Raw genomic sequence first — 109,130 nt, 5'->3', positions numbered from 1 at the left:
CCAGGTGGAGCCACTGGGAAAGGTAATAGCCCAAAAGGGCAGAGCCCCAGACCTCCCAGGGCCAAGAGGGCGGCTTCAGGGAAAACTCCATTCCCAGATACCCCGCAAGGCCCTGGGCAAGAACCCCAAGGCCCCCAAGGAGCCCTACCAGGTACCCCAGCCGGGTCAAGGGCCCCAGCACCCAGGTATGGGAAAGCCCCCGATGACGGAAAAGCCAACCGTAAGGGCGCCAAAGGAGGCCCAAAAGGCCCCAGCGCCGCTGGGAACGCGTCCCTTTCTCCGCCAAGTCCAGGTCCGGGGAGAGGAGAAAGGTCCCCGCCAGGTAGGCCAGGGCCAAGGCCAAAGCCCTGGGCTCCTCCGGGGAACCCCCATAGGCCAGGTAGACCACCGCCCCCCCGCCCAGGACCGTCAGGTTGATGGCCTCGTGCACCCGCCCCGAGGGCATAAACCCATGGTATAGGGGACGGGGCGGGGCATCCTGGCAAACCTTACGGAGCGGGAAGGGGAAAGCGCTCCCCCGCGGAAAGGACATCCACCTTGAGCCCCTTGACCCCCCTGCCGGTGTACTCCGCCCCACCGGCATCCACCAGGGTCACCCCTCCCATCCAAACCTCCCCTAGGCCTTTGAGAAGGCGAAGGGCGGTATCCTCCAAGAGGCCCAAGCCCACCAGGTCGGGGTTGTCGGCCACCAGGCGGGAAAGGGCCAGAAACCGCCCCCGCTCCTCCACCCGGGGGAGGAAGACCAGGCCCCTGAGAAGGGCCAAGCCCAAGGCCGCCTTAACCTGCCCTTCCAAGGAGTAGAAGGCCGCCTCTCCCAGAAGGCCGCCCGCCTCCCCCAAAGCCACCACCCCACCTCCTTGGCGGTGGACCTCCAAGAGGGCCTGGAGAAGGAGGCTTCCGCGGATTAGATCCAAGAACTCCGGCAATCCCTCCGCGGCCAAGAAGACCAGGGGGCTTTGGGCCACCGCCTGGGCCACCAGGGGATCAAAGGCTTCCTCCCGGCGCCTGAGATAAAGCACCCGTCCCTGCCTGAGGCCCAGGCTGCGGTAGGCCAACCGCCAGGCCTCCGCCAGGTCCCGCAGGGGATAGGGCACCAGAAAGAGGGCCTCACCCCGGGCCTCCTCCAGGAGCCTGGCCTCCACCGGACGCAAGGCCCCCCGAAGGGGATCGGCGGTCAGCAAGGCGAAAAAGCCCTGGCGCATACCGACCTCCTATACCCCTAGGGTAATACCCTCCTCATGAAAGGAAAAGGGTGGTGTGGTAGACTTGAAGGCGTGGCCGCGATGGTATCCCCCCCGGGGGCCTTATCCAAGGACAAGAGGAGGGCCATCCTCGAGGCCACCTTGGAAATCCTCCGGGAGATGGGGCTTTCCGGGCTGAAGATGGAGGAGGTGGCCCGGCGGGCGGAGGTGGGTAAGGGAACCATCTACCTTTACTTCCGGGATAAGAAGGACCTCCTGAAGAGCCTGGTGGAGGAAAGAACCTGGGCCTTCTACCGGGAGGTGGAGGAGGTGGTGCGCCAAAAGGCGCCTTTTTTTGTGCGCCTGGAAGCCCTCTTGCAAAAGCGCTTGGCCTGGATCGCCGAATGGCGAGGCCTGTGGGCCGCGGTAGCCCGGGAGGCCATGGAGGACCCCACCCCCTGGCTTAAGGGCCTCCACCAGCACTACCTGGACCTTCTGGAGGAGCTGGTGCGAAGCGGCCAGGAGGAAGGAGCCGTGCGCCCGGGGCTTTCCCCAAGGGCCACCGCCCACGTGATCGCGGCCTTGGGGTGTACGCCTCAGCTAGAGGTGGAGGCTTATTTGGAGCATCTCCTAGAGGTGCTCCGGAAAGGAGTGGCGCCGTGAAAGAGTTCCGTCCCGGCGACAAGGTGGTCCTGCCCCCTTACGGGGTCGGTGTGGTGGCGGGCATAGCCCAAAGGAGCGTGAGCGGAGTAAGTCGGGCCTACTACCAGGTGGACTTCCCTGGTTCCCGCTCCAAGGCCTACGTACCCGTGGAAGCCCCCCAAAGCGTGGGCATGCGCAAAGCCCTGGCCCCTGAGGAGGTACCGGTGATCCTGGACCTCCTCAAAAATGGGCGCATGCCCCTGCCCAAGCAGTGGGCCGCCCGGCATCGCAAGACCAGCGAGATCCTGGCGGACGGAAACCCCTACCGCATCGCCCAGATGGCGGGCCAGCTCAGGGCTTGGGAGCTGGAGCGGGGCCTGCCGGACCTGGACCGCCAGGCCCTAAGGCGGGCCATCTACCTGTTGGCGGAAGAGGTTTCCCAAACCCTAGAGATCACCGTCCAAGAAGCCAAGCGCCTCTTTGAGGAGGCCTGGGGCGAAGAACTGAACTGAGGAAACGCTTGGCTGACCAGGGGCCCCGGAATCCGGGGCCCTTTCCCCTCCCGCCTCCGCCTAAAGGAGGAGGCTCCAGACTTTCTTTTCCATCTCCAGGATGCGGGCCAGGTAGCGCTCGACCACCCCAGGATCCAGCCCCTCCACCTGGCCCTGGGCCATCACCTCCAGGTCAAAGAGCACCGCTTGGAACTCGGGAGCCGCCCAATGTTGGGAAAGTTCCTGCCAGGGTCCATCCCCCTCCACGTGGGCGTTCCAGGCCTCCAGGAAAAGGTGGTTCAAGAAGTAGAAGAAGACCAGGCGGTAGGGGTAGGAAAACCCCTCCATCTCCTGGAGCAGGGCGACGTACTCCTGCCGCACCGGATGGACTGGCTCCTTAGGATCCGCCCCTTGGGAAAGAAGCCAGTCCAGCTCCTCCACCGTGGCCATGAGGGCCTGGACCAAAGGAGCCCGGTGGGGATGAGGGGCATCCCGCAAAAGCCCCACCTGAAACCGGTATAAGGCCTCCACAAAGGGGAAGTCCTGTTTGAGCCAAAAGGCGAAGCGTTCCTCATCCCAGCGGATGGGCAAGGCCTTGATCTCCTCCAGGGCCTTGGGGCAACAGCCAAACAGGTCCCTAAACAGCCCCATGATCCCCCCCCAGGACCCCATAGCGCACATACCCTGAATGCCGGAGGGCTTCCGCCACCTTCCTGGCGTGGTCCTCGCTCTTTGCAAACCCAAAAAAGGCGCTACCCGAGCCCGTCATGAGCACCCCCCTTAGCCCCTGATCCCGCAGCCTGGCCTTCACCCGGCGGAGTTCTGGATAAAGGCGGAAGGCCGGAGCCTCGAGGCTATTCCAGTAGGGGGGCTCCTCCCCTCTTTCCAGGGCCTCGAGGATCTCCCCCACGGGGAGGTCGGGCCCGAAGTCGTGGGGCTTGACCTCCGCATAGACCCTGGGGGTAGGAAGGCGCAGGCCCGAGGAAAAGACCACCACGAAAAGAGGGGGTAGGGAAAGGGGCCTTAACCTCTCCCCCACCCCGCGGGCCTCCGCCACCCCCCCTCGGAGGAAGAAGGGCACATCCGCCCCCAGGGAAAGGGCAAGGGCCTGGAGGTCCACCTCCGCCGGGTAGAGCTCCTTCAAGCCCAAAAGCACCTGGGCGGCGTCCGAGCTTCCCCCGCCCAGGCCTGCCCCTTCGGGTAGGGCCTTTTCCAATACGATGCGCACCCCCCCGGGCCAGCCTGCCGCCTCCAGGTACGCCGCCGCCGCCCGGTAGGCCAGGTTCCTCCGCCCGTAGCGCCCGCGGAACTCAATCCCCTCGGGGATGGGTTCCAAAAAGAGCCTATCCCCGAAGGAAAGAGCGGCAAAAAGGGTATGAAGCTCGTGATAGCCATCCGGCCTCTTGCCGAGGAGGGAAAGGCCCAGGTTCACCTTGGCCACCGCTAGGCGTTCCATACCCGCGCCAAGGCCTCCGCCACGGGAAGGTCCTCCGGATAGGTGATCTTGAAAGCCGTCCTCTCCCCCGCCACCAGGGCCACGGGATACCCCAGGGCCCTCACCAGCTGGGCGTCGTCGGTGGCGGAAAGCCCCCGCCTCCTGGCGTAGGCATGGGCCTCCCGCAAAAGGGCGGTGAAGAAGCCCTGGGGGGTCTGGACCAGGCGCAGGGCCTCCCGGGGCACCACCTCCCCGTAGGCCTCCCCCTCTGGCCGGATGAGGGTGTCGGGAAGGGGCAGAACCGGCACCGCGGCCCCCGTGGTGCGGGTGGCCTCGAGGACCCGCCCTATAAGCCCCCGGCTCACGAAGGGCCGGGCCACGTCGTGCACCAGGACCAAGGGGAGGCTTGCCGCCTCCAAAAGGCGGGAAACCGACTCCTGCCGGGTCCTGCCCCCCTCCAGAAAGGTGGCGCGAAGCCCCCTAGGGGCCTCCGCTCCCGGGGGAAGGGCCACCAGGACCTCCGCCGCCTGCTGGAAGGCCCCCAAGGCCCACTCCAAAAGGGTCCTCCCCCCTACCCGCAGGAAGGCCTTGGGCCCTAGGCCCAGCCGCTCCCCGTTCCCAGCGGCAGGGATGAGGACGGAGTACATCGTGGGCTCACCTCCAGGCAAAGCCGCCACGTCCCCATGGTAGCATGGGCGCCATGAGCCTTTGGGAAGCCCTTCTCTTAGGGGTGGTGGAGGGCCTCACCGAGTTCCTACCCGTGTCCTCCACCGGCCACCTCACCTTGCTCTTTCACCTCCTGGGCCTGCCTATCCAGGAAGACCCCTTCCTGAAAACCTTCCTCATCGCCATCCAGCTGGGGGCCATCCTGGCCATTTTGCTGCTTTACGGCCGGCGTTTTGCGGTGGACCGGGCCCTTTGGCTGCGCATAGGGGCAGCCTTCCTACCCACCGCCGCCATGGGCTTCCTCCTCTACCCTCTCATCAAGGGGAAGATCCTGGGGGATGACGGCATCGTGGTCTTCTTCCTCTTCTTCGTGGGCCTGGTCCTCCTCCTGGCGGACCGCGTGGCAGAACGGGCCCGCTATAGGGATGTGCTGGAGCTACCCCTGGCCCGGGTGGCCCTGATCGGGGTTTTCCAGGGGCTTGCCGCCCTCTTCCCGGGCACCAGCCGGAGCGGGGCCACCATCCTGGGGGGGCTTCTTTTGGGCCTAAGGCGCAAGGCGGCGGCAGAGTTCAGCTTCCTCCTGGCCCTGCCCACCATGCTGGCCGCCGTGGGCTACGACCTCCTCAAAAGCGCCCCGGCCGTGCCCCAAGGGGGCTGGACCCTCCTCGTGGTGGGCTTCCTCGCCGCCTTGGTCACCGCCCTCCTCACGGTGCGTTGGATGCTTTCCTTTGTGGAGCGCCACGGCTTCAGGCCCTTTGCCCTCTACCGCATGGCCCTGGCCCTGGTCTATGCCTACTTCTTTCTACGCTAGGGCCAGGACCCGGTCCAGGGCCTTGAGGAATCCCTGGTAAAGCTCCCGCCTGGCCCCCTCCCCCATGAGGCCAAGCCGCAGCACCTGGCCCCGGGTGGGCCCGATCCCCCCCGCCACCGCCACCCCTTGGGCGTAAAGGCCTTTCACCAGGCGATCCGCCTCCACCCCCTCAGGCGGGCGCACCACCAAAACGGTGGGCAAGGGGCTGGCCTTGGGGTAGAGGCGAAAGCCCCGCTCCTCCAGCTCCCCAAGGAGCCAGGCGTACACCTCCTGGGCCCGCTTTTGGCGGGCCTCCACCCCCTCCTCCAGGACCAGGTCCAGGGCCTCCAGAAGGGCGTAGTGCAGGAGGACCGGGGTGGTGTGATGGTACCCCCCCCGCTCCCAATGCTCCGCCACCCGCTCCAGGTCCAGGTACCAGCCTCGCCTAGCGGTGAAGGCCCGGCGGGCCTCGAGGCTCACCGCCACCGGGGCCAAACCCGGGGGGGCGGAGAGGCACTTCTGGCTCCCCGTGAAGGCGTAGTCCACCCCCATCTCCCGCATGGAGAAGGGAAGCATCCCCAGGGTGGTGACGGCATCCAAAAAGAAAAGGGCCCCGGCCTCCTGGGCCAGGGCCCCGATCTCCCGGGCCGGGTTCAGCACCCCGGTGGAGGTTTCCCCGTGCACCAGGGCCACCATGCGGTAGGGCCTTTGCCTTAGGGCCTGGGCCACGGCCTCCGGGTCCACGGGCTCGCCCGGGGGAAACTCCAAAACCGTGGGCTCCAGGCCGTGCACCTGGGCCATCTCCGCCACCCTTCGGGAGAAGGCCCCGTTCACCAGCACCAAAACAGGGCCCCGATCCAGGTTGGCCAGGCCGGCCTCCATGCCCAGGCTTCCCGAGCCCGCCAAAGCGGCCACCAAGGCTCCCTCTCCGGGGTCAAAAAGCCAGCGGAGCCTCTCCTGGATGGCTCGGTTCATCACCAGCACCTCAGGGTCCAGGTGGCCGCGCATGGGACGCATAAGGGCCTTCTGCACACGTTCCGGGATGGGGGTGGGTCCAGGGGTCAGAAGCAGCATCTCGCCTCCTCTACGCCCGTGGGAAGCGGGCATAAGAAAAGCCCCCGCGGCCAGACCGGGGGGGCCCTTCCCGAAGGAAGGGGCCCCCTACCGGATAGCTCGCAGGAGCCTCATTGGGGAATACTTTAGCCTAAGCCCCTTTCCTTGTAAAGTGCTTAATGGATGAAGGATTACTACGCCATTCTGGGGGTGGGCCGGGAGGCCACCCAGGAGGAGATCAAAAAGGCCTACCGAAGGCTCGCCCTCCAGTACCATCCCGACCGCAACCCCGGGGACAAGGAGGCCGAGGAGCGCTTCAAGGAGATCAACGAGGCCTACGCCATCCTCTCCGACCCCGAGAAGCGGGCCCAGTACGACCGGGGGCTTCTGGGGGCGCCGGAGTTGCAAGCCGAGGACCTCTTTGACCTCTTCGCCCAGGTCTTCGGCTTCCGCTCCCGGCGCACCGCTCCCCGGGGGGAGGACCTCGAGGCCCAGGTGGAGGTGGATTTGGAAGACCTGGTCAAGGGAAAGGAGGTGGAGGTGGCCTATGCCCGGCTGGTCCCTTGCGAATCCTGCCACGGCCAGGGGGGCAAGCGGGTGGCCTGCCCCACCTGCGGAGGCCGCGGGGTGGTGGAAACCTACCGCCAGGGCCTCTTTTCCGGCTTCGTAACCCGCTCCACCTGCCCCCACTGTAAAGGGCAGGGCTACCTCCTGGCGGAAACCTGCCCCACCTGCCGGGGCCGGGGACGGGTGGCCCGGGAGGAGAGGGTGCAGATCACCATCCCCCCGGGCATGGACGAGGACCACCTCCTACGGGTCCCGGGCTACGGCAACCTGGCCAAAGGAGGCCCCGGGGACCTCTACGTGCGCCTTAGAATCCGCCCCCACCCCCATCTAGAACGGGAAGGCCCCCACCTGGTCTACCGCCTGAGGATCGGCCTAGCCCAGGCAGCCCTGGGCACCCGCGTAGAGGTACCAGGGCTCTCTGGGCCCATACCCTTGGACATCCCCCCGGGCACGGGGCCCGGGGAAGTGTTTGAGCTTCCCGGAGAAGGCCTCCCCTACCCCGGAGGCCGGGGAGCCTTAAGGGTGGTGGTGGAGCTTTCCGTACCCAAAAACCTCAGCCCCAAGGCCAGGGAACTCCTTAGGGCCTACGCGGAGGAGGTGGGGGAAAAAGTGGCCCCCGAGGGCCTTTGGGAAAAGCTCAAGGGGCTCTTTCGCAAATAGGACCCCTCGTGGTACACTGAGGCATTCCGGGTGGCTATAGGGTGGCCCCTGGGGTCTAAAGCAACCCCTAAAGCCCCGGATACGGGCCTAAGGGCCTGGAAGAGAAGGAGCGGTATGCAGAAGGGTCGGGTCAAGTGGTTCAACGCGGAGAAGGGCTACGGCTTCATTGAGCGCGAGGGCGACACGGATGTGTTCGTCCACTTCAGCGCCATCAACGCCAAGGGGTTCCGCACCCTGAACGAGGGCGACATCGTCACCTTTGACGTGGAGCCGGGCAAGAACGGCAAGGGCCCCCAGGCGGTGAACGTCACCGTGGTGGAGCCGGCCCGCAGGTAAAGGGTAACCTGGACCGCCGTGGGGAGACCTCCCCACGGCGCTAAACTTTTGGGGAACCCATCACCCCATTCTCAGGCTCGGGCCGGTAGCATGGGAGGGATGCGGACCCTTAACCTGAGCCTACGCCCCGTGCTCCCTGCAGACGCACCCCTTTTGCACGGGCTCTTCCTGCGAAGCCCAGGGTACTTCGCCCTCATCGGCATGGATCCCCCCACCCTCGAGGACGTGGCCCGGGACCTGGCCACCCTAGAAAGGGACGAGCGCCGCCGGGCCTTTCTCCTCCTCCTGGAGGAGGAGGTGGTGGGCTACCTGGACTACAAGCTCCACTACCCCGAACCCGAGGACGCCACCCTAAGCCTCCTCCTCATCCGGGAAGACCGCCAGGGCCAGGGCCTAGGGCGGAGGGCTCTGGAGCATCTCCTAAACCACCTTACGGGGGCCGAGCGGCTTTATGCGGTGGTCTACGGCAACAACGCCCGGGCTAAGGACTTCTTCCGGGCCCAGGGCTTCCGCCACGTGAAAGACGGGGGCCCCACCCTAAGCTGGTACGTGCGAGAGCTATAAGAAGATCACCCACCCGGACAACGGTCCAGGTGGGGCGAAAAGCCCATAGCCCATCCCGTGGACTAGCCTAGGCCAGCCAGCTTGCGGTTTTTCTCAATGTAGGACTTCCACTGCTCGGGAACGTCCTCCTCAGGGAAGATGGCGTTCACCGGGCAGGCGGGCACACAGGCCCCGCAGTCAATGCACTCCTCGGGGTGGATGTAGAACTGGTCCCCCCCGTCGTAGATGCACTCCACGGGGCAGACCTCCACGCAGGACTGGTCCTTTACGCCGATGCAGGGTTCACAGATCACGTGCGGCATCCTTCACCTCCTAAGCCACCCTCCCCCTATTTTAGGGCAGCCTCCCCCTTGTCAAGGCCCTAGGCACCCAGATACCGGAAAAAGGCCTCCCGGGAGATGGCCCCTATGACCTCCTCCCCCTTAACCACCAGGACCAGGGGTTGGCGGAGAAAAAGGGGGGAAAGCTCGCTCACCGCCACCTCGGCCTCCACGCTGGGCACTTCCTCTAAGGGCAGGATGTGGTCGGAAAGGCCCAAAAGCCCCACCGGGCGCCCCTCCTGCACCAAAAGGGCCACCCCCCGGCCCTCGTAGGCCTCCAGGGCCTCCACCCGGGGCAAAGGCTTCGCCAAGCGGCGGGCCGGGGTGGGCCAGAGAAGCCCGGCGGTGAGCAAGGTGGTGCAGGGCACCCGCACCGCCTTCTTGGCCACGTAGAGGGCAAAGGTGAAGAAGAGGAGAAACCCTAGCCCTTCCAGGAGGCCGGTAAAGTTAAAGTGCTCCCACCCCAGCCTGCCCCCGCCCCCCAGGAGGGAGTGGAGGAGGTAGGAAAAAAGAAGGCCCAGCACCAAGGCAGCCAAATAGGCGAAAAGCCCGGCCAGGCGGAGTTCCTTCACCGTACGCATGGGCTTAGCTTACCAGGTCCTCCTCCCGGTCCACGTCCACCCCCACCTCGGGGTAGGGGGTAATGAGGGCCCTGGCCTCCACCCCCAGGATCCCCCTGGCCCGCGCCTCCAGCTCAGGAAGGGTAAGCCGGCCCAGGAGAAGCTTGAGGAGGATATCCAAGCCGATGAGCCGGGCCAGGGCCAAGGGTTTCTTCCTTAGGGCCACCACCCTTTTGGCCAGGGGCAGGGCCTGGAAGAAGAGCTCCTTGTGCAAAAGCAACAGGTTTCCCCCGGTGAAGACCCCTTCCCTAAGCCGGGCGTAGGTGCGCCGGGTATGGGGAAAACGGGCCTCCACCGCCCCTTTGGGCACGATGGGGTAAACCAGGGCGGCTTCCGGGGCCTTCTCCAGCACGAAGCGCACCGCCTCCGCGGTTAGGTGGGGGATGTCCGCGGTGGCCACCAGGACCCGGCCCTCCACGTGCCCCAAGGCCGCCTCCAGATTGCCAAGCAGACTCCCGGTGTCGGGCAGGGTAAGGCGGGGGGAGGGGGCTAGGCCTGGGTTCTCCCCCACGTAGATGGCGGAAAGCCCTGCCTCCTGCAGGGCGGAAAGCACCCACTCCGCCATGGGCCTGCCCCGATAGGGCACCAGGGCCTTGCTCCGCACCCCGTACTTGCGGGCCCAAGCCTCCTCGCCGCCTCCCAAGACGATGGCCTCCACGCCCCTATGCTAACGGCTTATCCTTTGGGCATGGTCCGCTGGTTGGCGCCTTTAGGCCTTTTTCTCCTTTGGGCCCTCACCCTCTACGCCTATCCCCATCTGCCATCCTCCATCCCCGCCCACTGGAACGCCCAGGGGGAAGTCACCCGTTACGGAAGCCGCCTGGAGATCTTCCTCCTGCCCCTTTTTGTGACCTTCCTCCTCTATCCCCTTTTGGCCCTAGCCCCCCGGCTTGGCGGGAAGCCGTCTTCCATCTGGCCTTGGCTGGAAGCGGCCATGGTCTGGAGCTTTACCCTCCTGCAAGGCATCCTTCTCTACGCCGCTTGGGCCCAGGCCCAGGGGATACCCTTCCCTCTGGGAAGGGCTCTTTTTGTAGGGGTAGGCCTGGTCTTCCTGGCCCTAGGCCTACTCCTCCCTCACCTTCCCCCTAATCCCGTGGCCGGGGTCCGCACCCCCTGGACCCTGGCGGACCCCGAGGTCTGGCGGAAAACCCAAAGGCGGGCGGGCTGGGTCCTTGCCCTCCTGGGCATCCTGGCCTGGGTGGTGGCCCTTTTGGGGGGAAAGGGGCCTTGGCTTTGGACCTGGCTCCTGGCCCTGGTCCTAGGGGGCCTGTACCTGGTCCTCTTCTCCCTCTGGGCTGGAAAAGGGGAAAAGCTCCGCTAGGCCTCCTTATGGGCAAGAGATGGAAATGGGCTTTGCCGGAACCTATCCCGGCAAAGCCCGGTAAGGGTGGTATCCCCAAAAGACCCCTATCGGAGGTCCTTTCCGGGGCCCCCACCCTGGCTTGCGCCAGGGTGGGGTGGTATCAAAGGGGCCTAAGGGTAAACCGCAGCACCTGGTTTCCGGTGATGCGCACGGTTTCCACCAGGGTGCGGTACCCCGGGGCCACCAGGGTGAGCTCGTGCTGGCCAAAGGGGGCCTCGAGGCGCAGATACCCCCCCTTGGCCACCCCTACCTCCTCCCCATCCAGGAAGACCCTGGCCTCCACATTCAGGTAGAGCTCCAGGACCGCCCGCACCGGGACCAGCTCCACGTAAAGCCGCACGCTCTCCCCTGGACGCACCTCCACCTGGGCCCGGTACTCCCCGTACCCCGGGGCCAGGACCCGCACCTCATGGAGACCGGCCTCCAGGCTTATCCTCAAGGGCGCCCGGCCCATGAGGCGGCCATCCACATAGACCTCGGCCCCCTCGGGCCTGGCCTCCAGGTAAAGCTCCCCGGTGCGGATGGGCCTAAGGCTGGCGGAAACCCGGGTCTCCCGGCCCCGCTCCACCCGCACGGAAGCGCTATAGGGTTCATAGCCGGGTGCCCTGAACTCCACCCGGTAGGTTCCCTCGTCCAAAACCAGCCGCAAGGGCGTGCGGCCCCGCAAGGCGCCGTTCACGTAGACCTCGGCCCCCGTGGGGCTGGACTCCAGGAGGAGGGTCCCGGTGCGGGGAACGGGGTTAAGGCGCACCTCTAGCCTAGTGGTCTCGCCCCTCCGCACCTGGACCTGGGCCCGGTAGGACTCGTAGCCGGCCAGCCTAAGCTCCACCTGGTAACGGCCCTCGGGGAGGGTTAAGGAAAGGGGAGTGCGGCCCCTAAGGGTACCTTCCACATACACCTCGGCCCCCGGGGGGCTAGAGGTGATGGAAAGGGTCCCCTGCCTGGGCTCGGGCACCAGCTGGGCGAACACCTGCACCCGCTCTCCCGGCTTGGGGTTCACCATCACCCGGTAGGGCTGGTACCCGGCAAGCCTCACCTCCACCTCCTGCCGGCCGGGGTTCACCTGGAGGGTAAGGGGAGTGCGCCCGGAAAGCCGGCCGTTGAGGTAGACCTCGGCGCCGGTGGGCCTGGAGTCCACCACCAAGGTGGCCAGGGCCGGGCTAGGTGGAGGTGCTGTCACCCGGCCCACGTAGTAGCGGGCCACGTCCGTGACCCAGTCCTTGGGGGGAAGGGGCTCCACCACAATGGAAAGCGCCCGGGCCAGGCCTTCCGCCCCTTGCACCCGCAGCCGGTTTGCCTCTACATCCAGGATCTCCCCCAAGGAGAGGGGGCGCTTGCTGGCCACCGCCAGGATGCGGTCCTCCCCTTCCGGGCCGGTCACCGTGTAACGGTAGCGGCCTCCTTCCGGGGGAAAGCGCCGGGTTTCCCCAGCCCTAAGGAAGTTGTCCCGCTCAAAGGCGTTGGGCAGAATGGGGTCAATCTTGCCATCCGCGTTGATGTTGAAAAGGTAGACATAGGCATCCTGGTTCACGTTCACGTAGATGAAGATGGGCTCACCGATCTGATAAACGCTGGTGCCCCGCTTTCCTGGATCCTTGTCCACCCAAACCCTTACCTGAAGGTCGGTGGGCACCGGGTTCACGAGGATGCCCTGGGGGCTTATCTGCTGGGCCAACGCCGCCCCCAAACCCAAAATGGCCAAAAGCAGTTTCCGCATAGCCCTCACCTCCGCCCTCAGGCTAAAGCCTCCCTGTGAAAATCCTGAGGGAAAAAGGCCAAGGCCCCTTAAGACTCGGCGTAGGCCCCTAAGGTGCGGAAGCGGCGGTAACGGTCCTGGTAGAGTTCCTCCGGGGAAAGCCCCTTGAGCTCCTCGAGGGCCCTTAGGAGGGCTTCCTTGATGTTCTGGATAGCCTTCAAGGGATCCTTGTGGGCCCCGCCCTCGGGCTCGGGAACGATGGCGTCCACCACCTTCTGGGCCAGAAGGTCCGTGGGCGTGAGCTTCAGGGCCTCGGCGGCCTTGGGCGCCTCCTTGGCCTCCCGCCAGAGGATGGCCGCGCAGGACTCGGGGCTGATCACCGAGTACCAGGCGTTTTCCATGATGAGGACCCGGTTGGCCACCCCGATGGCCAAGGCCCCCCCGCTTCCCCCCTCCCCCAGGATGAGGGCGATGGCGGGAACCCTCAGGCGGCTCATGCGCTGGATGCTCTGGGCGATGACCCAGGCCTGGCCCCGCTCCTCCGCGGAAACCCCCGGGTAGGCCCCCGGGGTGTCAATGAAGGAAATGAAGGGATGGCCGAAGCGGTCCGCCAGGTCCATGAGGCGCATGGCCTTGCGGTACCCCTCGGGATGGGGCATGCCGAAGTTGCGCTGCAGGTTCTCCTTGGTGTCCCGCCCCTTTTGGTGGCCCACCACCACCACCTTCTCCCCCTCCAGGTAAGCGAGGCCCCCCACCATGGCGGGATCATCGGCAAAGGCCCTATCCCCATGGAGTTCCAAAAAGTCCTGGAAGGCCTTCTCCAGGACGTCCAAGGTGGTGGGGCGGCCCGGGGCGCGGGCCAGCTGCACCCTCTGCCAAGGGGTGAGGCTACCGTAGACCTCCTTCTTAAGCCGGGAAAGCCGCTCCTCCAGGAGGCGGAGCTCCGCCTCGAGGTCCACCCCCGTGGTGCGGGCCGTCTCCTTCAGCTCGGCGATGCGTTTTTCCAGCTCTAGGATGGGCTTTTCAAACTCCAGTGCCATAGGAAACCCCGGGGTGCAGGTGGCGGAGGACCTGGACCACTTCCGCCTTGAGCCTCCTACGGTCCGTGACCCGGTCCACCATGCCGTGCTTCAGCAAGAACTCCGAGCGCTGGAAGCCCTCGGGGAGCTCCTGGCGGATGGTCTGGCGGATAACCCTGGGCCCGGCAAAGCCGATCAAGGCCCCGGGCTCGGCGAAGATCACGTCGGCCAAGGCGGCGAAGCTGGCGGTAACCCCCCCGGTGGTGGGATCCGTGAGGATGGACACGTAGGGAAGCCGCCTTTCCCAAAGGCGGTCCAGGCTCATCACCGTCTTGGCCATCTGCATGAGGGAAAGGGCCGCCTCCTGCATCCTGGCCCCCCCCGAGGCGGCCACGATCACCAGGGCCCGGCCTTCCTCCGCCGCCCGTTCCGCCCCCCGGGCGATCTCCTCTCCCACCACGCTGCCCATGGAGCCGCCAGCGAAGGCATAGTCCATGACCATGAGGACCGCAGGCACCCCCCCGATGGCGCAGGTACCCCCCAGGATGGCGTCGGGGCGGCCGGTTTCCTCTTGGTAAGCCTTAAGCCTTTCCCTGTAGGGTTTGGTGTCCACGAAGCCCAAAGGGTCCAAGGGCCTAAGCCGGGTGATCTCCTGGAAGGTTCCGGGATCGGCCAACATCTCCACGCGTTCCGAGGCGGAAACCCGGTGGTGGTGGCCGCACTTGGGGCAGACGTAGAGGTTCTCTTTAAACTCCTTCTTGTAAAGCCCCGCCCCACAGGCCTCGCACTTGGTCCAAAGCTCGGGGACGTCCCGGTTCTCCCCGCTGGGCCTTTTCCTTCGGAAAAGCCGCTCTAGGGCCACGCTACGCCTCCTTGGGGGCCTCTAAGGCCCTGGTCTCCCCCGCCAGGCTCTGGCCGATGAAGACCGCCCCCGCCTCCACATCCAAGGCCTGGGCCCGAATGGTGCCGGTGAAGCGGGCCGTCTTGGAAAGGCTGACCTTGGTGGCCACTAAGTCGGCCTTGACCTCCCCGTGGATCTGGACGCTCCCCGCCTCCACCCTCTCCCCCTCCACCCGGCCCGTGCGGCCCACCTCCAACTCCCCTTCCACGTAGACCGAGCCCTTGACCAGGCCGTCGATGCGCACCTGGCCCTTGGCCTTCAGGTCCCCCAGGACCTCGGTGTCGGGCCCCAGGTAGGTGAGGGCCCCCGTCTGCCTCCTCCCCAACATCCGCCCCATTTTAACGGGAGGCCCAAAGGGGGTCTAGGTAGGGCCTGGGGTCCAAGGGGGAACCGTAACGGTAGACGCTGTAGTGGAGGTGGGGACCGGTGGAACGGCCCGTGGAGCCCACGTACCCCAGGACCTGCCCCTTTTCCACCCTCTGCCCGGGGCGCACCGCCAAGCGGGAAAGGTGGCCATAGAGGGTTTGATACCCTTCCGCGTGGTCCAGAAGGACGGCCAGGCCATAGGCCCCCATCCATCCGGTGCGGGCCACCACCCCGCTTCCCGTGGCGTAGACGGGAGCCCCATAGGGAGCGGCGAAGTCCAGGCCGTCGTGGAACTCGTACCCCGGGCCGAAGGGGTTCTTGCGCATGCCGAAGTAGGAGGTGACTCCCCGGTATCCCCTGAGGGGCAGGCCCCGGGGAAGGCTTCGCTCCACCTCGAGGGTCCGCTCCAAGGCCGGGACCACCTCCTTAAGCTGGTTTCTCAGGTCTAAGACCTCGGCCCGCACCTCCGCCCACTCCGCCAAGGGCTCCCCCAAAGCCGCCATGGCCCCGCCCCCTTTTCCTCCCTCCTGGTAGCGCACGGGAAGGGCGTTTATGGGGGAAAGCCCCGCCCGGCGGCGGAGTTCCTCTATGGCCTTCTTGATCTCCTCCAGCTCCTTTTTGGTGCGTTTGGCCTCCTCCGAGAGGGCCCCGTTTTTGGCCCGTTCCGCCTCGAGGGCCAAGGAAAGCCTCCGGGCCTCCTGGGAAAGGGCCTGGAGGCGAACCTCCAGGATGCGGGCCTCCCGGCCCTTGTGCCAGAAGTACAGGTTGGCCCCCGTCCAGAGGGCCAGGAGGAAGAGGATCAAGGCCACACCCCATCCCGGAAGGGAAACCATTCGGCTTCCCCCGCCGCTTCGGGCCAGGAACAGGGTGTAGCGCACGGGCCCCTTGTGCCGCCGCCTCATCCGGGCCAGTATACCCTACCCCACCGCCTCTAAGACCAGGGGCCAGGGGTTTGCCTCCTGCCCCAAGCGGAAGGCCTCTTTGAGATGAGCCAGGGCCTCCTCGAGGCCCCTTCCCCGGTGGTAGACCAGGGCCAAGGCCTCCCCCCTTGCCACCCGGTCCCCGGGCTTCTTCAGGAGATGGACCCCCACCCCGTGGTCAATGGCCTCCCCCTTCCTCCTCCGCCCCCCTCCAAGGGCCAAGACCGCGAGGCCCACCCGGTAGGCGTCCACCTCCTGCACCACCCCGTCCCTTTCCGCAAAAAGGGCTTGCTCTTCCCCCAAGGGCAAAAGGGAAGGGTCCTCCACCACCTTTGGATCCCCCCCTTGGGCCTCGAGGAAGGCCTGGAACTTCTCCAGGGCCTTGCCGCTTTGCCATACCTTCCGGGCTAGACCGGGGTCCAGCCCCTCAAGCCCCAAGGCCACCTCCGCAAGGCGCAAGGCCACCGTCAAGAGATCCTCAGGCCCCTTCCCCTTAAGGGCCTCTATGGCCTCCCGCACCTCAATGGCATTCCCCACCGCCCGGCCCAGGGGGGCCTCCATGCTGGTGAGGAGGGCTTTCACCCTTCGGCCTGCCCCCTGGCCGATGGCCACCATGGTCTTGGCGAGAAGCCTGGCCTCCTCCAGGGTCTTCATGAAGGCCCCCTTGCCCACCTTCACGTCCAACACGATGCTCCTGGCCCCCGCGGCCAGCTTCTTGCTCATGATGGAGCTGGCGATCAAGGGGATGCTCTCCACGGTGGCGGTCACGTCCCTAAGGGCATAAAGCTTTCCGTCCAAGGGGGCCAGATCGGGGCTTTGGGCGGCTATCACTAGGCCAATGCGCTGGGCCCTATCCAGAAACTCCTCCTCCGTCATCTCCCCCCGCCAGCCCGGAACCGATTCCAGCTTGTCGATGGTCCCCCCGGTGTGGGCCAGGCCCCGGCCCGACATCTTGGCGAAGGTGCAGCCCGCCGCCGCCAGGATGGGCCCCACCACCAGGCTCACCTTGTCCCCCACCCCCCCAGAGGAGTGCTTGTCCACGGGATGGGGCAGGTGGGAAAGGTCCAAAACCTTTCCGGAATAGGCCATGGTTTCCGTAAGCCAAAGGGTCTCCTCCCGGTCCAAGCCCCTTAGGAAAGCCGCCATGAGCCAGGCGGAGACCTGGTAGTCCGCCACCTCCTCCTTTAGGTAACCCAAAAGGAAGGCCTCTAGGTCCTCCCGCCTGTGCTTAAGGCCCTCCCGCTTCTCGCGGATAAACTGCACGGGGTTCATGCCCCCATGCTACGCTAGGGTTATGGCCCAGCGGTACCGCTTCGCAATAGAGGAGTTTGAGCGCCTTTTCCAGGGGATCACGGGGGTGGAACTCCTGGACGGGGAGGTATACCAGATGAGCCCTATTGGTCCCAAACATGCGGAGGCAGTGGCCCGTTTGGTGACCCGGTTCGCCCAGGCCTTGGGGGATAAGGCCCGCATCTGGCCGCAAAACCCCGTGCGCCTGCCCCCAGGCTCCGAGCCCCAGCCGGACCTGGCCCTCCTCAGGCCCAAGGACTACTGGGAGGCCCTCCCCACCCCCGAGGACATCCTCCTCTTGGTGGAGGTCTCCGAGTCCAGCCTGGCGTACGACCAGGAGGTAAAGCTTCCCCTTTATGCCCAAGCGGGCATCCCCGAGGTATGGATCCTGGACCTAGGGGAAAACCGCCTCCACCTCTTCCGCTACCCTAAGGAAGGCCTTTACACGGAACACCGGGTCCTCCTTCCCGGCGAGGAAGCCGAACCCCTCCACTTCCCAGGGGTGCGCATCCCCTGGCCCTAGTGCCCTTTTCTCCGGCTTCGTTCCCCAAGCTTCCACGAGACGTCGCCCATCCTGGGCTCCTATAGGCGCAAGCCAGGGTGGGGGGGATACCCTTTGGCCCAGTTTCGTTCTCTACACCCCGCCAAGATGATGCCTATCCAAGGGCTTTTCCGGAGCCCCCAGTCTGACTTCGTCAGACTGGGGTGGTATAGGAGCCCCTCAGTACGCCTGCCCCGTGGCCTTGGTGAGGAGGAGCCTGAACTCGTGGGGGCTGGTGGCGGCGGAAAGGGCATCCTCCAGGGAGATGAGCCCTTGGGTATAAAGCTCCACCAGGTGCTGGTCAAAGGTGCGCATCCCGTGGATGGCCCCCTCCATCATGGCCTCCTTGATCCCATGGATCTTCTCCTCATCCTTGATGAGCTCCCGCACGTAGGGGGTGGCGATGAGCACCTCCAGGGCCAACACCCTCCCCTTGCCATCCGCCCGGGGCAGGAGGCGCTGGGAGAGGATGCCCAGAAGGGACTCGGAAAGGAGGATGCGCACCTGCTGGTGCTCGTGCAGGGGGAAAAAGTCAATGATGCGGTTGACCGTCCTTATGGCATCCAGGGTGTGCAGGGTGGAGAGGACCAAATGGCCCGTCTGGGCCGCCATGAGGGCGGCCTCCACCGTCTCCCTATCCCGCATCTCCCCGATGAGGATCACGTCGGGGTCCTGGCGCAGGGCGTACTTGATCCCGGAGTAGAAGCTATCCGTGTCCAGCCCCACCTCCCGCTGCACCACCAGGCTCTTCTTGTGCCTGTGCAAAAACTCTATGGGATCCTCAATGGTGATGATGTTCTTGGCGTAGTGCCGGTTGATGTGGTCAATGAGGGCCGCCAGGGTGGTGCTTTTGCCGCTCCCCGTGGGCCCCGTCACCAGGATGAGGCCCCGCTCCTTGCCCGCGAGCCCCTCCATCACCTCCCGGGGCAGGCCCAAGGCCTCAAAGCTGGGAATCACCTCCGCCACCACCCGCATCACCAAGCCGAAGCTTCCCCGCTGCCTCAGGAGGTTGCAGCGGAAGCGGGCCACCCCGGGGATGGTGTAGGCGAAGTCCAGCTCCTTGCGGTACTCCACCTCCTCCCACTGCTCCGGGGTAAGGAGGGCTTTGGCGATGGCCTCGGTATCCTTGGGGGTTAGGGGCCTTTGGCCAAAGGGCTTCAGCTTCCCATCCACCCGGACCGTGGGCGGGGCCCCCGCCTGCAGGTGGATGTCCGAGGCCCGGGCCTGGACCATGGCCTTGAGCATCTCCAAGAGGCTTTGCCTACCCTCCTGGGGAAAAGCTTCGCTCATGGGTAGACCTCCAGGTTATCGATCAGGCGCACCTCGGGGAAGCGGCCCGCCACAAGGCCCCTGGCCCCGGGAACGAAGCGGGAAAGGGGCAAAAGGGTTTCCGGGTGCACGATGGCCAAATAGTCGGGCCGAAACTCGGGAACCTCCTTAAGCACTTCCTCACCCCTTTCCAAGGCCTCGGCCACGCCCTCGCCCCTTAGGGCCGCCTCCCGCATGGCCCAAAGGGCCCGGTAGAGGACCGTGGCCTTGCCCCTAAGCTCTGGGGAGAGGTAGACGTTGCGGCTGGAAAGGGCCAGCCCATCCTCCTCCCGCACCGTGGGCACCCCCACCACCTCCAGGGGAAAGCCCAGGTCCCGCACCATCTTGCGGATCACCAGAAGCTGCTGGTAGTCCTTCTCGCCGAAATAGGCCCGGCTTGGCCCCACCAGGAGGAAGAGCCTGGCCACCACCGTGGCCACCCCTTGGAAGTGCCCGGGACGCACCTCCCCTTCCCAAAGGGCGGTGAGGGGACCCTCCACGGTGATGCGGCTGGAAAAGCCCGCGGGATACATCTCCTCCACGCTGGGGGCGAAGAGGAGATCCACCCCCGCCTCCTCCAAAAGGGCCCTGTCCCGCTCCAGGTCCCGGGGGTAACGGTGGTAGTCCTCCCCGGGGCCAAACTGCAAGGGGTTGACGAAGATGGAAACCACCACCAAGGGGTTTTCCTTGCGGGCCCGCTCCACCAAGGCCAGGTGCCCCCGGTGGAGATACCCCATGGTGGGAACAAAGCCTATCCCCTCCCGAGGAAGGGCCCGCCGGAGCTGGGCCACGGTGTGCGCCACCTTCACGGGCTTAAGTATACTTTCCCCGTGGGCAAGAAGAAGCGTGAGGAAAAGCTCAAGAAAAAGGCCCTGAAGGAATGGGAGGAGAGGCGGCCCAAAACCTTCCGCGAAGCCCTTAAGTACTTCCCCGGAATCTTCTTCCGCACCACCTTGGTGGTGATGGCGGCCACCCTCCTCATCCTGCTCACCGCATCCCTGGGCCTTACCTGGGCCCAAAGCATGTGGTTCCAGATCCTGGTCTACCTGGGGTTTTACCTTCTCTTTCAGCGCTTCATCATGGGGCCCTTGGCCCCGCCACGGCTGAAATAGCAAGGATGGCCGGGGCCAGCCGCGGGCACAACCTCCTGGGGGTGGCCCTTTTTCCCAAGGCCCGGGAAAAGGGATGCCGGGCGCATGGGGAAACCTCTAAGCTTAAGGTGGCCCTCCGACGCCGTCTCCTACCCTGGCCCCATGGCGGCGTGGGGTCCACCAAGGGGGAACCCCTTTTACGGGGAAAGCCCCTGGTCATGGAGGCCCTCTCCCCCGCCACGGAGGCCCAGGACCGGAGGGAGAGGATGCGGGCCTACCTGGGCTTGGCAAGTCTTCAGGCCTACCCCATCCTTAACCCCCAAAGCAAGGGGCTTGAAGGGTACATCCGCGAGGAAACGGGCTTCAGCCTGAAGGGCTACCCCGGCGGCCAGGTGCCCCTGCCCTGCCTGGGTATACCCCTAGACCTGGAAGCCCTCTACTCGGCCCTGGACTAGGCCCAGGGCCTTGAACCCTCATATCCTTTCGGCGTCCGCCCAGAAGCCCTCGAGGTCATAGTACTCCCGGGCCTCGGGGGTCATGAGGTGGACCACCACCTCCCCGTAGTCCAGGACCACCCAACGGGGGCTTTGCCCCTCCGTGGGCCTGGGGCGCAACCCCTCCTCCTCCAGCCTCTCCTGCACGTGGCGCTCCAGGGCCTGGAGATGGGGGGTGCTGGTGGCGCTGGCCAGGACGAAGTAGTCCAGGCTATCGGACACCGCCCTCAGGTCCAGGGCCACCACGTTTTCCGCCTTCTTTTCCCCAAGGAGATCCTTGATCCTGCCGATCAGCTCCACTGCCTCCAGGGTCTTGACCATCTGGCCTCATTGTACCAGGTCCCGCCCCAGCTCCACCACCACCCCTAAGATCGGTTGGTGGGGGGCAAGGAGGGGCAGGTGGAAAAGCTCGGCGAAGTAGCCTCCCGCCTCGAGGTCTTGGCTGTAGACGGCGCTTTGCCCCACCTCCGCCTCCTCCACCTGCACCTCCACCCCCTCCCGGGCCAAAAAGGCCTGCCCCCAAAGGAGGAGGCTCCTTTCCCCCCTCAGGCGCACAGGAACCTGCGGCGGGGATGAGGGCAGGGTCAGGCCCATCCATGCGGCCAGGACCTGGGCCTTGGCCCCCTCGTCCACATAAAGAAAGGTCCCCCTCCCCTCCCGGGTGGGCAGGGTGGCGAGGGATAACCTTAAGCCCTGGACCCCGGGGAGATGGGCCAGCACCTCCTCCAGGGAGAGGTCCGTGTCCAACTCCCGCCAGGCCTCCCTCAAGGCCAGGGCCAAGGCCGGCCAGGTGCGGGGCTCCTGGGCCTTCTTGAGCACCTGGGAAATCACCCCCTTGATGCGGTCCAAGCGGGCATAATCCCCCAGGGCGTCGTGGCGGAAGCGCATGTACTTCACCGCCTCTTCCCCGTTTAGGTGAAGCCTTCCCGCAGGGAAGTCAATGAAGAGCTTGGCCGCCCGGTCGGTGTAGCGCATGGGCCTTTCCAGGTAGACCTCCACCCCCCCCACGGCGTCCACCAACCGGGCCACGCTTTCCAGGGTGAGGATCAGGTGCCTTTCCGCCACCAGGCCCGTGGCCTCCTCCACCGCCCGCTTCAGGAGCTCGGCCCCACCCCGGGCGTAGGCGGCATTGATCTTGCCCCCCACGAGGGGGCTATAGAGGTCCCGGGGAATGGCCAGGGCCTTGGCCTCCCCACCCCGAATGCGCACGTAAAAGATGCTGTCCGTGCGGCTTCCCGGGCCACAAGGGGTGTGGTAGCCGCAGTACTCTATGTCCCGGGCCGCCACCACCACCCCCATCTCGGGCAAGGGCCCAGCCCGCACGGGCCGCACCTCCCCTTCCCCCAAGGGCCTGGGCCAGGAGAGCACCCCCCCAAGGGCAAAGAGGGCCAGGGAAAGGAGGAGGAAGGAAAGCCTAAGGCGCATCCTTTAGGTGATGGTAGACGGCAAGGGTCTTGGGATGCAAGGGAATGCCCTTGGCCATAAGGTAGGCCACCTTGTTCCCCACCGCCAGGCGGTAGGCCTCGAGGAGCCGCCCCGAAAGGGCCAAGTCGCGGACCTCCCCGTTCACCCCCCGGCCCGGCTCCGAGATGTCGGCGATGTATAGGGCCATGCCCAAGGGGTTCCGGGGGTCCACCCCGTACACGTGCCCCTCCACCGCCTCCAAGACCTCCTGGTCCTCCACCCCCCAGGCCTCCGCCAGAACCCGGGCCGCCCGGCCGTGGAGGGAAAGGGGGTGGGCCCTTTCCACCTCGTTTTCCGGAGGGGCCAGGCGGAGGAGCTCCTCCTCTCCCAGGTCGCGGGCCGCGTCGTGCAGAATCCCCGCCAGATAGGCCCTTTCCGGATCCAAGCCATTTTTCTGGGCGATCTCCCGGGCCAAGGCCGCCACCCGCTCGATGTGGGCCCAGCGCTCGGGGCGGACCAGGGCCTTCACCTTCTCCTTTAGCTCAGCGGTAGAAACCGTGCCGTTCAAGGTACACCTCCACGGGCCTGGGCACCCAGAAGCGCACGCTTTGGCCCTCCTTGAGGCGCCTACGGATCTCGCTGCTGGAGATCCCCACCTCCGGGACCAAAAGGGGCACCACGGGCACCGGCATCCGGTCCAAGGGGTAGCCGGGCCGGGCCACGGCCACCAGGGTGCAGAGCTCGTGGAGCCGGTGCCCCTCCTTCCAGGTGAGGACATCCCGGTAGGCATCGGCCCCGGTGATGAAGAAGAGCTCATCCCCGGGGAAAAGCCTTTTGGCCTCCCTTAGGGTGTCCACGGTGTAGCTCAGGCCAGGCCGGTCCAGCTCCAGCCTCGAGGGCCAAAACCCCTCCTCCTCCGCCGTGGCCAGGAGGACCATCTCGTAGCGGGCCCAGTCGGGGGCCACGGGGGTCTTGTGGGGGGGGCGGGCGGCCACCACAAAGAGCACCCGGTCCAGCCCCAAGGCCCTTTGGGCCTCACTGGCGGCGATCAGGTGCCCCAGGTGGATGGGGTCAAAGCTCCCGCCAAACAGCCCAATCCGCAAACCCACCCTCCCTAGCCCGGGATGTACTCAAACTCCCGCTCCCCGATGCGCACGATATCCCCCGCCCGCACCCCCTTGGCCCTAAGGGCCGCCTCCACCCCGTGGCGCCGGAAGACCTCCTGCAGGTAGCCGGCGGCCTCGGAAAGGTCCCCCTTTAGCCGCTTAAGGTAACGCTCCAAGGCGGAGGAGCGTACCTGGTACACCCCCTCCTCCAGGGGCACCACCTCCACCCCCGCCTCCACCTCCACCCTGGGGGTGGGCTTGGGAAGCTCGGGGGCCGGGGTGGCCTGCACCAGGCTGAGAAGGGCCTCCTTTAGGCCCTCAAGCCCCTCCCCCGTGAGGGCGCTCACCGGCAGGACGGGAAAGCCCTCTTGGGAAAGCTCCGCCACCCTTTGGGCCACCTCCTCCGGCCCCAGGAGGTCCACCTTGTTGAGGGCCACGAGGCTTGGCCGCTGGAGGAGGGCGGGGTCGTAGGCCTCCACCTCCTTCCGCAGGGTGCGGAAGGTCTTAAGGGGCTCCTGGGTGGCGTCCAGAACGTAGAGCAGAACCCGGGTGCGGGCGATATGCCTTAGGAACTCAAGCCCCAAGCCCTTTCCCTGGCTGGCCCCCTCGATGATCCCGGGGATGTCCGCCAGGGTGAAGCGCCCCTCCCCCACCTCCACCACCCCCAGGTTGGGGCTTAGGGTGGTGAAGGGATAAGGGGCGATCTTGGGCTGGGCCCGGGTGGTGGCGGCCAGGAGGCTGGACTTGCCGGCGTTGGGGTAGCCCACCAGGCCCACGTCCGCGATGAGCAGGAGCTCGAGGCGAAGCCTCCTTCTCTCCCCCTCCTCCCCCGCCTCGGCAAAACGGGGGGCCTGGCGGGTGGGGGTGACGAAGTGCATGTTCCCCCTACCCCCCTCCCCTCCCCGGGCCACCAGGAGGACCTGGCCTTCCTCCGTGAGGTCCCCTAGGAACTCCCCGGTATCCGCATCCAAAACCCGGGTACCCCGGGGCACCTCGATGTAAAGGTCCCGTCCAGCACGGCCATGCTGGCCGCTTCCCTTCCCGTGCTCCCCGTCTTCCGCCTTGTAGGTGCGCTTGGAAAGCTCAGCGAGGGAGTCCACGCTTCCCCTGGCCCTCAGGTAGACGCTTCCCCCACGACCCCCATCCCCTCCATCGGGACCGCCCTTAGGCACAAACTTCTCCCGACGGAAAGAGACGGCACCGTCGCCACCCCTACCGGCAGCGACGGTGATGGTCAGGACGTCTTGGAACATCCAGGCTGTCCCTTGGCCTAGGCCAAGGGGCGCACGTGCACATAGCGGCCTAGCCGCCCCTTATCCTGGAACTCCACCACCCCGTCCACCAGGGCGAAGAGGGTGAAGTCCCGGCCCATGCCCACGTTCTTGCCGGGCTTAAACCGGGTGCCCCGCTGGCGCACCAGGATGTTCCCGGCCCTCACCACCTGGCCCCCATACCGCTTCACCCCAAGGCGCTTGGCCTGGGAATCCCGTCCGTTTTTGGTGGAACCCAAACCCTTTTTATGTGCCATGGCTCACCCCTGGATCTCCTTGATGAGAATCTCCGTGTAGGGCTGGCGGTGCCCCTTTTTCCTGCGGTACTGCACCTTGGCCTTGAAGCGGGAAACGGTAATCTTCTTGCCTTTGCCGTGGCCCAGGACCTCGGCCACCACCTTGGCCCCCTCCACGAAAGGAGCGCCCACCGCCGTCTTCTCCCCGCCCAGGAGGAGGACGGGAAGCTCCACCTGGCTCCCGGGCTCGGCCATAAGCTTCTCCACCCGCAGCTTAAGCCCAGGCTCCACCCGGTACTGCTTTCCACCGGTCTTGACAATGGCAAACATGGCTTCCCCTTCCTAAAGGCCCCCAAAGGGGCTACCGGCTTTCTACTATACTTAACCTAAGCCACTTCTTCAAGCACCGAAAAAGGCTCCTTCAGAGGATATTTCCTCCCAAAAGGGTCATGGCTTCCCTCTTGGCCTCCTTGGCTAGAGCCTTGTCCAAAGTGGCCATTCCCCCTAGACGCTTGCCCTGGCCCAGGCCTTCTCCCCCGCTTCCCTTTTTCTGGATAGGACACCTTCCCCTTGGAGCGGCCCAGCAGCCTTTCCAGGCGTTATCCCCTTGCGGCTTCCGGCTGGGGCGGCCGCAGAGCCTCCGCCACAAAGGCCGCCATCACCCCCAGGACAAGCCCCAGGAAGACCGCCAAGGCCAGGATAAGGGCCCGCTTGGGGGCCACCTTCTCGTAGATGGGGTAGGCGGGGGCGATCACCTGGGCCAAGGAGTTTTGCGAGCTGGCCAGCTCAATCTGCAGGTCCGTGCGCTTCTGCACCAGGGCCACATAGGCGTTACGGGAAAGCTCCAGGGCCTGGCGCACCCTCTCCTCCTCCACCTGGGCCCGGGCCACCCGTTCCTTGAGGAGGTTGATGCGGGCCTCCACCTGGGCCATGCGGGCCTCGAGGGCCGCCTTGCGGGAAAGGAGCCGGGCCTCCTCCGCTTGGGTGTCTATGAGGACGCTCCTGATGCGCTGGTACTCGGGATTGGGGTTGTCAAAGGCCAGGTCAAACCCGGTAAGGGTAGCGATCTGGTCGTAACGGGCGCGGAAGGCCTCGTAGGCCGCCTTCTTGGTGTTGTATTCCAGGAGGACGGCCTCCCTCTCCCTTTCCTGGGCCGCCATCTGGGACTTGAGGGCCTGGATGCGCCGGTCATACTCCTTTAGGTTGCGCTCCAAGCCCGATCGTTCCGCCTCCAAAGCCGCCTTCTGCCCCTCCAGCTCCACCACCTGGTCCCGGAAGCGCAGCACATCCGGGCTCACCTCCCTTAGCCGCGTCCCAGGCTGCGCCGCCAACCGCTTCAAGCTCTCCGCATACCGGTACACCGCGTTGTACAGGTCCCGGGCCACGTCCAGCTCCAGCGATAGACGCGCCCGCTTGGCCTCCTCGTCCGCTATCCGCTCCTGCAAAGACGCCACCTGCGGCAGCAAACGGGACTCCTCCCCACGTAAGGCCTGCTCCTCCCGCTCTAAGGCGGCAAGGTCAGCCCGCAGGTCCAAAACGCTGAAGAGTAGCTTCTGGTGTGTGGGGTTAAGCTCTTGGTTCTTGAGTTTCAGGCCCACCAGGGCTTGGAGATCCCCACCCCGGGCAAGAGCCGCGGCCACCACCGGGTCCGCCACCACCTCCCTTTCCAAGGCTAACAGCTGGGGTTGCTTGGCCAACTCGGCCTCAGCTTCTTCTAGCTTCCGCTGGAGGACGGCCTTTTCCGTGGGAATCTTCTCCAACCGGGAACGTATCCCCGCCACCCGGTCAGAAAACCCCCCAAGCTGCTGCTTCAACACGTTTAGCTGGCTCTCCCGCTGGTACGCCTGCCACGCCGCCTCCGCCGCCTTCACCCGGGCATCCGCCTCCTTAAGCCGCTCCGCCACCAGGGCCTCCGCCTCCTCCACCGTTAAACCCGCCACCAGGTTCTCCAGGGATAGACCAGGGAGCTGGGCCTTGTACTCCGCGAGGCGGGCCCGGGCCTCCGCCAGCCGGGTTTGGTTCACCGCCAGCTCCTTCTGAATGGCCAGCAAGCGAGATTGGGCGGAGGCGTAGCCATCGGTGTAGGCGGCAAGCTCCGCCTGCCAAATGGGGATGCGCTCCTTACCGCGGAAACTCTCCAACACCTGGGCCGCGGCCACGTAACTTTGCCTGGCCCTCTCCGCTTCCCGCTTGAGATTCTCCTGGGCCTCCCTCAACCGCCTGCCGATGATGGCCAGCTGGTCCGGGCTGGTGCCGATGGGCACCAGGGCCGCTTGCCTCCTGGCCTCCGCCTCGAGGGCCCCTATCCTGCCCCTAACCGCGGCCAGGTCCCGCTCCAAGGCCGAACGCTCCTGGTCCAGGCTCACCCTCTCGCCGGTCTTGGCTTCCAGCTCCGCCTTGTCCTGGGCCAGGGTGGTGGAGCGTTGGAAGGCCTCAAAGCGGGCCTGGGCTTCCTGGTAGGTTTTTTCCGCAGGCGCGATCTGCTCCTCAAGGGCCTCGAGGTTGGCCTCGAGGCGGGCTAAGGGAATGAGGTTCACCCGCTTGGTCACCGCCTCCGCCCAAAGGTTGGCCGCCCTAGCCGCCACCTTGGGGCTTGGGGCCTCCACCGTCAGGGAGGCCACCACGGGGGGCACCTGCCCCTGGGGCACCACTTGCTGGCGGGGGGACTCGTTTTTGATGCGGAAATCCTTCACCATGCGCTCCAGGCCCGGGCTACCCCCTTGGTCCTGCCAAGCGGTGGGCAGCTTCCCCTCCTTGCGCAAGGCCTCCCAAACCTCCCGGGTCACCTCCTCGGAAAAGGCCAAGGCCTTGAGCCCCTCAAAGGTGAGGAGGCTTTGCCCCTGCACCTGGATGCGCTGCTCCAGCTGCGCCTGCACCTGCACCGGGGCCACATTCACCGTGGCGGTAGAGGCGTACCGGGGTTCGGCGATGAAAAAACCGTAGACCAGGGCCGCGGCCCCAAAGACCACGGGGAGGGAGAGAATCCAAAGCCGTTGCCGCTTGAGGGTTTCCAGGATATCCCTTAGAGAAAGCTCGTCGGCGGGGGTCTCCACCATGGGGGCCACTATAACCCATCCGAGCCACCTACGGGCACATACCCGGGGCGGTAACTGGGAATAAGCCTCTGAAGCGCCCTTCGGATTTCTGCTCCATCCCGGTTTTGGGAGACCTTGTAAAGCTCCTCTAGAAGCTGGGGGAAATCAGGGGGAGGCTCTGCTCCCTTAGCCACCAGAATCTTTTGATGGCGGGTTGCCTCTATACCCTCCTCTGCGGTTAAGAGCTCCTCAAAGAGTTTCTCTCCTGGCCGCATTCCCGTAAACACAATTTCTATGTCCCGGTAGGGCTCGAGGCCCGCAAGCCGGATTAGGTCCTTGGCGAGGTCCAGGATCCTTACCGGCTCTCCCATGTCCAGCACATACACCTTTCCTTTGCCGCCCATGCCGCCCGCCTGCAACACCAGCTGAGCCGCTTCAGGGATGGTCATGAAGTAGCGGCGCATCTCGGGATGGGTCACGGTCACCGGACCACCCCTTTTTATCTGTTCCAGGAAAAGGGGCACCACGCTTCCCCGGCTCCCCAGGACGTTGCCAAAGCGCACCGACACCAGATGCTGCCAGGAAGCGGCTTGCGAGGCCCTCCAAGCCACCACCTGCTCCGCCACCCTTTTGCTAGCCCCCATAACCGAGGTGGGGTTCACCGCCTTGTCGGTGGAGATGTTCACCAACCGCTCCACCCTAAACTCCAAGCAAAGCTCCACCACGTTTTGGGTACCCCGCACGTTATTCAAAATGGCTTCGTCAGGGTTGGCCTCCATGAGGGGCACGTGCTTGTGGGCGGCAGCATGAAAGACCACCTGGGGTCTATGCACCTGGAAAATGTACCGCAAGCGCTTCCGGTCCCGCACATCGGCCACCACCTGATGCCGGAGTTCGGGCCATTGGGCCTCCAACTCCTTCTCCAGGAGAAAAAGGCTATTCTCCCCGCGGCCCAAAAGGACCAACCGCTCCGGGTGGAACCGGGCCACCTGGCGCACCAGCTCGCCGCCAATGGACCCCCCTGCCCCGGTCACCAGGACCACCCGGCCTTCCAGGTAACCTGCTATCTCCTCCAGGTCCAAGCGCACGGGCTCGCGGCGCAAAAGGTCCTCTAAACGCACCTCCCGGATTTGGGAGATGCTTACCCGGCCAGAGAGAATCTCATAAATGCCCGGAAGGATACGGTAGCGGACCCCCACGGCCCGGGCCAACTCCACCACCTTCCGCACCACCGACCCAGGAGCCGAGGGAATGGCCACCAAAACCTCTTCTGCCTCCCAAGCCCGGGCCACCTGGGGAAGGTCATCCAGCCTTCCCAGGACCCGGATCCCCGCAATGGTCTGCCCCCTCTTGTTGGGGTCGTCGTCCAAAAAGCCCACGGGGTAAAGGCCGGCCTCGGGGTGACGGAGCATCTCCCGCACCACCATGCTTCCCGCCTCGCCTGCCCCCACCACCAAAACCCGGGTCCCCCTAACCCCTCTGCCCCTTTTGCCCTCCCAGTAGAGGCGCACGCCCAGGCGCATCCCCCCCAGGAGCAGAAAGGCCAAAGCGGTAGAGATGACAGGCACGCTCCGAGGCAGGGGAAGGTAAGCGTTAAGGACCAGTGCAAAGGCAAAGAGGATACCGCCGCCCGAGGCCACCGCCAAACCCAACCGCAGGAGATCCCGCACCCCTACCCGGCTCCAGGCCTGCCGGTGGAGGCCAAAAAGGGCGATGAGAAGGGCTTTAAGGGGGATACCCAGCAGGGTGTAGACAACCGCGGCCTCCCGGTATTGGGGCGGAAGCCCCTCCAAGCGGAGCACCATGGCCAAAGGCGCCGCCAAGGTCCAAAGGGAAAGGTCCAAAAGAAACTTGATAATTCCCCTCATTTCTGACCCATCTTAATGCCAGACTGGATGAACGAACCCTTAACGTGACCCTAATGCGGGGACTCAGCCAACGAGAGGATGGCCTCAATGACCCGGTCCTGGTCCTCCGGTGTCAAGGAGGAACCTGAGGGCAGGCACAGGCCACACCGGAAAAGGTCCTCCGCCACCTCCCCGCCCACTGTTTCCGCTCCTTGAAAAGCGGGCTGCAGATGGAGGGGCTTCCAAACGGGGCGGGCTTCTATGCCCTGGGCCTCGAGGGCTTGACGGATGGCCTCAGGCCCTAGGCCAAACGCCTCTTCGTCCACCAGCATCACGCTAAGCCAGCGGGTATGCCGGCCCCATGGGGCCTCGGGCTGGAAGGCAAGCCCCGGAAGGTGGGAAAGGGCCTGAGCATACCGGGCAAAAATGGCCCTTCTCGCTTGCACCCGTTCCTCTAAAGACCTAAGCTGGGCCCGGCCCACCGCCGCCAGGAGGTTGCTTAGCCGATAGTTGTACCCCACCTCCTGATGCTCGTACCAAGGCACCGGTTCCCGGGCCTGGGTGGCCAGCTTCCGGGCCCGGGCAATCCACCCCTCCTCAGGGGAAACCAACATGCCCCCGCCGGAGGTGGTGATAATCTTGTTGCCGTTAAAGGAAAAAATCCCCGCTTGACCCAAGGTCCCGGGGCTTTGGCCCTTGTAGGTGCTCCCCAAGGCCTCCGCGGCGTCCTCAATAAGGGTGACCCCATACTCCTGGCAAAGGTTTCGTATGGGGTCCACATCGGCGCTTTGACCGTATAGGTGCACCAGAACCACCGCCTTAGGAAGCCGCCCCCTCTTGGCCCTCCCCTCAAGAAACTCTGCCAAAAGGGCGGGGTCCATATTCCAGGAGGTCCTTTCGCTATCCACGAAAACCGGCCTGGCCCCCAGGTAGAGCACGGGAAAAGCGCTGGCGGCAAAGGTCAGGGTGGAGACCACCACCTCATCCCCTGGCCCCACCCCCGCCAGGATTAGGGATAGGTGAATGGCCGCGGTACCGGAGCTCAGGGCCAAGGCATGCTTAGCCCCCACCGCCTGGGCGAACTCCCGTTCAAAGGCCTCCACCTGGGGCCCCAAGGGGGCAATCCACCCCGAGTCAAGGGCTTCCTTTAGGAAGGCTTCTTCTAAGCCAGAAAGATGGGGTGGGGAAAGGAAAATGCGCTTCATTTCTGAATAGGCCTGGCTGGCACCCCAACTACCGTGGTCCTAGGCGGAACAGATTTGGTCACCACCGCTCCCGCACCTACTACGGCGTCTTCTCCGATCACGAGGGGCGCCCCCTCCTGCCCGTTGATGATGACCGCGCCGGTGCCCACATAAGCCCGCTTTTCAATCCATACCCAACCAGACACATGCACCCCCGGAGCAAGGGTAGCGAAGTCATCAAGGATGACGTCGTGCCCTATGGTGCAATCCAAGTTTATTTGGACTTGTCTTCCAAGGCGTATATTTACCGTTAAAATGCTTCCAGCCGCAATAACCGTACCCTCCCCGATTTCCATCCACTGGGATCGCTCCACGCGAGGATGAATCAGAGTGGAGAATGCAAAACCTGCTTCCTGTGCCTTTATATAGAGCTTTTCCCGTATCTGCGGAGAGCCTACAGCAAGAGCTAAAGGAACTGCTCCAGCGTTAGCCTTTGCTTCCTCAAACGACAGAACTGGGATGCCATTGATGACCTTTCCCACTCTCTCTGTATTGTCATCAATGAATCCCCGGACAGCATAGCCCAATTCCTGCGCTAACCAAGCAACCTCGCGCGCAAACCCCCCCGACCCATAAACAAAGAGTTCCGACATCATCCCACCTCCTTCTTTCCGTCGCTTCCCCTAAACTCCGGCATGGTGGCATGCCCCGGTGCGTTTATCCCCTCCCGCCGCAGCACCTTGACCAGGGTAAGGAGCAAAATCTTGAGGTCCAAGAGTAGATTCCAGTTGTCCACATACCACACATCCAGGCGAAACTTCTCCTCCCAAGAGAGGGCATTTCGCCCGTTCACCTGGGCCCATCCCGTAATCCCCGGCTTCACCTCATGGCGCCGGGCTTGCTCCGCGGTGTACCGATCCAGATACTCCATGAGAAGGGGCCTAGGCCCCACTAGGCTCATATCCCCCTTTAGCACATTTATAAACTCAGGCAGCTCATCCAAGCTATATTGGCGGAGAAAACGCCCCAAAGGGGTCAACCGCTTTTCGTCTGGCAAAAGCCTGCCCTCAGCATCCCGCTCCTGCGTCATGGTGCGGAACTTGTACATGACAAATGGTTTTCCGTGAAGACCGGGGCGTACCTGTCTAAACAGCACAGGCCTACCTATCTGCATCCAGATGCGAAGAGCAATATAAAGCATAAGGGGCCCAAAGACCAGCAGGGCAAAGGAAGCCCCTACGATGTCCAATAGGCGCTTCAATAGAGGGGAGCGGAGAAACCCCATAGCGTCTTTTAGTCTAACCCCATCTCCCGCAAAAAGCGCTCGTTCACCTTCCTGGCATCAAACCGTTCTTCGGCTAACTTCCGGCTTTCCTTGCCCATACGTTCAATCAGCCCGGGCTTACGAATAAACCTCTCCATGGCCTCCACCAAAGCCTCAAGGTCCCGAGGGGGCACCAGAAAACCGTTAACCCCGTGCGCCACCGTTTCCCGACAACCTGGGGCATCCGTGGTGATGATGGGCCGGGCCATGGCCAGGCAGCTAACTCGAAAGCAACTTTTGAACAATTAAGTTAACTGTGTTCCCTAGCCCAAAGGGATTTCCCTCGCTACCCACCCATTGGCTCTCCAAAAGCCCAGCAATGCTAGCCACATCAGCCGGTGGAGCTAGCTTGTTCCAACCTAAATCCAACAATTCTTGCCACTCCGTTTCCTCTCTCAAAGTTACGCAAGGCACTCGGTAAAAGAAAGCCTCCTTCTGAACCCCGCCTGAATCAGTGGCTATCAGGCGGGCATTTTTTTCCAGCATCACCATATCAAGATAGCCTACCGGATCCACGGCCATTACCGCATCCAGCAAGGGCCCCAACCCAAAAGCTTCTGCCCGTTTCCTGGTACGGGGGTGTACGGGAAACACTACAGGTATCTCCCTATGTACCTCAGCAAAGGCCTGCAGTATCACCCCTAGACGCACCGGATCATCGGTATTCTCTGCCCGATGTATTGTGGCCAAGATGTAACCCTTAGGCTTCAGGCCTAGCTTGCTCAAGATGCGGCTTTGCCCTTCCGCCTTTTCTCCGTAGTAAAGGGCGGCATCATACATCACATCCCCCACCCAGTACACCTTATCAGGAGGTATTCCCTCCCGCAAAAGGTTACGAACTGCTACCTCGGTGGGAGCAAAAAGGAGGTCGGCGATGTGGTCCGTAAGCACGCGGTTGATCTCCTCAGGCATACGGCGGTTAAAAGAGCGAAGGCCTGCTTCTACGTGAGCCACGGGGATATGCAGCTTTGCCGCAGCCAAAGCCCCTGCTAGGGTGCTGTCGGTATCTCCATACACTAAAACCCAATGGGGCCTTTCCCGTAAAAGCACCTCTTCTATCGCCTCCAACATTCGCCCTGTATTTTGCCCATGAGTGCCTCCGCCAATACCCAAATTGTAATCGGGTTCGGGAATGTCTAGTTCGCGGAAAAATACCTCTGACATGTTTTTATCGTAGTGCTGACCGGTATGCACCAGGACTTCAGACACCTCTGGAGTATTGCGAAGAGCCCTGGATACTAGGGCTGCTTTAATAAATTGGGGTCGAGCCCCTACCACACTTAGCACTTTATGTCTTATGCGCGCCATTTTCCCACCGATTTGGACATTACATCTCCCATTGTAAGACCTATACCAAGTCACGCCCAAACTTTTGTTCGATGTTGACGTGTCCAACTTGCAACATGCGCTGTTTCGCTGATGCTCATGCTAAAGTAGCAGTTCTTGCAAGCGCTTATTGAGACCCTCTGCCAACACGGGAATGGCATGGTATTTCTCAACATACTCCCGACCACGGCGACCCATTGCCCTGCGCTCCTCCATGGGCATTTGGTAAAGCTTAATGATAGCGTCGGCAAGTGCTTGTGGATCCCGAGGCGGCACGGTAAAACCGCAGCCAGCATCCTCAACAGGATTACTAGGGGTATTAACAGCGAAAACAATAGGCCTTGACATTGCCATGTAGTCAAAGAGTTTGTTTGAGCTAATCCCATATTTAAATACTTCACTCTCTTCAAGGTTGAGTACAAAAGCATCAGCCTCACATAGAACTTCCACAACTTTGTCCTTTGGCACTGGCGGACGGAACTCAACGTTGTCTACAGCCAACTTCTTGGCAAGTTCGACTAAGGCGGGCTTTTCAGGCCCATCACCAACTAAGACAAACTTGATCTCACCGAAACCGCGGTCCTGAACGATCCTCGCTCCCTGAATTAGCACATCAAGGGCATTTGCACGACCATGGGCCCCGAAGTACATAACCCTGAATTCCTCACCCGAAGGACACTCGTCAGAAACATGGCCGAACCTTGAGAGATCCACACCGTTAGGTATCCAAATGATTTTTCCCTCAGAAACCCCCCGACTAACGATGTATTTGTCTGCCAGCGGCAGCAAGGTAATGATGGTGTCTGCCTTGTGGTAAAGATACCTTTCAAGCACCTGCAAAGCGCGGATCAACGGGTGATGTTCATCAAACTCCCCCATATCAATAAATGTCTGAGGCCAAAGATCACGAACCTCCATCACAAAGGGCACACGGTAAAGCCGTGCGACCCAGTAGGCCGCTAGGGGCGTAAGGAGGTGCGGTGAAGACCCGATTACCACATCCGGCTTGCCAACTTCGGGCGCAAGCTTGGGCACTTGCCGCGCAATCCTCCACACCCTGAACATAAAGCTCACCATGCTTCGGACCCGGCGCCAATCGTTTCCCGGGTACGGAGGGGTGCGAAGCCAAATGAACCTGACCCCCTCAACCTCCTCCATCTTCCACTGCTCCTTTGGCCCCAAGCGAGTTTCCCGACGAAGGTAATGGTGAAAGCTGGAAGCAAAAATCGTAACCTGATGCCCCCTCTTCACAAGCTCTCGCCCAAGGTCAAAATGCCTGGTCCCCCCGGGTAGGTCAGGTGGGTGAGCATAGTGGTTGAAGATCCAAAGGTTCATAGCACTCATATTGTTAGCTGTCCTTCCCCATAAGCGCCAATAAGGTTCGCACCACTTTTTCTACCGCAAACTCCTGCTCTACTCTGAGGCGGCCCCGGCGACCTAACTCCTTGCGCAAGTTCTCATCGTACACAAGCTGTGAAATCGCCTGCGCCAAGGCTTCGGGTGATTTATCTGGTACCAACAAACCTGCCCCTTCCGCCAAAAGTTCGGGAATCCCTCCAGTAGCCGTGGCCACCACAGGATAGCCAAAGGCTAGAGCCTCAATGAGGGCTACGGGTATACCCTCATTAAGGCCTTCTCCCAAGTCCACGCTGGGCAACACCACGGCATCCACTAACCCCTCTGAGTAAAGCTCCAATAGCTTATCGTGGGCAAGGTACCCCAAAAACCGTACCCGACTCTCCAAACCCAGATTCTGCACCAAGGACATCAATTCGGATTTCAGTGGCCCTTCACCCGCAAGCCAGAGGTGAACATGCTCAGGCAAAAGACGTAAGGCCTCCAGAAGGTATTTGTGTCCTTTTATGGGAAGGAAAGCAGCTGGACACAGGAGAACGAAAGTTTCTCCTTTTGCGTATCCCTTAGAAATTTTCCTAGACCCCAACGGCAGGGGCACACCGAGGTGTAAAACCACCACCTTCTCAGGCGGCACACCCCTTTCCAGGGCCATGGATTTTGTTTTTTCTGAAATACATCGGAAGAATAGGGCGCGATCGGCTTTTTGAGGAAGGACGTTGTTCTCCACCACATCCCAGCGATGTGCTGTTAAGCTCCAAGGTACGCCCGATACATGGCTCGCCACCATGGCCATAGAAGAGGTCGTAGCGGCCCAGTGCGCGTGAATGTGGTTTGCTCCCCAACGGATAGCCAGATCAGCCAGCCAAAGCCCCTTGGGATAGACCGCCAGGTTTTTCAGCAGGTGGCGTGGGTTAGGGGTGAATAGAAGCAAGAGGGCCTGTAGGGCCTTCTTGGGAAAACGTAGGACCATTCGCCAGGCGCTTCTAAATATGCGCCAAGAAAAAAGAGGTTCAACCTCCGCTAAGGGCAGCACATCCCGGGACTCGGGATGGACGGGTTGGCCTCGAGGGTACATGGGCACCACCTTGAGGTCCACACCCAAATCGCGAAGAGCCCGAATCTCCGGGTAAAGAAAAGGTTCCGCCGAACCAAAAGGAAGGCTCGAGGTGATGTATATCACTCTCACTTGAGAACCACCTCTGGAGGGTTACGAAGTTTCTGCACAGCCTTCGTCGCCACGGCTCGTATTTTGCAAACAGGGTGTCTAAGCTGCCACTGAAACCTCTCTTCAATGGTGCGAAACACACCCACGTATATTGGGAAGGCAAGCGCCAGCGCCTGTAACTGTGCTATATGGAGCTGATGATAAAAAGGACTAGCCAAGTGCCCGGAAAGGTCATAATAGGACCAATAACCTGCGTTATATTTCGGGAGATAGGCCACCAAAGCGCTCAAGGTCTCCTCCAACATGCTGCGAACGTCATCAACATCTTCCACAAGTAGGTAGTCATAAAGACCAAATAAGGCAAAAACCCAGCCGTTCAGTATGGCCCTATACTCATCCGAGGGAGTCTCTTCTAACACGCATCCCTCCGGAACGATCCTACAAGTGCCCCCTCTATCCAGAGGAACCCTCATAGGTGCCAGGGCGCGCCGCGCTGCATCCAAATACGAAACGTCCCCTGTTGTCCGGTAGGCCCGCACCAACACTGAAATGCCTTGGCCTTGGGTCATGGCGGAGTACCGTGAGACATAGTGCAAACCGAGTAGGGGCCAAAGGGGCCAACCCCCATGCTCATCTTGGGTTTTCAAGGCCCACTGGGCAATCCTGAGGAACGCAGAACGGTGGGTCTCATTCCTTTCGTTTGAGGCTAGCCAGAGATCCCAGTGACCCAACGCTTTCTGAAAAAGCGTGGTGGCGAAATAGAGGCGCTTCCCTCCAACCTCGTTCAGGGGCAACCCCCGTTCATCCACAGGCCCTCTCCACTGGGTTTTGGCCGTGAGATCATTAAAGTACCCAGAAAGCTTCCCGGGAGCAAACTCCTTTCCAAGGCCTTGGGGCACATGCCAGTAGCTTTTGCCGAGGAACATACCGCCCCAACGCCTTAAAAGCGAGGTTGCCAACCTAGCCTTTCGCCAAAAGTCGCTCATATAGGGTTTCATATTGCCGCACCATAAATCCCACATCAAATTGTTCCCTTGCCCGATTGGACGCTTCTTGTCCCAAACGCAATCTAAGTCCCACGTCCTCAACCAATCTTGCGATGGCCCGGGCTAAAGCTTCCACGTCTCCCGGCGGTACCAGTATCCCACTCACCCCATCCTCCACCAGCTCGGGTACACCCCCCACGGCAGTAGCAACGACAGGCTTGCCCGCCGCCATGGCCTCCATGACCGAAAGAGGGTTTCCCTCATAGCGGGAAGATAAGACAAACACATCCGCCCCCGCCAAGACCTCCGGAACGTCTGTCCTTACTCCCAAAAAGCGGACCCTGTCAGCAAGACCCAAGCGCTTTGCCATCTCCTCCAGCTCCGAACGGAGGGGGCCATCCCCTACCACGAGAAGGCAAAGCTTCGGATGTTGCCAGACTACAAAAGAGAAGGCTTGGAGGAGGGTAAACGGATCCTTCTGCGGGCTGAGTCTTGCCACGGAAACGATGAGTACCTCCGTTTCCTCAAAACCCTCCTGCTTGCGCCAAGCCCTCCTCGCCTTCTCTCCAAGGGCGTATTCAGATACGGGAATGCCGTTGGGTATCAAGGGAACATTTTTCATGCCATACACCCGCTCAAGGCTTTGGGCCACCTCCTGAGCAATGGCCACTGGCACCACCCCTAAGCGAAAAGCCAGCCGGTGGACCCATTTTCCCACAAAATCCACCTCCTTTTCCGCAAGGGTGTGAACCGTATGGATCCAGGCCCGCGCCCGCTGAGAAAGAACCGAGGGCAGGAGGTAACGCAGCACGTACCGGTGCGTGTGGACAATGTCAGGCCGAAACTCCCGAAACACCCCCTCGAGGCGGCCAAACATTCTTGGGTCAAACCCCCGATGTTTGCCCAAGTACCAAACTGGCACACCTGCGCGCTCCAGCATAGCCTCCAGATCCGTGCCCTGCCTATCAAACAGCGAAACCGCAGCCACCTGAAAACGGTTCCGATCAAGGCGCAGTAGTAAATGTGTGACCATTCGCTCCGCCCCACCGGGGCCGAAGTTGGGAAGGATCTGAAGAAGGCGCATCTTACGCATGATTCACTCCCATTTTAGATCCACCAAAAACTGCCTTTAGTAATAGTAAAGCGAAAATGACATCCAAATGCTGGTAGAGAAGTATTTGAGGATCCCCTCCCCAAACGCTAGAGATAGCTATTTGGAAAAACATGTATGTAAACAAAACGTGCGCCACGCCTGGAGGAAGAGCGGCCAAAAGCCACCAGTTTAAAGTCTTTAACAAGATACCCCAAAAAAATCCCACAAGGATAACTCCCATAACCCACCCCTGTAAGAACGCAAATCCCACTATGGGTAATCCTAAAGTACCTCCGGCTCCTTCTTGCCTTGTTGCCCCCAGGATCTTTCTTGTAATTAAATCTGACGGCGTATCAATATACTCTCTCCACAACCTTTGAGGAAGCAAATACAACGGTATATAGGCTACATCTTGAAACCACCTGTATTCGGGCAAATCTATAAGAACAAACACCGGTAAGAGCCGAACATTCGCCTCCAGCCTTACACGATCCACCCCTTCGTCAAACTCTGTTCCCTTCGTTACAAAGGAACTCACCACAAACAGCCCAGCTATTAGACCAAAACTAACTACCATCGCCAATAGCAATCTAGGACTTAACCGCAACCGCGTTCCGTATATGTACGGGGCTAGAACCAAAGTCCCAATGTAGAATATCAAATAACTTCTGCCAAACCACGTATAAACAACATACAAGGAAAAGAGCACAGATACAGCTAATCCGAAAAGGCTTGCCGTTAATAAAGAACGGTACATTTGCGCAGGGCGAGCAATTAATATTCCCCAAAATATATAGCTGGACATGAGAGCAAATCCCCCAAACTTTCCGAGTAAAGACCATGGATTATCCTGAGAGCTTACATCAAACAAACCTCCCCTTAGTAACTGTGCATTAAAAAAAAGTCCAGTAAAACCCCCGTAAGCGCGGCTATACAGCGAATACGAGGCGAGGGCTAAACCCATAAGTAGCCATCCTACAAAAAACAATTTTAATACAACCCTTTGGGATAGTTTAACCCGATTCGCCGCTTTTTTCTTCAACCGCGATAACATGGGTATTCTAAGGCTAGCCCCTACAAAAAGGGCCACACCAAATAAAATTACCAGAACCGAATACAAACCCGCGTACCTCGAATATGAAGATAAACTGGGAAAGCCGAACCAAGCTGGAGGTTCCACATCCCAACTAAATATCAACATTATTCCATGAAATACCGCCAAGAAGAAGAGGAATGCAACCGGATAGTCTACCGCCTTCACCTGCACCGCGCGTATAACACTCAATGCACCGACCACAACCGTTACGCTTATTCCTGCTAAATAGATATCAACGTCGAGAAACATCTTCCCACACCCCATGGCTCATCTCTAATACTCCTCCCTTACCCATTTTTACACTATGCAACACTTTCATTTAGCGACCCTCACAAAAGAAGAGACCGAGCAAGGTTTAAATGGCGCTTTCCAAATGCATGAAGACTATAAAATTGCTCATATAAGAGCCGATTGGCTTTGCCTTTTTCCTCCAACCGGAGTTCTTCTAAGAATAACTCTGATATAGTAGATAAAATAGTTCCAGAATCAAGTTTTTCCAAGAAGGATACTCCAGGTGAAGTAATGCTCTTTGCCCCTCCAACACGTGTCGTGATTACTGATTTGCCAAGAGACATGGCTTCCAAGATTATTAAGTCAAAGTAATTCACCCGATTGGGCACGATAACAATATCACAAGCTGCTATAGCATCAGCAAGTCGATCCTCCCTGAGAAATCCCAAATGGACAAGGTTCGGCAAGCTAGGGCACGATACCGGCCCATCCCCCGCACTCACAAACACCAGCTCTGGCGCCTCGCGTAAAGCAGCAGAAGCTAACTCACAAAAAATGTCGTAGCCCTTATGGGGATGCCTCCGCCCAAAAAATCCCAGCACCTTTGCCCCCTGGGGAATACCCCAGGCCTTGCGGGTTTCCTCGGGAGACCGTTGGGGTACCAGCTCTTTGACACCAGTCGGTACCTCTATGACCTGAAGCTCCTCGACCCTTTTCCGTCCGTAGCTCGCAAAATATCCGTCCAGAGAGTGACGGCTTGGCGCCAGAAGACCATCGCAGGAAAGCCAAGTTGCTATTTCTTTTTCGACGTAAAATCTATAGACAACTTCCGATAGAAGGGAACTGCCTGCGTACAACCGCAAGGTATCCGCGTATTCCCGTGCCCATTCAACGGGCGAGTGGGACATCAAGAAAATCTTTTGCCCCCTTTGACGACCAATCCTTTCAAGATAGGTATAAGCAAGTCGCCATTCGTGAAACACCAATACCTTTGAAAATTTCATCTCGGCAATTTGGGGTTGGGTGAAGCGACTTAAAATGTCTCTAAATCTAGAGTATCCCGCGACTGCAATGACAAAACCGTAGATTAGGGGCACTTTCCGTAAAAGGCGCTTCAAAACCAAAAAGCTCTGCCTCGCACTACCTTTATTTTCTCCTCGTGGTTCATAAAGTGGTATCTCAGGAGCCATGATCTTAATCACAGTCTCATTGCATTCAAAAGACCGGAGCGCCTCGCCTAGTAAATAACCATATCCGCTGGGGCCCCCTCCCGGCCATATACCGGGGAAAACGTGCAAGACTTGCTCCTTCATCCCCGGGCCACCTCCTCAAAGAGCTTCAAAGCCCTGGCCACCGCCTGGTCCATGTTGTAGTAGCGGTAGTCCCCAAGCCTTCCGGCAAAGAGGACGGTCTTCAGCTTGGCCGCCTCCTCCTGGTATAGCCTCAGCCGCTCTTCGTTCTCCTCCCGGGGGACCGGGTAGTAGGGTTCGTTTTCCCCCGGAGTGTAGGCCTCCGGGTACTCATAGATCACCGTGGTGTGGGGCAGGTAGTCCTGCCCGGTGAGGTGCTTGAACTCGGTGATCCGGGTGAAGGCGTACTCGGTTGGGTAGTTCACCGTGCCCACCTCCTGGAACCAGGGCTTGGGGTGGTGTTCCCACACGAAGCGCAAGGAGCGGTAAGGCAGGGGCCCATAGGCATAGCCGAAGAACTCGTCCATGGGGCCGGTGAAGATGAGGCGGTGGAAGCGCACCTCCCCCTCCACCTCCTTCCAGTCGGCCCCCAGGAGGACCTGGATGTTGGGGTGGCTCAGCATCCTGCGGAAGAGGGCCGTGTACCCCTCCTTGGGCATGGCCTGGTAGGGGTCTTGAAAGTACCGCTCGTCGTAGCTAAGGAGGACGGGAACCCGGGCGGTGACGGAGGGGGAGAGTTCCTCGGGCCTCAGGCCCCACTGCTTTAGGGTGTACCCCTCAAAGACATGCTTGTAGACGTAGTCTGCCAGGAAGCGCAGATCGGGGTCCTCCTCCTCCCTTAGCCTAAGAATGGGCACCCGGGCCCCGTATCCGAAATGGGCGAGGAGCTTCTCCTCTAGCCGGTCCGCGAGCCTTTCCGAGAAGAGCCGCCTCAGGGAGGCCAGGCTGAAGGGGAGGGGGATCTCCTTCCCCTCCACCACCGCCCGCACCCGGTGGCAGTAGGGGCGCCACTCCGTGAACCGGGAGAGGTAGTCCCACACCTTCTTGCTTTGGGTGTGGAAGATGTGGGGGCCGTAGCGGTGGACCAGGACCCCGTGGGAGTCGTATTCGTCATAGGCGTTGCCACCGATGTGGAGCCTCCGGTCCACCACCAACACCTTCCGGTCCAGCTCCCGGGCGATGCGCTCCGCCAGGGTGGCCCCGGTGAAGCCGGCACCGACGATGAGGTAGTCCACCTTCACGCCTCTCCCCCCTTGGCCAAGGTCAAGGGGTCCTTCCCCCGCCGCCTGAGGTAGACCCACATGGCCACTGTGACCCAGACCTCCGCCACCACCACCGCCATGGCCATGCCCAGGTGCTGTAGCCGCGGGGCCAGGAGGAGGGCCAGGGCCAGGTTCCAAAGCCCAGCCCCCATGATGATGGCGTTAAAGGGGCGGTCCATGCCCTGGGGGAGCATCCACTGGATGCCCAGGACCTGGCTCAAGGCTATTAGGGGGATGAGGAAGGCCAGGATCCGCAACACGGGGACCGCCTCCTCGTACCCCGCCCCCAGCAGAACCCGCACCAGGAGGGGAGCGGAAAGCCACACGAAAGCCCCCAAGGCCACCCCTCCTAGGCCCAGGAGGTATAGCCCGCCGCGGGCCAGGCGGGCTGCTTCCCTCACCCCCTCCCTTCCCTCGTGGACCAGGTGGCCGATCCGGGGATACAGGGCCTGGCCGATGGGGGAGAAGAGGCCCAAAAAGGCCTTGCTGATCTTCTCGGCCCCCGCGTAATACCCCACCGCCTGGGGCGGGGCCAGGAGGCCTAGGATAAAGGTGTTGCCCAGGGTGTACAGGCTCACCGCCCCCCGGAAGAGGAAAAGGCTAAAGCCCGTGCGCAGGGCCTGGGCCACCAAGGGAAGCCGCGGCCACACCCAAGGGACCTCCCGGTAGGCCAGCCAAAGGGCCAGGGCCGTGGCCCCTAAGGAGGCTCCGCCCTGCAGGAGGAGGACCTTAGCCGCATCCTCAGGGCCCTTGACCAGGAGGAAGAGGAGGACCAAGGCCACCGCCCTAGAGGCCACGTCCAGCAGGGCCACCAGGCGCATCCGCTCCAATCCCTGGAAATACCAAAGGGGGCTATAGGCCCCCACTAAAGCCCAGAACACCGCGGCCCAAAAGAGGGGGGTATGCCCATGAAAACGGTCCCGCAAAAGGGGAGCGATGGCGAAAGCCAGGCCCAAGATCAGAAGGGAAAGGAGGAGTTTGGCCCCCAAAACCCCCGCCAAGATCTCAGCCCGTCCCTTGAGGGAGTCCCGGGCCTGGGCCACCTGACGGGTGGCGGAAAGCCCAAAGCCGTACTCCACCACAAGCTGGAGGTATCCGGCAAAGGCCTGGGCAAAGGCCAAAAGGCCCCATTCCTTGGGCCCCAGGACCCGGGCCAGGTAAGGAACAGTGAGGAGGGGGAAGAGGTAGTTGGCCACGTGGACCCCGTAGAGGGCTAGGATGTTTGGGACTAAACCCCCTGAAAGGAACCCTCTAGGGCCTACCTTAGTCACCCATGCGGGGTTAGAAAGAAAAAAGTGAAAAAGGTTCTTCTTCATTCCAGGAGGAGCTCTTTGATGTGTTGAACCACCTTTGCCAATAGCCCAGGTGATAAATTCGGAAACATAGGCATGGATAAAGCTTCTTTAGCGGCCCCCTCAGCCATCGGGAGAATCCCCTCTGGGTATCCGTACACCGGCAAGAGATGGAGGGGAACCGGGTAGTAAACCATGGTGCCAATACCCGCTTCCGCCAAGGCCTTTTGTACCTCATCCCGCCTGCCTCCGAGGATGCGCACCGTGTACTGATGAAACACGTGCCCCTCGGAGATTTCAGGGACCACCACACCCGGTATACCCGCCAAGAGTTGGTTATACCGGCTGGCTACCTCTCGCCTTTGGGCATTCCAACGGTCCACGTGGGGCAGCTTAACCCGCAGTATGGCAGCTTGCAGGGCATCCAGGCGAGAGTTATACCCCACCATTTCGTTATGATACTTTCTCCTCGAGCCGTGAGCCCTAAGCATCCGCGCCACCTCGGCCACCCCATCGTCGTTGGTCACCAGAAGACCACCATCCCCGTAGGCCCCCAGGTTCTTGCTGGGGAAGAAGGAAAAAGCCCCCGCATGCCCCAAGGTCCCCACCTTCCTCCCGCGATAAGTGGCCCCAAAGGCCTGGGCGCTATCCTCCAGGACCTTAAGCCCGTGCTCCTCCGCCAGGGCCAGGATGGGGTCCATATCAGCGGGGCAGCCATAGAGGTGCACCGGAAGTATGGCCTTGGTGCGCGGGGTAATGGCGGCGGGGATGAGCTCGGGATTGATGTTGAAGGTCTTGGGGTCTATGTCCACAAAGACCGGGGTGGCCCCCACCAGGCTGATGGCCTCAGCGGTGGCGAAAAAGGTGAAGGGCGTGGTGATGACCTCATCCCCCGGGCCTATGCCCAAGGCCCTCAGACCGATAACCAGGGCATCGGTGCCCGAGTTAACCCCGATGGCATGCCTCACCCCCAGGTATTCCGCCACCTCCCGCTCAAAGGCCTCCACCTCAGGGCCTAGGATGAACTGGCCCGAACGCAGTACCCGGGTGATGGCCGCCATGAGGTGATCCCAAAGCTCCTCCACCTCCGGGGTAAGGTCCAGGATGGGGATGCGGCCCTTTATACCCTCCATACCCTCTCACCCACTTTCCTATACTGCCTTCCGCACTCCCGGCAGGTGGCCTCCTCCCCCTCCTCGCCAGGAGAAAACTTTAGGGGCAGGCCGCATTCGCACGCGTAACCCACCACCCGGGCCGGCACCCCTGCCACCAGGGCATAAGGGGGCACGTCCTTGGTTACCACCGCCCCAGCGGCCACAAAGGCCCACTCCCCGATGGTTACCCCGCACACGATGGTGGCATTGGCCCCGATGGTGGCCCCCCTTCGCACCATGGTTTTCAGATAGTCCTCGCTCCGATTGCGGGGAAAGGCCGCCCGCGGGGTGCGCACGTTGGTGAACACCGCGCTGGGGCCGACAAAAACGTAGTCCTCGAGGGTGACGCCTTCGTAAAGGGAGACGTTGTTTTGGATTTTGCATCCCCGGCCTATCCTCACCCCCTTGGCCACGAAAACGTTTTGCCCCAGGGTACACTCCTCCCCGATCTCCGCCCCGGCCATCACGTGGCTAAAGTGCCAAATGCGGCTATTCCGGCCCACTTTGGCCCCCTCGTCCACAAAGGCCGACTCGTGCACAAAGTATTCCATACTCATCGCAAAAAGGGGTGAGGGCTTCCCAGGCGGGGGGAGACCACCTCGGCCCGGCGCACCCAAGCCGCCAGCTCCACGCCAGGCCGCGCCTCCTCGAGGCCAAAACCCGCCCCGGCTAAGGTGTGGCGGTAGACCTCGGTGTGAAGCTCGGTAAACCCTTCTGAGAACTCCAGCTCCTGGCCGTCAAAAACGATGGAACGATAGGTGCGCTGGCCCCGGGCCAAGGCTTCCCGAGGGAGGAAGGAGGCGTCAATGGAGAGAAACCATCGCACCCGGGCCCTTTCCAGTTCCAGATAGCCGGCTACGGTGGTAGGGGTTCGCAGGTGGACCTCCCCCGCCTGCACCCCCCCAAAATACCAAAGGAGGAGGTCAAAGAAGTGGATGCCGATGTTGGTAGCCACCCCCCCGCTTTTCGCCTCGTCCGCCTTCCAGCTTTTCTGGTACCAGGGGCCCCGGCTGGTGATATAGGTGAGCACCACCTCCTTGGCCTCCCGTTCGCCCCTTAGTCTCTCCCTAAGGGCCACCAGGGCCGGGTGCACCCGTAGCTGCAGGACCGTGAACACCCGCTTCCCGGTGCGGGCCTCCATGGCCGCCAGGCGGTCCAAGGCCTCAGGCTCCAGGACCAAGGGCTTCTCGCACAGCACATGGGCACCCTGCCGCAGGCCAAGGCGGATATGGGCCTCGTGCAGGTAGTTGGGGCTCACCACGGAAACCCAGTCCACGGGATGGTCCTCCAGGTAGGCCTCAAACACCTCGGGCTCCCGGAAAAACTGGGCGTTAGGGAAATAGCCATCCAGGATGCCCACGGCATCGAAAGGGTCTAGGGCGGCCACCAAATCCCCCCCCACCTCCTTAATGGCCTTGAGGTGGCGGGGGGCGATGTAACCGGCGACACCGATCAGGGCAAACCGGGTCATAGCAGGGTCACCTTGGGATGGCGCAGATGGCGGGTAGCCCCCCGGGTATCCAGGACCCGCTTGGCGTGCTGCAGAATCCAGGGGTAGTCATAGGCCGAGTGATCCGTGGTGATAAGGACCAGGTCCTGTTCCGCGAGGCGCTCGGGGGTAAGCTCCACGCTCTCCATGGTCAAGCCGTGCTCGGAAAACCGGGGAACCCAAGGGTCGTGGTACTCCACCTGAAGGCCCAGGCCCTTCAGCCCCTTTATAACATGGATGGCGGGGCTTTCGCGGTAATCCCCGATGTCCTTTTTGTAGGCCACCCCCAGCACCAAGACCTTGGCCCCCTTCACGGCGATCCCCGCCTCCACCAATAGGCGCAGGGCCTTTTCCACCACAAACTCCGGCATTTTACGGTTGATCTCCCCCGCCAGGGCGATGAAGTGGGTGTTGAAGTTATACTCCTTGGCCTTCCACTCCAGGTAGTGGGGATCTATGGGGATGCAGTGCCCCCCCACGCCGGGACCGGGGTAAAAGGGCATGATGCCAAAGGGCTTGGTGAAGGCCGCATCCAACACCTCCCAGACGTTTAGCCCCATGCGGTTACAAAGGAGGGCCAACTCGTTCACCAAAGCGATGTTGACCGCACGGAAGGTGTTTTCAAAGACCTTTACCAGCTCGGCCGCCTTGGCGCTGGAAACGGTAACCACCTTTTCAATGGTTTGGCCATAGAAGAAGGCCCCCACCTCCAGGGACCTAGGGCCGCAACCGCCCACCACCTTGGTGGTGTTTTTGGTGGTGTAACGCTGGTTTCCGGGGTCCACCCGCTCCGGGGAGTGGACCAGGAAAAAGTCCTCCTCCACCTTGAGGCCGCTGGCCTCCAGGATGGGAAGCATCACCTCCTCCGTGGTACCGGGGTAGGTGGTGGACTCGAGGCTAATGAGCTGCCCCCGCCTAAGCCGTTGGGCTATGGCCTCCGTGACCCGCACCACATATTGCAGATCCGGGGTGAGGTTGGCGGTGAGGGGAGTGGGAACGGCGATGACGATCACGTCCATCTCCGGAACCCGGTGGAAGTCGGTGTCGGCTTGAATAAGCCCCCGGGCCACCAGGTCCCTAAGTTCCTCATCCCGGACGTCGGGGATGTAGTTCTCCCCGCGGTTCACCTTCTCGGCCCGCCTGGGGTTTTGCTCCACCCCAATGACCCGAAACCCCACCTTGGCCTTTTCCACGGCGAAGGGTAGCCCCACATACCCCAGGCCCACCACCCCCACCACCGCCTCCCGGGCGGCAATCTTGGCCTTTAGTTCCTCAGCCAAAGTGGTTGCTGGGTATTCCGGCATCCTCCCTCCTCCGAAAGAGGTTATCACAGTTCCCAGGTAGCCTGGGTTTTCCTGACCCGTAAGACCTAAAATGCGAGGCATGCGGCGGTCTATGGTGTTGGCGATGCTTTTGGGCCTAGCCCTGGCCGCCCCCTGCAAGGAGAGGCCCTACACCTTGGAAACGGAGGAAGGCCTCCTGGGGGGCCGGGAGATGACCTATGACGGCGAGGTTTTGCTCTTTGAGGGGGAGGCTTGCCTGGAGCGGCAGGGCCTCTACCTGGAAGCCCCCGTTATCCGCTACCTGGAAGGGGAGGGAACCTTCCAGGCGGAAGGGGTGAAGGGGGAGGCCGAGGGGTGGCGCCTCGAGGCCCAGGCCCTTTCCGGCAAGGACCTCTTGGGGGTGCGCCTGGCCCGGGGACGGCTTAGGGCGGAGGCCCAAAGGCTTAGGCTGGAAAGCCCCCTCAAGGGGGAAGGGATCCTCCTGGAAACCCCCGCCTACCGGGTTAGGGCCCAGGAAGGAAGCTTCACCCGGGAGGAGGCCTGGCTTAAGGGTTTCCTGGCCACCCCCTGCCCCTGCGGGGAAGACGTGCGCCTTTCCATGGAGGAGGCCCTCTTCTCCGTGGCCACGGGGGAACTAAAAGGGGAGGCCAGCCTGGGCCTATGGGGCCTGGAGATCCCCTTGGGGGAGGCTAAGGCCAACGCCAACCGGCGGCCGGACCTAAGGAGCCCCTTGGTCCTGGCGGGCACGGACACGGGGGGCTGGAGCGTGGGTCTCCAGGACTTCCCTTTGCCCAAGCCCGGGGAGGAGATCGGCCGGTGGGAAAGGCGGCTCTCCTTGCTGGCCACGGGCCTAGGCACCCCGCAAGAGGCCTTGCGCCTGGGCCTAAGGGAGGGAAGCCGGGGGGCCGAGGTGCGGTTTGGCTACACCCCTGGGGTGCAGGCCTACTGGGACGACCTCTTCTTCGCCGCCACCCCCACCCCTCCCGAGGCCGACACCCCCCGCCTCGAGGTCCGCTACACCCCCAGCCTCCGCCTGGACAACCTGGCCTTAAACCCCTTCCTGCGCTACGCGGAGACGGGGAGGAGCCAAGGGACCACGGTGGGCCTGGAAGCCGGTTACCGGGAAACCTTCCGCCAAGGCCCTTTCCGCTTCACCTTAGCCCCAAGCCTCCTCCTTGCCCTTTACCCCTTCACCCCGTATGCGCCTTACCTGGCCCTGGGAGGAAGCCTGGAAACCCTTTATCAGGAGGGGGAGCTTTCCCTAAAGCTGACCTATGCCGGGCGGATGGAGCCCCTAAACCCCACCCCCCCCTTCACCTACGAAAACCGCGACGAGTTTCAACGGCTAGGCCTAGGGGTCCAGTACGGGGCCTGGGCCCTCCGCTACACCCTGGAAAACCCTCTGGGGCAGCGCCTGGACCGCCTGGAAGGGGAGTTTCAGGACCCGGGGCTGGGAACCTTCCGCCTGGGTTACGTGCGGGGCAGCCTGGAGGAGGTGCGCCTGGGCTACGCCATGCCCCTTCCCCAGCGCACCTGCTGCCAGGCCCTTTGGCTGGCCCCGGATTTAGGCCTAAACCGGGAGGGCTTCACCCGCCTCGGCCTTACCCTTCGCTACTACGACGGCTGCTTCGCCTACGAGGCGCGCTGGCAAAACGTCCTAAGGGGCCAGTACGGCGAGGGCACGGGGCAGAGCTTTTCCTTGGGCCTTTCCCTACGTTAGACTAAGACCATGCCCGAGGTGGAAGGGCTAGGGGAAAGGCTGGAAAAGCTGGAAGGGGTGGTGGAGGCCACCATCCGGGTCCTCCCCCCTTGGTGCAGGACCTTTCCCGCCGCATTGACACCTTAAGGGAAGAGGTCAAGGCCGAGCTCAGGGAAACCCGGGGCTTCATGGAAGCCCGGCTTGGGGCGTTAGAGGAACGCCTAGCCCAAACGGAAAACAAACTGGAAGGCCGTATCCAGCAGGTGGAGACCCGGCTGGAAAACCAAATCGGTGGGCTGGATGCCAAAATCCGGGAGACCGAAGGGAAACTTGAGGCCCAGACCCAGCAGGTAGAAGCCCGGTTGCAAAACCAAATCCAGCAAACCGGGGAAAGGCTAGAAGCCAAAATTCGCCAAACAGAAGCCCATCTGGAAAACCAGATACGGGAGACGGTAGCCAAACTGGAAGCCCAGATCCACCAGGTGGAAGCCCGGCTGGAAAGCCAAATCAGCGGACTGGACAGCAAAATACGTGAAACCGAAGGAAAACTGGAGGCCCAGATCCACCAGGTGGATGCCCAACTACAAAGCAAGATCCAGCAGGTAGAGGAAAAACTAGAGGTCCAGATCCACCAGGTGGAAACCCGCCTGCAAAACCAAATCGGCGCCCTGGACGCCAAAATCCGAGAGACAGAAGAAAAGCTGGAAGCCCAGATCCAAGAAGCCCGGAGCGAACTAGAGTCCAGGGTCCAAAGGGTAGAGGAGAAACTGGAAGCCCTCAGGCAGGAGGTTAAGGCGGAGATCAACACCGCCTTCAACAAGGCCATGCTGGTGTTTGCCGCCATCGGCGTGGTCCTGGCCCTCCTATCCCTTCTTCGCTAGGGCTCTACCCGCAAGACCCTAAGGAAAAGGTTCCGGTCTTCAGGGGGACGGTAAAAATCGTTGGTAAAGGCCAAGGCCAGGGTCCCCTTCCCCGTGGTTCTCACCCAGACCTCTATCGCTCCCCGCACCTCCCCTTGCCAGAGCACCCGGCCTCCCTCCACCACCAGGGCATTAGGCCCCCTCCCTTGGGCCAGGGTGCCCTCGAGGAAAAGCCCCACCCGGGCCCTTCGGCAAAGGGGGATCTCCACCACCCCGTTCGTCCAAAGCTCCGCTCTCTCCGGTAGGGGCCCAGGCACGCAGGCCTCCTGGTTAAGAGGGGCCATGCGGAAGGCCTGGTTCAAGGACCAAAGGGCTAGGAAAAGCCCCAAGGCGAAGACCAATAGGCCTAAAGACCAGGCCAGGCCCTTCACCGGTGCACCTCCTTTTCCAGCACGTAACGTGGCCTTTGGGCCAGGCGGTGGTGGCTGAAAAGGAGAACCCTGAGCCGGTAGGTCCCAGAGGGCAGGTCCTGGGGAAGGGGGAAGACGATGCGCTTGTCCCCGGGCCACTCCCAGCCCAAGCGCTCACACCCCTTCCCGCAAAGCCACACCTGGACCCGATACCCCCTAGCCCCTTCCAGGCGCAAAAACCCCACCCCCTCCCGGGGAAAGACCAGGTAGGCCAAGGCGGGGAGCTCCGTAGAGGCCGGGGGCCGGGTGGCCAGGTAGAGGAAGGGCAAGGCCCAAAGGAGGGCCACCGCCCCGGCCAGGCCCAAGGTGAGGGGCAGGCGTACCCCTCGGGCCAGGGCCATCCCCCCCAGGAGGAAGAAGATCTCCCCCCGGAAGGGGCTTGGCACGCTAAAGGGGTTATCCACCATGCCCATGGCCAAAAAGGCCACCAGGAGGGAAAAGAGAAGCCCCTCCCCCCAGGCCGACGCCAAAAACCCCCCCACCAGGAGGAGAAGCCCCAACGCACCCCAAGCCCCGCTTTCCCCCAGGGCCTGGAGGAGGTGGTTGTGGGCAAAGCTCCATAGCCCCCCCAAGGGCTTCAGCCAGGGGGGGCAGGCGAGGCCCCGGGCCTCGAGGAGGGGGAAGAGAAAGCAATCCCCAAAGAGGGTGCCCTTTAGGTAATCCCCCAGCACATAAGGCCCTACCCCGGTCCAGGGGTGGGCGGCGTAGACCTCATAGGCCCGAAGCCATAGCCCTTCCCGCCCGGAAAGCTGGGTATCAAAGAAGCGGGACGCCAAAGGGGTGTCCAAGTTGGCCGCCAGGAAGAGAAGAAGCCCGGCCACCCCCAAGACCCACGCCCCCCGCCCCCGCCAGAGAAGCCCCCCAGCCCCCCCGAGGAGGAGGGCCAGCATCCCCCCGCGGCTGGCGCTGAGAAGGAGGACCGCCCCCCCCAGTAGCCCAAGGAGGAGGCGGAAAGGCCACGGATAACGGAGGTAAAGGGCCAGAAAGACCCCTATCCCCCCCATAAACCCCAGGCCCACGGGGCTGTGGAAGGGGTGCATGAGCCTTTGGCCCGCCACCTTATCCCCAAAGGTGAGATAGGAGGCCAAGAAGGCCGTTAGGTAAAGAATGAAAAGCCCATACCCCAAGGGTTTTAAAGCCTGGGCTGGGGAAGGCATGCGCGCATGGAGGGCCGCTCCCACCCCCACGAGGCCCAAAACGTACAGGGCCCGCCCCAGGGCCAAGGGAAGGGCCCAGGGCTCCGGAGCCCAAAGGGCGGGAAGGAGCAGGGAGAGGATATAAAGCCCCAGGAGGCCCAAAGCCCACCGGGGAAGCCGCAAGAGGTGGCCCAGGAAAAGGGGGGAAAGGAGGGCCAGCGGGGGGAAAAGGGGGGCCAAGGCCAAGGCGTAGGGCAAAAGGCGCACGAGGGACAATATACGCAAAGGGCACCTTAAGGTGGTTCTCAAACCCTTCTGGTAAAGTGGCCTCCATGAGCAGGGTTCGCCCTTTCCTAGCCCTTGGCTTGTTCCTAGGCCTCGCCTTGGCCGCCCGTTTTGCCTCCTTCAGCGTGGAGCCCTTTGGCGCCCAAAGGGTCAACCTGGACACCGGCGTCACCACCCTGCCCCAAGGGGGCATCCTCACCGACAACGAAAACGGCCTCCGCCTAAAGGCTACCTACATTGAGTACAAGGAGGGGAGTTTCGTGCGGGCCAGGGGGGCCGAGCTCCTTTCCCAGAAGGAAACCTTTCTGGCGCAAAGGCTGGAGCACGACATCCCCAAGCAGGAAGCCCGCTTCACCGGCCTTGCCTTCAGCAACCCCGACTTTAAGGGCCTAAAGGCGGATAGGGCCTTGGCCCTCTTCGCCCAAGACCTCGTGGTCTTAAAGGGCAAGGTGCAGGCGGAAAACCCCAGGCTTCAGGCGGAAACCCTGGTGGTGAACCTGAAGGACCGGGAGGCCTTGGCCCTGGGAAGCTTCACGTACCAAGAGGGCAAGGCCACCCTAAGGGGCCAAGGGGAGGGTGCTAGGCTTTACCTGCGCTTTGCTTTTGGGAGAGTCCGGGCCACCACGCAGCTGCCCCCTCATGCCGCCTCCTTGGCTCAGTACGCAAGCCGCCTTCCATGACTCACTCCCTTCCTTACAAACATCACAAACACCTACTCTTTCTCATGCTGCATGGAACCGCGGCTTTCCCTCTAAACGAGGGCTTGGAGGAGAATCCCCACCTACACCACCTCAAGCAGGGCTTTGGTGTATGCTTTATAAGGGCTCGCAGCCTAAATCCATACCCTCTTCTTTCTAGCAAGAGGAATTGGCGAGTCGTAAGCATGTGCTTTGGAACCCAGTTTGAAGGGCTAGGAGGTTTAACGTGAGCAAAGGACCCAAGGGATGGATGTATGCCTTGGCTTTAACCGTTTTTCTAGCACTTTCTTCGGCCCTTTCTCAACAACAAAACGGGTACGCCGTACTCGGCTTGGCGGGAGATCTAGGCTGTGGGGGTCTAGGCGGCGAACTGACTTTGAAGCAGCCACCTTGGTCTTACGGTGCAGAATTTTTCTCTTGCCAAAGCGCACAGCGCTTTTCCTTGCGTTTTGGATACCAGCCCATACCCTTTCTCCCTGTAGAGGGGGAAGGTTATATTGGCCTCCTCGGTGGGCTTCCAAACGTAGGGGTTCTCATTTCAGGTCGGCTTCCCATTTGGAGGGATTCTTCTTCCTTTAACTCCCTTAACTTGGCCCTTCGCCTAGGCTTTGGATTCGCACATTCCCCACTTATAGGAATGTTGCCCGGCTTCCGCCTGGTGTTGGCCCTGGAGTATTGGCAAACCGTTTCCTTGTCAAGCTTTGGAAGTCCCACGGGAACTCCCAGTCAAACCCCCCCTGACACCACCCTTTTGGGCCCCTCTTGCGTCCAGCCCTCCACGGAAACCCTCTTGCAAGCATTCTGGGGCATTTTAGAATCCACGCGCTCAGCGATCATCGCTAGCCTAAACGCTTTATATACGGACTTTCAAACGGAGATTGACGACTTAGAAGTAACCATAAACGGCTCAGATGGGTTCATTCGCGGCCGCTACGTTGTGGGGGCTACAGAACGGGTTACAGGCCGCCGCTTTACCCACACGGGGAAAGGGATAGCCCATTTCCGCCACAACGGTTGTTCGTGGCAACTGGTTTCCTACCAATATTGAGGGGCCGTGCGCACACTATATGCCTATGTTCTTAAGGAAAGCCTCCCGGTCCTCCTCCTGGCCCTCCTCTTTCTCACCGCCGTCTACCTCTTCGGCTTCTTCTACGCGGGAGCCCGTTGGCTGGAGGGGGTACCCCTGGGTAAGATCGCCCGCTGGCTTTCCTACCACGTGCCCGGGGTCTTGGTCCAGGTCTTCCCCATCGCCCTGGTCACCACCACGGTTTTGGTCTTCGGCCGGCTTTCCGCGGAAGGGGCCCAGTTCGCCTTGCTCTCGGGAGGCATTCCCCTTTGGCGGGCCGCCTGGCCCCTTTTGGGCATAGGGGCCCTCCTAAGCGGGGTGGCCCTCTACCTCCAAGAAAGGCTGGTTCCCTACTACAACGAGCGGGTGCGGGTGGCCTGGTGGGACGAGATCCACACCCAAGGGGCAGGCCTCTTCCGCCTAAAGGGCCTCCAGATCCCCATCGGCAAGGGCCGAAGCCTCTACTTTGAGGACTTTGACCTCACCAGGAAAGAGATGCTGGGGGTGCGCATCACCTCCTTCCAAGGGGAGGAGGGCACCTTCCTCTTCGCCCAGCGGGGCAGCTGGGAGGACCAGGTGATCACCCTGAGGGACTATCGCCTCTACCGCATAAACTTCGCCGAGATCCCCGGGCTGGAGACCAGCGGGGACCTCCTGGCCCAGACCCGCAAGGTCTTCCGGGTGGTGAGCCAAGGGAAGGTCTTGGAGGTGGAGTCGGACCTCTCCCGGGCCCGGGCCATCGCGGACTATGCCGACACCTTTAGCTTTGGCCAGGATAGCCTTTCCCAGGCCTGGGCCAAGGTGCGGGACCCCTTCTTGGCCCCTTGGGAGAAGTGGCGGGCCCGGCTGGAGTTCCACTCCAAGCTGGCCCTGCCCCTGGCCAACCTGGTCCTGGTGCTCCTGGCCGCGGCCATGGCCCTAAGGTACGGCCGCAGCACCGGCCTCGCCCTGGGCCTCAGCGTGGTCCTGGCCCTGGGGTACTACGGGGCCTTCTTCCTGGGGCGCTCCCTGGCGGGGATCGGGGCCCTGCCCCCGGAGGTGGGGGCCTGGGGGGCCAACCTCCTCTTCCTCCTATTGGGCACGAGGGCCCTGCGCTAAAAGGTCATCCCCCTGGGTTTCCCCAGGGGATTTCTGGTGGAGCCGAGGGGATTCGAACCCCTGACCTCCTCAATGCCATTGAGGCGCGCTCCCAACTGCGCCACGGCCCCAAGCAACGCCTATGGTACCGAGGGGGAAGCGTTTTGTCAACGGGTCCAGAGGCCAATGAGGAGGGCCAAGGCCACGAAGATCACCCCTAGGATGACGGTGAGGCGGTATAGCCCCCCGGTGACCCCCCGGGCGGAGAAGAGGTCCGCCGAGCCCCCCATGAGGTCCCCAGCCCCCTGTTTGGGCTCCTGCACCAAGACCAGGTAGACCAAAAGCCCCGCCACGCCCAGGTAGAGGAGGATGACCAGGGTGTAGAGAAAGTCCATACCCTTACCACTTTAGCGCGAAGGCCAGGGTCTGTCCACCCGGGCCGGGGCAAGGTATAAAGGGGTGTGGAGCTGGCCGATATCTATGCCGCGTACCGGCGCATCGCCCCCTACGTGCACCGCACCCCCCTCCTCACCTCGAGGCTCCTGGATGAGCTTTTAGGCAAGCGCCTCCTCCTCAAGGCCGAACACCTGCAAAAGACGGGAAGCTTCAAGGCCCGGGGGGCGCTTTCCAAGGCCCTGACCCTGGAGAACCCCAAGGGGCTTTTGGCGGTAAGCAGCGGCAACCACGCCCAAGGGGTGGCCTACGCCGCTAGGGTCTTGGGGGTGAAGGCCCTCATCGTCATGCCCGAGGAGGCAAACCCCTTCAAGAAGGAGGCCACCCGGGCCTACGGAGCCCAGGTGGTGGACCAGGGGGTCACGGGGGAAAACCGGGAGGAGGTGGCCAAGGCCCTTCTCCTGGAAACCGGCTACGCCTTCATCCACCCCTTTGACGATCCCCTGGTCATGGCCGGGCAGGGCACCGCGGGGCTGGAGCTCATGGTCCAGGCGGGGAAGCGGGGCTTTTTCCCGGAGGCGGTCCTGGTGCCGGTGGGGGGCGGGGGGCTCGTGGCCGGGGTGGCCACGGCGGTAAAGGCCCTCTCTCCCACCACCTTGGTCCTGGGGGTGGAGCCCCAAGGGGCGGACGACGCCCGAAGAAGCCTGGAGGAAGGAAGAATCGTGCGCCTCTCCCGGCCGCCCAGGACCCGGGCGGATGGGGTCAGGACCCTGGCCGTAGGCCAACACACCTTTCCCGTTCTCCGGAAAAAGGTGGACGCCATCCTCACCGTGAGCGAGGAGGCCATCCTGGAGGCCGAAGGCCTCCTCTTTACCCGCACCAAGCAGGTGGTGGAACCCACGGGGGCCCTCCCCTTGGCCGCGGTGCTGGAGCACGGGGAAAGGCTCCCCGAGGTCCTGGCCCTCCTCCTCTCCGGGGGCAATCGGAGGTTTTGCACCCCAACTTAGGGTGGAAATGATCCTGGAAAACCCGACATCACGATGCTGCGTTTTCAAGGATACCTCCCCGTTACCTATCACTCCAAGCCCCGGCAAAGCCTACTCTTTGTCATGGCCGACAGGGGCGCCTTAGCACCCGGTCGCCCAAGGTGGGACTTCCTTCCCTAGGGGGTGGGAGTAAGCTTACCCCGTGATCGTTAAGGAAGCGCTTCAACCCATAGAGGAAGTGGCCGGCAAACTGGGACTAGGTGGGGAAAGGCTTTACCTCTACGGCCCCCATATGGCTAAGGTCCTAGGAGAACCCCCTAAAGCCAGGGGGAAGCTGATCCTGGTCACCGCCATCACCCCCACCCCGGCGGGGGAGGGCAAGACCACCACCGCCATCGGCCTGGTGGACGCCCTTTGGCGGCTTGGGAAAAAGGCCGCCTTGGCCCTAAGGGAGCCCTCCTTGGGCCCGGTCTTCGGGGTGAAGGGCGGGGCCACGGGGGGCGGCCGGGCGCGGGTGGAACCCCGGCACGAGATCAACCTGCACTTCACCGGGGACTTCCATGCGGTGACCAGCGCCGTGAACCTCCTAAACGCCCTCTTGGACAACCACCTGCACCAGGGCAATGAGCTCGCCATTGACCCCCGGCGCATAGAGCTCAAAAGGGCCATTGACATGAACGACCGGGCCTTGAGGCATATCGTCCTGGGCCTGGGGGGTAAGGCCCACGGGGTGCCTCGGGAAGGGGGGTTTGAGCTCACCGTGGCCAGCGAGGTCATGGCCCTCATGAGCCTGGCCCGGGACTTTAAGGACCTAAAAAGACGCCTGGGAAGAATGCGGGTGGGTTTCACCTACGAGGGGAAGCCCGTCTACGCGGAGGATCTAGGGGCGGTGGGGGCCATGGCCGCCCTCCTAAGGCAGGCCTTCCTCCCCAACCTGGTGCAGACGGCAGAAGGAAATCCGGCTTTCGTCCACATGGGGCCCTTTGGCAACATCGCCCACGGCACCAACTCCGTAAGGGCGAGCCTCTTCGCCTTGGGCCTAGCGGACTACGTGGTACAGGAGGCGGGTTTCGCCACGGACCTCGGCATGGAAAAGTTCATGGACGTGGTGGCGCGAAGCGCTGGCCTGGTCCCAGAGGCGGTGGTCCTGGTGGCCACCATCCGGGCCCTCCGCTACCACGGGGGACAGGACGCCTACGAGATGCCGGACCCCCAGGCGGTGGCCAAGGGCCTCGCCAACCTGGAAAAGCACGTGGAGAACGTGGAGCTATTTGGCTTTAAGCCGGTGATCGCCTTAAACCGCTTCCCCACGGACACCCTGGAGGAGATCGCCCTGGTGCGGGAGTTTGCTCGGGAAAGGGGCCTGCCCTTTGCCTTAAGCGAGGTCTACGCCAAAGGAGGGGAAGGGGGGCTGGAACTGGCGGAAAAGGTCCTGGAGGCCCTTGCCCTCCCCCACACCTACCGGCCCCTTTACCCTTTGGAGATGCCCCTCGAGGCCAAGGTGGAAACCATCGCCAAGGCAGTCTACGGGGCGGATGGGGTGGAGTGGAGCGAGGAGGCCAAGAGGGCTCTGAAGGCGGCCAAGAAGGAGGGGTGCGAGGCCCTGCCCGTGGTCATGGCCAAGGCGGCCACCTCCCTCTCCGATAACCCCAAGCTCCGGGGAAGACCTAAGGGCTTTAGGGTGCGGGTCACGGACCTGAAATGCCGGCTTGGGGCCGGGTTTGTGGTGGTCTACATGGGGGGGATTGAGACCCTTCCCGGCCTGCCCAAGGTGCCCCAGGCCCTGGGGATTGACGTGGACGAGGAGGGGAAGATCCGGGGGATGGACTACTGAAGGTTATACCCTTTTCCCGCATAGCCTTCCCTGAGTTCCACCGAGTTCTCAAGCCGCCCCAAGGCGTTTTCCGGGGCCCCCACCCTGGCGCAAGCCAGGGTGGGGTGGTATTACACCCCGTGCCCATCAGCCCGGGCCTTTTCCACGGGAAGCCCCGTGGCCCCGTGGAAGGCCTCCACCTCCTCCAGAAACCGGCGGAAGAGGTACAGGGCGTCGTGGGGACCAGGAGCGGCCTCGGGGTGGTACTGCACGGAGAAAACGGGGTAGCGGCTATGGGCCATGCCCTCGAGGGTCCCGTCGTTCAGGTTGATGTGGGTGGGCCGGAACTCCTTTAGGGAGTCAATGTCCACCGCGTAGCCGTGGTTTTGGCTGGTGATCTCAATCTTGCCGCTGAGGAGGTTCTTCACCGGGTGGTTGGCCCCCCGGTGGCCGAACTTCATCTTGTAGGTCCGCCCCCCCGCAGCCAGGGCCAGGAGCTGGTGGCCCAGGCAGATGCCGAAGGTGGGCAAAAGCCCCATGAGCTTCCAGATGGTCTCGTGGGCATAGCGGGGCATGGAGGGGTCCCCGGGGCCGTTGGAGATGAAAAGCCCGTGGGGCTCCAAGGCCATGATCTGGCTGGCCGGGGTTTTGCCCGGCACCACCAGGATCTCAAAGCCCTGGGCCGCCAGGTTCTCCACGATGGCGTGCTTGATGCCGAAGTCCATGACCACGATGCGCCGGCCCGACTTCAGGGTGGGCCAGGCGTAGGGCAAGGGGGTGGAGACCTCCGGGGTCATGTCCCGGCCGTCAATGTCCGTCCAGGCCTGGGCCTCTTGGCGAAGGGCTTCCAGCTCCTCCGGGGTGAAGGTGTGGTGGGGGTCCCCGAAGAGGCTGGCATGGGCGATGGTCCCCTTCAGCACCCCCCCTTCGCGGATCTTGCGCACCAGGGCCCGGGTATCCACCCCCTCTATCCCCACCACCCCGTAGAACTCCATGAACTCCTTAAGGGTCTGCTGGGCCCTGGGGTTGGAGGCCACGCGGCTAAACTCCTTGGCCACAAAGCCCTTCACCCAGGGCCGGTTGGACTGCATGTCGTAGACGTTGACCCCGTAGTTACCCTGGTGGGGGTAGGTCATGACCACGATCTGCCCGTGGTAGCTGGGGTCGGTCATGATCTCCTGGTACCCGGTCTGGGCGGTGTTGAAGACCACCTCCCCCACCGTCTTTCCCCGGGCCCCGAAGGCGTAACCGTGGTAGACGGTACCGTCCTCCAGGACCAAAACCGCGCGTTCCTTCACGCCAGCCATTCCTCCTCCTCTATGCCCGCCTGCCTTAGGATCCGCCCCAAAAGGCCCACGCCGATCCCGCCCCGACAAGGGTTAGGCCGGACCAGGCGCACCGAACCCCAGGGCCTTTAGCCTCGCCACCAACCCCCTCAACCGGCTTAAGCCCCTTCGCCACGCGGCACATCCCTGCGAACCTCGCCCAGGGACAGAGGGGCCTCGCCCTCCCTCAGGCCCCTTCCTGTGGCCCAGACCCCGGGCAGGCCCGGGACCTCCCCCTAGGAGGGCTTTTCGTCCTCCCATGGGCTCATCGCGGGCCCGGGCCATGGCCTCCTCCGGGTGGCGGGTCAAGATGCCCATCCCGCCCATTCTAGCCCCCAAAGGCCCCCCGGGAAAGGCGCTTGATGACCGCGATCTCCCGGCAGTTCTCGTAGAAGGGGCAGGCGTTGCACTCGCTCCACACCTTGGGGGGCAAGGCCTCGCGGGAGGTGACCTGGTAGCCCAAGGAGCGGAAGAAGTTCACCTGAAGCGTCCAGGCAAAGACCTGGGGCAGGCCCAGGTCCCTAGCCTCCCGCTCCGCCCCCAGGACCAGCCAGCGGCCCAGGCCCTCCCCCTGCCTTAAGGGGTGCACCGCCAGGCCCCGGATCTCCGCCAGGTCCCGCCACAGCACATGCAGGGCCACGGTGCCCACGATGTGGCCATCCTCGTCCTCGAGGACCTGGAAGTCCCGGATGTTCTCGTAGAGGTGGCTGTGGCTACGGACCAGCATCAGGCCCTTCTCCGCCCAGTAACGGATGAGCCAGTAGATGGCCTCCACGTCGGCAAGCCTAGCCTTCCTGAGCTCCACCGCCCTGCCTTTTTGCACCTCGGGCAGGGAAACCGTGGGGAGTTCCAGCCGGGTTTCAAGCAAGGCCCACCTCCCTTTTTGCCTCTAGAATCCTTTCCCGCACCGCCATGGGGGCCGTGCCCCCAAAGGAGTTCCGCCGGTGGATGGCGGTCTCCAACTGGAGGAGGGGCAAGGCATCCTCGGCGAAAAGGGGGTGGTGGGCCCTTAGCTCCTCCAGGGTGAGGCTCTTCAGGGGCCTTCCCTCCTCCACAAGCCTCCGCACCAGCTTCCCCACCACATGGTGGGCTTCCCGGAAGGGAAGCCCCTTCTCCGCCAGGTAGTCGGCCAGCTCCGTAGCCAGGGCATACCCCTCCTCCGCCGCCTGCCACATCCTTTCACGCCGCCATCTAAGCCCGGGGAGGAGGGCAGCAAGAAGCCTAAGGCTATCCCTATAGGTGCTGAGGGCGTCCAGCAAGGGCTCTTTGTCCTCCTGCAGGTCCTTGTTGTAGGCCAAGGGAAGCCCCTTCACCACGGTGGAAAGGCCCACCAGGGCCCCCAGGACCCTCCCCGTTTTGGCCCGGATGAGCTCCAACACGTCCGGGTTTTTCTTCTGGGGCATGATGGAAGAACCCGTGGCGAAGGCGTCGGGGATCTCCACGAAGGCGAACTCCTCGGTGCTGTAGAGGATGAGCTCCTCCGCCATGCGGGAGAGGTGGAGCAGGCCGATGTTGAGGGCGGAGAGGACCTCCAGGGCAAAATCCCGGCTTGCCACCGCATCCAAGGAGTTCCGCATGGGCGCTTGGAAGCCCAGCTCCTTGGCGGTGAAGTGGCGGTCTATGGGAAACCCCGTCCCCGCCAGGGCCGCAGCCCCTAAGGGGCTATGGTTGAGGCGCTTTTTGGCATCCTCCAGGCGCCCGGCGTCCCTTAGGAGCATCTCGTAGTAGGCCAAAAACCAGTGGGAAAGCAGGATGGGCTGGGCCCGCTGCAGGTGGGTGTAGCCGGGAAGGAGATAAAGGGGCTCCAGGTGCCTTTCCGCCTCCTTCACCAAGACCTGGCGGAGTTCCAGGAGGAGGCCCAGAAGCTCGTCTATGGCCCCCCTGAGGAAGAGCCTTAAGTCCGTGGCCACCTGGTCGTTGCGGCTCCTGGCCGTGTGCAGCTTACCCCCAGGAGGGCCGATGAGCTCTATGAGGCGGGCCTCCAGGTTCATGTGCACGTCCTCCAGCTCCTCCCGCCAGGGGAAGGTGCCGGCCTCTATCTCCTTCTCTATCTGGTCCAGGCCCTTGAGGATGGCCTCCAGCTCCTCCCCGCTTAGAAGCCCCACCCCATGGAGCATGCGGGCGTGCACCCGGTTCTGCCAGAGGTCCTCCCGCCAAAGGGCCCGGTCAAAGGGGAGGGAGGCGTTGAAGCGGGCGGCAAGGCCGCTTGGACCCTCCCCGAAACGACCCCCCCAGGTCCTATGCCCCATGGCCCTTCCCTTCAAGATAGCCTTCGGGCTGACCCACCAAGGCCCTAACCCGAAGCCTTAGGGCCTGGATCTTGATGAAGCCCTCGGCGTCCTTCTGGTGGTAGGCCCCAAGCTCGTCAAAGGAGACCAGGTCCTTTTGGTAGAGGCTTTTGGGAGCCTTCCTCCCCACCACGTAGACATTCCCCTTGTAAAGCTTCAGCCGGGCCACCCCGGTGACCGCCTGGGCCACGTGGTCAAAGTAGGCCTGCAGGGCCTCCCGCTCCGGGGCGTACCAGAAGCCGTAGTAGACCAGTTCCGCATACTTGGGGGCCAGGGTGTCCCTCTGGTGCAGCACCTCCCGGTCCAGGGTGAGGCTTTCCACCGCCCGCCGGGCGTGGTAGAGGAGGGTTCCCCCGGGGGTTTCGTAGACCCCCCGGGACTTCATGCCCACGAAGCGGTTTTCCACCAGGTCCACCCGACCCACCCCGTGCCGGCCGCCGATCTCGTTGAGGCGGGCGAGAAGCGCCGCCGGGGAAAGCCCCTCCCCGTTCACCGCCACCGGGTCGCCCCTTTCAAAGGCGATCTCCACGTATTCCGGGGCGTCGGGGGCCTCCTCGGGGTCTCTGGTCAGGCGGAACATCCCCTTGGGGGGCTCCGCCCAGGGGTCCTCGAGGACCCCCCCTTCGTAGGAAATATGCAGAAGGTTGGCGTCCATGGAGTAAGGTTTTTCCTGGGTCACGGGGACAGGGATGCCGTGGGCCTCGGCGTAGGCCATCATCTCCTGCCGGCCCTTAAAGTGCCACTCCCGCCAGGGGGCAATGACCCGGATATCGGGCTTCAGGGCGTAGGCGGTAAGCTCAAAGCGCACCTGGTCGTTTCCCTTGCCCGTGGCCCCGTGGGCGATGGCCTCCGCCCCCTCCTCCTCGGCGATCTTCACCAGATACTTGGCGATCAAGGGCCTGGCGATGGCGGTACCCAGGAGGTAATACCCCTCGTACACCGCCCCCGCGCGGAACATGGGGAAGACGAAGTCCCGCACGAACTCCTCTTTCAGGTCCAAGGCCATGGCCTTGGAGGCCCCAGTCCTTAGGGCCTTTTCCCGGGCCTCCTCCACCTCTTCCCCCTGGCCGATGTCCGCGGTGAAGGCGATGACCTCGGCCCCGTAGGTCTCCTTAAGCCACTTGAGGATGATGCTGGTATCCAGCCCGCCGGAGTATGCTAAGACGATCTTCATGCCAACCCCTAGTCTACCCCCTCGAGGGGGCTTGCATAAGTATACACAACCCCATTTTCCGGGAATATCCGTTTCCCTTGACGCATCTAAGCCTAGCCGTGTATACTCACCCTGCCTAAGCAAGGAGGTGTTATGAAAAAAGCTTGGTCGGTAGCCCTAGGCATAAGCCTTCTCGCCCTCTGGGCCTGCACCCCACCCCCTCAGGGCATCCAAGGGTACGTCTTCACCAGCCCAGGAGCTGGGGGGCAGCCCGTCCATGGGGCTAGGGTGGTGGCCCAGGTGGGCAACCGCCAGGTGGAGACCGCCACCGGTTTGGACGGCCGCTTTTCCTTGCAGATACCCGGGAATGCCCAAACCTTCAGCCTCACGGTCATTCCCCCCAAAGGACAAGGAATGGCGGCCTTAACGTATGAGGAAGTCCCCCTAAGCGCCTACCGCTCCCCCTACGGCGCTGCCTCCGAGATGAACATCTACCTGCCAGCACCCCCCTCTAGGAGCCTTCCCGGCTACCCCTTACGGTCTGGAACCCTCACCGGCACCGTCACCCTAGGAGGGCAACCGGTGGCGAGTTCCACCCCAAGGAACTCCAACCAGCTCTTTGATCCCCCAGCCCCTTGTGAGGATGGCCTGGTGGTCTTTGGAGGCTTCCGCACGGTCACCACCGACACCAACGGCCAGTACCAGATCCCCGTGGCCTCCACCAATAACCTCTACGCGGCCTCGGGAAGCCTTTGGGCCGGCAACTACACGGGCACGGACACGGGTGACTGCCAAACGGCCACGGAGTACTACTGGAGCCATTTCCAGTACGTGCCCGATGTCTGGGTTTACCTAAACGGTTCGACGACGCAACGGGATGTGGCCCTCGAGGCCTTTGACCCCCAGGCCAACCCTAACCGGGTCACTACCCTTCAGGTCTCCCACGACCTCTCAGGGCTTTCAGGGTACAACCCAGATCCCAATAGCCCGGGGTGGAATGCCCTGTCCCTTAGCCTCCCCTCCTTCAACCACGCCATCCACTCGGGAGAGGTAGAGCTGGGCCAGTACTACTACCTCGGGACCACCACCAAGGCTTTGCGGGTTTACAAGATTCCCTCCGGAGCTCCTTCTCAGCAAATCTCCCTCGTCAACGTAGCCCTGCGCTTTGATAGCAACTTCCAAGTACGGGACTTCTCCCGGGCCTTCCACTGGCGGGATGGTACCAACCTGGGCACGCCCCTAACCGTTACCTTCCTGGACACCCCCAAACTGGGTGTAGGGGATGGGGCCACCTTAGGGAGCACGCCTACCCTGTCCTGGAACCCGGTGTCCGGCGGCAAGGTGTACATGGCTTCCGTTTACGACGGAGGCGGCAACCTGGTCTGGGTAGGGTTTACCCCCAAGACCTCCATCGCCGTACCCTTGCCCTTGCAGGGTGGGGCCACGTACTTCTGGGACGTCTACACCGACGACCAGACCGAGATGCTGGACTACATAGGCAGGGACCCCTTAGCCCTGCAAGCCAGGCTGTACGTGGACTTGGAACACCGGCCGCGGCTAAAGGACCTAAGGGGGAACCCCGTCAACAGCACCAGGGGGGAACTGGCCCAGGCTTTCTTGGAGAACCTAGGCCCTCTCCCCCAAGGGGCTTACCAAGGGCTCCTCCAAAGGGGCTACCGGGAATCCCTAAGCGAAATCCGCACCTTCCGAGTCCAGTAAGGAGGCAAAGATGCGTGTAGGAAAGTTCCTTATTCCCCTTGCCCTCGCCCTGGCCGCGTGCAACCAGCAACCCCAGGGCCAGGCTCCGGATAACCATAACCCCCCCCTTGTTCAGATCGGCGGTGAACCCGCCGTAGCTGGGGAAATCCTGGTGAAGTACCGCCCCGGCTTAAGCCCCCAGGGTCTTAGGGCCCTGGGGCAAAGCCAGAGGCTCGAGGCCCTTTCCGAACCCACATGGGGTGAACTGGTCCGGGTGCGGGTGCCCGTGGGCCAAGAAGAAGCCTACGCCGCAGCGTACGAGGCCCAACCCGAGGTGGAATACGTCGAGCCCAACTACTGGGTGGCCAACCCCGCCCGGGAGGTCCTGAGCACCCTGACCCTACCCGGAAGGTCCCAAGGACTCCAGACCCAGGCCTACTCGGATGGCGTAACCGACCCCTACTTCGTCCAGGTTCCCCCCGGCGACCCTCTGGCGGCCACGGGTCCCGACGGCACCCAGTACCAAAACGTACCCTATCTTTGGGGCCTATACCGAATCCGAGCCCCTGAGGTGTGGAACCAAGGCTACCGGGGCCAGGGGGTGGTGGTGGCGGTGGTGGACGAGGGGGTGGACCTGGGCCACCCGGACCTTGCCGCCAACCTCTGGCAAAACCCCAACCCCAACAGCCAGACCTGTCCAGGAACCCATGGCTATGACTTCGTGGACGATGACCCCGACCCCTCCGACTCGGGCGGCCACGGCACCCACGTGGCGGGCACCATCGCCGCTCCCGCCAATGGCATCGGTGTGGTGGGTGTAGCCCCTGAGGCCAAGATCATGGTCCTTAGGGGCCTGGGCTATTTTGGCGGCACCAACTTCATGCTGGTGCGGGCCCTCAAGTACGCCGCGGACTGCGGGGCCAAGGTGGTGAACAACTCCTGGGGCTCGGGAGCCCGTAGCCGGGCCTTCCAAGACGTCCTGGAGTATGGTACCAAGAAGGGGGTGGTCTACGTCTTCAGCTCGGGCAACTCCTACCGCACGGGTAACCGGCCCTCGTACCCCGTTTACTTCAGTACCCAGCTTCCGGGGGTGATCGGGGTGGGGGCTAGCAGCAACGACAACCGCCGGGCAGGCTTCTCCAGCACCGGACCCTATGTCACCGTGGTGGCACCGGGGGCCGCCATCCTCTCCTCCGTGCCCGTGGCGCAGAACCCCTCTAACCCCTACGCCTTCCTCCAGGGGACCTCCATGGCTTCGCCCCACGTCACAGGCGTGGTGGCCCTCCTCCTCTCCGCCAAACCCCAGGCCACCCCTGAGGAGATCCGTCAAGCCCTGGTGCAAGGAGCCAACGCCCGATTGACAGGGCAGGCTGCCAAACCGGATTACGCGGCCGGAGGCCAGTACGGCTATGGCTTGCTGGATGCCAAAGCCAGCCTGGACATCCTCTTGGGCCGTTAGGGATGGTGGGCCCCTGGACCCCCATGGCAACCCTTCTCCTCCCACTCCTCCTATTCCTCGCCTGGCCCCTGAGCCTAGCCCAGGCCCCAGGGATCCCGGTTCCTAAGCCCAAGCCCCCCGGGGAGCCCTTCGCCGCCTCGGTCTTGCGGGTGGAGGTTTTCTTTGAGGAAAAGCCCGCTTCGGGAATCCTGGTGATCCTCCAACCCCTAGCCCCCAACCGCCTGCCCTCCGCGCCATCGGTTATCCGTCTCACCGATAACGAGGGGCGGGTTTCCCTTCCCCTTCCCGCCTCCCCAGAGCGCCTCCTCCTCTCCCTTCAGGACCGGGAAAGGGGTTTGAGGCTCCAGATGCCCCTGGCCTACGCCTTGGGCACCTGGAGCCTCGGGCCCTACCGTTTTTCCCTGAGCCTCTCCCCCTAGAGGTGGATGGGCTTCTCCCAAGCGGCCAAGGCCGCTTCCTTGAGGATCTCGGAAAGGGAGGGGTGGGCGTGGGGGGCCCGGCCCAGATCCTCAGCGCTGGCCTTGAAGAAGATGGCCAAGGCGGCTTCGGCCAACACATCCCCCACCCGGGCCCCGATCCCATGCACCCCCAGGATGCGGTCGGTCTTGGCGTGGGCGAGGACCTTGACGAAGCCCTCCGTCTCCCCCATGGCCCGGGCCCGGCCCGAGGCGGAGTAGGGGAAACGGCCCACCTTGTACGGAACCCCTTGGGCCTTTAGCTCCTCCTCCGTGTACCCCACCCCCGCCACCTCCGGGTGGGTGTAGACCACGCTGGGGATGGCCTGGTAGTCCAGGTGGGCGAAGCCCTTTGCCATGTGCTCCACGGCGGCGATCCCCTCCTCGCTGGCCTTGTGGGCCAGCATGGGCCCTCGCACCACGTCCCCGATGGCGTAGATGTGGGGGATGGAGGTCCTAAGGTGCTCGTCCACGGGGATCCGACCCTTCTCGTCGGGGGCGAGGCCCGCCCGCTCCAAGTCCAGGCCCTCGGTGTAGGGCCTGCGGCCCACGGCGAGAAGCACCCGGTCCGCCTCCAAAACCTCTCCCCCACTAAGCTCCACCCGGGCCCCCTTCCCCTCAGGGCGCACCGCCTTCACCTTCACCCCGGTGCGGATATCCAGCCCCTCCTTCCGAAAGATCCTCTCCGCCGCCCGGGAAACCTCCGCATCCATGGTGGGCAGGATGCGGTCCAGGTACTCCAGGACCACCACCTCGGCCCCCAGGCGGTGCCAGACCACCCCAAGCTCCAGGCCAATCACCCCACCCCCCACCACCACCAGGCGCCCCGGCACCTGGGGGAAGGAAAGGGCCTCGGTGGAGGTCACCACCCGCTCTCCATCCACCTCCGCCCAGGGGGGAATGAGGGGAGCGCTCCCCGTGGCGATGAGGAGGTAGCGGGCGGATAGCTCCTCCTTCGTTTCCTCCACCAGGACCTTGCGATCGGAAAGGAAGCGGACCCTTCCCAAATGGCGGGCGATGCCGTTTTTCTTGAAGAGGAACTCAACCCCTTGGGTGTTGGCCTGCACCACCTGGTCCTTGTGGGCCAGAAGGGCGGGGAGGTCCACCTCGAGGCCCTGGACCTTAGCCCCTATGAGGCCCTTTTTCATCTGGTAGATGCGCTCGGTGGTCTCCAGAAGAGCCTTGGAGGGAATGCACCCCACCCTCAAGCAGGTCCCCCCTAGGGCCTTCTCCTTCTCCACCACCCCCACCTTCATCCCCAGCTGGGCGGCCCGGATGGCGGCCACATACCCCCCAGGCCCCGCCCCGATGACCAACAGGTCGTAGGTGTACACGCTAGACCTCCAACAAGAGGCGCACCGGGTTTTCCACCAGTTCCTTCACCCGCCTCAGGAAGGTGACCGCCTCCCGGCCGTCCACCATGCGGTGGTCATAGGAAAGGGCCAGGTACATCATGGGCCGCACCACCACCTGCCCCTCCCGGGCCACGGGCCTTTCCTGGATGGCGTGCATGCCCAGGATGCCCACCTGGGGCGGGTTGAGGAGGGGAGTGGAGTTGAGGGAGCCGTAGACCCCTCCGTTGGTGATGGTGAAGGTTCCCCCCATGAGCTCCTCGGGCTTCAGCTTCTTGGTGCGGGCCCTCTCGGCGAAGTCGGCGATCTGGCGCTCGATCTCCGCGAAGGAAAGCCGATCGGCATCCCTCAAAACGGGCACCACCAGGCCCTCCCCGCCCCCCACGGCCACGCCGATGTCGTAGTAACGGTGGTAGAGGATGGTGTTGTCCCGGATCTCGGCGTTGAGCTCGGGGATCTCCTTCAGGGCCTGGACCACCGCCTTCACGAAGAAGCTCATGAAACCCAGCTTCACCCCATGCTTCTTCTGGAAGGCCTCCCCCAGCTCCTTCCTTAAGGCGATGATGGCGGACATGTCCGCCTCGTTGAAGGTGGTGAGCATGGCGGTGGTCTGCCGCACCTGGAGGAGCCTTTCCGCGATGCGGCGGCGCAAGGGGCTCATGGGCACCGCCTCGCTCACCCGCCAGGGCCGATCGGCAGGAGGTTGGGCGGGAGGGGGTGTGGGCTCAGGCGTCCGGGAGGGCACCGCCTGGGGTGGGGCTTGCCTGGCCCTCTCCTCCAGGTGGCGCTCCACGTCCTCCTTGAGGACGCGTCCGCCCAGGCCCGTGCCCACCACCTCCCCCGGGGATACCCCCGCTTCCCTTAGGACCCGCTCGGCCGCGGGCATGACCAGGGGTTCTTGGGGTTCTGGGGCGGTGGCAGGCCGAGGCTCCGGGGCCGCCACCCCTGCCCCCAAGGCCTCGAGGAGGGCGATGGCCTCCCCCACCTTGGCGGTCTCCCCGGTGCCCTTTAGGACCTTGACCAGGGTGCCCGGGAAAGGGGCGGGTAGCTCCAAGGTGGCCTTGTCGGTGATGAGCTCCACCAGGGGTTCGTCCTGGGCGAAGCTTTCCCCTTCCTTCTTCAGCCAAGCGCCGATCTCCACTTCCACAATGGACTCGCCCACGGAGGGCACGTTCAGTTCCTGCACCGTCCACCTCCTCACTTGAAGGCTTCCTCAAGAAGCGCTTCCTGCTCCTGCTTGTGCACCTTGGAGGAACCCACCGCGGGGCTTGGGGACTCGGGCCGGGCCACCACGCGGAAGGGATGCCCGTAGATCTCCCCGCAAAAACGGGCGGAGAGGTACCACCAGGCCCCCTGGTTCACGGGTTCCTCCTGGACATAGACTACCGGGGTTTTCCCTGGGTAAAAGCCCAGGGCCTCCTTGAGCTCGGCCTCGGGGAAGGGGTAGAGGAGCTCCAACCGGATGAGGGCCACGTCCTCCGCCCCCACCTCCCTGCGCTTCTGCACCAGGTCGTAGTAGACCTTTCCCGAGGTGAGAAGGACCTTCCTCGCCCCCTTGACCCTTTCCGGGATAACCTTCTGGAAACGCCCCTGGGCAAGCTCCTCCAGGCTGGAGACCACCTCGGGGTGGCGGAGGAGGCTTTTGGGGGTGAGGACGATAAGGGGCTTGCGGATGGGGCGCTTCACCTGGCGGCGGAGGAGGTGGAAGAACTGGGCAGGGGTGGTGGGGTAGGCCACCTGGAGGTTGTCCTTGGCCCCCAGCTGCAAGAAGCGCTCCAGCCGCGCGGAGGAGTGCTCGGGGCCTTGGCCCTCGAGGCCATGGGGCAGGAGGAGGACCAGGCCGGAAAGCCGGTTCCATTTGGCCTCGGCGCTGGCCAGGAACTGGTCAACATAGACCTGGGCCACGTTGACGAAGTCCCCAAACTGGGCCTCCCATAGGACCAAGGCCTCGGGGTAGTCCAGGCTATACCCGTACTCAAAGCCCAAGACCCCGGCCTCGGAGAGGGGGGAGTTGTGGATCTCCACCTCCGCCTGGCCCTCGGCCAGGTGCTTTAGGGGAATATAAGGGCTGCCGGTGGCGTAGTCGTAAAGGGCGGCGTGGCGCTGGGTAAAGGTGCCCCTCAGGGCATCCTGGCCCGTAAGGCGCACCCTATGCCCCTCCACGGCCACGGAGGCCAAGGCCAGGGCCTCGGCCGCCGCCCAGTCCAGGGGACGTTTCTCCTCGGCCATTTCCCTCCTGGCCTCCAGGAAGCGCTTCAGCTTGGGGTGGACTTGGAAGCCCTCGGGCACGGTGCTTAGGCGAAGGAGAAGCTCTTTTAGCGCCTCCTTTGACACCCCGGTTTCCACCTCGGGCACCGCCGAATCGGCCCCCCCCACGTACCCCTGCCAGATGCCGGAAAGCCCGTGGGGCACCACGGGGCCTGGCTCCGCCTTGACCCGGGCGAACTCGCCCTCCAGCCTGGCCAGATAGGCCTCTTCCCAGGCCTTAACTTCCCCTTCCCCCACCACCCCTTCGGCGAGAAGCCTTTCCCCATAGACCTTCCAGGGCTCGGGCTTCTTGCTGATGAGGGCGTACATGGGAGCTTGGGTAAAGGTGGGCTCGTCGGTCTCGTTATGCCCCCGGCGGCGGTAGCCCACCAGGTCCAGGACCACGTCCTTGGCGTAGCGCCTGCGGTACTCCAGGGCCAGACCCAGGACGAACCAAAGCTCGTCCAAGGCTTCCGCGTTCACGTGGAAGATGGGCACCGCCAGCATCTTGGCGATGTCCGTGGGGTAGCGGCAGGAGGTGTACTCCTCGGGCAGGGTGGTGAAGCCCAGCTGGTTGTTGGCCACCACGTGGAGGGTTCCCCCCACCCTATAACCGGGAAGCCGGGAGAGGTTAAGGGTCTCCTGGACGATCCCTTCCCCGATAAAGGCAGAATCCCCGTGGACCAAGACGGCCAGGCCTTTCTTCCTTTCCTGGTCGCCAAAGCGGTCCTGCTTGGCCCGAAGCCTTCCCAGGGTTACGGGGTTCACGAACTCCAGGTGGCTGGGGTTGAAGTTGAGGGAGACGTGCACCTTCCCGTGGGGGGTGATGAGGTCGTTGGAGAAGCCCAGGTGGTACTTCACATCCCCCGAGTAGCCTTCGGGGAAGATCTCCTCAAACTCGCGGAAGATGCGCTCCAAGGGCTTGCCCACCACGTGGGCCAGGACGTTGAGCCGCCCCCGGTGGGCCATGCCCAGGACCACCTCCCTAACCCCGTGGCGGGCGGATTCCTCCACCGCCAAGAGGAGAAGGGGGACCAGGCTCTCCAGGCCCTCGAGGCTAAAGGTTTTGGCCCCCAGGTACTTGCGTTGCAGGAAGGCCTCAAAGAGGCTGGCCTGCATCAGGCGCTCCAGGATGCGCCGGCGCACCTCTTTGGGGGGGGTGGGCCAAGGGGCCTCGATCCGGGAAAGAAGCCAGGCACGCTCCTCGGGTTCCACGTGGGAAAGCTCAAAGCCCACCGGGCCCAGGTAAAAACCCTCCAGGCGCCTAAGGAGATCCCCCAGGGTGGGGGCGCCGAAGAAGGGGGGAAGGGGCTTCCCTAGGTCCGAAGGGGAAAGGCCGTGGGCCTCGAGGGTGAGTTCCTTGGGCCTTGGCCGCTCCCTTCCCAAGGGGTCTATGCGGGCCGCCAGGTGGCCCAGCTCCCGATAGGCCTGGACCAAGCGCTCCACCCGGAGGAGGAAGGCCGGGTCCACCTCTAAAGGAGGCGTGGCTCGTCGGCCATCCTCCAGGGTCTCTCTTCGGGCCTCCTCCAGGGTGAGGGCGGAGAAATAGCGCCGCCACTCCTCCGGCAGGGAAAGCGGGTCCTCCAGATAGGCCCGGTAGAGGGCCTCCAGGTAGCCTTGGCTTTCCAGCGTGAGCTCCATCCTACCTCCTAAAGGGGGCCTACGCCCCTCTCTACGCTACACCAAAAGCCGGTGTAGGCGCCCTGGGACCGCTACAATGGGGCCATGGTCCTGAAGGAAAAACGGGAAAACGTCCTCCTCCTCACCCTGAACCGGCCGGAAAAGCTGAACGCCCTCACCGGTGCCCTGCTGGACGAACTCCACCAGGCCCTAAAGGAGGCCCAGGAGGACCCCGGAATCCGGGCCCTCCTCCTCACAGGCGCGGGGCGGGCCTTCTCCGCGGGGCAGGACCTGGGGGAGTTCGGGGAAGAGAAGCCCGATTACGAGGCCCACCTCCGCCGTTACAACCGGGTGGTGGAGGCCATGGCCGGCCTGGAAAAGCCCTTGGTGGTGGCGGTGAATGGGGTGGCGGCGGGGGCGGGCCTGAGCCTGGCCCTTTGGGGGGACCTGCGCCTGGCTTCCCAGGAGGCCACCTTCACCACCGCCTTCGTGCGCATTGGCCTGGTGCCGGACTCGGGGATGAGCTTCCTGCTTCCCAGGCTGGTGGGGCTCGCCAAGGCCCAAGAGCTTCTTTTCCTCTCCCCCAGGCTTTCCGCGGAGGAGGCCATGGCCATGGGCCTGGTGCACCGGGTGGTGCCGGGGGAAAGGCTTTTGCAGGAGGCTTTGGCCCTGGCCCAGGAGCTTTCCCAAGGGCCCACGCGGGCCTACGCCCTTATCAGGAAGCTTCTCTTGGAGACCTACCGGCTTTCCCTCACCGAGGCCTTGGCCCTCGAGGCCATCCTCCAAGGGGAAGCAGGCCGCACCCAGGACCACGAGGAGGGGGTAAGGGCCTTCCGGGAAAAGCGCCCGCCTAGGTTTTCGGGCCGATGATCCGCTACCTGAAGGGAACGGTCCTGAAGAAGGAAGAAGGAGGGTTCCTCCTTCTGGTGGGAGGGGTGGGCTTTTGGGTCCAGGCGCCAAGCCCCTTCCTGGAAAGCCTCAAAGAAGGTCAGGAGGTGGCGGTCCACACCCACCTGGAGCTAAAGGAGGAAGGCCTTTTCCTCTACGGCTTTCCCGAAGAGGAAAGCCTCCTCCTCTTCAGGCTCCTCCTTTCCGTGAGTGGGGTGGGGCCCAAGGTGGCCCTCTCCCTCCTCTCCGCCCTCACCCCTAGGCTTTTGGCCCAAGCCCTGGCCCAGGGGGATGTGCGCCTCTTAAGCGGGGCCAGCGGGGTGGGAAAAAGGCTTGCCGAGCGCATGGCCTTAGAGCTCAAGGGCAAGGTGCCCTCCCATCTCCTCACAGGGGAAAAGGTGGAGAGCCAACGGGCGGAGGAGGCCATCCTGGCCCTCACCGCCTTGGGGTTCAAGGAGGGCCAGGCCCGGAGCGTGGTCCTGGACCTCCTGGCGCAAAGGCCCCAGGCCCAGGCCCAGGAGCTCATCAAGGAGGCCCTGAAGCGGCTCCGTTAGCCCTAAAGCTCATCCAAGGCTTCCCTGGGGGTGCGGCGGGCGGCCAGGTAGCCGCCCTCCCGCAGGACCCGGGGAAAAAGGGCCTCAAAGGGCCCCTCCAGGGCCAGGAGGTTTTCCCCCTGGAAGACCTTCACCCCTGCGGGCGGGGTTCCCTCTAGGCCAAAGGGGAAAAGGGCCAAAAAGCCCTCCCCTGGCTCCCCTTCGCCTCGGTCCAGGTAAAGGGCCATGGGCTCTACAAACCCCATGAGCCGGGTGCGGTTTAGCTCCCGCCTTAAGGCCTGGAGGGCCTTAGGATGGGAAGCCCCTTGCCAAAGGAGGAAATCGGCCTCGGCGGAAAGGCCCACCAGGCTGTAGACGACCAGGAACCCTTCCCGTTCTTGCCAGCGGAGCAAAAGCTCCGCGAACTCCTCCTTCAGGTGCTCCTGCACCTCGGCCTCGAGGCGGCGAAACTCCGGCAAGACCCGGAAAAGCCCTATGGACCAGAGGGCCGGCATCACTCCACCCCTAAAAACCGGGCCAGGGCCTCCGGGGAAAGGTACTTGCCCACGTAGAAGGGCCCGAACTCCCCAAAGCGGGCGGAAACCTCGTCAAAGCGCATCTCGTACACGATCTTCTTGAACTGGATGGGGTCTTGGCTGAAGAGGTCCACCCCCCATTCCCAGTCGTCCAGGCCTTGGCTGCCGCTGATCACCTGCAGGACCTTCCCCTGGTACCTGCGCCCCGTTTCCCCGTGGGCCCTCATGAGCTCGGCCCGCTCCTTGGCGGGGAGCACGTACCAGTTGTCCTGCCCCTCTCGCCTTTTGTTCATGGGGTAAAAGCAGACGTACCCCTCCTTGGGCACCTTGGGGGTGAGCCGGGGTTTGACGTAAGGGGCCTCAGGGTCCAGGGGGCCGGCTTGGCTTCCCAGCTCCACCACCGAGTAGAACCCGTAAGCGGGGCTCAGATAGGAGGCAAAACGGCTACGGTTGAAGCGGGCTTCCAGCTCCAAAAGGGCGTCTAGGTTCTCCCTCAGGTTCAAAAAGAGGAGGTCGGCCTTATGGGTGATCACCTGGTAGACCCCGAAGGACCCCTTGCCTTCCGCCTCTACCCTTTCCCAGTCCCCCATGATCTCCCTAAGCTCGGCCCAGGCGGCCTGCCTCTCCTCCCCGGAAGCGGAAAACCAGGCAGCATAGTCCAGGTGGCGGAAGTCGTGAAGGATATGCCAGCCCTCCAGGGTAAAGGTGGGCTCCGGTACGTGTCCTCCCATGCCCCCAATATACCCCTGGGATATACTCCCAACATGGTGGCCTTACACCTTGTCCTGGCCCTTTTCCTAGCCTGGCTTTTAGGCCGCTATGGGGCCAAGGCCATAAACGCCCTAGGGCGCCTGACGCCCACGGAGCGGGATGACCGCTTCTTCCAGGCCCTGGGCCTCCTCTGGTGGGGGGTGGTGGCCCTTCTGGCCCTAAGCTACCTGGCCCACACCCTTTCCTGGCCCCTGGAACCCTTCGCCTCCTGGGGCAAAGCCCTTGTGGGGTGGCTGGGAAGCCGGGGCCTGGCCATTTTGGCGGTGGCGGGCCTCACCCTTGCCGCCTACCGGCTTATCCCCCTCCTCCTGGACCGCCTCCCTGAGGCGGAAGGGGAGCTGACCCGGGAAGCGGTGCGGCGAAAAACCCTAAGGGTGGTGGCGGAGTCGGTGCTTAGGGTCACCGTCTTGGTCCTGGGGGGGCTCTTCCTGCTCTCCAACCTGGGCTTCAACGTCACCGCCCTCCTGGCGGGGGCCGGGGTGGTGGGTTTGGCGGTGAGCTTCGCCGCCCAGAACCTGATCCGGGACTTCATCAACGGGTTTTTCATCCTCCTGGAGGATCAGTATGGGGTGGGGGATATCGTGATGATCAACGGGACCGGGGGCCTGGTGGAACGCTTCAACCTGCGCCTCACCGTCCTTCGTGACCTGGAGGGCCGGGTCCACTTCATCCCCAACTCCGAGGTGCGCCAAGTCACGGTCCTGACCCAGGAGTGGAGCCGGGCGGTGGTGGACGTGGGCGTGGCCTATAAGGAAGATGTGGACCGGGTCCTAAAGGTCTTCCAAGACGAAACCGAGCGCTTTTACCAGGACCCGGAGTGGCAGGACAGGTTCACCGAGGCCCCCCAGGTCCTGGGGGTGGAGAACCTGGGGAATAGCGCCGTGACCATCCGGGTCCTCTTCAGCACCAAGCCCGCCCAGCAGTGGGCCGTGGCCCGGGAGTTCCGCCGCCGCATCAAAAACCGCCTGGACCGGGAGGGGATTGAGATCCCCTACCCCCACCAGAAGCTCTACTTCGGCGAACCCCTTAGGCTGGAGAAGGGAGCGTAAGGATGCCGGACGTGTACGGAACCATCCTAAAGGCCATCCATCCCCACCTGGGCGCCCGGGCCGAGACGGTGTTGGAGGAGGGGCTAAAGCACCTGGGCAAACGGCCCTCCGAGCTCACCCCGGCGGATGGGGCCCACCTCTTGAAGGGCTTGGTGTACCGCGAGCTCCAGGCCCGTATGCGCCCGGAGGAGGCCAGGCGGTTGGTGGAGGGGGTACTGGCCCAGATAGAAGGCCAAGGGACTAGGCTGGCCAAACTGGAACAGGGCTTGAAGCGCTTTGGGCTTTACGTGGACTGGCCGGAGGTGGCCCGGCTACGGGCCTTGGTCAACCGCCTGCGCCAGGCCCCGGACCCCGGGCTTTTGGCGGAGGGGGAGGAGCTCTTAGAGGCCCTGGAGGAGAAGTGGGAGGAGGCCCTCCTGCGCCAGGCCCAGGACCTGGCCCACCTGGAGGAGGCCCTGGAAAGGGTGCGCCATCTGGGAGGGCCCAAGGTGCGCAGGCTGGAGAGCCTGGTGGAAACCCTTCGCCAGGCCCAGGCCGAGGGGGTTTTGGCCCAGGCGGAGGTGGAACGGGCCCGGGGCCTAGCCTTGGAGCTTAGGAAGTTTCTGGAGTCCAGCGCCGTCAAGGCCCCCACCCTGCCGGAGATCGTCTTTGAAACCCAGGAGACCCCCCCGGAAACCCCTTCCTCCCACCCCACCGACGTCTTCCTCACCGTGGAGGAAGCCTCCCAGCTGGAAGGGGAGCTCATCGTGGACCTCGAGGCCCTATCCCAGGAGGCCAGCCAGCGGATCCTGGCCCTGGAGGTGGAGGAGGAGAAGCGCAGGCTGGAGGAACTCCTGAGCCGTTATGCGCCCCTGGTGGAAAGGGCCACGGTAAGCCCCCTTCTCGCCGAGGTCCAGGCCCTATTGGATGCGGGTACCCCCGTGGGAGAGAAGCTAAAGGCCCTGGAGGAAGCCTTCCAGGAGGCCGAGAGAAACCTGCGGGCGGAAAAGCGGGCCCGGCTGATCCAGCTGGAGGAGGCCCTGCGCCTCCTTTCCCTTCCCGAGGAGGCCAAGCTCCCCCTGCAACGGGCCCTGCAGCTGGCAGAGGAAACCCTGGAGGAGGGCGGCTACCCCGACCTCCTGCCCCTGGAGGAGGAGCTTAGGCGCCTGGAGGCGGAGGCTCGGCGCAAGGCGGAGGAGGAGAAGCGCCTCCTCCAGGAGAAAGAGGCCCTGGTGGAGGAGCTAAAGGAGAAGGGCGAGGCCTTCCGCCCGCTTCTGGAAGAACTGCAGGCGCTCCCCCCGGAGGCCCTTCCCCAAAGGCTTCCCGAGGTGCGGGCCCGGTACGCCGAACTCCTCAAGGCCCAAGGGGAGGAGGCCGCCCTAAGGGCTAAGCTCACCCAGGCGGCCAAGGCCCTGGAGGCCCTCAAATCCGAGGCCCTGGCCCTGGGCCTGAAGGAGAAGGTGGCAGAGGCGGAAACCCTCCTGGCCCAGGGAGGCCTTCCCGATCTGGGAGCCCTGCAAAAGAGCCTGGAGGAAGCCAAGGCCCAGGCCCGGCAGGAGGCCCTTTTGGAACTGGGCCGCCTCCAGGCCCTGGCGGAGCGCTTCCGCGGCTTCGGAGGAGAGGGGGTCTTGCGGGCCATCGCCGAGGAAAAGGGCAAGCCCCTCCCCGACCCCACCCCCATCGCCCGGGCCCTGGAGGCCTTAAAGCGGCGGATGGAGGCCAAGCGGGAGGAGCTCACCACCCGCCTCACCGCCTTCTTCCAAAGCTACCTCCGCCTCGAGGGGTTCCAAAGCGAAACGAACCGCCGCCTGAGGGCTCTTCTTCCGGTGCTGAAAAGCGCCCAGGAAAAGCTTCCCCGCCTAGGACCCCAAGGCCTCCTCCAGGTGGAGAAGACCCTGGGCCAGGCGGAGGCCCTTCTCCGGGAGCTGGAAAAGGAGCGGGAAGCCGCCAAGGCCGTGCTCCAGGAGATTAGGGGCGAGGACCTGGAGGCCCTCCTGGGGGTCTTTGACCAAGGCCGAGCCCCCACCCAGGCAAGCCCCCTAAGGAAGGAGGCATCCCCACCCGAAGGCCAGGATGATCTCTCCCCCTTGCGCCTTCCCGGGGTGGAGGTGCTGGGATACCTGGGGGAGGCCTTGCCCCTGCCCAGGGAACCCCTGGAGGCCTTAGTCCGGGCCCTGGACCAGCTGGATAAAAGCCTGGGCCAGACCCGGGGGCCTGCGGCCATCCTCCTGGGGGAGAAGGCCCTGGTCCTGGCCCCCCAAAAGGGGCGCACCCTGGTGGCCTTGCTGGAAAAGCCTAGCCTTTCCGCCTTCCTCCTGGAGCTTGCCTCCTAGGGGTGCTACACTGAAAAATAGTGGTAACCGCTTCGGCCCTTTGGGACAAGCTTGCACCCCTTCTAGACTACCTTCCAGCGGGGGAACGGGAAAAGGTGCGGGAGGCCTACGTCTTCGCCGAGGAGGCCCACCGGGGCCAGCTGCGAAAGAGCGGGGAGCCCTACATCACCCACCCGGTGGCGGTGGCGGAGATCCTGGCCTCCTTGCGCATGGACGCGGACACCGTGGCCGCAGGCCTCCTCCACGACACCCTGGAGGACTCTGGGGTGGCCCCCGAGGAGCTGGAAAGGCGCTTTGGCCCCGGGGTGCGCAAGCTGGTGGAGGGGGAGACCAAGGTCAGCAAGCTCTACAAGCTGGCCAACCTCGAGGGGGAGGAAAAACGGGCCGAGGACCTCCGCCAGATGTTCATCGCCATGGCGGAGGACGTGCGCATCATCATCGTGAAGCTGGCGGACCGCCTCCACAACCTCCGCACCCTGGAGCACATGCCCCCCGAGAAGGAAAGGCGCATCGCCCAGGAAACCCTGGAGATCTACGCTCCCCTGGCCCACCGCCTGGGGATGGGGCAGCTGAAATGGGAGCTGGAGGACCTCTCCTTCCGCTACCTCCACCCCGAGGCCTACCACGCCCTTCTCTCCCGCATCCAGGAAACCCAGGAGGCCCGGGAGCGCATCGTCCAGAAGGCCATGGCCGCCCTGGAGGAAACCTTGCGCAAGGACGAGCTCCTCCAGGCCCAGCTGCAAGGCTTTGAGGTCACGGGCCGGCCCAAGCACCTCTACTCCATCTGGAAGAAGATGGAGCGGGAGGGGAAGGCCCTGGAGCAGATCTACGACCTCCTGGCGGTGCGGGTGATCCTGGACCCCAAGCCCGCCCCCACGGAGGAGGGTAGGGCGTTAAGGGAAAAGCAGGTCTGCTACCACGTCCTGGGCCTGGTCCACGCCCTTTGGCAACCCATCCCGGGACGGGTTAAGGACTACATCGCCGTGCCCAAGCCCAACGGCTACCAGTCCCTCCACACCACGGTCATCGCCCTGGAGGGGCTCCCCTTGGAGGTGCAGATCCGCACCCAAAAGATGCACCGCGTGGCCGAGTATGGGATCGCGGCTCATTGGCTCTACAAGGAAGGCCTCACCGACCCCGAGGAGCTAAAGAGGCGGGTTTCCTGGCTGAAAAGCATCCAGGAGTGGCAGCAGGAGTTCGGCAGCTCCCGGGAGTTCGTGGAGGCGGTAACCCGGGACCTCCTGGGGGGCAGGGTCTTCGTCTTCACCCCCAAGGGGCGGATCATCAACCTGCCCAAGGGGGCCACCCCCGTGGACTTCGCCTACCACATCCACACCGAGGTGGGCCACCACATGGTGGGGGCCAAGGTGAACGGGCGGATCGTTCCCCTCTCCTACGAGCTACAAAACGGGGAGATCGTGGAGATCCTCACCAGCAAAAGCGCCCACCCCTCCAAGGACTGGCTGGAGTTCGCCAAGACCCGTAGCGCCAAGAGCAAGATCCGCCAATACTTCCGCACCCAGGAGCGCCAGGAAACCTTGGAGCGGGGACAGAACCTCTTGGAGCGCTACCTGAAGCGCCGAGGCCTCCCCAAGCCCAGCGACAGCCAGCTGGAGGAGGCCGCCAAAAAGCTGGGCATCGCCCCTTCCCCCGAGGAGCTTTACCTGGCCTTGGCCCTGAACCGCATCACCCCCAAACAGGTGGCGGAGAAGCTTTACCCCAAGGCCCTCCTGAAACCGGAAAAACCCAAGGCCATCCCCAAGAACGAATGGGGGATCCGCCTGGAGCAGGACCTCCAGGCCCCCATCCGCCTGGCCTCCTGCTGCGAGCCCATGAAGGGGGACGCCATCCTGGGCTTCGTCACCCGGGGCCGGGGGGTCACCGTCCACCGGACGGACTGCCCCAACCTGCGCCGCATCCTCCAGGGACCGGAGGCCGACCGGGTCATCGGGGCCTACTGGGAGGGGGTGGGGGGCAAGGTGGCCACCCTCGAGGTCCTGGCCCAGGACCGCACCGGCCTCCTGAGGGACGTGATGCAGGTGGTGGCCGAAGCCGGCAAAAGCGCCCTGGGCTCGGAGACGCGGATTCTCGGCCCCATGGCCCGCATCCGCCTCCGCCTCATCGTGCAGGATGGGGAACGGGAAGCCCTGGCCCAGGCCCTAAGGGGCGTGAGAAGCGTGCAGGAGGTGCGCTGGGTCTAGAGGAGCCGCACCCAAACCTCCCGCATCCTGGGCCCGTCAAACTCCGCCAGGAACACCTGTTGCCAGCGGCCAAGCTTCAGCCTTCCCCCTTCGGCGAAAAGGAGGAGGTGCACCCCGGTGAGGAGGCTTTTCAGGTGGGCGTGGGAGTTCCCCTCCACATGCCGGTCCTTGGGGTGGACCCTGGGGGCAAGCTCCTCGAGGCGGGCCAAGAGGTCGTGGGCCACATCGGGGTCCGCTCCCTCCTGCACGGTAAGGGCGCAGGTGGTGTGGGGAACGAAGAGGTAGACCAGGCCGGTATGCCCGGCCAAAACCTCCTCCACCTGGCGGGTGATGTTCACCAGGCCCTCCTTGGGTGTGGGAATCCGGATGGCCTTCATCCTTTCAGCATACGGGGCCAGGAAAGCAAGGCCCTTAAGCAACAACTTAAGATATGAGGCCCCCTTCCGCCCTAGCGGCCCCCCAGCCCAGGCACCCCGGATTGGGGCTTGGAGAAGGACTTTACCGGGCAGCGCTAGGCCATCCGGGTGGCGCGCAGGGTAAAGCTCCTTTCCAGGGTAAAGGGGCGGTCCAGGTCGCCCAACTCCCCTTCGGCCCAGGCCCAAAGCCTGGGCATGACGCGGGCATGAACCTCCTCGGGAACGGTCTGGGTAAACGAATAGAGCCTTTCCGAAAGGGCCTCGAGGGCATGGCGGAAGGTACGCTCCTCCTGCCAGCGGACCACCTCCCGGACCTTGGGCCTGAGACCTAGACGCTTAAGGGCCGCCTCCACCTCTCCTAGCCTTTTCTTGTGGAGCCCCCGCACCACCTCCAGGCCCTCCTCCGCCACCAAGCTGGTCCATTTTTCCTGGATCCGGCGCTCTTCCTCAGCCTCCATCTCGTCCCAGCCCTCCAGGAGCACCCCCCCCGGCTTCAGCACCCTCAGGGCCTCCGCCAGGGCCTTGGGCCAGTCGGGGAGGAGGTGCCAGAGGTGGACCACGATCACCCCGTGCACGCTCTCATCGGGCAGGGGAATGGCCCGGGCATCCGCCTCGAGGAGGCGCACCTTGCGCATCACCCCGGCGGCCTTCTGGCGGAAGACCTCCAGCATGGCCGGGTCCTTGTCCAGGGCGATGTAGGGGTAACCCCGGGCGATGAGGGGCAGGGCGATGCGCCCCGTACCCACCCCAAGCTCCAGGAGCACCGCCTCCTCCCCCCGCACCCCTAGGGCATTCCCCATGGCGGTGGCGATGCGGCCCGCCACCTCCGGCGGATAGGCCCTTAGGCGGTCGTAGGCGTAAGCCGCACGGATGGAAGCCTTGGGCATCCTTCCCTTCATTTTACGGGTATACTCCCCAGCGTGAAAGGACTCATTCTGGCTGCCGGACGGGGTACGAGGCTTCGTCCCCTCACCCACACGAGGCCCAAGCCGGTGATCCGGGTGGCGGGAAGGCCCATCCTCCACTACGGCCTGGAGAACCTGCTCCAGGCGGGCATTGAGGAGATCGGGGTGGTGGTCTCCCCGGAAACGGAAAAGGACATCCGGGAAGCCCTTTCGGGCTACCGGGTGCGGTACATCCTGCAGGAGGAACCCCAGGGCCTGGCCCATGCGGTGGCCGTGGCCCGGGACTTCCTGGGCCAAAGCCCCTTCGTCCTTTACCTGGGGGATAACCTCTTCCAAAAGGGGATCGCCCGCTTCCTCCAGGCCTTCGCCCCAGGGGTGAGCGCGGTGATCGCCCTGGTACGGGTGGAAAACCCCAGCCAGTTCGGGGTGGCGGTTTTGGAAGGGGAAAGGATCGTGCGCCTTCTGGAAAAGCCCAAGGAGCCTCCCTCGGACCTGGCGGTGGCCGGGGTGTATGTTTTCACCCCGGAGGTCCTGGAGGTCATCGGGGAGCTAAAACCTTCAGCCCGAGGGGAGTACGAGATCACCGACGCCATCCAGGGCCTCATAGACCGGGGGAAAAGGGTGGTGGGGGTGGAGGTGGAGGGCTGGTGGAAGGACACGGGCCGCCCCCAGGACCTCCTGGACGCCAACCGCCTCCTTCTGGAGGAGCTGGAGGCCCGCATAGAGGGCGAGGTGGCGGAAAGCCAAATCACGGGGCGGGTGGTGGTGGAAAAAGGGGCTAAGGTCTTGCGGAGCACGGTGATCGGCCCGGCCTTCATCGGAGAGGGGGCGGTGGTGGAGGAGGCCTACATCGGGCCCTTCACCTCCTTAGGACCGGGGGTTAGGGTGGTGCGCTCGGAGGTGGAGTACTCCATCCTCGAGGACCACGCCCTTCTGGAGAACGTCGCCTTGCGCCTCCAGGAAAGCATCCTGGGCGTGGGGGCTGGGGTGAGAAGCCGCAACGGCCTCCCCCGGGCCCACCGGCTGATCCTGGGGGATCTTTCCCAAGTGGAGCTGGCCTGATGCCCTGGCTTTTGGACCTCCTCCAGGAAGAGTACCAAAGCGGCCAGGCCCTGGCCCGGCGCCTAGGGGTGAGCCGCCAGGCGGTTTCCAAGGAGGCGAGAAGGCTTCTTGCCGAGGGGTTTCCCGTGGAGGTGCGCCGCCAGGGCTACCGCATCCGGCCCGGCACCCCCCTGCCCCATCTCTTCCATCCCCTGGGGCGGCTGGGCCGGCCCTACCGCTATCTGGGCCGGGTGGGAAGCACCCAGGACGTCCTAAGGGCCTGGGCGGAGGAGGGCGTGGCGGAGGGGGCCCTGGTCCTGGCCGAGGTCCAGGAAAGGGGCCGGGGAAGGCGGGGAAGGCCCTGGGAAAGCCGCCCAGGGGAAAGCCTTACCTTTTCCCTGCTCCTGCGCCCGGCCCTGCCCCTTTCCACCCTGGGGCTTCTCCCCCTTGTGGCCGGCTTGGCCCTTTGGCGGGCGGTGGGGGTGGGGGGGCTTAAGTGGCCCAACGACCTCCTCGCCCCCGATGGCAGGAAGCTGGCCGGGGTGCTCCTGGAGGCCAAGGCGGAGGGAGAAGAGGTGGCCTACGTCCTCCTGGGCGTGGGGGTGAACGTGGAATGGGCCCCCGAGGGCGCCGCCGCTTTGCGGGAGTTCTCCCCCGCCTCCCGACGGGAAGTGCTCTCCGGCTTTCTCCTCCACCTGGAAAGCCTCCTCCCCCTTCTGGAGAACCCGGAGGCCCTTCTAGCCCTTTACCGGCAGGCCTCCTACACCCTGGGCCAGAGGGTGCAGGTCCAGACCGCAAGGGGCCTGGTGGAAGGCGTAGCGGAAGCGGTGCTCCCCGATGGGAGCCTCCTGGTGGGAGGGGTAAAGGTGGGGGCCGGGGATGTGGCCCTCCTGGGCTTTCCTACTTGAGTATCCTAGGCTTAGATTTTCCTAAATGGTTGTGCTAGGATAGGGTCAGGTATGTTCGCCCGCATCTTCACCAAGGAGGAGGCCGACGCCCTGCTTCCTGAAATCCGGCGGATCCTGGCCCAGATGCGCGAGAACCGCAAGGAGCTCCAGGAAGCCCAGGCCCGGCTTCCCGAGGCCCGGGGGCTAGAGCGCAGGAACCTGGAGGAGGAGGTGCGCTTCCTCCTGGGCTCCTTGGAAGCGGACGCCCGCTATCTGGCCTCCTTGGGCGTCTTCCTCAAGGACCTGGACCGGGGCCTGGTGGACTTCCCCGCCCGGATTGGGGGCGAGGTGGTGTTCCTCTGCTGGCAGGAGGGCGAGCCCGAGGTGGCCCACTACCACCCCTTGGCCGGGGGTTTTGCCCAGCGCAGGCCCCTACAGGAGGCCTCCTTGCCCCCTACCCCCTCCCACCCCGGCGAAACTCGGCCAGGCGCCTAAGGTCTTCCTGGACCAGCTCGTCCCGGCCCGCCAGGGACTCCAGGTGGTGCCTGAGCTCGTGGAGAAGGGTTTCCCAGACCTCCCCTTCCCAGTCAAACCCCGGCCCCGCCACCTTTTGGAAGGAACCGTAGTAGAGGGCGATATGCCGCCCAAGCCCTTCAAAACCGCGGAAGGCCGAGGGAGGGCCGGGGTCCAGGTACTCCCCAAGCCGCCAGACTCCCCTTAGCCCGGGCTCCGGCTTGGCCTGGGGCAGGACATGCACCCCCTGAAGCTCCCGCTTGAAGGCCTCGGGGATCTCCGCCCAGAGCCTTTCCACCAAGTCCACAAAGGCCTCGTAGGTCATGGCCGGTGGTAGGGATGCCCCGCCCTCAGGGTAAGGATCCGGTAAAGCTGTTCCATGAGGACCAGAAGGGCCAGCTCGTGCTGCAGGGTAAGCGGGGAAAGGGAAAGGAGGAGGTCGGCCTTCTCCCGCACCCCCTCAGGGTACCCCTCGGCACCCCCCACCAAAAAGGCCACCCGCTCCCCCTCAAAGCGCCTCAGTTCCTGCAAAAGCCCCTCCGTGGTGAAAAGCCTCCCCCTCTCGTCCAGAACCACCCTGCGGTGGCCCTCCGCCTTGGGCAGGAGGTCCTTGGCCTCCTTGACGAACTGGACCTCGAGGGGAGCATACTTTCGGATGCGGTGCGCATACTCTTCCACCCCCAGCCGGGCGTAGGCCAGCCGGGGTTTACCCACCGCCACCACCCTCAGGCGCACGCCCTTATCCTAAGACCGGGGTATACTCAAGGCGAAGGGCAAGTGGGACCTAACCCACCCCGAAAAAGGAGCCTTAGGCCCTTACCCAGGGCAGGCTCTAAGGGCGCCAAAAGCGCTTGGATAAGGAGGGTTTATGGTAAAGGACACCCACCGGTTTCAACCCTTTACGCCCGAGCCCATAAGGCTCATGGGGGAAAAGGGGGAGTGGCTGGGGGATTTCCCCTTGGACTTGGACGAGGAGAAGCTACGCCGCCTCTACCGGGACATGCTGGCGGCCCGGATGTTGGATGAGCGCTACACCATCCTCATCCGCACCGGCAAAACCAGCTTCATCGCCCCCTCCGCCGGGCACGAGGCGGCCCAGGTGGCCATCGCCCACGCCATCCGGAAGGGCTTGGACTGGGTCTTCCCCTACTACCGAGACCACGGCCTGGCCTTGGCCCTAGGGCTTCCCCTGAAGGAACTCTTCGGCCAGATGCTGGCCACCCGGGCTGACCCCAACAAGGGCCGCCAGATGCCGGAACATCCGGGCTCCAAGGCCCTCAACTACTTCACCGTGGCCAGCCCCATCGCCTCCCACGTGCCCCCCGCCGCCGGAGCGGCCATCAGCATGAAGCTCCTAGGCACGGGCCAGGTGGCGGTCTGCACCTTTGGGGACGGGGCCACCAGCGAGGGGGACTGGTATGCGGGCATCAACTTCGCCGCCGTACAGGGGGCCCCTGCCGTTTTCATCGCCGAGAACAACTTTTACGCCATCAGCGTGGACTATAGCCGCCAGACCCATAGCCCCACCCTCGCCGACAAGGCCCATGCCTTTGGCATCCCCGGGTATCTGGTGGATGGCATGGACGTTCTGGCCGCCTACTACGTGGTCAAGGAGGCGGTGGAGCGGGCCCGCATGGGGGAGGGCCCCAGTCTGGTGGAGCTCAGGGTCTACCGCTACGGCCCCCACTCCTCCGCGGACGACGACAGCCGCTACCGCCCCCGGGAGGAGGTGGAGGCCTGGCGGAAGCGGGACCCCATCCTGCGCTTCCAGCGCTTCCTGGAGGAGCGGGGCCTTTGGAACCTGGAGTGGGAAGAGGAACTCCAAGAGGCCATCCGCGCCGAGCAGGAAAAGGCCCTAAAGGAAGCGGAGGAGGCGGGACCAGTACCGCCGGAATGGATGTTTGAGGACGTCCTCTCGGAAAAGCCCTGGCACCTAAAGCGCCAGGAAGCCCTTCTCAGGGAAGAGCTCTAAGGAGGTCCCCATGGCCCTCATGACCATGGTGCAGGCCCTGAACCGGGCCCTGGATGAGGAGATGGCCTTGGACCCCAAGGTGGTGGTCCTGGGGGAGGATGTGGGCAAAAGGGGCGGGGTCTTCCTGGTAACAGAAGGCCTCCTAAAGAAGTACGGCCCCGACCGGGTCATGGATACCCCCCTTTCCGAGGCCGCCATCGTGGGGGCGGCCCTGGGCATGGCCGCCCACGGTTTAAGGCCGGTGGCGGAGATCCAGTTCGCCGACTACATCTTCCCCGGCTTTGACCAGCTGGTAAGCCAGGTGGCCAAGCTCCGCTACCGCTCTGGCGGGCAGTTCACCGCGCCCTTGGTGGTGCGGATGCCCTCCGGGGGCGGGGTAAAAGGCGGGCACCACCACTCGCAAAGCCCCGAGGCCCACTTCGTGCACACCGCTGGGCTCAAGGTGGTGGCGGTTTCCACCCCCTACGACGCCAAGGGCCTTTTAAAGGCGGCCATCCGCGACGAGGACCCTGTGGTCTTCCTGGAGCCCAAGAGGCTTTACCGCTCGCTGAAGGAGGAGGTGCCGGAGGAGGACTACACCTTGCCCATTGGCAAGGCCGCCATCAGGCGGGAGGGGAAGGACCTCACCCTCATCGGCTACGGCACGGTCATGCCCGAGGTGCTCCAGGCGGCGGAGGAGCTGGAGAAGGCGGGGGTTTCCGCCGAGGTTTTGGACCTCCGCACCCTCATGCCCTGGGACTACGAGGCGGTGATGAGCTCCGTGGCCAAGACGGGAAGGGTGGTGCTGGTATCCGATGCCCCCCGGCACGCCAGCTTCTTAAGCGAGGTGGCGGCCACCATCGCCGAGGACATCCTGGACATGCTCCTGGCCCCTCCCATCCGGGTGGCGGGCTTTGACACCCCCTACCCCTACGCCCAGGACAAGCTGTACCTGCCCACCGTTACCCGCATCCTCAAGGCCGCCAAGCGGGCGTTAGACTACTGATATGCCCAAGGAACTCATTTTCCTGGTGGAGGAAGCGGAGGAGGGGGGCTATGTAGCCCGGGCCTTGGGGGAAGCCATCTTTACACAAGGAGAAACCTGGGAAGATCTCAGGGAAATGGTCCGGGATGCCGTGCGCTGTCATTTTTCCCAGGAGGAGGCCCCGAAGGTTATTCGCTTGCACTTCGTACGGGAGGAGGTTTTAGCTCCGTGAAGCTCCCCCGGGACCTCGATGGGGAAGAACTGGTGAAGCGGCTGTCCCACCTGGGGTACCGGGTGGTGCGGCAGACCGGGAGCCATGCCCGCCTCACCTGGAATGAAGGGGCCTATGAACACCACCTCACCATTCCCCTGCACCGCCCCCTGAAGGTGGGCATTCTGGCGGGCATACTTAAAGAAGTTTCGCAAGCGCATAACCTACCCCGGGAAGAGCTTCTGAAACTCTTGGACCTGTAAGGAGGCCTATGCCCAAGGAAATCCTCATGCCCGAACTGGCGGAAAGCGTGGTGGAAGGCGAGATCCTCAAGTGGCTGGTGGAGGAGGGGGAATACCTCAAGAAGGACCAGCCCTTCGTGGAGGTGATGACCGACAAGGTCACGGTGGAGCTGCCCTCCCCTTACGAGGGGGTGCTTCTGAAAAAGCTGGCCAAGGAGGGGGAGGTGGTCAAGGTGCACGCTCCCCTGGCCCTCCTGGCCGAGCCCGGGGAAACGGTGGCCGGGGTAAAGGAACCGGAAGCTCCGCCGGTGCAAGCGGTGGAAGAGCGCTCCATCGTGGAGCCCGGGCTCCCCCCCAAGGAGGAAAAGGAGGACCTCTCCCTCTTCAAGCCGGACACCACCCAGGTGGCGGTGAAGAACCCCTTCCTCGAGGCCCAAAGGGAAGCCCCCAAGGAGGGGCCAGGCCCAGGCCGCATCCTGGCGGTGCCCGCCGCCAGAAGGCTGGCCCGGGAGCTGGGGATTCCCCTCGAGGCCATCCCGGGCTCGGGCCCCATGGGCCGCATCCGGGTGGAGGACGTGCGGGCCTATGCGGAAAGGCTTAAGGCCCAGGCCGCACCCCCGCCGGAAGCCCCCAGGGAGGCCCCAGCACCCCTTCCCTCAGGCTTCCCTCCCCCGCCCCGTTACACCCCCCCCAAGGGCTATGAGGGGCTGGAGGAGCGCGTTCCCTTAAGGGGCATCCGCCGCACCATCGCCCAGGGGCTTTGGCAAAGCCACCTCTACACGGTGCGCACCCTGAACGTGGACGAGGCCGACCTCACAGAGCTGGTGGCCCTTAGGGAACGGCTGAAGCCCGAGGCCGAGCGCCAGGGGGTGAAGCTCACCTACCTCCCCTTCATCTTCAAGGCGGTGGTGCGGGCCTTGAAGAAGTACCCCATGCTGAACACCAGCCTGGACGAGGAAAGGCAGGAGATCGTCTACAAGCGCTACTACCACCTGGGCCTGGCGGTGGCCACGGAAAGGGGGCTTGTGGTGCCCGTGGTGCGGGATGTGGACCGCAAGAATATCCTGGAACTTGCCCAGGAGATCGCCGAGCTTTCCGCCAGGGCCCGGGAGGGGAAGCTCACCCCCGAGGAGGTGAGCGGCTCCACCTTCACCGTCACCAACATCGGCTCCGTGGGGGCCCTCATGAGCTTTCCCATCATCAACGTTCCCGAGGCCGCCATCCTGGGGGTCCACTCCATCCGGAAGCGGCCTTGGGTGATGCCGGACGGCTCCATCCAGGCCCGGGACATCATGTACCTCTCCCTTTCCTTTGACCACCGCCTGGTGGACGGGGCCGAGGCCGCCTCCTTTACCCGGGAGGTGATCCGGCTATTGGAAAACCCCGACCTTCTCCTTCTGGAAATGTAGGATGGACGCCATGAAGACCTACGACCTCATCGTGATCGGCACCGGGCCCGGGGGCTACCACGCCGCCATCCGGGGGGCGCAGCTGGGGCTTAAGGTTCTGGCGGTGGAAGCCGCCGAGGTGGGGGGGGTGTGCCTCAACGTGGGGTGCATCCCCACCAAGGCCCTCCTCCACGCGGCGGAAACCCTCCACCACCTGAAGGCGGCCGAGGGCTTTGGCCTGAAGGCTAAGCCCGAGCTGGACTTCAAAAAGCTTGGCACCTGGCGGGATGGGGTGGTGAGGAAGCTCACCGGGGGGGTGGCCGGGCTTCTAAAGGGCAACAAGGTGGAGCTTTTGCGGGGCTTCGCCCGCTTTAAGGGCCCCAAGGAGATCGAGGTAAACGGGGAAACCTACGGGGCCAAAAGCCTCATCGTGGCCACGGGAAGCGAGCCCATGCCCCTAAAGGGTTTCCCCTTCGGGGAGGACGTTTGGGACTCCACCCGGGCCCTAAAGGTGGAAGAGGGAATCCCCAAGCGCCTCTTGGTGATCGGGGGCGGGGCGGTGGGGTTGGAACTGGGCCAGATCTACCGCCGCCTGGGTTCGGAGGTAACCCTCATTGAGTACATGCCCGAGATCCTCCCGGCAGGGGACCGGGAAACCGCCGCCCTCCTGCGCAAGGCCCTGGAGAAGGAAGGGATTAGGGTGCGCACGGGCACCAAGGCGCTGGGCTACGAGAAGAAGGGGGATGGCCTCCATGTTCTCTTGGAGCCCGCCCAAGGGGGAAAGCAAGAGGAGATCGTGGTGGACAAGGTCCTGGTGGCGGTGGGCCGGAAGCCCCGCACCGAGGGCCTAGGCCTGGAGAAGGCCGGGGTGAAGGTGGACGAGCGGGGCTTCATCCAGGTGAACGCCCGCATGGAGACCTCCGCCCCAGGGGTGTACGCCATCGGGGACGTGGCCAGGCCTCCCCTCTTGGCCCACAAGGCCATGAAAGAGGGCCTGGTGGCCGCAGAAAACGCCGCCGGGAAAAACGCCCTCTTTGACTGCCAGGTGCCCAGCGTGGTCTACACCGGCCCCGAGTGGGCCGGGGTGGGGCTTACGGAGGAGGAGGCGGGGAAGGCGGGGTACAAGGTGAAGGTGGGGAGGTTTCCCCTTTCCGCCAGCGGCCGGGCCCTCACCCTGGGAAGCGCAGAGGGCCTCATCAAGGTGGTGGGGGATGCGGAAACGGACCTCCTCCTAGGGGTCTTCATGGTGGGGCCCCAGGCGGGGGAGCTCATCGCCGAGGCCACCTTGGCCCTGGAGATGGGGGCCACGGTCACCGACCTGGCCCTCACGGTCCACCCCCACCCCACCCTTTCCGAAAGCCTCATGGAGGCGGCGGAGGCCTTGCACAAGCAGGCCATCCACATCCTCAACCGGTAAGGGCGGCCTATCACGGCCAAAGGCCATACAAGAGGCCGTAAAGCCCCACGCCCAGGAAGACGGCCAGGCCCAGGTTTCCCGTAAGCCGCGCCCCCAGGTAGGTGCCCAAAAGGGCCAAGGCGGTGAGGAGCCACCCGGGGGAAGGGGGTGGGCCGAAGGCCGAGACCAGGAAAAGGGCCACCACCAGGGCTGGCCCCGCCTGGCCGGCCCTCAGGCTCTTTTCCCCCCGCCAGGGCAGGAAGCGGAGGAGGAAGGTGCCCAGGGCCAGGAGAAAGAGGGCCAGGGTCATGGCTTCCTCCCCCAAAGAAGCCCCAGGACCCCGGCCAGGAACAGGCCCCAGGCCGTCTGGCCCAGGAGGTGGAAGGCCAGGGCCACCCCGCCCGCCAGGAGGGCCGCGGGGTTCTTAAGGTGGGGCAGGGCCAGGAGGAGGAAGAGGGCCGGAAGGGCGAAGGAAAGGGCCGCTCCCAAAGCCGGCCAGGCCAGAAGCCCCTTGGACCCCAAGGCCCCCATGGCGGTGCCTAGGTTCCAGGAAAGATAGGCGCCCAGGCCCAGGCCGAGGAAGTAGCCCCGCCGCTCCCTTGGAAGGAGGCCGGGAAGGGCCTTTAGGGCCAGGGCGAAGACCTCATCCGTGAGGAAAAAGGCTTCTAGGGGTCCTCCTTTTAGGTAGGGCCTGAGGGCAGGGCCGTAGAAGGCGTGGCGTAGGTTTAGGAGAAGGCCCAAGGAGGCCGCCAAGAGGGGTGGTACCCCCTGGGCCAGAAGCCCCACCAGGGCAAACTGGCTGGCCCCGGCGAAGACCAGGAGGGAGGTGAGCTGGACCCAAGGGTAGGGAAGCCCCGCCTGGGTCCCCAGGGCGCCGAAGGCCACGGCCACGGGGAAGTAGCCCAGGGCAATGGGCCAGGCGGCCTTTAAACCCCGCCTCACCCTGGCCTCCTTAGGAGGAAAAGGTGGGTCCCCCCATCCCAAGGACCACTCCCATGGGTGGCAAAAAGGCGGAGATGTTGCTCCACCTGGAAACCCGCAGCTGAGGCCAACTCTAGAAAACGCGCTGCAGAGGTCTTTGTTTCCACCTCGTAGTCCAATCCCGCCAGCAAAGCCTGCAACTCTAGGCTGGCAAAGGAGGCAAAAGGGCCCGAGCAAGCCCGCACTTCCTGCAAAGCCTCCTCCGCCAACCTCCTAAGGCCCCTGGTCTCCCCTTGCAAAGCTAAGATGCGTAAGGCCCAAAGGGCCTCGCAATCCTCCAAAGGGAAGGGGACCAGATAGGCCGTGTGGTGAAGCACCAGGTGGCGGATCCGTTCCTCCCGGGTAGCAAAGGGACTCACAAACTCGTCCGCTACCGCCAAAAACCCCCCGGGGCGTAGGAGCCGATAAGCTTTATCCAGAAAATTCCAAGTAGACATGCGGTGGCTAGACCCCACGGAAAGGACCAAGGGGAAGGCTTCCCCTACTTCCAGCCCGGTAAAGTCCACGGGCAAAACCTCTACCCCTGGAAGCAGCTGGGCCAGGGCTTGCCTCGAGGCCAAACTGGGTTCCACCGCCACCGGTTTTAAGCGGGGAAGGAGCTCTAGGAGCAACAAGAGGTGATGGCCGGGTCCCGTACCCACATCCAAAACCCGCCCCTCCGTCAAGCCCAGGGTTTCCAACCCGTGTGCCAGGAAAAGGGGTTGCCTGGCATACCCGGGGTGCAGAAGCTCCACCTGGGTATAGAGGTCTACGGGTATGCGGCTTTCCCAACCGCCTTCTGCGGAGGAATCGGCAAGGGGTTCGGGCGTTTTGAAGAGAAGAGGCGTTGGATCCGCCACCTCGCCCTTGAGAAGCAGCCCTTCCCAGGCCAAAGCCCGCAGAAGGAGGCTGGAGCTTTCCCGATAAGGCCTCAGGTCTTCAACGGGGGCGTGGAGTAGGGCGAAAGCCTCGCCCAAAAGCCCCCGGCCCGCGAAACGGGGCAGGGGGGCGAAAGGCAGGCTGAAGAGGTAGGTACGGCTCCCTCCCCAACGAACAAAAACCCCCTCCCAAAACCCCGGCGCAAGCCAGCGGCCCTCCAAGACCACCCCTCCCACCCCCAGGCCCACCTCCCGTAAAGCCAAAGAGGCCTTTTCCTCGCTACCCATCTCCCCCTTGGGCCAAAAAACTGGTGGATAGTGGAGAAAAACCAAGAGGCTTGCTCCTTCCTCACTGGCATACAGATGGGGGACATCCCCAGGAAAATCCACCTCTTCCCCTGGACCCACCTCCTTGCCTGGGGGTGGCCCCACCCGGGCCTTTCCCCTTAGGCCAATCACCCGCTCGCAAATGCCAGACTCGTGGGGCTCCGCATGGCGCAGGGAATGGGGATAGAGATCCATACGGTAGACTTCCAGGGTACCACCCCCGCGCTCTCGGCTTTGTTCAATAAGTTGAACAGCCAGGCCTTCCTCTCCTACGGGCTGGGCCTGAACCAGCTCGCTGAAGGGAACCTCCAAGGCCTGGGCTAAAGCCCACAAGGTGGCGAGGGTAGGGTTGGCTCTTCCCGCCTCTAAGGCGTATATCAGGGATCTAGCCACCCCAGCTTTGGCCGCTAAGCCCGACAGGGTAAGCCCTTTAGCCTGGCGCAGCCGTTGAAGCCTCTGTCCTATATAATAGGACACATTGTCTTTCATATTAGACATGCTAAGGCCGCCCTACCCCCGCGTCAAGCCCCGAGGTGAGCCCAACTCGGCCAAGGAATCGAAAGCCTTTAGCGGATCTCCACCCCGCCCCAGCGCTCCAAAAGCCTAAGGGCCTCCACGTGGTCGGCCTCTGGGTCCAGCTCCCTCTTGGCCATCTCGTACACCTCCCGGGTGAGGCGGAGGAGGGGGCTTGGGGCCTTCTCCCCGTCCAGAACCCCCATGGCGATGCCCAGATCCTTCACCAACAGGCCCAAGGCGAAGGTCTTGGGGAAGGCGCGGGTGAGGACCCTTTGGGGGATCAGGTTCTCCGTGGCGTTGGAGCGGCCACTGGAGGCGTTGATGACCTCGAGGGCCTTCTCCGCGGAAACCCCTTGCCGCACCAAGGCGAGGAGTCCTTCCCCCGCCGCCCAGAGGTTCACCGCCAAAAGGGCGTTGTTGATGGCCTTCACCGCGTGCCCCGCCCCCACGGGCCCCACGTGGACCACCTTGGCGGCGTAGGCCAGGAAGGGCCTCACCCTCTCCACCGCCTCGAGGGGCCCCCCCATCATCACCGTGAGGGTGCCCTTCTCCGCCCCTAGGGTTCCGCCGGAAACCGGGGCGTCCAGGTAGACCACGCCCCCTTCCAAAAGGCGCTCCGCCAACCTCCGGCTGGCCTCGGGTTCCCCGCTGGTGGCGTCCACCCAGTAGGTGCCAGGTCGCAAGTGGGGCCTAAGGGCTTCCGCCACCTCCACCACCTCCTTGGTGGTGGGCAGGCAGGTGAAGATCACCCTAGCCTCCGCCACCCCTTCCAGGGGCACGGCCTGGGAGCCAAACTCCTCCTGGTGCTTTAGGGCCTTGGCAAAGGTGCGGTTCCAGACCAAGGTGGGAAACCGCTTGGCCAAATGGGCGGCCATGGGGTAGCCCATGGCCCCGAGGCCGAGGAAGGCCACCTTCTCTAAGGGCTGATCCATGTCCCCTTTTTACCAGAGCCTGAGGAGCTTGGCGAGGCCCCGGAAGAGGAGGAGGAAGAGGAGGCTAAAGGCCATGGCCACGCCCAGGAAGACGAGAAACCCCACCCCAAACCCCAGGCCCAGGACCATCTGCCTAAGCCACAGCCCTGCAGGGAAGGCCAGGGCCCAGGTGAGGAGGAGGTTTTTCCAGGTGGGCTGGTGGTAGGTTCTGAGAAAAGGGGCAAGGAGCAACCAGACGAAAAGCACCGGGAGGACGTTGCGGGCCAGGCCCCCTAGGCTGATGGGTTGGCCATGGGATAGAAGCCCCGCTAGGGCAAACAGAATCAGGGCCAGGAGGTCCAGGAGGAAAAGGGGGGTGGCGGTGCGGCTTCCGGTCATGGCCTCAGGCTACCCAAGGACCCCCCTACCTCCGGGAGGCCTCCAGGAAGACCCTATCCGCCCGGTAGGAGCTTCGCACTAAGGGTCCGGCGAAGACCTCCCTAAAACCCAACTCATATCCCCAGGCTTCATAGCGCCTGAAGTCCTCAGGGGGTACGTACCGCTCCACGGGCAGGTGGGCCGGGGTGGGGCGCAGGTACTGGCCCAGGGTGAGGATGTCCACCCCCGCCTCCCTCAGGTCCCGCATGGCCTCGAGGATCTCCTCCTCCGCCTCCCCCAGGCCCAGCATGAGGCTGCTCTTGGTGAGAACCCCGGGCCGGTAACGCTTGGCGTGGGCCAGGACCTTGAGGGTTTGCTCGTAGCCCGCCCGGGGGTCCCGCACCTTAGGGGTGAGGCGGCGCACGGTTTCCAGGTTCTGGGCATAGACCTCAGGGCCCGCATCCAAAACCGTTTCCACCGCCTTCAGGTCCCCCTGGAAATCGGGGGTAAGGGCCTCCACCAAGACCCCGGGAGCCCTCTCCTTGATGGCCCGGATGGTGGCGGCGAAATGGGCCGCCCCGCCATCGGGGAGGTCATCCCGGTCCACGCTGGTGAGGACCACGTAGCGGATATTGAGCCGGGCGATGGCCTCCGCCACCCTCCTGGGCTCCTCCGGGTCCACGATGCCCCTAGGATTCCCCGTGTCCACGGCGCAGAACTTACAGGCCCGGGTGCAGATGCTTCCTAGGATCATCACCGTGAGGGTACCGTGGCTCCAGCACTCCCCCACGTTGGGGCAAAGGGCCTCCTGGCAGACGGTGTGCAGCTTGAGCTCGTTCACCGTGGCCTTCAGGGCCTGGTACTTGGCTCCCGTGGGCAAGGTGGCCTTGAGCCAAGCGGGCTTCTGCCGGTCCACGGGCTCTGGCCGGGCCTGGGCCAGGCCGCGCTTCACCACCTTAAGCTCCACCACCTCCCCCGTGGGGGTGGAAAGCTCCACGGTCTCAAACTTGGGCTTCACCGTGCACCTCCTTAAGGGGCCGCATCCCGAAAACCTCCGCCACGGCCGCCACCACCCTCTCCTTGACCTCCTCCATGGGCACCGGGCGGCCCAGGAGCTTGGCCAAGGAGGTGACCCCTTTGCCCTTAAGCCCACAGGGGATGATGACGGAAAAATCGTTCAGGTCGGTATTCACATTGAGGGCAAAGCCGTGGAAGCTCACCTCCTCCTTCACCGCCACCCCGATGGCGCAAAGCTTCTCCTCCCCCACCCAGACCCCCGCATACCCCGGGGTGGGGTAGGCCTCGATGCCATAGGAGGCCGCCACCCTTACCATAGCCTCCTCTATCTGCCGCAGAAAGCGGCGCACCTCCCGGCCCACGGGGAAGATGGGGTAGCCCACCAGCTGCCCCGGCCCATGATAGGTGACATCCCCGCCCCGCTCCACCCAGTAGAGTTCAAAGCCGTTCTCCCTATACCAGCTTTCGGGGAAAAGGAGGTTCTCCCCCGTGGCCTTCCGGCCTAGGGTGATGACCCGGGGGTGCTCCAGAAGGAGCAGGGTGGGAAGGCGCTCTCCTCGCACCACCTCCTGATGCACCCTTTTCTGGTACTCCCAGGCCTCCGCGTAGGGCACCAAGCCGAGGTCCTCCACCAGGAACTCCACGTCCCTAAGCATACGCCAGGGAAAAGCTCGGGCAAAGTATCAGGCCTTACCCCCTGATTCCCCATCCCCTCTATCGTTCCCCCAGTCCCTCCAAGGCGGGGTCTACAGAAGGGCTTTTCTAGGGCCCCTGTCCTGGGGCAAGCCCGGGCGCGGTGGTATGACCGTCCCCTGACCGGGCCCTGACAAGGGGAGCCTAAGCTAGGGACATGGACCTGGAAAACCGGCTGGAGATGCTCTTGGAGCTCCACCCCGAATCCCTGGACCCCAGGGTGGCCGAAACCCTCATGGACGAGGTGCTGGCGGTTTTCCGCAAGCACCTCCCCCTCAGGAGCCTCGAGGGCCTGTTGGAGAAACGAGGGGCCACCTGGTCCTCCTGGTGGCCCTGGAGCTGGCCTAGGTCAAGAGGTGGACCAAAACCAGTCCCTTAAGGCCTCGGGCAGGCGGCGCAAAAGGAGGGTTACCTAGGGGCTACCAGGTAGCGGGCCTTGGGCCTAGGACTAAGAAGGGCTCTAAGCACCACCTCCGCCACCCTTTCTGGGAGCAGGCCCCTTTTGGCGCTGGCCCTGGCCATCTTGCGGGCCACCTCCAGGTAGCGGCCATACACCCCTTCCGTACCGGGAGGAGGGGGCTCCAAGTAGGTGGCCGCCCAGCGTTCCGAGCGTTCCCAGATAGGGGTGGCCACGGGCCCCGGTTCCACCAAGACCACCCTCACCCCAAAGGGAAGGAGCTCCACCCTCAGGGCATCCGCCAGGGCCTCGAGGGCAAACTTGCTGGCGGCGTAAGGCCCCATCAGGGGCAGGGCCACCAGGCCGGAAACGGAACCCATCAACACCACCCGCCCCTGGCCCTGGCGGAGGAGGGGAAGGAAAGCCTTCACCGTGGCCCAAGCCCCCAGGGCGTTCACCTCCCATGCCTGGCGGAAAACGGGAAGGGGAACCAGCTCCAAGGGGCCAGCCACCACGATGCCGGCGTTGGCCACCAGGCCGTCCAAACCCTCTTTCTCCAAAGCCTTCCGTGCCTTCAGAAGGCTTTCCTCCTGGGTCACATCCAGGAAAAGGGGCTCCACCCCCAACGCCTTAAGGGCCGCCGCATCCTCCGGTTTGCGCACTCCCCCATGGACCCGGAAGCCCTTTTGGGCCAAGAGTCGGGCCGTGGCCAGGCCGATGCCGCTACCCGCTCCCGTGATCAGCACGCGCCGCATAGGAAAAGCTTAAGGACCCCCGGCTGTCCAGGGGTCCCCGCAGCCTGCCGGACCCATGGCCCCTACTGGGCCACCACGCTCACCTTCAAGGCTATCGGCACCTCGGGGTGGGGCTTGTAGGTGAGGACGTACTCCCCCAGCTCCTTGATGGGCTTTTCCAGCACCAGGCGCTTGGGGTCAATGGTGATGCCGTGCTGCCGGGAAAGGGCTTCGGCGATATCCTTGGCGGTAACGGAGCCATAGATCTTGGTCTCCCCCGCCCGCACCGGGATGGTGAGGGTGAGGTTCTCCAGGATCTCCTTAAGACGCTCCGCCTCCGCCTTCCTCTCCGCCAGGCGCTTGGCCTGGGCGCGGATCTTGGCCTCCAGGGCCTTCAGGTTGCTCTCCGTGGCCAAGACCGCCAGGCCCCGGGGCAGGAGGTAGTTCTTGGCGTAGCCGGGCTTCACGTTCACCACCTGGCCCACATCGCCCAGGTTTTCCAGGGGTTCAAGCAGGATGACCTTCATGTCCACCCCCTATTTGCGCACCAGCTTCTCCGTGAAGGGAAGAAGCCCCAAAATCCTCGCCCGCTTGATGGTCCGGGCCAGGATGCGCTGCTCCTTGGCGGTGAGCCCCGTGCGGCGGCGGGGAAGGATCTTCCCCGTCTCCGACAGGAACCGCTTCAGCACCTCCACGTTGCGGTAGTCCTTCAGATCAAACTCCCCCAGGCTGGCCTTGACCTTGGCCTTCCTGGAAGGACGCTTCTGCGTCTCCTTCTTGGGTTTAGCGTTCTTCGTGCTCAAAACGGCAAATCCTCCTCCGGCGGGAAGTCTTCCAATCCTTCGTCAATGTCCACCCCACCCGTCTGGACAGAGCGCCCTGGCTCTTGGGGCCTGCTTCCGCCGGCTCTTTCAGGCCCACGGGTGGGTCGCTCCAACCTGAGGGCTTCCACACGGGTCTGGAAGCGCCTCTCCCCGGTGGAGCTGGTCCAGGAGTCGTTCACCAAACGGCCGATCACCAAAAGCCCCTCACCCCGCTTGAGCTCGGAGGCCCACTCGGCCAGGTCGCGCCAGGCCTGAACCTCTATGAAATGGGTCTTTTCCCCATCCGGCCCTTGGCCCGGACGGCGCTCGTTCACCGCCAGGCCCAGCCGGACCACCGCCGTCCCCTGGGGGGTGTAGCGCAGATCGGGATCGCGGGTGAGGTTACCCATGAGGATCACCTGGTTTAGGGCGTGGCGGAGCCTGGGCTGGCCCCGGGCATCCTCCACGGTTTCCCGCCCTCGGGCCTCCAGGGGATCGATGAAGTCCGCCCGGATCTGGAGCTCGCTCCGCCTCTCCCCATCCCGCTCCCACTGCCGGTACTCCAGCCGCCCCTCCACGAAGACCAGCTGGCCCCTTTCCAGGACGTCCCCCCACATCTCCGCCTGCCGCCCTAAAAGGCGCACCCGGTGGTACCAGGACACCTCCTTTTCCCCAGAGGCATCCCACAGGGTACCCTGGCCCGCGAGGCTTAGGTCCAAAATGGCCATGCCCCCAGGGGTGTAGCGCATGTCCGGACGGGCGGTAAGGGTTCCGATGAGAAATACCCGGTTCAGGCCTCGTGCCATGGGAACAGTTTACGCCTTGGCGAGGAAGGGCTCCTGAGTTTTCACCACCATGACCCGGCGCACGTTATCCCTTAGGCGAAGCTCCCGGGCTAGGTGGTTCACCCGGTCTTCGGGCATCTCCACCTGGTACCAGAGGAAGTAGCCCTGGGTGTCCTTGGCGATGGGGTAGGCCAGGCGGCGTACACCCCATTCCTCCACCTTCTCCACCCGAGCGCCGAAGGCCTCGAGGGCCTTACCGATGATCTCCTTCTCCAGGGCGAGCTGGGTCTGGTCCAGGTTGGGGCTCAGGATGATGTTCACCTCGTACTTGCGCATCCACACCTCCTTTCCGGGCCCGGCAGGCCGCACGAAGGATGATTATACCCTCTCTTCCCCCCCAAAAAAAGACCCAGGGGGCCCTAAGGCCCCCACCTGGCTCCGCGGGCAGGACTCGAACCTGCGACCAACCGGTTAACAGCCGGCCGCTCTACCAGCTGAGCTACCGCGGACCGACCGCACTAGGCACTATAGCAGGAGGCCCGGGGAAGCGTCAAGAAGAAGACCCCGGGAACCTCCCGGGGTCCGGCCCAAGCCTGGCCTAAAGCTTCTTTAGGGCCTGGGTGAGCTGGGTGAGGACGTTTTGCGCGTCGCCATAGAGCATCCGGGTGTTGTCGGCGTAGAAGAGCTCGTTCTCCACCCCAGCAAAGCCCTTGCCCTGGCCCCGCTTGATGACGATCACGTTCTTGGCCTTGTCCACGTCCAGGATGGGCATGCCGTAAAGGGGGCTTCCCGGGCGGCGGGCGGCGGGGTTCACCACGTCGTTGGCCCCGATCACCACCGCCACGTCCACGGTGGGGAACTCGGGGTTGATCTCCTCGAGGTCCTTGAGCTTGTCGTAATCCACCCCGGCCTCGGCCAGGAGCACGTTCATGTGCCCGGGCATCCGCCCCGCCACCGGGTGGATGGCGAACTTCACCTCCACCCCCTTGCTCTCCAGGAGGTCCGCCAGCTCCTTTACCTTGTGCTGGGCCTGGGAGAGGGCCATGCCATACCCCGGCACAAAGACCACCTTCCCCGCATAGGCCAGCATCACGGCGGCATCCTCCACGTCAATGGGCTTGAGGCTCCCCTTGACCTCCCCCGCCTCCTGCTCCACGCCAAACCCACCCATGAGTACGCTCATGACGGAGCGGTTCATGGCCCGGGCCATCAGCACGGTGAGAAGGGTACCCGCCGCCCCCACCAGGGTTCCCGCCACCATCAAGGCCGGGTTCCCCACGGCAAAACCCTCAAAGCCCACGGCCATGCCGGTAAAGGCGTTGTAGAAGGAGATGGCCACGGGCATGTCCCCGCCGCCGATGGGTAGGGTCATGAGAATGCCGAAAAGCAAAGCCAGGAGGAAGAAGAGCACGATGCTGAGGGTGGGATCGTTCCAGAGCAGGGAGAAGCCCAAGAGAACCGTGATGAGAAGGACCAGGGCGTTCACCACCTTCTGCCCGGGGAAAACGATGGGCCGGCTTTTCATGATTCCCTGAAGCTTGGCAAAGGCGATGAGGCTTCCCGTGAAGGCCACGCTCCCGATGAGGCCGCCCAGGATGGCCAAGGCCATGAGGCCCGGGTTCTCAAAGGCCCCCTTCAGGAGCTCCACCGCGGCGATGGTGGCCGCCGCACCCCCACCCATGCCGTTGTAGATGGCCACCATCTGGGGCATGTCGGTCATGGCCACCTTGACCGCCGCCCACCAAGCCACCACCGAGCCCACCAAGAGGGCGATGAGCATGAGGCCAAAGTTGTGCATCCCCGGCCAGAAGAAGGTGGCCACCACCGCCAAGGCCATGCCCCAGCCCGCCCACACGATGCCGCTTTTGGCGGTGGTGGGGTGGGCCATGCGCTTTAACCCCACGATGAAGAGGATGGCCACCACAAAGTAGGCTGCTTGGATGAGATCCATTACTGACCACCCCCCTTGCCCGGCTTTTTCTCAAACATCTCCAGCATGCGCACCGTCACCGCATACCCCCCGGCGGCGTTGGCCGCCCCCAGGATCACCCCCAGGAAGCCAATGAGCTTTTCCAAGCCAGTTTCCGCATGCCCCAAGACCACCATGGCCCCCACCACCACCACCCCGTGGATGAAGTTGGACCCCGACATCAAGGGGGTGTGGAGGATCACGGGCACCCGGGTGATGAGCTCGTAACCCAAGAAGGCCGTGAGCACAAAGATGTAAAGGGCAGACCAGAAGCCAAACTCCATCACGCACCTCCCACGAGGGCCTTGGTGGGCCCGTGCAGGATCTCGCCTTCCCTCATCAGAAGCGCTCCCTGGACGATCTCGTCCTCCCACTTGGGGGCGAACTCGCCCTTTTCTATAAGCAGGCCCGAAAGATTGAGAAGGTTCTTGGCGTACATCTCCGAGGCGTGTACGGAAAGCTCGCTGGGGAGGTTCAAGGGGCCATAGATCCTAACCCCCCTCACCTCCACCACCTCTCCGGGCTTGGTGAGGACGCAGTTACCCCCGCTTTCCGCGGCCAGATCCACCACCACCGTGCCCGGCTTCAAGCGCTCCACCATGTCCTCGGTGAGGAGGATGGGGGCCCGCCGGCCCGGGACCTGGGCGGTGGTGATGATGGCGTCCATCCCCGCCACGTGTTCCCGTAAGGCTTCGTGTTGGATGCGCTTTTCCTCCTCGGTGAGTTCGCGAGCGTAACCCCCCTCCCCTTCGGCACTGATGGGCAGCTCAATGGGCTTGGCCCCCAAGGAAAGGGCCTGCTCCACCGCCGCCTTGCGCACGTCGTAGGCGAACACCTGGGCCCCCAGGCGCTTGGCGGTGGCGATGGCCATGAGCCCCGCCACCCCCACCCCCATGACCATCACCTTGGCGGGGCGGATGGTACCCGCCGCGGTGGTAAGCATGGGGAAGAAGCGGGGGGAAAGCCTGGCGGCATGGATGGCCGCCAGATACCCCGCCACCGTGGCCTGGCTGGAAAGAGCGTCCATGCTCTGGGCCCGGGTGATGCGGGGGATGAGCTCCATGGCGATCACCGTGGCCTTCTTGGCCGATAGGGCCTTTACCAGGTCCAGGTTCTTGTGGGCCTGAACAAAACCCACCACAATGGCCCCAGGCTCCAGGGCCCCGATCAGGTCTTCCGGTGGCGGCTGGACAGTGAAGAGGAGATTGGCGCCCTTTAGGAGCTCTCCTCGCTCCACCACCTCCGCCCCTGCCTCCTGGTAAGCGGCGTCAAGATGATAGGCGCCTTCCCCAGCACCCTTTTCCACCCGTACCCTGGCCCCTCCCTTCACCAGGCGGGCCACCACCTCGGGCACCAGGGCTACCCTTCTTTCCCCTGGGGCCCTTTCCTTGGGAACCGCTATGGTCACCATAGGACCTCCTCCGCGCCAGTATACCAACGGCATCCATGGGCATCTGTCCTGAGCCTCGAGGCTGACCCACTGGTCAGAAGCAAGTCCTTATGGAAAAATGCCCCCATGCGGCCCTCGGGGCTCAAGATCGCCGCTGTACTGCTCTTGGGGATCTTCGCCATCAGCTTCGGGAGCATCCTGGTGCGCTTGGCCTTGGCCGCTTCCGGGGACAAGAGCCTAGCCTTCAGCCTGGTGATGAGCGCGGGAAGGATGGGCCTAGCCGCCTTGCTCCTCCTCCCGGGGTGGCGAAGACCCTTGGCTGGGCTGGCAGGGCTTCCCTATGCGGTGGCCGCCGGGGCCTTTTTGGCCCTACACTTTGCCCTTTGGATCACCTCCCTCTCCTACACCTCCGTGGCTGCCAGCACGGCTTTGGTGACCACCAACCCGGTTTGGATCACCTTCTTCGGCTGGCTTTTCTTCCGGGAAGCGCCCTCTTTCCTAACCCTCTTGGGCGTCGGCATAGCCCTCTTGGGAGGGTTGTTAATAGGTTTAGGGGATGCCCAAGGAGGCGGGGGCACCAATCCCCTCCTGGGGGACCTCCTGGCCCTCTTGGGAGCGGTGGCCGCCTCCTTATACTTCCTCCTGGGCCGGGAAGCCCAGAGGCGAGGCCTTTCTATTTTGGAGTATATCCGGGTGGCTTACACCACCGCAGCCCTCCTCCTCCTTCCCCTCCCCTACCTCTTTGGGGGTGGCTATGGGGACTACCCGCCTGCGGTCTACGGCTACATCCTCCTCATGGCCCTCCTGCCGCAACTGGTGGGGCACACCAGCTTCAACTGGGCCACCCGGTACATCCCCCCGGTCCTGGTCACCTTAGCCATCCTCTTTGAGCCGGTGGGGGCAAGCCTCCTAGCCTTCCTCCTCTTTGGGGAGCTTCCTGGGATTCCCGTGCTCCTGGGGGCCCTAGTCCTCTTGATAGGGGTGGGGATGGCCGTGGTGGGAGGGCGTAGGTGATCCACATCGCCTTAGCCGCCCTCCTCTGGGGCCTGGGTGGGGCCCTGGCCGGGCGGTTCATGGGAGAGATCCCCCCTTCGGTCCTCATTCCCTTGCGCTTTCTCCTCAGCTTCCTCCTGCTCCTTCCCCTGGTGCTTCGCTTCCCCCCGGCCGCCACGGAGTGGCCTAGGCTTGTTCAAGTGGGCCTGGCCCTTTCCGGAGCCCAGGCCTTTTACTACCTGGCCATCCACGCCACCACCGTGGCCACGGGAATCTTCCTCCAGTACCTGGCCCCGGCCCTCCTCACCCTCTACGCCCTCCTAAGGAGGGAAAGGCTTCCCGGCAAGGCGCTTTTGGGCGTGGCCCTAGCCCTTTTGGGGGCCTATGTGCTGGTGGTGGGGTCCAAGGGTTTCGCGGCAAGCCCCGTGGGGGTGGCTTATGGACTCCTTTCCGCCCTTTCCTTCGCCCTTTATGCGGCCTTTTCCCAGGGGCTAAAAACCCCGCCCCTGGTGAGCCTAGGCGTGGCCACAGGGGTGGGAAGCCTCCTTTCCCTACCGGTACTCTTGACCCACCTGTCCCAGATACTGGCCCTAAGGCCTGGGGACTGGGGGGCGGTGGGCTATCTGGTGGTCTTGGGCACGGTGGTGCCCTTTGGCCTTTTCCTCCTTGGGGTGCGCACGGTACCCGCCCGCAAGGCAACCCTCATCGCCATGCTGGAGCCGGTGGCGGGGGCGCTTTTCGCCTGGCCCCTGGCGGGGGAGCCCCTGAGCCTCGAGGCCCTCTTGGGCGGCACCCTCATCCTCCTCGGGGTCGCCCTGAACCGGAGGTGATATGGCAGCGCGGGTTTTCTTCCTCTTTACCCTGGGCTACTTCCTCTCCTACTTCTACCGCTCGGCCAACGCGGTCCTCTCCCAGGACCTCTCCCAGGACCTGGGCCTAAGTCCGGCGGAACTCGGCTTCATGACCAGCCTCTTTTATCTCTCCTTCGCCGCAGTCCAACTACCCTTAGGTGGCCTTCTAGACCGGTATGGCCCGAGGCTCATCACCCCGGCCCTCCTCCTTTTGGCCGCTTTGGGAAGCCTGGTCTTTGGCCTGGCGCAAAGCTTTCCCGTCCTGGCCCTGGGCCGGGCCCTCATCGGCATGGGGATGGCCGCGGCCCTCATGGGTTCCTTGAAGGCCTTTAGCCTGTGGTTTCCCAAAACCTACGCCACCGTCTCCACCCTTCTCGTGGGTCTAGGGGCCACGGGAGGGCTTTTGGCCGCCACCCCCTTAGCCTTGATGAAGGAAGTCCTAGGCTGGCGCGGGGTTTTCCTGCTGGGTGCAGGCGTGGTGGTCCTGGTGGCTCTCCTCATCCACCTGGGGGTACGGAACACCCCGCCGGGGGTTCCCTGGCCCAAAGGTGGGGGAGGAGGGGGGTTGGCGGAGGTCCTGGGCAATGCCAGGCTCCTGCGGGTAGCCTTCTTGGCCCTGGCCTTTGCGGGAAGCTTCCTGGCCCTGCAGACCCTTTGGGCCGGGGCTTACGCCTACGCCCTGGGCCTGGGAACCGTGGAGGTGGGGAACCTCCTCCTCCTCTACTCCGGGGGTGCGGTTTTGGGCTTCCTGGTTTCCGGCTACCTGGCCGACCGCCTGGGCACCGCCAGGGTGCTGGTGGGCGCTGCCTTTCTGTTCGCCTTGGGCCTAGCCCTTTCCCTCCTCAAGCTTTTGGCCGTGGCCTATCCCCTTATGGGCTTTTTCGGGGCCTTCAACATCCTCACCCTTACCCAAGCCCGGGAACTGGTCCCGCCCCACCTGGTGGGGCGGGGCACCACCTTGGTGAATCTCTTCGGCATCGGGGGGACCTTCCTCCTGCAGTGGGGGGTGGGGGTGGCGGTGGCAACCTTGGGATACGGCTTCGCCTTTGCCGGCCTTCTTGGCCTTTTGTTCCTGGCCCTTCTCCTTTACCGGCCCCTTCTCGGTTTGGGGAAAACCTTGGGGTGAAAAACTCCCGGACCCCATCCGGGCGCTTTTGCGGAAAAGGTACGGGCGTTCCCCAGGGCCCAAAAGTGGTATCCTTCCTAGGCCCTGAGCCCTCTTGGAGCACATCCCAGTTCTCCCATCAGGCGGCGAACTTTGTTATAGGACCTCGAGGCCTCTCGGGAATCCTTTGCGATTGGGGGCCGATTTCTGGCCTGTTAGCCAATGGCCCAGCCTGGGCAAAACTAACACTTTTGCGTTAAACTCCCTCCATGCTAGCCCAGGTGCGCAGCTACACCCTCTTCGGCCTGGACGCTATTCCGGTCACCGTGGAGGTGGATGTTAGCCCCGGGCTTCCCAGCTACGCCCTGGTGGGGCTACCAGATAAGGCGGTGGAGGAAAGCCGGGAAAGGGTCCGGGCGGCCCTCAAGAACTCCGGCTTCCCCTACCCCCAGGCCCGGGTAGTGGTGAACCTGGCTCCGGCGGAGTTGCGTAAGGAGGGAAGCCACTTTGACCTGCCCATCGCCTTGGGGCTTCTGGCCGCCCAGGGGGTGGTGCCTTTGGAAAGCCTCTCGGGCCTGGCGGTAGCGGGGGAGCTGGGCTTGGACGGTTCCTTGCGCCCGGTGCCCGGGGCGGTGAACCTGGCCCTGGGGGCATTGGGGGAGGGGAAAAGGCTCCTCCTTCCCCTGGAAAGCGCCAAGGAGGCCGCCTTGGTGGAGGGGGTGGAGGTCTACGGGGCGGAAAGCCTCCTGCAGGCGGTGGCCTACCTAAGGGGGGAGGAGGACCCAAAGAGGGCGGAGCCCGAGGACCCCGTGGCCGCCTTAGAGGTTTTGGACCTGCGGGACGTGAAGGGCCAGGCCAAGGCCAAAAGGGCCCTGGAGATCGCCGCCGCCGGTTACCACCACCTCCTCATGGTGGGAAGCCCGGGCTCGGGGAAGACCATGCTGTCCAGGCGCCTTCCCTTTCTGCTTCCCCCTTTGAGCCAGGAGGCGGCCCTCGAGGTGAGCCGCATCCACTCCGCCGCCGGGCAGGTCCTCAAGGGCCTGGTGCGCACGCCCCCCTTCCGCGCCCCCCACCACACGGTGAGCTACGCCGGCCTCATCGGGGGCGGGGCCATTCCCAAGCCGGGGGAGGTTTCCCTGGCCCACTGGGGGGTGCTTTTCCTGGATGAGTTCCCCGAGTTTTCCCGGGACGCCTTGGAGGCCCTGCGCCAACCCCTGGAGGACGGGGTGGTGACCGTTTCCCGGGCCAAGGCCAGCCTCACCTTCCCCGCCCGCTTCCTCCTGGTGGCGGCCATGAACCCCTGCCCCTGCGGCTGGTATGGGGATCCGGAAAGGGCCTGCACCTGCACCCCCACGGGCCGCCAGCGCTACGTGGGAAAGATTTCTGGGCCCCTTTTGGACCGCTTTGACCTGGTGGTGGAGGTGCCCCGCCTGACCCCCCAGGAACTGGCCCGGGCCCCCGAGGGGGAAAGCACCGAAACCGTGCGGGAGCGGGTCCTAAGGGCCCGGGAGAGGATGCTATCCCGCCAAGGCCGGCCCAACGGGGAGCTGGCGGGGAGGGCCTTGCGGGAACACGTGCGCTTAGGCCAAGGGGCGGAAGCCCTTCTCCAGGCGGCAGCCAAGCGGTTGCTCCTTTCCGCCAGAAGCTATGACCGCATTCTGCGGGTGGCCCGCACCATCGCGGACCTGCAAGGGGCCGAGGGGGTGGAGGAAGGCCACGTGGCCGAGGCCTTGGCCTACCGCAGAAACCTTTAACCCGCTTGGCTGGCCAGCCAGGGGATGAGGGCCTCCGCCGCCTGGAGGTTGGTGGCCAAGGGTACCCCGTGCACGTTGCACACCCGCATGAGGGCCTGCACATCGGGTTCATGGGGCTTGGGGGTGAGGGGGTCTTGGAAAAAGAGCACGCAAAGCACCTTCCCCTCTGCCACCTTCGCCCCGATCTGCATGTCCCCGCCCAAGGGGCCGGAAAGCACCCTTTTCACCCTTAGCCCGGTGGCCTCCCTTATGCGCCTTCCCGTGGTGCCCGTGGCCAGGAGGGGAAAGCGGGCGAGGAGCTCCCGGTGCCTTTGGCAGAAGGCCACCATATCGTCCTTTTGGGCATCGTGAGCGATGAGGGCTATGGCCTTCATGGGGCCATTGTATGCTCCAGGCCATGGAAGCCCTCACCTTCAAGGAGGCCCAAAGGCAGGTGGACGCCTGGATCGGGCAGTTTCAAGAGGGGTACTTCCCGCCCCTCCTCATGCTGGCCCGTCTAGTGGAGGAGCTTGGGGAAGTGGCCCGGGTTCTGGCCCACCGCCACGGGAAAAAGCCCAAGCCGGGGGAGGAGGAAGGGGATCTGGCCATGGAACTTGCCGACCTCCTCTTCGTCCTCATCTCCCTGGCCAACCGGGAAGGGATTGACCTGGAGGAGGCCTTCCTCAAGGCCATGGCCAAGTACCGGCACCGGGACGGAAGGCGTTGGACCCCAAAGGATCAAAGGCCGTAAAGGACCCGGTACTTCTCCTCCAGGTAGGTGAGGAAAGGCCCAACGCTAGGAGGCTCGCCGGTCACCCGCTCCACCAAGACCTTGGGCCGAAAGCGGCTTCCCTCGGCGTGGATCCTCCTCCGGGTCCAGTCCAAGAAGGGCCGGAAGTCCCCTCGGCGGAAGAGGGCCTCGAGGTCCCCAAGCTCCTCCTGGGCCTTCTGGAAGAACTGGGCGGCGTAGAGGTTACCCAGGGTGTAGGTGGGGAAGTAGCCGAAAAGCCCCCCGGACCAGTGCACGTCCTGCATCACCCCGTCCTTGTAGTCCTGGGGGGCCACCCCCAGGTAGGCCCGGTACCGCTCCGCCCAGGCCCCGGGGAGGTCCTCCAGGGAAAGCTCCTCCCGGAAGAGGGAAAGCTCCAGCTCCAGCCGTACCAGGATGTGCAGGTTATAGGTGACCTCGTCCGCCTCCACCCGGATGAGGGAAGGCTCCACGGCGTTGATGGCCCGGTGAAAGTCCTCCAGGGCCACGTCCCTGAGGCTTGGGAAAACCTCCTGGGCCCGGGGGAAGAACCGCTCCCAAAACCCCAAGGACCGGCCCACCAGGTTCTCCCAGGTGCGGCTTTGCGACTCGTGAACCCCTAAGGAAACCGCCTCCCCCCTGGGGGTCCCCCAGTGCTCCTTGGGCAGGCCCTGCTCGTAGAGGGCGTGGCCCATCTCGTGCAGGGTGCCGAAGATGCCGGCGTTGAAGAAGTCCTCGTAGTACCGGGTGGTGATGCGCACATCCCCGGGGCCGATGGAGATCTCAAAGGGGTGGGCGGTGGGGTCCAGGCGGCCGGCCTCAAGGTCGTAACCACAGGCGGCAAGGAGCTCCAGGGCAAAGGTCCGCTGGGCCTCCTTGGGATAGTGCCGGTGAAGGATGCCTGTATCGGGCCTCCTTCCACTCCCCAAAATGCGGTCCAAAAGCCCCTGAAGCCCCGCCCTAAGCCCAGCAAAAAGCCCCTCCAACTCCCGGGCCCGCATCCCCGGCTCAAACCCGTCTAAAAGGGCATCGTAGACCTCCCCATAGGGGGGGTCCCCGGGGGCTACGGGAAGGCTATGGAGGATCTCCGCCTTCTCCTTGGTGAGGGCAAACACCCGGCGCAAATAGGGTAAAAACCCCTGCCAGTCGTTCCTGGGCCGGGCCTCCTCCCAGTAGCTTTCCGCCTCGCTTTGCGCCAGGGCCAGCTCCACCGCAAGCCGCTCGGGAATGGCCCGGGCGCGCTCGTAGGCCTGCCGCCACTCCCTTACGTTCACCGCGGCATCGGAATGGGGGTCCCGCACCAGGGGAGAACCCTCCACCAGCGAAAGCCAGTCCCCGATCCTGGGGTCGGTAGCCCGCTGGTGGAGGAGCCGAGCCAAGGCCGCCATCTGCCTGGCCCGGTGTTCATGCCCCTTCTTGGGAATCATGGTGCGCTGGTCCCAAGCCGCCAAGGCCCCCAGGGAGGCCAGGTAGGCGGTTTCCCTTTGGAACTCCAAAAGCTCCCGATAAGCGGTTTCCGGCGTCACGGGAGCATCATACCCCTGGCCTTGTTAAAGCCCCATGAAACCCACCTGGTTCAAGCCAGCTCCTTGGGGGCTGACCTAGGCCTCCCATCCAAATAGAAGACTTTACTTATCTCTGACATTTACTTGTTATCATATGCTTATGAGACTGGCACTGACCCTAGCCCTAGGTCTTCTCACAGTAGGCCTTTTCAGTCTAGGAGGCACCTGGTCCCTGCTCGGGGTGGTCCTGTTCTTCCTCGTCGCCCTTCTCTTTGAAGAGGAAAGCCCCTCCAGCTCGCCGCCAAAGCCCTCAGGACAAGCTTAAAATGCCACCATGTGGCCTGCCTTTGCCTTCATCCTTGGCCTGGTGGTGGGCTCCTTCCTGAACGTGGTCATCCACCGCTTGCCCAAAGGGGAGTCCATCGTCTTCCCACCCTCCCGTTGCCCCGCCTGCGGGCACCGCCTGGCCCCCAAGGACTTGGTCCCCGTGCTCTCCTACCTGGCCCTTAGGGGGCGGTGCCGCTACTGCGCCCATCCCATAAGCCCTCGCTACCCCTTGGTGGAGGCCCTCACGGGCCTCCTCTTTGCCCTGGCCGCCTTCTTCTTTCCCCCCTCGCCCCAAGCCTTCCTCACCTTCGCCTTCCTGGCCCTTCTGGTGGCCCTTTCCTTCATAGACCTGGACACCTATGAGCTTCCCGATAGCCTCACCTATGGCCTCCTTTTCCTGGGGCTCCTTTCTGCCTACCTCCACTCTGGGGCCCCTACACCCCAGATGAACCACTCCTTTCCCCGCTCCTTTTCCCAAGCTCTGGATGGAAGCCTCCTGGCCGCCGGGGTCCTGGGTCTGGTGGCCGGGTACGGGGCCCTCCTCCTCAGGCGTTTCCGGGAGGGACGGGCCGAGGTCCCCGTGGGGCCCCACCAGGTGCACATGGCCGCCCTTTTTGGCGCCCTCTTGGGTCCTGGGGTAGGGATGGCCCTGGCCTTCCTCACCTGGGCCCTTTCGGGGCGCACGGGAAGGCCCGTGGTGCTTCCCGACCGGATCACCCTTCCCCTTCTACCCCTGGCCTGGGCCCTGGCCCCTTACCTGGGGGCCGACCTTCTTAGCACCTTGAAAGGCTCCCTTTTGAGCGCGGGAGGACTGGCGCTGGCCGGGGGGCTTTACTGGGCCCTTAGACCTCAAGAGGAAGGAGGGGAAGAGGAGGAACCCGTGGCCATGGGCTATGGGGATGTGAAGCTCCTGGGGGCCCTGGGGGCCTGGCTTGGGCTTTATAGCCTTCTCGCCCTTTTCCTGGGGGTGCTGGCCGGGGCCTTCTTTGGCCTAGCCTTCCGGCAGCGGAAGGTCCCCTTTGGCCCCTACCTGGCCTTAGGGGGGGTGGTGGCCTTCTTCTTTGGGGAGGCCTTGTGGCGGGCCTATCTGGCCTGGCTGGGGCTATAGTTAGAGAAAAGGGGGGTGTGGGGGGCTATAATCCCCCGGTTTTCAAACCGGGG

Annotated in this window: 116 protein-coding genes, 2 tRNA genes and 1 pseudogene (1 of these 119 running past the window's edge); 41 read left to right on the top strand and 78 right to left on the bottom strand. The window is 63.9% G+C overall.

Translation table 11 applies throughout. The annotated features are described in order from the left end of the window. Both L0D18_RS07890 and L0D18_RS07885 read right to left on the bottom strand, forming a co-directional pair. Positions 1-445 carry the 5' portion of a metal-binding protein gene (locus L0D18_RS07890; RefSeq protein WP_243028334.1) on the bottom strand. 56 nt of this gene lie to the left of the window's left edge, so the window shows 445 of its 501 coding nt (coding positions 1-445); the start codon lies at positions 443-445; the stop codon falls past the left edge of the window. Positions 446-488: 43 nt separating this feature from the next. Then, a complete protein-coding gene (locus L0D18_RS07885; RefSeq protein WP_243028333.1) occupies positions 489-1,202 on the bottom strand; it encodes a type 1 glutamine amidotransferase family protein in 714 nt (237 codons plus the stop codon). A 72-nt stretch (positions 1,203-1,274) separates the two neighbouring features. Here L0D18_RS07885 and L0D18_RS07880 point away from each other — a divergent pair, with 72 nt between their 5' ends. Together L0D18_RS07880 and L0D18_RS07875 are read left to right on the top strand one after the other, a co-directional pair. Then, positions 1,275-1,844 (top strand): TetR/AcrR family transcriptional regulator, encoded by a 570-nt coding sequence (locus L0D18_RS07880; RefSeq protein WP_243028332.1) that lies wholly within the window; start codon positions 1,275-1,277, stop codon positions 1,842-1,844. Then, positions 1,841-2,335 (top strand): CarD family transcriptional regulator, encoded by a 495-nt coding sequence (locus L0D18_RS07875; RefSeq protein ID WP_114313488.1) that lies wholly within the window; start codon positions 1,841-1,843, stop codon positions 2,333-2,335. The genes L0D18_RS07880 and L0D18_RS07875 overlap by 4 nt, the downstream gene beginning before the upstream one ends. 60 nt (positions 2,336-2,395) lie before the next feature. Here L0D18_RS07875 and L0D18_RS07870 read toward each other — a convergent pair whose 3' ends face one another. The 3 genes from L0D18_RS07870 to ispD are packed head-to-tail and all read right to left on the bottom strand — an operon-like array spanning position 2,396 to position 4,396. Beyond that, positions 2,396-2,965 (bottom strand): TenA family protein, encoded by a 570-nt coding sequence (locus tag L0D18_RS07870; protein WP_243028331.1) that lies wholly within the window; start codon positions 2,963-2,965, stop codon positions 2,396-2,398. After that, a complete protein-coding gene (ispE, locus tag L0D18_RS07865) occupies positions 2,952-3,770 on the bottom strand; it encodes a 4-(cytidine 5'-diphospho)-2-C-methyl-D-erythritol kinase (protein ID WP_243028330.1) in 819 nt (272 codons plus the stop codon). Before ispE ends, L0D18_RS07870 begins: the two co-directional genes overlap by 14 nt. After that, positions 3,758-4,396 (bottom strand): 2-C-methyl-D-erythritol 4-phosphate cytidylyltransferase, encoded by a 639-nt coding sequence (gene ispD, locus L0D18_RS07860; protein ID WP_243028355.1) that lies wholly within the window; start codon positions 4,394-4,396, stop codon positions 3,758-3,760. The genes ispE and ispD overlap by 13 nt, the downstream gene beginning before the upstream one ends. A gap of 53 nt (positions 4,397-4,449) precedes the next feature. On the opposite strand from ispD, the gene L0D18_RS07855 reads away from it, so the two are divergent. Continuing rightward, positions 4,450-5,226, top strand: a complete 777-nt coding sequence (locus L0D18_RS07855; protein ID WP_479725462.1) for an undecaprenyl-diphosphate phosphatase — start codon at positions 4,450-4,452, stop codon at positions 5,224-5,226. Here the strand turns inward: L0D18_RS07855 and L0D18_RS07850 are convergent. Beyond that, positions 5,218-6,279 carry an alanine--glyoxylate aminotransferase family protein gene (locus tag L0D18_RS07850; RefSeq protein ID WP_243028328.1) on the bottom strand — a complete coding sequence of 354 codons (1,062 nt, stop codon included), beginning with the start codon at positions 6,277-6,279 and terminating at the stop codon, positions 5,218-5,220. The two genes, L0D18_RS07855 and L0D18_RS07850, sit on opposite strands and share 9 nt — an antisense overlap. A gap of 162 nt (positions 6,280-6,441) precedes the next feature. On the opposite strand from L0D18_RS07850, the gene L0D18_RS07845 reads away from it, so the two are divergent. The 3 genes from L0D18_RS07845 to L0D18_RS07835 all read left to right on the top strand — a co-directional run bounded on the left by L0D18_RS07845 (position 6,442) and on the right by L0D18_RS07835 (position 8,385). Next, the gene (locus tag L0D18_RS07845) at positions 6,442-7,485 is read left to right on the top strand and encodes a DnaJ C-terminal domain-containing protein (RefSeq protein ID WP_243028327.1); all 1,044 of its coding nucleotides are present in this window, start codon (positions 6,442-6,444) and stop codon (positions 7,483-7,485) included. 114 nt (positions 7,486-7,599) lie between these two features. Beyond that, positions 7,600-7,821 carry a cold-shock protein gene (locus L0D18_RS07840; RefSeq protein WP_014516375.1) on the top strand — a complete coding sequence of 74 codons (222 nt, stop codon included), beginning with the start codon at positions 7,600-7,602 and terminating at the stop codon, positions 7,819-7,821. Positions 7,822-7,911: 90 nt separating this feature from the next. Continuing rightward, the gene (locus L0D18_RS07835; protein WP_243028326.1) at positions 7,912-8,385 is read left to right on the top strand and encodes a GNAT family N-acetyltransferase; all 474 of its coding nucleotides are present in this window, start codon (positions 7,912-7,914) and stop codon (positions 8,383-8,385) included. 62 nt (positions 8,386-8,447) lie between these two features. Here L0D18_RS07835 and L0D18_RS07830 read toward each other — a convergent pair whose 3' ends face one another. From L0D18_RS07830 to L0D18_RS07820, 3 genes are read right to left on the bottom strand one after another with little or no spacing between them, the layout of a single operon-like run. After that, positions 8,448-8,687, bottom strand: coding sequence for a ferredoxin (locus L0D18_RS07830; protein ID WP_015716251.1), 240 nt, complete (start codon positions 8,685-8,687; stop codon positions 8,448-8,450). Positions 8,688-8,746: 59 nt separating this feature from the next. Continuing rightward, positions 8,747-9,286: a CBS domain-containing protein gene (locus L0D18_RS07825; protein WP_243028325.1), complete on the bottom strand. Its 540-nt coding sequence runs from the start codon at positions 9,284-9,286 to the stop codon at positions 8,747-8,749. Positions 9,287-9,290: 4 nt separating this feature from the next. Beyond that, a complete protein-coding gene (locus L0D18_RS07820; RefSeq protein WP_243028324.1) occupies positions 9,291-9,983 on the bottom strand; it encodes an NTP transferase domain-containing protein in 693 nt (230 codons plus the stop codon). A gap of 30 nt (positions 9,984-10,013) precedes the next feature. On the opposite strand from L0D18_RS07820, the gene L0D18_RS07815 reads away from it, so the two are divergent. Continuing rightward, positions 10,014-10,646, top strand: coding sequence for a DUF1648 domain-containing protein (locus tag L0D18_RS07815; protein WP_243028323.1), 633 nt, complete (start codon positions 10,014-10,016; stop codon positions 10,644-10,646). A gap of 142 nt (positions 10,647-10,788) precedes the next feature. Here the strand turns inward: L0D18_RS07815 and L0D18_RS07810 are convergent, their stop codons facing one another. From L0D18_RS07810 to L0D18_RS07785, 6 genes are all read right to left on the bottom strand, one after another. Beyond that, the gene (locus L0D18_RS07810; protein ID WP_243028322.1) at positions 10,789-12,405 is read right to left on the bottom strand and encodes a PEGA domain-containing protein; all 1,617 of its coding nucleotides are present in this window, start codon (positions 12,403-12,405) and stop codon (positions 10,789-10,791) included. Between the two features lie 68 nt (positions 12,406-12,473). Then, on the bottom strand, positions 12,474-13,424 hold the full coding sequence (locus tag L0D18_RS07805; RefSeq protein WP_243028321.1) for an acetyl-CoA carboxylase carboxyltransferase subunit alpha: 951 nt from the start codon (positions 13,422-13,424) through the stop codon (positions 12,474-12,476). Next, on the bottom strand, positions 13,408-14,265 hold the full coding sequence (accD, locus tag L0D18_RS07800) for an acetyl-CoA carboxylase, carboxyltransferase subunit beta (protein ID WP_243028320.1): 858 nt from the start codon (positions 14,263-14,265) through the stop codon (positions 13,408-13,410). Before accD ends, L0D18_RS07805 begins: the two co-directional genes overlap by 17 nt. 1 nt (position 14,266) lies before the next feature. After that, positions 14,267-14,632: a bactofilin family protein gene (locus tag L0D18_RS07795; RefSeq protein ID WP_243028319.1), complete on the bottom strand. Its 366-nt coding sequence runs from the start codon at positions 14,630-14,632 to the stop codon at positions 14,267-14,269. A gap of 10 nt (positions 14,633-14,642) precedes the next feature. Further along, positions 14,643-15,572 carry a M23 family metallopeptidase gene (locus L0D18_RS07790; RefSeq protein WP_243028318.1) on the bottom strand — a complete coding sequence of 310 codons (930 nt, stop codon included), beginning with the start codon at positions 15,570-15,572 and terminating at the stop codon, positions 14,643-14,645. Between the two features lie 15 nt (positions 15,573-15,587). Continuing rightward, on the bottom strand, positions 15,588-16,862 hold the full coding sequence (locus tag L0D18_RS07785; protein ID WP_243028317.1) for a thymidine phosphorylase: 1,275 nt from the start codon (positions 16,860-16,862) through the stop codon (positions 15,588-15,590). A 22-nt stretch (positions 16,863-16,884) separates the two neighbouring features. Between L0D18_RS07785 and L0D18_RS07780 the strand changes: the two genes are divergently transcribed. Further along, positions 16,885-17,403, top strand: coding sequence for a Uma2 family endonuclease (locus L0D18_RS07780; protein WP_243028316.1), 519 nt, complete (start codon positions 16,885-16,887; stop codon positions 17,401-17,403). A gap of 198 nt (positions 17,404-17,601) precedes the next feature. Here L0D18_RS07780 and L0D18_RS07775 read toward each other — a convergent pair whose 3' ends face one another. Both L0D18_RS07775 and panC read right to left on the bottom strand, forming a co-directional pair. Then, positions 17,602-18,711, bottom strand: coding sequence for a type IV pilus twitching motility protein PilT (locus L0D18_RS07775; RefSeq protein WP_243028315.1), 1,110 nt, complete (start codon positions 18,709-18,711; stop codon positions 17,602-17,604). Beyond that, positions 18,708-19,538 carry a pantoate--beta-alanine ligase gene (panC, locus tag L0D18_RS07770; RefSeq protein WP_243028314.1) on the bottom strand — a complete coding sequence of 277 codons (831 nt, stop codon included), beginning with the start codon at positions 19,536-19,538 and terminating at the stop codon, positions 18,708-18,710. Before panC ends, L0D18_RS07775 begins: the two co-directional genes overlap by 4 nt. A 21-nt stretch (positions 19,539-19,559) precedes the next feature. Here panC and L0D18_RS07765 point away from each other — a divergent pair, with 21 nt between their 5' ends. Both L0D18_RS07765 and L0D18_RS07760 read left to right on the top strand, forming a co-directional pair. Beyond that, a complete protein-coding gene (locus tag L0D18_RS07765) occupies positions 19,560-19,841 on the top strand; it encodes a hypothetical protein (protein ID WP_243028313.1) in 282 nt (93 codons plus the stop codon). Between the two features lie 5 nt (positions 19,842-19,846). After that, positions 19,847-20,275 (top strand): Uma2 family endonuclease, encoded by a 429-nt coding sequence (locus L0D18_RS07760; protein ID WP_243028312.1) that lies wholly within the window; start codon positions 19,847-19,849, stop codon positions 20,273-20,275. 18 nt (positions 20,276-20,293) lie between these two features. On the opposite strand, the gene rsfS is transcribed toward L0D18_RS07760, so the two are convergent. From rsfS to L0D18_RS07630, 26 genes are all read right to left on the bottom strand, one after another. Continuing rightward, positions 20,294-20,635 (bottom strand): ribosome silencing factor, encoded by a 342-nt coding sequence (gene rsfS, locus L0D18_RS07755; protein WP_243028311.1) that lies wholly within the window; start codon positions 20,633-20,635, stop codon positions 20,294-20,296. Between the two features lie 6 nt (positions 20,636-20,641). Continuing rightward, positions 20,642-21,739: an LCP family protein gene (locus L0D18_RS07750; protein WP_243028310.1), complete on the bottom strand. Its 1,098-nt coding sequence runs from the start codon at positions 21,737-21,739 to the stop codon at positions 20,642-20,644. Beyond that, the gene (gene yqeK / locus L0D18_RS07745; RefSeq protein WP_243028309.1) at positions 21,729-22,286 is read right to left on the bottom strand and encodes a bis(5'-nucleosyl)-tetraphosphatase (symmetrical) YqeK; all 558 of its coding nucleotides are present in this window, start codon (positions 22,284-22,286) and stop codon (positions 21,729-21,731) included. The genes L0D18_RS07750 and yqeK overlap by 11 nt, the downstream gene beginning before the upstream one ends. Continuing rightward, entirely contained in the window at positions 22,261-22,821 is a 561-nt protein-coding gene (gene nadD, locus L0D18_RS07740; RefSeq protein ID WP_243028308.1) for a nicotinate-nucleotide adenylyltransferase, read from the bottom strand. The genes yqeK and nadD overlap by 26 nt, the downstream gene beginning before the upstream one ends. A gap of 11 nt (positions 22,822-22,832) precedes the next feature. After that, entirely contained in the window at positions 22,833-24,077 is a 1,245-nt protein-coding gene (gene obgE, locus L0D18_RS07735; RefSeq protein WP_243028307.1) for a GTPase ObgE, read from the bottom strand. Positions 24,078-24,094: 17 nt separating this feature from the next. Further along, positions 24,095-24,352 (bottom strand): 50S ribosomal protein L27, encoded by a 258-nt coding sequence (rpmA, locus tag L0D18_RS07730; protein WP_016328532.1) that lies wholly within the window; start codon positions 24,350-24,352, stop codon positions 24,095-24,097. 3 nt (positions 24,353-24,355) lie between these two features. Next, entirely contained in the window at positions 24,356-24,661 is a 306-nt protein-coding gene (gene rplU / locus L0D18_RS07725) for a 50S ribosomal protein L21 (RefSeq protein WP_243028306.1), read from the bottom strand. Between the two features lie 269 nt (positions 24,662-24,930). Continuing rightward, complete coding sequence (locus tag L0D18_RS07720; RefSeq protein ID WP_243028305.1) at positions 24,931-27,387, bottom strand: Wzz/FepE/Etk N-terminal domain-containing protein; 2,457 nt, start codon at positions 27,385-27,387, stop codon at positions 24,931-24,933. Between the two features lie 8 nt (positions 27,388-27,395). Then, on the bottom strand, positions 27,396-29,234 hold the full coding sequence (locus L0D18_RS07715; protein ID WP_243028304.1) for a polysaccharide biosynthesis protein: 1,839 nt from the start codon (positions 29,232-29,234) through the stop codon (positions 27,396-27,398). Positions 29,235-29,284: 50 nt separating this feature from the next. Further along, positions 29,285-30,418 (bottom strand): DegT/DnrJ/EryC1/StrS family aminotransferase, encoded by a 1,134-nt coding sequence (locus L0D18_RS07710; protein WP_243028303.1) that lies wholly within the window; start codon positions 30,416-30,418, stop codon positions 29,285-29,287. Further along, positions 30,415-31,053: an acetyltransferase gene (locus tag L0D18_RS07705; protein WP_243028302.1), complete on the bottom strand. Its 639-nt coding sequence runs from the start codon at positions 31,051-31,053 to the stop codon at positions 30,415-30,417. The genes L0D18_RS07710 and L0D18_RS07705 overlap by 4 nt, the downstream gene beginning before the upstream one ends. After that, complete coding sequence (locus tag L0D18_RS07700) at positions 31,050-31,682, bottom strand: sugar transferase (protein ID WP_243028301.1); 633 nt, start codon at positions 31,680-31,682, stop codon at positions 31,050-31,052. Before L0D18_RS07700 ends, L0D18_RS07705 begins: the two co-directional genes overlap by 4 nt. 8 nt (positions 31,683-31,690) lie before the next feature. Further along, positions 31,691-31,930 carry a glycosyltransferase gene (locus tag L0D18_RS07695; RefSeq protein WP_243028300.1) on the bottom strand — a complete coding sequence of 80 codons (240 nt, stop codon included), beginning with the start codon at positions 31,928-31,930 and terminating at the stop codon, positions 31,691-31,693. Between the two features lie 10 nt (positions 31,931-31,940). After that, a complete protein-coding gene (gene wecB, locus L0D18_RS07690; RefSeq protein WP_243028299.1) occupies positions 31,941-33,029 on the bottom strand; it encodes a non-hydrolyzing UDP-N-acetylglucosamine 2-epimerase in 1,089 nt (362 codons plus the stop codon). A gap of 120 nt (positions 33,030-33,149) precedes the next feature. Further along, positions 33,150-34,382, bottom strand: coding sequence for a glycosyltransferase family 4 protein (locus L0D18_RS07685; RefSeq protein WP_243028298.1), 1,233 nt, complete (start codon positions 34,380-34,382; stop codon positions 33,150-33,152). A 13-nt stretch (positions 34,383-34,395) separates the two neighbouring features. Further along, on the bottom strand, positions 34,396-35,499 hold the full coding sequence (locus L0D18_RS11965) for a glycosyltransferase family 4 protein (RefSeq protein WP_243028297.1): 1,104 nt from the start codon (positions 35,497-35,499) through the stop codon (positions 34,396-34,398). An 86-nt stretch (positions 35,500-35,585) separates the two neighbouring features. Next, positions 35,586-36,494, bottom strand: a complete 909-nt coding sequence (locus L0D18_RS07675) for a D-glucuronyl C5-epimerase family protein (protein WP_243028296.1) — start codon at positions 36,492-36,494, stop codon at positions 35,586-35,588. Between the two features lie 34 nt (positions 36,495-36,528). After that, a complete protein-coding gene (locus tag L0D18_RS07670; RefSeq protein WP_243028295.1) occupies positions 36,529-37,647 on the bottom strand; it encodes a glycosyltransferase in 1,119 nt (372 codons plus the stop codon). Next, positions 37,640-38,992 carry a hypothetical protein gene (locus L0D18_RS07665; RefSeq protein WP_243028294.1) on the bottom strand — a complete coding sequence of 451 codons (1,353 nt, stop codon included), beginning with the start codon at positions 38,990-38,992 and terminating at the stop codon, positions 37,640-37,642. The genes L0D18_RS07670 and L0D18_RS07665 overlap by 8 nt, the downstream gene beginning before the upstream one ends. A gap of 80 nt (positions 38,993-39,072) precedes the next feature. After that, the gene (locus tag L0D18_RS07660; protein ID WP_243028293.1) at positions 39,073-40,176 is read right to left on the bottom strand and encodes a glycosyltransferase family 4 protein; all 1,104 of its coding nucleotides are present in this window, start codon (positions 40,174-40,176) and stop codon (positions 39,073-39,075) included. A gap of 107 nt (positions 40,177-40,283) precedes the next feature. Beyond that, a complete protein-coding gene (glf, locus tag L0D18_RS07655; protein WP_243028292.1) occupies positions 40,284-41,405 on the bottom strand; it encodes a UDP-galactopyranose mutase in 1,122 nt (373 codons plus the stop codon). Then, complete coding sequence (locus L0D18_RS07650) at positions 41,402-42,697, bottom strand: oligosaccharide flippase family protein (RefSeq protein WP_243028291.1); 1,296 nt, start codon at positions 42,695-42,697, stop codon at positions 41,402-41,404. The genes glf and L0D18_RS07650 overlap by 4 nt, the downstream gene beginning before the upstream one ends. A 41-nt stretch (positions 42,698-42,738) precedes the next feature. Continuing rightward, the gene (locus L0D18_RS07645) at positions 42,739-43,851 is read right to left on the bottom strand and encodes a DegT/DnrJ/EryC1/StrS family aminotransferase (RefSeq protein ID WP_243028290.1); all 1,113 of its coding nucleotides are present in this window, start codon (positions 43,849-43,851) and stop codon (positions 42,739-42,741) included. Then, positions 43,839-44,423, bottom strand: a complete 585-nt coding sequence (locus L0D18_RS07640; protein WP_243028289.1) for an acyltransferase — start codon at positions 44,421-44,423, stop codon at positions 43,839-43,841. Before L0D18_RS07640 ends, L0D18_RS07645 begins: the two co-directional genes overlap by 13 nt. Before the next feature lie 2 nt (positions 44,424-44,425). Continuing rightward, complete coding sequence (locus tag L0D18_RS07635) at positions 44,426-45,343, bottom strand: Gfo/Idh/MocA family protein (protein ID WP_243028288.1); 918 nt, start codon at positions 45,341-45,343, stop codon at positions 44,426-44,428. Further along, positions 45,340-46,665 (bottom strand): nucleotide sugar dehydrogenase, encoded by a 1,326-nt coding sequence (locus L0D18_RS07630; RefSeq protein WP_243028287.1) that lies wholly within the window; start codon positions 46,663-46,665, stop codon positions 45,340-45,342. Before L0D18_RS07630 ends, L0D18_RS07635 begins: the two co-directional genes overlap by 4 nt. A gap of 79 nt (positions 46,666-46,744) precedes the next feature. Here L0D18_RS07630 and L0D18_RS07625 point away from each other — a divergent pair, with 79 nt between their 5' ends. Further along, the gene (locus L0D18_RS07625; RefSeq protein WP_243028286.1) at positions 46,745-48,364 is read left to right on the top strand and encodes a hypothetical protein; all 1,620 of its coding nucleotides are present in this window, start codon (positions 46,745-46,747) and stop codon (positions 48,362-48,364) included. A 92-nt stretch (positions 48,365-48,456) separates the two neighbouring features. Next, the gene (locus L0D18_RS07620) at positions 48,457-49,224 is read left to right on the top strand and encodes an ATP-binding protein (RefSeq protein ID WP_243028285.1); all 768 of its coding nucleotides are present in this window, start codon (positions 48,457-48,459) and stop codon (positions 49,222-49,224) included. On the opposite strand, the gene L0D18_RS07615 is transcribed toward L0D18_RS07620, so the two are convergent. Then, positions 49,221-49,625, bottom strand: a complete 405-nt coding sequence (locus L0D18_RS07615) for a hypothetical protein (protein ID WP_279232287.1) — start codon at positions 49,623-49,625, stop codon at positions 49,221-49,223. The genes L0D18_RS07620 and L0D18_RS07615 overlap by 4 nt on opposite strands. Positions 49,626-49,630: 5 nt before the next feature. Beyond that, a complete protein-coding gene (locus tag L0D18_RS07610; protein WP_243028283.1) occupies positions 49,631-51,076 on the bottom strand; it encodes an O-antigen ligase family protein in 1,446 nt (481 codons plus the stop codon). Between the two features lie 65 nt (positions 51,077-51,141). Between L0D18_RS07610 and L0D18_RS07605 the strand changes: the two genes are divergently transcribed. Together L0D18_RS07605 and L0D18_RS07600 are read left to right on the top strand one after the other, a co-directional pair. Continuing rightward, positions 51,142-51,774 (top strand): hypothetical protein, encoded by a 633-nt coding sequence (locus L0D18_RS07605; protein WP_243028282.1) that lies wholly within the window; start codon positions 51,142-51,144, stop codon positions 51,772-51,774. Positions 51,775-52,846: 1,072 nt separating this feature from the next. Then, positions 52,847-53,956: an LptF/LptG family permease gene (locus tag L0D18_RS07600; RefSeq protein WP_243028281.1), complete on the top strand. Its 1,110-nt coding sequence runs from the start codon at positions 52,847-52,849 to the stop codon at positions 53,954-53,956. A gap of 34 nt (positions 53,957-53,990) precedes the next feature. Here the strand turns inward: L0D18_RS07600 and L0D18_RS07595 are convergent. After that, a tRNA-Ala gene (locus L0D18_RS07595) sits at positions 53,991-54,066 on the bottom strand. A 36-nt stretch (positions 54,067-54,102) separates the two neighbouring features. Beyond that, on the bottom strand, positions 54,103-54,330 hold the full coding sequence (secG, locus tag L0D18_RS07590; protein ID WP_243028280.1) for a preprotein translocase subunit SecG: 228 nt from the start codon (positions 54,328-54,330) through the stop codon (positions 54,103-54,105). A 66-nt stretch (positions 54,331-54,396) separates the two neighbouring features. On the opposite strand from secG, the gene L0D18_RS07585 reads away from it, so the two are divergent. Both L0D18_RS07585 and L0D18_RS07580 read left to right on the top strand, forming a co-directional pair. Then, on the top strand, positions 54,397-55,335 hold the full coding sequence (locus L0D18_RS07585) for a threonine/serine dehydratase family protein (protein WP_243028279.1): 939 nt from the start codon (positions 54,397-54,399) through the stop codon (positions 55,333-55,335). Positions 55,336-55,516: 181 nt separating this feature from the next. Further along, positions 55,517-57,148, top strand: a complete 1,632-nt coding sequence (locus L0D18_RS07580; protein WP_243028278.1) for a formate--tetrahydrofolate ligase — start codon at positions 55,517-55,519, stop codon at positions 57,146-57,148. A 110-nt stretch (positions 57,149-57,258) separates the two neighbouring features. On the opposite strand, the gene carA is transcribed toward L0D18_RS07580, so the two are convergent. From carA to L0D18_RS07560, 4 genes are all read right to left on the bottom strand, one after another. Then, positions 57,259-58,434, bottom strand: a complete 1,176-nt coding sequence (carA, locus tag L0D18_RS07575) for a glutamine-hydrolyzing carbamoyl-phosphate synthase small subunit (protein WP_243028277.1) — start codon at positions 58,432-58,434, stop codon at positions 57,259-57,261. A 346-nt stretch (positions 58,435-58,780) separates the two neighbouring features. Beyond that, positions 58,781-59,320 carry an N-acetyltransferase gene (locus tag L0D18_RS07570; protein ID WP_243028276.1) on the bottom strand — a complete coding sequence of 180 codons (540 nt, stop codon included), beginning with the start codon at positions 59,318-59,320 and terminating at the stop codon, positions 58,781-58,783. Next, a complete protein-coding gene (gene argH, locus L0D18_RS07565) occupies positions 59,313-60,701 on the bottom strand; it encodes an argininosuccinate lyase (RefSeq protein ID WP_243028275.1) in 1,389 nt (462 codons plus the stop codon). The genes L0D18_RS07570 and argH overlap by 8 nt, the downstream gene beginning before the upstream one ends. After that, positions 60,691-61,914: an argininosuccinate synthase gene (locus tag L0D18_RS07560; protein ID WP_243028274.1), complete on the bottom strand. Its 1,224-nt coding sequence runs from the start codon at positions 61,912-61,914 to the stop codon at positions 60,691-60,693. Before L0D18_RS07560 ends, argH begins: the two co-directional genes overlap by 11 nt. Positions 61,915-62,046: 132 nt before the next feature. Here L0D18_RS07560 and L0D18_RS07555 point away from each other — a divergent pair, with 132 nt between their 5' ends. The 3 genes from L0D18_RS07555 to L0D18_RS07545 are packed head-to-tail and all read left to right on the top strand — an operon-like array spanning position 62,047 to position 65,469. Then, entirely contained in the window at positions 62,047-63,612 is a 1,566-nt protein-coding gene (locus L0D18_RS07555; protein WP_243028273.1) for a carboxypeptidase-like regulatory domain-containing protein, read from the top strand. Positions 63,613-63,622: 10 nt separating this feature from the next. Then, positions 63,623-65,050 (top strand): S8 family peptidase, encoded by a 1,428-nt coding sequence (locus tag L0D18_RS07550; protein WP_243028272.1) that lies wholly within the window; start codon positions 63,623-63,625, stop codon positions 65,048-65,050. Positions 65,051-65,073: 23 nt separating this feature from the next. Continuing rightward, a complete protein-coding gene (locus L0D18_RS07545; protein WP_243028271.1) occupies positions 65,074-65,469 on the top strand; it encodes a hypothetical protein in 396 nt (131 codons plus the stop codon). On the opposite strand, the gene lpdA (L0D18_RS07540) is transcribed toward L0D18_RS07545, so the two are convergent. From lpdA (L0D18_RS07540) to L0D18_RS07530, 3 genes are read right to left on the bottom strand one after another with little or no spacing between them, the layout of a single operon-like run. Further along, positions 65,466-66,839, bottom strand: a complete 1,374-nt coding sequence (lpdA, locus tag L0D18_RS07540; protein WP_243028270.1) for a dihydrolipoyl dehydrogenase — start codon at positions 66,837-66,839, stop codon at positions 65,466-65,468. The genes L0D18_RS07545 and lpdA (L0D18_RS07540) overlap by 4 nt on opposite strands. A 1-nt stretch (position 66,840) precedes the next feature. Then, positions 66,841-68,043 carry a 2-oxoglutarate dehydrogenase complex dihydrolipoyllysine-residue succinyltransferase gene (odhB, locus tag L0D18_RS07535; RefSeq protein WP_243028354.1) on the bottom strand — a complete coding sequence of 401 codons (1,203 nt, stop codon included), beginning with the start codon at positions 68,041-68,043 and terminating at the stop codon, positions 66,841-66,843. Positions 68,044-68,054: 11 nt separating this feature from the next. Beyond that, positions 68,055-70,745 (bottom strand): 2-oxoglutarate dehydrogenase E1 component, encoded by a 2,691-nt coding sequence (locus L0D18_RS07530; RefSeq protein WP_243028269.1) that lies wholly within the window; start codon positions 70,743-70,745, stop codon positions 68,055-68,057. 84 nt (positions 70,746-70,829) lie between these two features. On the opposite strand from L0D18_RS07530, the gene L0D18_RS07525 reads away from it, so the two are divergent. Next, complete coding sequence (locus tag L0D18_RS07525) at positions 70,830-71,594, top strand: enoyl-CoA hydratase/isomerase family protein (RefSeq protein ID WP_243028268.1); 765 nt, start codon at positions 70,830-70,832, stop codon at positions 71,592-71,594. Then, the gene (gene ruvA, locus L0D18_RS07520) at positions 71,591-72,166 is read left to right on the top strand and encodes a Holliday junction branch migration protein RuvA (protein WP_243028267.1); all 576 of its coding nucleotides are present in this window, start codon (positions 71,591-71,593) and stop codon (positions 72,164-72,166) included. The genes L0D18_RS07525 and ruvA overlap by 4 nt, the downstream gene beginning before the upstream one ends. Before the next feature lie 2 nt (positions 72,167-72,168). Here the strand turns inward: ruvA and L0D18_RS07515 are convergent, their stop codons facing one another. Both L0D18_RS07515 and hemQ read right to left on the bottom strand, forming a co-directional pair. Then, entirely contained in the window at positions 72,169-72,660 is a 492-nt protein-coding gene (locus tag L0D18_RS07515) for a chlorite dismutase family protein (protein ID WP_243028266.1), read from the bottom strand. Continuing rightward, complete coding sequence (gene hemQ, locus L0D18_RS07510) at positions 72,660-73,412, bottom strand: hydrogen peroxide-dependent heme synthase (protein ID WP_243028265.1); 753 nt, start codon at positions 73,410-73,412, stop codon at positions 72,660-72,662. The genes L0D18_RS07515 and hemQ overlap by 1 nt, the downstream gene beginning before the upstream one ends. A 33-nt stretch (positions 73,413-73,445) precedes the next feature. Between hemQ and L0D18_RS07505 the strand changes: the two genes are divergently transcribed. Genes L0D18_RS07505 through L0D18_RS07495 form a run of 3 tightly spaced genes read left to right on the top strand, consistent with a single transcriptional unit; the run spans position 73,446 to position 79,014 of the window. Then, positions 73,446-74,501 carry a mechanosensitive ion channel family protein gene (locus L0D18_RS07505; RefSeq protein WP_243028264.1) on the top strand — a complete coding sequence of 352 codons (1,056 nt, stop codon included), beginning with the start codon at positions 73,446-73,448 and terminating at the stop codon, positions 74,499-74,501. A 2-nt stretch (positions 74,502-74,503) separates the two neighbouring features. Beyond that, positions 74,504-76,813: a coiled-coil domain-containing protein gene (locus L0D18_RS07500; protein ID WP_243028263.1), complete on the top strand. Its 2,310-nt coding sequence runs from the start codon at positions 74,504-74,506 to the stop codon at positions 76,811-76,813. A gap of 20 nt (positions 76,814-76,833) precedes the next feature. Beyond that, positions 76,834-79,014 (top strand): RelA/SpoT family protein, encoded by a 2,181-nt coding sequence (locus tag L0D18_RS07495; RefSeq protein ID WP_243028262.1) that lies wholly within the window; start codon positions 76,834-76,836, stop codon positions 79,012-79,014. Here the strand turns inward: L0D18_RS07495 and L0D18_RS07490 are convergent. Beyond that, positions 79,011-79,391 carry a secondary thiamine-phosphate synthase enzyme YjbQ gene (locus tag L0D18_RS07490; protein WP_243028261.1) on the bottom strand — a complete coding sequence of 127 codons (381 nt, stop codon included), beginning with the start codon at positions 79,389-79,391 and terminating at the stop codon, positions 79,011-79,013. The two genes, L0D18_RS07495 and L0D18_RS07490, sit on opposite strands and share 4 nt — an antisense overlap. 134 nt (positions 79,392-79,525) lie before the next feature. Next, the gene (locus tag L0D18_RS07485) at positions 79,526-80,317 is read right to left on the bottom strand and encodes a class I SAM-dependent methyltransferase (RefSeq protein WP_243028260.1); all 792 of its coding nucleotides are present in this window, start codon (positions 80,315-80,317) and stop codon (positions 79,526-79,528) included. A gap of 33 nt (positions 80,318-80,350) precedes the next feature. Between L0D18_RS07485 and L0D18_RS07480 the strand changes: the two genes are divergently transcribed. Genes L0D18_RS07480 through L0D18_RS07470 form a run of 3 tightly spaced genes read left to right on the top strand, consistent with a single transcriptional unit; the run spans position 80,351 to position 82,758 of the window. Continuing rightward, positions 80,351-81,397, top strand: a complete 1,047-nt coding sequence (locus L0D18_RS07480) for a glucose-1-phosphate thymidylyltransferase (RefSeq protein ID WP_243028259.1) — start codon at positions 80,351-80,353, stop codon at positions 81,395-81,397. After that, positions 81,397-82,284 carry a biotin--[acetyl-CoA-carboxylase] ligase gene (locus L0D18_RS07475; RefSeq protein WP_243028258.1) on the top strand — a complete coding sequence of 296 codons (888 nt, stop codon included), beginning with the start codon at positions 81,397-81,399 and terminating at the stop codon, positions 82,282-82,284. Before L0D18_RS07480 ends, L0D18_RS07475 begins: the two co-directional genes overlap by 1 nt. Before the next feature lie 51 nt (positions 82,285-82,335). Next, on the top strand, positions 82,336-82,758 hold the full coding sequence (locus tag L0D18_RS07470) for a DUF2203 domain-containing protein (protein WP_243028257.1): 423 nt from the start codon (positions 82,336-82,338) through the stop codon (positions 82,756-82,758). On the opposite strand, the gene L0D18_RS07465 is transcribed toward L0D18_RS07470, so the two are convergent. Continuing rightward, entirely contained in the window at positions 82,718-83,101 is a 384-nt protein-coding gene (locus L0D18_RS07465) for a metallopeptidase family protein (protein WP_243028256.1), read from the bottom strand. The genes L0D18_RS07470 and L0D18_RS07465 overlap by 41 nt on opposite strands. Further along, complete coding sequence (locus tag L0D18_RS07460) at positions 83,098-83,511, bottom strand: 23S rRNA (pseudouridine(1915)-N(3))-methyltransferase RlmH (RefSeq protein WP_243028255.1); 414 nt, start codon at positions 83,509-83,511, stop codon at positions 83,098-83,100. The genes L0D18_RS07465 and L0D18_RS07460 overlap by 4 nt, the downstream gene beginning before the upstream one ends. Positions 83,512-83,644: 133 nt before the next feature. Here L0D18_RS07460 and L0D18_RS07455 point away from each other — a divergent pair, with 133 nt between their 5' ends. The 6 genes from L0D18_RS07455 to lpdA (L0D18_RS07430) are packed head-to-tail and all read left to right on the top strand — an operon-like array spanning position 83,645 to position 88,970. Beyond that, positions 83,645-84,748: a thiamine pyrophosphate-dependent dehydrogenase E1 component subunit alpha gene (locus L0D18_RS07455; RefSeq protein ID WP_243028254.1), complete on the top strand. Its 1,104-nt coding sequence runs from the start codon at positions 83,645-83,647 to the stop codon at positions 84,746-84,748. 10 nt (positions 84,749-84,758) lie between these two features. Further along, positions 84,759-85,733 (top strand): alpha-ketoacid dehydrogenase subunit beta, encoded by a 975-nt coding sequence (locus L0D18_RS07450; RefSeq protein WP_243028253.1) that lies wholly within the window; start codon positions 84,759-84,761, stop codon positions 85,731-85,733. Between the two features lies 1 nt (position 85,734). Further along, positions 85,735-85,944, top strand: a complete 210-nt coding sequence (locus tag L0D18_RS07445) for a type II toxin-antitoxin system HicB family antitoxin (protein ID WP_243028252.1) — start codon at positions 85,735-85,737, stop codon at positions 85,942-85,944. Next, entirely contained in the window at positions 85,941-86,186 is a 246-nt protein-coding gene (locus L0D18_RS07440) for a type II toxin-antitoxin system HicA family toxin (protein WP_243028251.1), read from the top strand. Before L0D18_RS07445 ends, L0D18_RS07440 begins: the two co-directional genes overlap by 4 nt. Before the next feature lie 8 nt (positions 86,187-86,194). After that, positions 86,195-87,574, top strand: coding sequence for a dihydrolipoamide acetyltransferase family protein (locus tag L0D18_RS07435; protein WP_243028250.1), 1,380 nt, complete (start codon positions 86,195-86,197; stop codon positions 87,572-87,574). Between the two features lie 10 nt (positions 87,575-87,584). Beyond that, positions 87,585-88,970 carry a dihydrolipoyl dehydrogenase gene (gene lpdA / locus L0D18_RS07430; protein ID WP_243028249.1) on the top strand — a complete coding sequence of 462 codons (1,386 nt, stop codon included), beginning with the start codon at positions 87,585-87,587 and terminating at the stop codon, positions 88,968-88,970. A gap of 10 nt (positions 88,971-88,980) precedes the next feature. Here lpdA (L0D18_RS07430) and L0D18_RS07425 read toward each other — a convergent pair whose 3' ends face one another. From L0D18_RS07425 to lipB, 7 genes are all read right to left on the bottom strand, one after another. After that, a complete protein-coding gene (locus L0D18_RS07425) occupies positions 88,981-89,259 on the bottom strand; it encodes a branched-chain amino acid transport (protein WP_243028248.1) in 279 nt (92 codons plus the stop codon). Further along, entirely contained in the window at positions 89,256-89,891 is a 636-nt protein-coding gene (locus L0D18_RS07420) for an AzlC family ABC transporter permease (protein WP_243028247.1), read from the bottom strand. Before L0D18_RS07420 ends, L0D18_RS07425 begins: the two co-directional genes overlap by 4 nt. Continuing rightward, positions 89,888-91,603 carry a helix-turn-helix domain-containing protein gene (locus L0D18_RS07415; protein WP_243028246.1) on the bottom strand — a complete coding sequence of 572 codons (1,716 nt, stop codon included), beginning with the start codon at positions 91,601-91,603 and terminating at the stop codon, positions 89,888-89,890. Before L0D18_RS07415 ends, L0D18_RS07420 begins: the two co-directional genes overlap by 4 nt. 77 nt (positions 91,604-91,680) lie before the next feature. Continuing rightward, entirely contained in the window at positions 91,681-92,562 is an 882-nt protein-coding gene (locus L0D18_RS07410) for an NAD(P)-dependent oxidoreductase (protein WP_243028245.1), read from the bottom strand. Between the two features lie 9 nt (positions 92,563-92,571). Next, complete coding sequence (locus tag L0D18_RS07405) at positions 92,572-92,940, bottom strand: DUF3054 domain-containing protein (protein WP_243028244.1); 369 nt, start codon at positions 92,938-92,940, stop codon at positions 92,572-92,574. A gap of 25 nt (positions 92,941-92,965) precedes the next feature. Then, entirely contained in the window at positions 92,966-93,937 is a 972-nt protein-coding gene (lipA, locus tag L0D18_RS07400) for a lipoyl synthase (protein ID WP_243028243.1), read from the bottom strand. Further along, positions 93,921-94,580, bottom strand: coding sequence for a lipoyl(octanoyl) transferase LipB (gene lipB / locus L0D18_RS07395; RefSeq protein ID WP_243028353.1), 660 nt, complete (start codon positions 94,578-94,580; stop codon positions 93,921-93,923). Before lipB ends, lipA begins: the two co-directional genes overlap by 17 nt. 206 nt (positions 94,581-94,786) lie before the next feature. On the opposite strand from lipB, the gene L0D18_RS07390 reads away from it, so the two are divergent. Further along, positions 94,787-95,008 carry a hypothetical protein gene (locus tag L0D18_RS07390; RefSeq protein WP_243028242.1) on the top strand — a complete coding sequence of 74 codons (222 nt, stop codon included), beginning with the start codon at positions 94,787-94,789 and terminating at the stop codon, positions 95,006-95,008. On the opposite strand, the pseudogene L0D18_RS07385 reads toward L0D18_RS07390, so the two are convergent. The 9 genes and pseudogenes from L0D18_RS07385 to L0D18_RS07345 all read right to left on the bottom strand — a co-directional run bounded on the left by L0D18_RS07385 (position 94,979) and on the right by L0D18_RS07345 (position 100,728). Further along, positions 94,979-95,781 (bottom strand): annotated as a pseudogene (locus L0D18_RS07385) (SDR family oxidoreductase). The gene L0D18_RS07390 and the pseudogene L0D18_RS07385 overlap by 30 nt on opposite strands. Positions 95,782-95,843: 62 nt before the next feature. Next, the gene (rplI, locus tag L0D18_RS07380) at positions 95,844-96,287 is read right to left on the bottom strand and encodes a 50S ribosomal protein L9 (RefSeq protein ID WP_243028240.1); all 444 of its coding nucleotides are present in this window, start codon (positions 96,285-96,287) and stop codon (positions 95,844-95,846) included. A gap of 9 nt (positions 96,288-96,296) precedes the next feature. Beyond that, positions 96,297-96,563, bottom strand: a complete 267-nt coding sequence (rpsR, locus tag L0D18_RS07375; RefSeq protein WP_243028239.1) for a 30S ribosomal protein S18 — start codon at positions 96,561-96,563, stop codon at positions 96,297-96,299. Next, positions 96,560-97,369: a single-stranded DNA-binding protein gene (ssb, locus tag L0D18_RS07370; protein ID WP_243028238.1), complete on the bottom strand. Its 810-nt coding sequence runs from the start codon at positions 97,367-97,369 to the stop codon at positions 96,560-96,562. The genes rpsR and ssb overlap by 4 nt, the downstream gene beginning before the upstream one ends. 9 nt (positions 97,370-97,378) lie before the next feature. Further along, positions 97,379-97,684: a 30S ribosomal protein S6 gene (gene rpsF, locus L0D18_RS07365; protein ID WP_243028237.1), complete on the bottom strand. Its 306-nt coding sequence runs from the start codon at positions 97,682-97,684 to the stop codon at positions 97,379-97,381. A gap of 97 nt (positions 97,685-97,781) precedes the next feature. After that, a tRNA-Asn gene (locus L0D18_RS07360) sits at positions 97,782-97,857 on the bottom strand. Between the two features lie 89 nt (positions 97,858-97,946). Beyond that, entirely contained in the window at positions 97,947-99,299 is a 1,353-nt protein-coding gene (locus L0D18_RS07355; protein ID WP_243028236.1) for an NAD(P)(+) transhydrogenase (Re/Si-specific) subunit beta, read from the bottom strand. Then, a complete protein-coding gene (locus L0D18_RS07350) occupies positions 99,299-99,601 on the bottom strand; it encodes a proton-translocating transhydrogenase family protein (protein WP_008630585.1) in 303 nt (100 codons plus the stop codon). The genes L0D18_RS07355 and L0D18_RS07350 overlap by 1 nt, the downstream gene beginning before the upstream one ends. After that, positions 99,601-100,728: an NAD(P) transhydrogenase subunit alpha gene (locus L0D18_RS07345; RefSeq protein WP_243028235.1), complete on the bottom strand. Its 1,128-nt coding sequence runs from the start codon at positions 100,726-100,728 to the stop codon at positions 99,601-99,603. Before L0D18_RS07345 ends, L0D18_RS07350 begins: the two co-directional genes overlap by 1 nt. Before the next feature lie 105 nt (positions 100,729-100,833). On the opposite strand from L0D18_RS07345, the gene L0D18_RS07340 reads away from it, so the two are divergent. The 4 genes from L0D18_RS07340 (at position 100,834) to L0D18_RS07325 (ending at position 105,410) form a co-directional block, all read left to right on the top strand. Beyond that, complete coding sequence (locus L0D18_RS07340) at positions 100,834-101,721, top strand: DMT family transporter (protein WP_243028234.1); 888 nt, start codon at positions 100,834-100,836, stop codon at positions 101,719-101,721. Next, complete coding sequence (locus L0D18_RS07335) at positions 101,718-102,530, top strand: EamA family transporter (protein WP_243028233.1); 813 nt, start codon at positions 101,718-101,720, stop codon at positions 102,528-102,530. Before L0D18_RS07340 ends, L0D18_RS07335 begins: the two co-directional genes overlap by 4 nt. Before the next feature lies 1 nt (position 102,531). After that, a complete protein-coding gene (locus L0D18_RS07330) occupies positions 102,532-103,677 on the top strand; it encodes an MFS transporter (RefSeq protein WP_243028232.1) in 1,146 nt (381 codons plus the stop codon). A gap of 248 nt (positions 103,678-103,925) precedes the next feature. Beyond that, entirely contained in the window at positions 103,926-105,410 is a 1,485-nt protein-coding gene (locus L0D18_RS07325) for a YifB family Mg chelatase-like AAA ATPase (RefSeq protein ID WP_243028231.1), read from the top strand. Here the strand turns inward: L0D18_RS07325 and mgsA are convergent. Then, entirely contained in the window at positions 105,407-105,784 is a 378-nt protein-coding gene (gene mgsA / locus L0D18_RS07320) for a methylglyoxal synthase (protein WP_243028230.1), read from the bottom strand. The genes L0D18_RS07325 and mgsA overlap by 4 nt on opposite strands. 11 nt (positions 105,785-105,795) lie before the next feature. Between mgsA and L0D18_RS07315 the strand changes: the two genes are divergently transcribed. Beyond that, positions 105,796-106,140: a nucleotide pyrophosphohydrolase gene (locus L0D18_RS07315; RefSeq protein WP_243028229.1), complete on the top strand. Its 345-nt coding sequence runs from the start codon at positions 105,796-105,798 to the stop codon at positions 106,138-106,140. Here the strand turns inward: L0D18_RS07315 and L0D18_RS07310 are convergent. Then, positions 106,128-107,663 carry a carboxypeptidase M32 gene (locus L0D18_RS07310; protein ID WP_243028228.1) on the bottom strand — a complete coding sequence of 512 codons (1,536 nt, stop codon included), beginning with the start codon at positions 107,661-107,663 and terminating at the stop codon, positions 106,128-106,130. The genes L0D18_RS07315 and L0D18_RS07310 overlap by 13 nt on opposite strands. A 139-nt stretch (positions 107,664-107,802) precedes the next feature. Here L0D18_RS07310 and L0D18_RS07305 point away from each other — a divergent pair, with 139 nt between their 5' ends. Further along, complete coding sequence (locus tag L0D18_RS07305) at positions 107,803-107,967, top strand: hypothetical protein (RefSeq protein ID WP_243028227.1); 165 nt, start codon at positions 107,803-107,805, stop codon at positions 107,965-107,967. Positions 107,968-107,976: 9 nt separating this feature from the next. Next, positions 107,977-109,077: a prepilin peptidase gene (locus L0D18_RS07300; protein WP_243028226.1), complete on the top strand. Its 1,101-nt coding sequence runs from the start codon at positions 107,977-107,979 to the stop codon at positions 109,075-109,077. Positions 109,078-109,130: the final 53 nt, after the last annotated feature.

The sequence above is a fragment of the Thermus albus genome, assembly GCF_022760855.1.
Classification (GTDB): domain Bacteria; phylum Deinococcota; class Deinococci; order Deinococcales; family Thermaceae; genus Thermus; species Thermus albus.
Note: the sequence above shows the minus strand (reverse complement) of the source record. Positions and strands in the feature narration are given on the sequence as shown.

Bases quoted from the DNA above. Each gene is read 5' to 3' on its own strand.
- L0D18_RS07705 (WP_243028302.1), bottom strand. From the start codon at position 31,053: ATGATGTCGGAACTCTTTGTTTATGGGTCGGGGGGGTTTGCGCGCGAG.
- argH (WP_243028275.1), bottom strand. From the start codon at position 60,701: ATGGGGCATAGGACCTGGGGGGGTCGTTTCGGGGAGGGTCCAAGCGGC.
- L0D18_RS07505 (WP_243028264.1), top strand. From the start codon at position 73,446: ATGGTGGCCTTACACCTTGTCCTGGCCCTTTTCCTAGCCTGGCTTTTA.
- L0D18_RS07645 (WP_243028290.1), bottom strand. From the start codon at position 43,851: ATGGAGGGTATAAAGGGCCGCATCCCCATCCTGGACCTTACCCCGGAG.
- lpdA (WP_243028249.1), top strand. From the start codon at position 87,585: ATGAAGACCTACGACCTCATCGTGATCGGCACCGGGCCCGGGGGCTAC.
- ruvA (WP_243028267.1), top strand. From the start codon at position 71,591: ATGATCCGCTACCTGAAGGGAACGGTCCTGAAGAAGGAAGAAGGAGGG.
- rplI (WP_243028240.1), bottom strand. From the start codon at position 96,287: ATGAAGGTCATCCTGCTTGAACCCCTGGAAAACCTGGGCGATGTGGGC.
- L0D18_RS07720 (WP_243028305.1), bottom strand. From the start codon at position 27,387: ATGGTGGAGACCCCCGCCGACGAGCTTTCTCTAAGGGATATCCTGGAA.
- L0D18_RS07305 (WP_243028227.1), top strand. From the start codon at position 107,803: ATGAGACTGGCACTGACCCTAGCCCTAGGTCTTCTCACAGTAGGCCTT.
- L0D18_RS07340 (WP_243028234.1), top strand. From the start codon at position 100,834: ATGCGGCCCTCGGGGCTCAAGATCGCCGCTGTACTGCTCTTGGGGATC.
- secG (WP_243028280.1), bottom strand. From the start codon at position 54,330: ATGGACTTTCTCTACACCCTGGTCATCCTCCTCTACCTGGGCGTGGCG.
- L0D18_RS07425 (WP_243028248.1), bottom strand. From the start codon at position 89,259: ATGACCCTGGCCCTCTTTCTCCTGGCCCTGGGCACCTTCCTCCTCCGC.
- L0D18_RS07330 (WP_243028232.1), top strand. From the start codon at position 102,532: ATGGCAGCGCGGGTTTTCTTCCTCTTTACCCTGGGCTACTTCCTCTCC.
- L0D18_RS07315 (WP_243028229.1), top strand. From the start codon at position 105,796: ATGCTCCAGGCCATGGAAGCCCTCACCTTCAAGGAGGCCCAAAGGCAG.
- L0D18_RS07405 (WP_243028244.1), bottom strand. From the start codon at position 92,940: ATGACCGGAAGCCGCACCGCCACCCCCCTTTTCCTCCTGGACCTCCTG.
- L0D18_RS07675 (WP_243028296.1), bottom strand. From the start codon at position 36,494: ATGTTCCTCGGCAAAAGCTACTGGCATGTGCCCCAAGGCCTTGGAAAG.
- rpmA (WP_016328532.1), bottom strand. From the start codon at position 24,352: ATGGCACATAAAAAGGGTTTGGGTTCCACCAAAAACGGACGGGATTCC.
- L0D18_RS07780 (WP_243028316.1), top strand. From the start codon at position 16,885: ATGGCCCAGCGGTACCGCTTCGCAATAGAGGAGTTTGAGCGCCTTTTC.
- L0D18_RS07500 (WP_243028263.1), top strand. From the start codon at position 74,504: ATGCCGGACGTGTACGGAACCATCCTAAAGGCCATCCATCCCCACCTG.
- L0D18_RS07300 (WP_243028226.1), top strand. From the start codon at position 107,977: ATGTGGCCTGCCTTTGCCTTCATCCTTGGCCTGGTGGTGGGCTCCTTC.
- L0D18_RS07845 (WP_243028327.1), top strand. From the start codon at position 6,442: ATGAAGGATTACTACGCCATTCTGGGGGTGGGCCGGGAGGCCACCCAG.
- L0D18_RS07470 (WP_243028257.1), top strand. From the start codon at position 82,336: ATGTTCGCCCGCATCTTCACCAAGGAGGAGGCCGACGCCCTGCTTCCT.
- L0D18_RS07695 (WP_243028300.1), bottom strand. From the start codon at position 31,930: ATGGCCCGGCCCATCATCACCACGGATGCCCCAGGTTGTCGGGAAACG.
- L0D18_RS07760 (WP_243028312.1), top strand. From the start codon at position 19,847: ATGGCCGGGGCCAGCCGCGGGCACAACCTCCTGGGGGTGGCCCTTTTT.
- L0D18_RS07555 (WP_243028273.1), top strand. From the start codon at position 62,047: ATGAAAAAAGCTTGGTCGGTAGCCCTAGGCATAAGCCTTCTCGCCCTC.
- ispD (WP_243028355.1), bottom strand. From the start codon at position 4,396: ATGTACTCCGTCCTCATCCCTGCCGCTGGGAACGGGGAGCGGCTGGGC.
- L0D18_RS07415 (WP_243028246.1), bottom strand. From the start codon at position 91,603: ATGAAAGACAATGTGTCCTATTATATAGGACAGAGGCTTCAACGGCTG.
- L0D18_RS07775 (WP_243028315.1), bottom strand. From the start codon at position 18,711: ATGAGCGAAGCTTTTCCCCAGGAGGGTAGGCAAAGCCTCTTGGAGATG.
- L0D18_RS07345 (WP_243028235.1), bottom strand. From the start codon at position 100,728: ATGGTGACCATAGCGGTTCCCAAGGAAAGGGCCCCAGGGGAAAGAAGG.
- L0D18_RS07670 (WP_243028295.1), bottom strand. From the start codon at position 37,647: ATGCGTAAGATGCGCCTTCTTCAGATCCTTCCCAACTTCGGCCCCGGT.
- L0D18_RS07870 (WP_243028331.1), bottom strand. From the start codon at position 2,965: ATGGGGCTGTTTAGGGACCTGTTTGGCTGTTGCCCCAAGGCCCTGGAG.
- L0D18_RS07325 (WP_243028231.1), top strand. From the start codon at position 103,926: ATGCTAGCCCAGGTGCGCAGCTACACCCTCTTCGGCCTGGACGCTATT.
- L0D18_RS07530 (WP_243028269.1), bottom strand. From the start codon at position 70,745: ATGGAGCTCACGCTGGAAAGCCAAGGCTACCTGGAGGCCCTCTACCGG.
- L0D18_RS07850 (WP_243028328.1), bottom strand. From the start codon at position 6,279: ATGCTGCTTCTGACCCCTGGACCCACCCCCATCCCGGAACGTGTGCAG.
- L0D18_RS07490 (WP_243028261.1), bottom strand. From the start codon at position 79,391: ATGAAGGCCATCCGGATTCCCACACCCAAGGAGGGCCTGGTGAACATC.
- ssb (WP_243028238.1), bottom strand. From the start codon at position 97,369: ATGGCACGAGGCCTGAACCGGGTATTTCTCATCGGAACCCTTACCGCC.
- wecB (WP_243028299.1), bottom strand. From the start codon at position 33,029: ATGGCGCGCATAAGACATAAAGTGCTAAGTGTGGTAGGGGCTCGACCC.
- L0D18_RS07835 (WP_243028326.1), top strand. From the start codon at position 7,912: ATGGGAGGGATGCGGACCCTTAACCTGAGCCTACGCCCCGTGCTCCCT.
- L0D18_RS07450 (WP_243028253.1), top strand. From the start codon at position 84,759: ATGGCCCTCATGACCATGGTGCAGGCCCTGAACCGGGCCCTGGATGAG.
- L0D18_RS07685 (WP_243028298.1), bottom strand. From the start codon at position 34,382: ATGAACCTTTGGATCTTCAACCACTATGCTCACCCACCTGACCTACCC.
- obgE (WP_243028307.1), bottom strand. From the start codon at position 24,077: ATGTTCCAAGACGTCCTGACCATCACCGTCGCTGCCGGTAGGGGTGGC.
- mgsA (WP_243028230.1), bottom strand. From the start codon at position 105,784: ATGAAGGCCATAGCCCTCATCGCTCACGATGCCCAAAAGGACGATATG.
- L0D18_RS07410 (WP_243028245.1), bottom strand. From the start codon at position 92,562: ATGGATCAGCCCTTAGAGAAGGTGGCCTTCCTCGGCCTCGGGGCCATG.
- L0D18_RS07810 (WP_243028322.1), bottom strand. From the start codon at position 12,405: ATGCGGAAACTGCTTTTGGCCATTTTGGGTTTGGGGGCGGCGTTGGCC.
- L0D18_RS07665 (WP_243028294.1), bottom strand. From the start codon at position 38,992: ATGTTTCTCGACGTTGATATCTATTTAGCAGGAATAAGCGTAACGGTT.
- L0D18_RS07475 (WP_243028258.1), top strand. From the start codon at position 81,397: ATGCCCTGGCTTTTGGACCTCCTCCAGGAAGAGTACCAAAGCGGCCAG.
- L0D18_RS07445 (WP_243028252.1), top strand. From the start codon at position 85,735: ATGCCCAAGGAACTCATTTTCCTGGTGGAGGAAGCGGAGGAGGGGGGC.
- rsfS (WP_243028311.1), bottom strand. From the start codon at position 20,635: ATGGTCAAGACCCTGGAGGCAGTGGAGCTGATCGGCAGGATCAAGGAT.
- L0D18_RS07805 (WP_243028321.1), bottom strand. From the start codon at position 13,424: ATGGCACTGGAGTTTGAAAAGCCCATCCTAGAGCTGGAAAAACGCATC.
- L0D18_RS07635 (WP_243028288.1), bottom strand. From the start codon at position 45,343: ATGACCCGGTTTGCCCTGATCGGTGTCGCCGGTTACATCGCCCCCCGC.
- L0D18_RS07815 (WP_243028323.1), top strand. From the start codon at position 10,014: ATGGTCCGCTGGTTGGCGCCTTTAGGCCTTTTTCTCCTTTGGGCCCTC.
- L0D18_RS07625 (WP_243028286.1), top strand. From the start codon at position 46,745: ATGCGGCGGTCTATGGTGTTGGCGATGCTTTTGGGCCTAGCCCTGGCC.
- L0D18_RS07855 (WP_479725462.1), top strand. From the start codon at position 4,450: ATGAGCCTTTGGGAAGCCCTTCTCTTAGGGGTGGTGGAGGGCCTCACC.
- L0D18_RS07750 (WP_243028310.1), bottom strand. From the start codon at position 21,739: ATGCGCCTTAGGCTTTCCTTCCTCCTCCTTTCCCTGGCCCTCTTTGCC.
- L0D18_RS07485 (WP_243028260.1), bottom strand. From the start codon at position 80,317: ATGCCCAAGGCTTCCATCCGTGCGGCTTACGCCTACGACCGCCTAAGG.
- L0D18_RS07715 (WP_243028304.1), bottom strand. From the start codon at position 29,234: ATGAGGGGAATTATCAAGTTTCTTTTGGACCTTTCCCTTTGGACCTTG.
- ispE (WP_243028330.1), bottom strand. From the start codon at position 3,770: ATGGAACGCCTAGCGGTGGCCAAGGTGAACCTGGGCCTTTCCCTCCTC.
- L0D18_RS07710 (WP_243028303.1), bottom strand. From the start codon at position 30,418: ATGAAGCGCATTTTCCTTTCCCCACCCCATCTTTCTGGCTTAGAAGAA.
- L0D18_RS07550 (WP_243028272.1), top strand. From the start codon at position 63,623: ATGCGTGTAGGAAAGTTCCTTATTCCCCTTGCCCTCGCCCTGGCCGCG.
- L0D18_RS07825 (WP_243028325.1), bottom strand. From the start codon at position 9,286: ATGCGTACGGTGAAGGAACTCCGCCTGGCCGGGCTTTTCGCCTATTTG.
- L0D18_RS07515 (WP_243028266.1), bottom strand. From the start codon at position 72,660: ATGCCGGCCCTCTGGTCCATAGGGCTTTTCCGGGTCTTGCCGGAGTTT.
- carA (WP_243028277.1), bottom strand. From the start codon at position 58,434: ATGGCTGGCGTGAAGGAACGCGCGGTTTTGGTCCTGGAGGACGGTACC.
- L0D18_RS07560 (WP_243028274.1), bottom strand. From the start codon at position 61,914: ATGAAGATCGTCTTAGCATACTCCGGCGGGCTGGATACCAGCATCATC.
- L0D18_RS07545 (WP_243028271.1), top strand. From the start codon at position 65,074: ATGGCAACCCTTCTCCTCCCACTCCTCCTATTCCTCGCCTGGCCCCTG.
- L0D18_RS07525 (WP_243028268.1), top strand. From the start codon at position 70,830: ATGGTCCTGAAGGAAAAACGGGAAAACGTCCTCCTCCTCACCCTGAAC.
- rpsF (WP_243028237.1), bottom strand. From the start codon at position 97,684: ATGCGCAAGTACGAGGTGAACATCATCCTGAGCCCCAACCTGGACCAG.
- L0D18_RS07465 (WP_243028256.1), bottom strand. From the start codon at position 83,101: ATGACCTACGAGGCCTTTGTGGACTTGGTGGAAAGGCTCTGGGCGGAG.
- L0D18_RS07785 (WP_243028317.1), bottom strand. From the start codon at position 16,862: ATGAACCCCGTGCAGTTTATCCGCGAGAAGCGGGAGGGCCTTAAGCAC.
- rplU (WP_243028306.1), bottom strand. From the start codon at position 24,661: ATGTTTGCCATTGTCAAGACCGGTGGAAAGCAGTACCGGGTGGAGCCT.
- L0D18_RS07435 (WP_243028250.1), top strand. From the start codon at position 86,195: ATGCCCAAGGAAATCCTCATGCCCGAACTGGCGGAAAGCGTGGTGGAA.
- L0D18_RS07355 (WP_243028236.1), bottom strand. From the start codon at position 99,299: ATGGATCTCATCCAAGCAGCCTACTTTGTGGTGGCCATCCTCTTCATC.
- L0D18_RS07840 (WP_014516375.1), top strand. From the start codon at position 7,600: ATGCAGAAGGGTCGGGTCAAGTGGTTCAACGCGGAGAAGGGCTACGGC.
- L0D18_RS07790 (WP_243028318.1), bottom strand. From the start codon at position 15,572: ATGAGGCGGCGGCACAAGGGGCCCGTGCGCTACACCCTGTTCCTGGCC.
- L0D18_RS07830 (WP_015716251.1), bottom strand. From the start codon at position 8,687: ATGCCGCACGTGATCTGTGAACCCTGCATCGGCGTAAAGGACCAGTCC.
- hemQ (WP_243028265.1), bottom strand. From the start codon at position 73,412: ATGGGAGGACACGTACCGGAGCCCACCTTTACCCTGGAGGGCTGGCAT.
- L0D18_RS07640 (WP_243028289.1), bottom strand. From the start codon at position 44,423: ATGGAATACTTTGTGCACGAGTCGGCCTTTGTGGACGAGGGGGCCAAA.
- L0D18_RS07605 (WP_243028282.1), top strand. From the start codon at position 51,142: ATGAGCAGGGTTCGCCCTTTCCTAGCCCTTGGCTTGTTCCTAGGCCTC.
- L0D18_RS07630 (WP_243028287.1), bottom strand. From the start codon at position 46,665: ATGCCGGAATACCCAGCAACCACTTTGGCTGAGGAACTAAAGGCCAAG.
- L0D18_RS07700 (WP_243028301.1), bottom strand. From the start codon at position 31,682: ATGGGGTTTCTCCGCTCCCCTCTATTGAAGCGCCTATTGGACATCGTA.
- L0D18_RS07455 (WP_243028254.1), top strand. From the start codon at position 83,645: ATGGTAAAGGACACCCACCGGTTTCAACCCTTTACGCCCGAGCCCATA.
- L0D18_RS07390 (WP_243028242.1), top strand. From the start codon at position 94,787: ATGGACCTGGAAAACCGGCTGGAGATGCTCTTGGAGCTCCACCCCGAA.
- L0D18_RS07885 (WP_243028333.1), bottom strand. From the start codon at position 1,202: ATGCGCCAGGGCTTTTTCGCCTTGCTGACCGCCGATCCCCTTCGGGGG.
- L0D18_RS07795 (WP_243028319.1), bottom strand. From the start codon at position 14,632: ATGTTGGGGAGGAGGCAGACGGGGGCCCTCACCTACCTGGGGCCCGAC.
- L0D18_RS07350 (WP_008630585.1), bottom strand. From the start codon at position 99,601: ATGGAGTTTGGCTTCTGGTCTGCCCTTTACATCTTTGTGCTCACGGCC.